The sequence below is a fragment of the Streptomyces sp. BE20 genome (assembly GCF_036322525.1).
Lineage (GTDB): Bacteria > Actinomycetota > Actinomycetes > Streptomycetales > Streptomycetaceae > Kitasatospora.
Window position 1 is genome coordinate 230,537 of the sequence record NZ_JAQYWW010001090.1, and the last position, 115,343, is coordinate 345,879.

The 115,343-nt window shown below is 73.5% G+C and carries 94 protein-coding genes, 1 tRNA gene and 2 riboswitches (1 of these 97 cut by a window edge); of the genes, 42 read left to right on the forward strand and 53 right to left on the reverse strand.

Annotated features, from left to right (window positions below; all coding sequences use genetic code 11):
- Positions 1 to 334, forward strand: the 3' portion of a protein-coding gene (locus PUR61_RS32525; protein WP_329883091.1) for a CGNR zinc finger domain-containing protein. 257 nt of this gene lie to the left of the window's left edge; 334 of the gene's 591 nt are visible here — the last part of the coding sequence; its start codon lies off the left edge, out of view; it ends in the stop codon at positions 332 to 334.
- A gap of 10 nt (positions 335 to 344) precedes the next feature.
- On the opposite strand, the gene sodX is transcribed toward PUR61_RS32525, so the two are convergent.
- Entirely contained in the window at positions 345 to 728 is a 384-nt protein-coding gene (gene sodX, locus PUR61_RS32530) for a nickel-type superoxide dismutase maturation protease (protein ID WP_380364793.1), read from the reverse strand.
- A 269-nt stretch (positions 729 to 997) separates the two neighbouring features.
- Here sodX and sodN point away from each other — a divergent pair, with 269 nt between their 5' ends.
- From sodN to PUR61_RS32570, 8 genes are all read left to right on the forward strand, one after another.
- On the forward strand, positions 998 to 1,393 hold the full coding sequence (sodN, locus tag PUR61_RS32535) for a superoxide dismutase, Ni (RefSeq protein ID WP_030392857.1): 396 nt from the start codon (positions 998 to 1,000) through the stop codon (positions 1,391 to 1,393).
- Between the two features lie 207 nt (positions 1,394 to 1,600).
- Positions 1,601 to 1,667, forward strand: a riboswitch (cobalamin riboswitch).
- A 122-nt stretch (positions 1,668 to 1,789) separates the two neighbouring features.
- Positions 1,790 to 2,887 (forward strand): FecCD family ABC transporter permease, encoded by a 1,098-nt coding sequence (locus PUR61_RS32540; RefSeq protein WP_329883093.1) that lies wholly within the window; start codon positions 1,790 to 1,792, stop codon positions 2,885 to 2,887.
- Positions 2,884 to 3,699, forward strand: coding sequence for an ABC transporter ATP-binding protein (locus PUR61_RS32545; RefSeq protein ID WP_443035271.1), 816 nt, complete (start codon positions 2,884 to 2,886; stop codon positions 3,697 to 3,699). Before PUR61_RS32540 ends, PUR61_RS32545 begins: the two co-directional genes overlap by 4 nt.
- A gap of 28 nt (positions 3,700 to 3,727) precedes the next feature.
- Positions 3,728 to 4,723 carry an ABC transporter substrate-binding protein gene (locus PUR61_RS32550; RefSeq protein WP_329883094.1) on the forward strand — a complete coding sequence of 332 codons (996 nt, stop codon included), beginning with the start codon at positions 3,728 to 3,730 and terminating at the stop codon, positions 4,721 to 4,723.
- Positions 4,724 to 4,802: 79 nt separating this feature from the next.
- Positions 4,803 to 5,186 (forward strand): nuclear transport factor 2 family protein, encoded by a 384-nt coding sequence (locus PUR61_RS32555; RefSeq protein WP_329883095.1) that lies wholly within the window; start codon positions 4,803 to 4,805, stop codon positions 5,184 to 5,186.
- 9 nt (positions 5,187 to 5,195) lie between these two features.
- Positions 5,196 to 5,672, forward strand: a complete 477-nt coding sequence (locus PUR61_RS32560; protein ID WP_329883096.1) for a GNAT family N-acetyltransferase — start codon at positions 5,196 to 5,198, stop codon at positions 5,670 to 5,672.
- Positions 5,673 to 5,950: 278 nt separating this feature from the next.
- On the forward strand, positions 5,951 to 6,361 hold the full coding sequence (locus tag PUR61_RS32565) for an anti-sigma regulatory factor (RefSeq protein WP_329883097.1): 411 nt from the start codon (positions 5,951 to 5,953) through the stop codon (positions 6,359 to 6,361).
- Positions 6,362 to 6,525: 164 nt separating this feature from the next.
- Positions 6,526 to 7,554: an RNA polymerase sigma factor SigF gene (locus tag PUR61_RS32570; RefSeq protein ID WP_329883098.1), complete on the forward strand. Its 1,029-nt coding sequence runs from the start codon at positions 6,526 to 6,528 to the stop codon at positions 7,552 to 7,554.
- A gap of 67 nt (positions 7,555 to 7,621) precedes the next feature.
- On the opposite strand, the gene PUR61_RS32575 is transcribed toward PUR61_RS32570, so the two are convergent.
- Positions 7,622 to 8,050 (reverse strand): hypothetical protein, encoded by a 429-nt coding sequence (locus tag PUR61_RS32575; RefSeq protein ID WP_329883099.1) that lies wholly within the window; start codon positions 8,048 to 8,050, stop codon positions 7,622 to 7,624.
- Between the two features lie 50 nt (positions 8,051 to 8,100).
- On the opposite strand from PUR61_RS32575, the gene PUR61_RS32580 reads away from it, so the two are divergent.
- Positions 8,101 to 9,072, forward strand: a complete 972-nt coding sequence (locus PUR61_RS32580; protein WP_329883100.1) for a diacylglycerol/lipid kinase family protein — start codon at positions 8,101 to 8,103, stop codon at positions 9,070 to 9,072.
- A gap of 371 nt (positions 9,073 to 9,443) precedes the next feature.
- Positions 9,444 to 9,695, forward strand: coding sequence for a WhiB family transcriptional regulator (locus tag PUR61_RS32585; protein ID WP_014138019.1), 252 nt, complete (start codon positions 9,444 to 9,446; stop codon positions 9,693 to 9,695).
- Between the two features lie 446 nt (positions 9,696 to 10,141).
- On the opposite strand, the gene PUR61_RS32590 is transcribed toward PUR61_RS32585, so the two are convergent.
- The 7 genes from PUR61_RS32590 to PUR61_RS32620 all read right to left on the reverse strand — a co-directional run bounded on the left by PUR61_RS32590 (position 10,142) and on the right by PUR61_RS32620 (position 20,070).
- A complete protein-coding gene (locus PUR61_RS32590; protein WP_329883101.1) occupies positions 10,142 to 11,662 on the reverse strand; it encodes a sensor histidine kinase in 1,521 nt (506 codons plus the stop codon).
- 532 nt (positions 11,663 to 12,194) lie between these two features.
- Positions 12,195 to 13,247 (reverse strand): SIS domain-containing protein, encoded by a 1,053-nt coding sequence (locus PUR61_RS32595; protein WP_329883102.1) that lies wholly within the window; start codon positions 13,245 to 13,247, stop codon positions 12,195 to 12,197.
- A 276-nt stretch (positions 13,248 to 13,523) separates the two neighbouring features.
- A complete protein-coding gene (locus PUR61_RS32600; protein ID WP_329883103.1) occupies positions 13,524 to 14,819 on the reverse strand; it encodes an extracellular solute-binding protein in 1,296 nt (431 codons plus the stop codon).
- 458 nt (positions 14,820 to 15,277) lie between these two features.
- The gene (locus PUR61_RS32605; RefSeq protein ID WP_329883104.1) at positions 15,278 to 16,831 is read right to left on the reverse strand and encodes a glycoside hydrolase family 3 protein; all 1,554 of its coding nucleotides are present in this window, start codon (positions 16,829 to 16,831) and stop codon (positions 15,278 to 15,280) included.
- 7 nt (positions 16,832 to 16,838) lie between these two features.
- A complete protein-coding gene (locus tag PUR61_RS32610; RefSeq protein WP_329883105.1) occupies positions 16,839 to 17,666 on the reverse strand; it encodes a carbohydrate ABC transporter permease in 828 nt (275 codons plus the stop codon).
- The gene (locus PUR61_RS32615) at positions 17,663 to 18,691 is read right to left on the reverse strand and encodes a carbohydrate ABC transporter permease (RefSeq protein ID WP_329883106.1); all 1,029 of its coding nucleotides are present in this window, start codon (positions 18,689 to 18,691) and stop codon (positions 17,663 to 17,665) included. The genes PUR61_RS32610 and PUR61_RS32615 overlap by 4 nt, the downstream gene beginning before the upstream one ends.
- 89 nt (positions 18,692 to 18,780) lie before the next feature.
- Positions 18,781 to 20,070 carry an extracellular solute-binding protein gene (locus PUR61_RS32620; protein ID WP_329883107.1) on the reverse strand — a complete coding sequence of 430 codons (1,290 nt, stop codon included), beginning with the start codon at positions 20,068 to 20,070 and terminating at the stop codon, positions 18,781 to 18,783.
- A gap of 336 nt (positions 20,071 to 20,406) precedes the next feature.
- On the opposite strand from PUR61_RS32620, the gene PUR61_RS32625 reads away from it, so the two are divergent.
- From PUR61_RS32625 to PUR61_RS32640, 4 genes are all read left to right on the forward strand, one after another.
- Positions 20,407 to 21,207 (forward strand): GntR family transcriptional regulator, encoded by an 801-nt coding sequence (locus PUR61_RS32625; RefSeq protein ID WP_329883108.1) that lies wholly within the window; start codon positions 20,407 to 20,409, stop codon positions 21,205 to 21,207.
- Between the two features lie 392 nt (positions 21,208 to 21,599).
- Positions 21,600 to 21,869, forward strand: a complete 270-nt coding sequence (locus tag PUR61_RS32630; RefSeq protein WP_329883109.1) for a DUF3311 domain-containing protein — start codon at positions 21,600 to 21,602, stop codon at positions 21,867 to 21,869.
- A complete protein-coding gene (gene mctP / locus PUR61_RS32635; protein WP_329883110.1) occupies positions 21,866 to 23,479 on the forward strand; it encodes a monocarboxylate uptake permease MctP in 1,614 nt (537 codons plus the stop codon). The genes PUR61_RS32630 and mctP overlap by 4 nt, the downstream gene beginning before the upstream one ends.
- A 163-nt stretch (positions 23,480 to 23,642) precedes the next feature.
- Positions 23,643 to 24,416 carry a histidine phosphatase family protein gene (locus PUR61_RS32640; protein ID WP_329883111.1) on the forward strand — a complete coding sequence of 258 codons (774 nt, stop codon included), beginning with the start codon at positions 23,643 to 23,645 and terminating at the stop codon, positions 24,414 to 24,416.
- Between the two features lie 67 nt (positions 24,417 to 24,483).
- Here PUR61_RS32640 and PUR61_RS32645 read toward each other — a convergent pair whose 3' ends face one another.
- Positions 24,484 to 25,515, reverse strand: a complete 1,032-nt coding sequence (locus PUR61_RS32645; protein ID WP_329883112.1) for a helix-turn-helix domain-containing protein — start codon at positions 25,513 to 25,515, stop codon at positions 24,484 to 24,486.
- Positions 25,516 to 25,928: 413 nt separating this feature from the next.
- Between PUR61_RS32645 and PUR61_RS32650 the strand changes: the two genes are divergently transcribed.
- Both PUR61_RS32650 and PUR61_RS32655 read left to right on the forward strand, forming a co-directional pair.
- Positions 25,929 to 26,423 carry a GNAT family N-acetyltransferase gene (locus tag PUR61_RS32650; protein ID WP_329883113.1) on the forward strand — a complete coding sequence of 165 codons (495 nt, stop codon included), beginning with the start codon at positions 25,929 to 25,931 and terminating at the stop codon, positions 26,421 to 26,423.
- A 114-nt stretch (positions 26,424 to 26,537) separates the two neighbouring features.
- Positions 26,538 to 28,808 (forward strand): acyltransferase family protein, encoded by a 2,271-nt coding sequence (locus PUR61_RS32655; RefSeq protein ID WP_329883114.1) that lies wholly within the window; start codon positions 26,538 to 26,540, stop codon positions 28,806 to 28,808.
- Positions 28,809 to 28,830: 22 nt separating this feature from the next.
- Here the strand turns inward: PUR61_RS32655 and PUR61_RS32660 are convergent, their stop codons facing one another.
- The 5 genes from PUR61_RS32660 to PUR61_RS32680 all read right to left on the reverse strand — a co-directional run bounded on the left by PUR61_RS32660 (position 28,831) and on the right by PUR61_RS32680 (position 35,353).
- Positions 28,831 to 30,177, reverse strand: a complete 1,347-nt coding sequence (locus tag PUR61_RS32660) for a glycoside hydrolase family 113 (protein WP_329883115.1) — start codon at positions 30,175 to 30,177, stop codon at positions 28,831 to 28,833.
- Between the two features lie 28 nt (positions 30,178 to 30,205).
- Positions 30,206 to 31,657 carry a glycosyltransferase family 2 protein gene (locus tag PUR61_RS32665; RefSeq protein WP_329883116.1) on the reverse strand — a complete coding sequence of 484 codons (1,452 nt, stop codon included), beginning with the start codon at positions 31,655 to 31,657 and terminating at the stop codon, positions 30,206 to 30,208.
- 73 nt (positions 31,658 to 31,730) lie between these two features.
- Complete coding sequence (locus PUR61_RS32670; RefSeq protein ID WP_329883117.1) at positions 31,731 to 32,552, reverse strand: hypothetical protein; 822 nt, start codon at positions 32,550 to 32,552, stop codon at positions 31,731 to 31,733.
- Between the two features lie 213 nt (positions 32,553 to 32,765).
- A complete protein-coding gene (locus PUR61_RS32675) occupies positions 32,766 to 34,238 on the reverse strand; it encodes a glycoside hydrolase family 26 protein (protein WP_329883118.1) in 1,473 nt (490 codons plus the stop codon).
- Between the two features lie 164 nt (positions 34,239 to 34,402).
- On the reverse strand, positions 34,403 to 35,353 hold the full coding sequence (locus PUR61_RS32680) for a hypothetical protein (protein ID WP_329883119.1): 951 nt from the start codon (positions 35,351 to 35,353) through the stop codon (positions 34,403 to 34,405).
- 491 nt (positions 35,354 to 35,844) lie between these two features.
- A riboswitch (cobalamin riboswitch) is annotated at positions 35,845 to 35,986 on the forward strand.
- 185 nt (positions 35,987 to 36,171) lie between these two features.
- On the opposite strand from PUR61_RS32680, the gene PUR61_RS32685 reads away from it, so the two are divergent.
- Positions 36,172 to 38,598: a ribonucleoside-diphosphate reductase subunit alpha gene (locus PUR61_RS32685; RefSeq protein WP_329883211.1), complete on the forward strand. Its 2,427-nt coding sequence runs from the start codon at positions 36,172 to 36,174 to the stop codon at positions 38,596 to 38,598.
- A complete protein-coding gene (locus PUR61_RS32690) occupies positions 38,598 to 39,611 on the forward strand; it encodes a ribonucleotide-diphosphate reductase subunit beta (RefSeq protein ID WP_329883120.1) in 1,014 nt (337 codons plus the stop codon). Before PUR61_RS32685 ends, PUR61_RS32690 begins: the two co-directional genes overlap by 1 nt.
- A 160-nt stretch (positions 39,612 to 39,771) precedes the next feature.
- Here the strand turns inward: PUR61_RS32690 and def are convergent, their stop codons facing one another.
- The 8 genes from def to PUR61_RS32730 form a co-directional block, all read right to left on the reverse strand.
- Entirely contained in the window at positions 39,772 to 40,413 is a 642-nt protein-coding gene (def, locus tag PUR61_RS32695; protein WP_329883121.1) for a peptide deformylase, read from the reverse strand.
- Positions 40,414 to 40,493: 80 nt separating this feature from the next.
- The gene (locus PUR61_RS32700; RefSeq protein ID WP_329883122.1) at positions 40,494 to 41,483 is read right to left on the reverse strand and encodes a tetratricopeptide repeat protein; all 990 of its coding nucleotides are present in this window, start codon (positions 41,481 to 41,483) and stop codon (positions 40,494 to 40,496) included.
- 233 nt (positions 41,484 to 41,716) lie between these two features.
- A complete protein-coding gene (locus PUR61_RS32705) occupies positions 41,717 to 43,069 on the reverse strand; it encodes an HD-GYP domain-containing protein (protein WP_329883123.1) in 1,353 nt (450 codons plus the stop codon).
- Positions 43,066 to 44,499 (reverse strand): HD-GYP domain-containing protein, encoded by a 1,434-nt coding sequence (locus PUR61_RS32710; protein WP_329883124.1) that lies wholly within the window; start codon positions 44,497 to 44,499, stop codon positions 43,066 to 43,068. The genes PUR61_RS32705 and PUR61_RS32710 overlap by 4 nt, the downstream gene beginning before the upstream one ends.
- Before the next feature lie 324 nt (positions 44,500 to 44,823).
- Entirely contained in the window at positions 44,824 to 45,228 is a 405-nt protein-coding gene (rsrA, locus tag PUR61_RS32715; RefSeq protein WP_329883125.1) for a mycothiol system anti-sigma-R factor, read from the reverse strand.
- Complete coding sequence (locus tag PUR61_RS32720) at positions 45,225 to 45,968, reverse strand: sigma-70 family RNA polymerase sigma factor (RefSeq protein ID WP_329883212.1); 744 nt, start codon at positions 45,966 to 45,968, stop codon at positions 45,225 to 45,227. Before PUR61_RS32720 ends, rsrA begins: the two co-directional genes overlap by 4 nt.
- 303 nt (positions 45,969 to 46,271) lie before the next feature.
- On the reverse strand, positions 46,272 to 46,952 hold the full coding sequence (locus tag PUR61_RS32725; protein ID WP_443035280.1) for an alpha/beta hydrolase family protein: 681 nt from the start codon (positions 46,950 to 46,952) through the stop codon (positions 46,272 to 46,274).
- A 165-nt stretch (positions 46,953 to 47,117) separates the two neighbouring features.
- Positions 47,118 to 47,870, reverse strand: a complete 753-nt coding sequence (locus tag PUR61_RS32730; protein ID WP_329883126.1) for an SOS response-associated peptidase — start codon at positions 47,868 to 47,870, stop codon at positions 47,118 to 47,120.
- A gap of 146 nt (positions 47,871 to 48,016) precedes the next feature.
- Here PUR61_RS32730 and PUR61_RS32735 point away from each other — a divergent pair, with 146 nt between their 5' ends.
- The 5 genes from PUR61_RS32735 to hisN all read left to right on the forward strand — a co-directional run bounded on the left by PUR61_RS32735 (position 48,017) and on the right by hisN (position 52,565).
- A complete protein-coding gene (locus tag PUR61_RS32735) occupies positions 48,017 to 48,733 on the forward strand; it encodes a M50 family metallopeptidase (protein WP_329883127.1) in 717 nt (238 codons plus the stop codon).
- 61 nt (positions 48,734 to 48,794) lie between these two features.
- Positions 48,795 to 50,126, forward strand: a complete 1,332-nt coding sequence (gene aroA, locus PUR61_RS32740) for a 3-phosphoshikimate 1-carboxyvinyltransferase (protein WP_329883128.1) — start codon at positions 48,795 to 48,797, stop codon at positions 50,124 to 50,126.
- Between the two features lie 16 nt (positions 50,127 to 50,142).
- Positions 50,143 to 51,198, forward strand: coding sequence for a ribosome small subunit-dependent GTPase A (gene rsgA / locus PUR61_RS32745; protein WP_329883129.1), 1,056 nt, complete (start codon positions 50,143 to 50,145; stop codon positions 51,196 to 51,198).
- A gap of 131 nt (positions 51,199 to 51,329) precedes the next feature.
- On the forward strand, positions 51,330 to 51,653 hold the full coding sequence (locus tag PUR61_RS32750) for a DMT family transporter (RefSeq protein ID WP_329883130.1): 324 nt from the start codon (positions 51,330 to 51,332) through the stop codon (positions 51,651 to 51,653).
- A 114-nt stretch (positions 51,654 to 51,767) separates the two neighbouring features.
- Positions 51,768 to 52,565, forward strand: coding sequence for a histidinol-phosphatase (gene hisN, locus PUR61_RS32755; RefSeq protein WP_329883131.1), 798 nt, complete (start codon positions 51,768 to 51,770; stop codon positions 52,563 to 52,565).
- A gap of 91 nt (positions 52,566 to 52,656) precedes the next feature.
- Here hisN and PUR61_RS32760 read toward each other — a convergent pair whose 3' ends face one another.
- Complete coding sequence (locus PUR61_RS32760) at positions 52,657 to 54,135, reverse strand: catalase (protein WP_329883132.1); 1,479 nt, start codon at positions 54,133 to 54,135, stop codon at positions 52,657 to 52,659.
- A 104-nt stretch (positions 54,136 to 54,239) separates the two neighbouring features.
- Here PUR61_RS32760 and PUR61_RS32765 point away from each other — a divergent pair, with 104 nt between their 5' ends.
- On the forward strand, positions 54,240 to 54,659 hold the full coding sequence (locus tag PUR61_RS32765; RefSeq protein WP_329883133.1) for a Fur family transcriptional regulator: 420 nt from the start codon (positions 54,240 to 54,242) through the stop codon (positions 54,657 to 54,659).
- A gap of 157 nt (positions 54,660 to 54,816) precedes the next feature.
- Here the strand turns inward: PUR61_RS32765 and PUR61_RS32770 are convergent, their stop codons facing one another.
- The 3 genes from PUR61_RS32770 to PUR61_RS32780 form a co-directional block, all read right to left on the reverse strand.
- Entirely contained in the window at positions 54,817 to 56,787 is a 1,971-nt protein-coding gene (locus tag PUR61_RS32770) for a tetratricopeptide repeat protein (RefSeq protein WP_329883134.1), read from the reverse strand.
- 383 nt (positions 56,788 to 57,170) lie between these two features.
- Positions 57,171 to 57,244, reverse strand: a tRNA-Met gene (locus PUR61_RS32775).
- A 64-nt stretch (positions 57,245 to 57,308) separates the two neighbouring features.
- Positions 57,309 to 60,335 carry a UPF0182 family membrane protein gene (locus tag PUR61_RS32780; RefSeq protein WP_329883135.1) on the reverse strand — a complete coding sequence of 1,009 codons (3,027 nt, stop codon included), beginning with the start codon at positions 60,333 to 60,335 and terminating at the stop codon, positions 57,309 to 57,311.
- Positions 60,336 to 60,585: 250 nt separating this feature from the next.
- Here PUR61_RS32780 and PUR61_RS32785 point away from each other — a divergent pair, with 250 nt between their 5' ends.
- Positions 60,586 to 61,149: a PPA1309 family protein gene (locus PUR61_RS32785; RefSeq protein WP_329883136.1), complete on the forward strand. Its 564-nt coding sequence runs from the start codon at positions 60,586 to 60,588 to the stop codon at positions 61,147 to 61,149.
- A gap of 135 nt (positions 61,150 to 61,284) precedes the next feature.
- On the opposite strand, the gene PUR61_RS32790 is transcribed toward PUR61_RS32785, so the two are convergent.
- The 4 genes from PUR61_RS32790 to PUR61_RS32805 all read right to left on the reverse strand — a co-directional run bounded on the left by PUR61_RS32790 (position 61,285) and on the right by PUR61_RS32805 (position 64,573).
- Positions 61,285 to 62,361 (reverse strand): YlbL family protein, encoded by a 1,077-nt coding sequence (locus PUR61_RS32790; protein ID WP_329883137.1) that lies wholly within the window; start codon positions 62,359 to 62,361, stop codon positions 61,285 to 61,287.
- Positions 62,362 to 62,403: 42 nt separating this feature from the next.
- Positions 62,404 to 62,592, reverse strand: a complete 189-nt coding sequence (locus tag PUR61_RS32795; protein WP_329883138.1) for a hypothetical protein — start codon at positions 62,590 to 62,592, stop codon at positions 62,404 to 62,406.
- Between the two features lie 185 nt (positions 62,593 to 62,777).
- On the reverse strand, positions 62,778 to 63,218 hold the full coding sequence (locus PUR61_RS32800; RefSeq protein ID WP_329883139.1) for a molybdenum cofactor biosynthesis protein MoaE: 441 nt from the start codon (positions 63,216 to 63,218) through the stop codon (positions 62,778 to 62,780).
- Positions 63,219 to 63,424: 206 nt separating this feature from the next.
- Positions 63,425 to 64,573 (reverse strand): NAD-dependent epimerase/dehydratase family protein, encoded by a 1,149-nt coding sequence (locus PUR61_RS32805; protein WP_443035272.1) that lies wholly within the window; start codon positions 64,571 to 64,573, stop codon positions 63,425 to 63,427.
- Positions 64,574 to 64,782: 209 nt separating this feature from the next.
- Here PUR61_RS32805 and PUR61_RS32810 point away from each other — a divergent pair, with 209 nt between their 5' ends.
- Positions 64,783 to 66,342, forward strand: coding sequence for a zinc-dependent metalloprotease (locus tag PUR61_RS32810; protein WP_329883140.1), 1,560 nt, complete (start codon positions 64,783 to 64,785; stop codon positions 66,340 to 66,342).
- On the forward strand, positions 66,339 to 66,974 hold the full coding sequence (locus PUR61_RS32815) for an NUDIX hydrolase (protein WP_329883141.1): 636 nt from the start codon (positions 66,339 to 66,341) through the stop codon (positions 66,972 to 66,974). Before PUR61_RS32810 ends, PUR61_RS32815 begins: the two co-directional genes overlap by 4 nt.
- A 127-nt stretch (positions 66,975 to 67,101) precedes the next feature.
- On the opposite strand, the gene PUR61_RS32820 is transcribed toward PUR61_RS32815, so the two are convergent.
- Positions 67,102 to 67,797, reverse strand: coding sequence for a M48 metallopeptidase family protein (locus tag PUR61_RS32820; RefSeq protein WP_329883142.1), 696 nt, complete (start codon positions 67,795 to 67,797; stop codon positions 67,102 to 67,104).
- Between the two features lie 255 nt (positions 67,798 to 68,052).
- On the opposite strand from PUR61_RS32820, the gene PUR61_RS32825 reads away from it, so the two are divergent.
- The 3 genes from PUR61_RS32825 (at position 68,053) to PUR61_RS32835 (ending at position 72,661) form a co-directional block, all read left to right on the forward strand.
- Positions 68,053 to 69,138 (forward strand): ThiF family adenylyltransferase, encoded by a 1,086-nt coding sequence (locus PUR61_RS32825; RefSeq protein ID WP_329883143.1) that lies wholly within the window; start codon positions 68,053 to 68,055, stop codon positions 69,136 to 69,138.
- A 476-nt stretch (positions 69,139 to 69,614) separates the two neighbouring features.
- The gene (locus tag PUR61_RS32830) at positions 69,615 to 71,165 is read left to right on the forward strand and encodes an FAD-binding oxidoreductase (RefSeq protein ID WP_329883144.1); all 1,551 of its coding nucleotides are present in this window, start codon (positions 69,615 to 69,617) and stop codon (positions 71,163 to 71,165) included.
- 122 nt (positions 71,166 to 71,287) lie between these two features.
- Positions 71,288 to 72,661, forward strand: a complete 1,374-nt coding sequence (locus PUR61_RS32835) for an ABC1 kinase family protein (RefSeq protein ID WP_329883145.1) — start codon at positions 71,288 to 71,290, stop codon at positions 72,659 to 72,661.
- Positions 72,662 to 72,916: 255 nt separating this feature from the next.
- Here PUR61_RS32835 and PUR61_RS45585 read toward each other — a convergent pair whose 3' ends face one another.
- From PUR61_RS45585 to PUR61_RS32855, 4 genes are all read right to left on the reverse strand, one after another.
- Positions 72,917 to 73,162: a hypothetical protein gene (locus PUR61_RS45585; RefSeq protein ID WP_380355913.1), complete on the reverse strand. Its 246-nt coding sequence runs from the start codon at positions 73,160 to 73,162 to the stop codon at positions 72,917 to 72,919.
- A gap of 149 nt (positions 73,163 to 73,311) precedes the next feature.
- Positions 73,312 to 73,677 (reverse strand): WhiB family transcriptional regulator, encoded by a 366-nt coding sequence (locus PUR61_RS32845; protein WP_380355869.1) that lies wholly within the window; start codon positions 73,675 to 73,677, stop codon positions 73,312 to 73,314.
- A 168-nt stretch (positions 73,678 to 73,845) separates the two neighbouring features.
- Positions 73,846 to 74,322: a hypothetical protein gene (locus PUR61_RS32850; RefSeq protein WP_329883147.1), complete on the reverse strand. Its 477-nt coding sequence runs from the start codon at positions 74,320 to 74,322 to the stop codon at positions 73,846 to 73,848.
- Between the two features lie 281 nt (positions 74,323 to 74,603).
- Positions 74,604 to 76,859, reverse strand: coding sequence for an ATP-dependent DNA helicase UvrD2 (locus PUR61_RS32855; protein ID WP_443035273.1), 2,256 nt, complete (start codon positions 76,857 to 76,859; stop codon positions 74,604 to 74,606).
- Positions 76,860 to 77,119: 260 nt separating this feature from the next.
- On the opposite strand from PUR61_RS32855, the gene PUR61_RS32860 reads away from it, so the two are divergent.
- Entirely contained in the window at positions 77,120 to 77,377 is a 258-nt protein-coding gene (locus PUR61_RS32860) for a mycoredoxin (protein WP_329883149.1), read from the forward strand.
- Positions 77,378 to 77,402: 25 nt separating this feature from the next.
- Here PUR61_RS32860 and PUR61_RS32865 read toward each other — a convergent pair whose 3' ends face one another.
- The 6 genes from PUR61_RS32865 to PUR61_RS32890 form a co-directional block, all read right to left on the reverse strand.
- The gene (locus PUR61_RS32865; RefSeq protein WP_329883150.1) at positions 77,403 to 78,446 is read right to left on the reverse strand and encodes a GntR family transcriptional regulator; all 1,044 of its coding nucleotides are present in this window, start codon (positions 78,444 to 78,446) and stop codon (positions 77,403 to 77,405) included.
- Between the two features lie 323 nt (positions 78,447 to 78,769).
- Positions 78,770 to 79,711 (reverse strand): NAD(+) diphosphatase, encoded by a 942-nt coding sequence (gene nudC / locus PUR61_RS32870; RefSeq protein ID WP_443034501.1) that lies wholly within the window; start codon positions 79,709 to 79,711, stop codon positions 78,770 to 78,772.
- 43 nt (positions 79,712 to 79,754) lie between these two features.
- Positions 79,755 to 81,167, reverse strand: coding sequence for a dipeptidase (locus PUR61_RS32875; protein ID WP_329883152.1), 1,413 nt, complete (start codon positions 81,165 to 81,167; stop codon positions 79,755 to 79,757).
- 137 nt (positions 81,168 to 81,304) lie between these two features.
- Positions 81,305 to 84,187, reverse strand: coding sequence for an FtsX-like permease family protein (locus PUR61_RS32880; protein ID WP_329883153.1), 2,883 nt, complete (start codon positions 84,185 to 84,187; stop codon positions 81,305 to 81,307).
- Positions 84,184 to 84,957: an ABC transporter ATP-binding protein gene (locus tag PUR61_RS32885; protein WP_329883154.1), complete on the reverse strand. Its 774-nt coding sequence runs from the start codon at positions 84,955 to 84,957 to the stop codon at positions 84,184 to 84,186. Before PUR61_RS32885 ends, PUR61_RS32880 begins: the two co-directional genes overlap by 4 nt.
- A gap of 109 nt (positions 84,958 to 85,066) precedes the next feature.
- Positions 85,067 to 85,729, reverse strand: a complete 663-nt coding sequence (locus PUR61_RS32890) for a PadR family transcriptional regulator (protein WP_329883155.1) — start codon at positions 85,727 to 85,729, stop codon at positions 85,067 to 85,069.
- Between the two features lie 143 nt (positions 85,730 to 85,872).
- Between PUR61_RS32890 and PUR61_RS32895 the strand changes: the two genes are divergently transcribed.
- Positions 85,873 to 86,844: an endonuclease/exonuclease/phosphatase family protein gene (locus PUR61_RS32895; protein WP_329883156.1), complete on the forward strand. Its 972-nt coding sequence runs from the start codon at positions 85,873 to 85,875 to the stop codon at positions 86,842 to 86,844.
- Here PUR61_RS32895 and PUR61_RS32900 read toward each other — a convergent pair.
- The 4 genes from PUR61_RS32900 to PUR61_RS32915 form a co-directional block, all read right to left on the reverse strand.
- Positions 86,836 to 88,092, reverse strand: coding sequence for a PP2C family protein-serine/threonine phosphatase (locus PUR61_RS32900; RefSeq protein ID WP_329883157.1), 1,257 nt, complete (start codon positions 88,090 to 88,092; stop codon positions 86,836 to 86,838). The genes PUR61_RS32895 and PUR61_RS32900 overlap by 9 nt on opposite strands.
- 192 nt (positions 88,093 to 88,284) lie before the next feature.
- Positions 88,285 to 91,530, reverse strand: a complete 3,246-nt coding sequence (locus PUR61_RS32905) for an ATP-dependent DNA helicase (RefSeq protein WP_329883158.1) — start codon at positions 91,528 to 91,530, stop codon at positions 88,285 to 88,287.
- Between the two features lie 161 nt (positions 91,531 to 91,691).
- Positions 91,692 to 95,222: an ATP-dependent helicase gene (locus PUR61_RS32910; RefSeq protein WP_443035274.1), complete on the reverse strand. Its 3,531-nt coding sequence runs from the start codon at positions 95,220 to 95,222 to the stop codon at positions 91,692 to 91,694.
- An 84-nt stretch (positions 95,223 to 95,306) separates the two neighbouring features.
- Positions 95,307 to 95,663, reverse strand: coding sequence for an MGMT family protein (locus PUR61_RS32915; protein ID WP_380355898.1), 357 nt, complete (start codon positions 95,661 to 95,663; stop codon positions 95,307 to 95,309).
- A gap of 134 nt (positions 95,664 to 95,797) precedes the next feature.
- Here PUR61_RS32915 and PUR61_RS32920 point away from each other — a divergent pair, with 134 nt between their 5' ends.
- Positions 95,798 to 98,605 (forward strand): flippase-like domain-containing protein, encoded by a 2,808-nt coding sequence (locus tag PUR61_RS32920; protein ID WP_329883161.1) that lies wholly within the window; start codon positions 95,798 to 95,800, stop codon positions 98,603 to 98,605.
- A 114-nt stretch (positions 98,606 to 98,719) separates the two neighbouring features.
- Here PUR61_RS32920 and moeZ read toward each other — a convergent pair whose 3' ends face one another.
- The 5 genes from moeZ to PUR61_RS32945 all read right to left on the reverse strand — a co-directional run bounded on the left by moeZ (position 98,720) and on the right by PUR61_RS32945 (position 105,809).
- Complete coding sequence (gene moeZ, locus PUR61_RS32925; RefSeq protein WP_329883162.1) at positions 98,720 to 99,898, reverse strand: adenylyltransferase/sulfurtransferase MoeZ; 1,179 nt, start codon at positions 99,896 to 99,898, stop codon at positions 98,720 to 98,722.
- A gap of 292 nt (positions 99,899 to 100,190) precedes the next feature.
- Complete coding sequence (locus tag PUR61_RS32930; RefSeq protein WP_329883163.1) at positions 100,191 to 101,192, reverse strand: NAD-dependent epimerase/dehydratase family protein; 1,002 nt, start codon at positions 101,190 to 101,192, stop codon at positions 100,191 to 100,193.
- 182 nt (positions 101,193 to 101,374) lie between these two features.
- Positions 101,375 to 102,658 carry a hypothetical protein gene (locus tag PUR61_RS32935; protein ID WP_329883164.1) on the reverse strand — a complete coding sequence of 428 codons (1,284 nt, stop codon included), beginning with the start codon at positions 102,656 to 102,658 and terminating at the stop codon, positions 101,375 to 101,377.
- A complete protein-coding gene (locus tag PUR61_RS32940) occupies positions 102,658 to 104,436 on the reverse strand; it encodes a DUF3492 domain-containing protein (RefSeq protein ID WP_329883165.1) in 1,779 nt (592 codons plus the stop codon). Before PUR61_RS32940 ends, PUR61_RS32935 begins: the two co-directional genes overlap by 1 nt.
- A gap of 440 nt (positions 104,437 to 104,876) precedes the next feature.
- Positions 104,877 to 105,809 (reverse strand): alpha/beta fold hydrolase, encoded by a 933-nt coding sequence (locus tag PUR61_RS32945; RefSeq protein WP_329883166.1) that lies wholly within the window; start codon positions 105,807 to 105,809, stop codon positions 104,877 to 104,879.
- 232 nt (positions 105,810 to 106,041) lie between these two features.
- On the opposite strand from PUR61_RS32945, the gene PUR61_RS32950 reads away from it, so the two are divergent.
- The 3 genes from PUR61_RS32950 to PUR61_RS32960 all read left to right on the forward strand — a co-directional run bounded on the left by PUR61_RS32950 (position 106,042) and on the right by PUR61_RS32960 (position 107,575).
- Entirely contained in the window at positions 106,042 to 106,716 is a 675-nt protein-coding gene (locus PUR61_RS32950; protein ID WP_329883167.1) for a TetR/AcrR family transcriptional regulator, read from the forward strand.
- A gap of 132 nt (positions 106,717 to 106,848) precedes the next feature.
- On the forward strand, positions 106,849 to 107,076 hold the full coding sequence (locus tag PUR61_RS32955; RefSeq protein WP_327680432.1) for a DUF3107 domain-containing protein: 228 nt from the start codon (positions 106,849 to 106,851) through the stop codon (positions 107,074 to 107,076).
- Between the two features lie 181 nt (positions 107,077 to 107,257).
- Complete coding sequence (locus PUR61_RS32960) at positions 107,258 to 107,575, forward strand: hypothetical protein (RefSeq protein ID WP_329883168.1); 318 nt, start codon at positions 107,258 to 107,260, stop codon at positions 107,573 to 107,575.
- Positions 107,576 to 107,598: 23 nt separating this feature from the next.
- Here the strand turns inward: PUR61_RS32960 and PUR61_RS32965 are convergent, their stop codons facing one another.
- On the reverse strand, positions 107,599 to 108,327 hold the full coding sequence (locus tag PUR61_RS32965; RefSeq protein ID WP_329883169.1) for a ferritin-like fold-containing protein: 729 nt from the start codon (positions 108,325 to 108,327) through the stop codon (positions 107,599 to 107,601).
- 497 nt (positions 108,328 to 108,824) lie between these two features.
- On the opposite strand from PUR61_RS32965, the gene PUR61_RS32970 reads away from it, so the two are divergent.
- The 5 genes from PUR61_RS32970 to PUR61_RS32990 all read left to right on the forward strand — a co-directional run bounded on the left by PUR61_RS32970 (position 108,825) and on the right by PUR61_RS32990 (position 114,356).
- Positions 108,825 to 110,801, forward strand: a complete 1,977-nt coding sequence (locus PUR61_RS32970) for a DEAD/DEAH box helicase (protein WP_443035275.1) — start codon at positions 108,825 to 108,827, stop codon at positions 110,799 to 110,801.
- Between the two features lie 196 nt (positions 110,802 to 110,997).
- The gene (locus tag PUR61_RS32975; protein WP_329883170.1) at positions 110,998 to 111,924 is read left to right on the forward strand and encodes an alpha/beta fold hydrolase; all 927 of its coding nucleotides are present in this window, start codon (positions 110,998 to 111,000) and stop codon (positions 111,922 to 111,924) included.
- 387 nt (positions 111,925 to 112,311) lie between these two features.
- Positions 112,312 to 112,458 (forward strand): hypothetical protein, encoded by a 147-nt coding sequence (locus tag PUR61_RS32980; RefSeq protein ID WP_329883171.1) that lies wholly within the window; start codon positions 112,312 to 112,314, stop codon positions 112,456 to 112,458.
- A 333-nt stretch (positions 112,459 to 112,791) separates the two neighbouring features.
- Positions 112,792 to 113,430 carry a DUF6758 family protein gene (locus tag PUR61_RS32985; protein WP_329883172.1) on the forward strand — a complete coding sequence of 213 codons (639 nt, stop codon included), beginning with the start codon at positions 112,792 to 112,794 and terminating at the stop codon, positions 113,428 to 113,430.
- A 65-nt stretch (positions 113,431 to 113,495) separates the two neighbouring features.
- Positions 113,496 to 114,356: a PHP domain-containing protein gene (locus tag PUR61_RS32990; protein ID WP_329883173.1), complete on the forward strand. Its 861-nt coding sequence runs from the start codon at positions 113,496 to 113,498 to the stop codon at positions 114,354 to 114,356.
- A gap of 78 nt (positions 114,357 to 114,434) precedes the next feature.
- Here PUR61_RS32990 and PUR61_RS32995 read toward each other — a convergent pair whose 3' ends face one another.
- Positions 114,435 to 115,100 (reverse strand): suppressor of fused domain protein, encoded by a 666-nt coding sequence (locus tag PUR61_RS32995; protein ID WP_329883174.1) that lies wholly within the window; start codon positions 115,098 to 115,100, stop codon positions 114,435 to 114,437.
- Positions 115,101 to 115,343 lie beyond the last annotated feature (243 nt).

A 115,343-nucleotide genomic window follows, 5' to 3' on the forward strand; every position in this document is an offset into this window, starting at 1 on the left:
GTTCCCGGTCAGCCCGCTGGTCTCCGGCCACGACTACCTGGACGCCGCCGGCCAGCCCCGCTGGCACCTGCACCTCGCCGACAACTCCCCCACCGCCACCGCGCACTTCAGCGCCGTCGCCTGCATGGGCCTGGCCGTCCACCTGACCGAGACGGGCGCCGACCGGCTCGGCATCTGCCAGGCCGCACCCTGCCGCAACTCCTACCTGGACACCTCGACCAACCGGTCCCGGCGGTACTGCTCAGACCGCTGCGCGACCCGCGCCAACGTCGCCGCCTACCGGGCCCGCAAGCGGCTGGAGGCCCAGGAGGCCGCCACCGCCGGCCAGGGCTGAGGGCCCGGGCCTACGCCCGGCTCCCCCGGATCTCCTCCGGGCGGACCCAGACGCCGCAGCGCCGGGCCAGGCCGGGGATCCGGGCCAGCGGGGTGGAGAGCAGCAGGCGCTCCAGCCCGCGGCCGGGGGCCAGCCAGGCCGGGCGCGGGCGCAGCCGCAGCAGCACCCGGCCGAGCACCAGCTCGTCCGGGACCGCGCCGTAGCTGCGGCTGTCGCTGTCGACCGGCCGGTTGTCGGAGAGCAGCCACCAGCCCTTGGGGCGCCGGGCGTCGGCCCGTTTGACCACCAACAGGTCCTGCTGGAACGGGTGACGGAACACCACCACCGCGCCCGGCCTGATCCGTGCTCCGTACCGGACCAGCAGCTGGTCCCCCTCCCGCAGCGTCGGCACCATCGAGTCGCCCGCCACGTCGATCAGCCCGAACGGCGCGCCGCCCCCCGGGGTGCCGTCCTCCGGTTCCGCGCTCCGTGCCACGACTCGTCCTCCCGGCTCGCGCCCGCGTCCTCGGCTCCCAAGTCTGCCGTACGGACCGTCACCCGCCGGTGTCCGGATTGGCCGGGTTCCGGCTCGGCCTTTTGCCCTAGGCCCGCCGCCCGATCGCGAAACCCCGCGACCGGCGGGGTAATCTCGGCCGCGGGAAGACGATCTAAGGAAGGACTCCCATGTTCTCTCGTCTGTTTGCACCGCGTGCCACCGCGCACGCCCACTGCGACCTGCCCTGCGGCGTGTACGACCCCGCCCAGGCGCGGATCGAGGCCGAGTCGGTGAAGGCCACCCAGGAGAAGTACCAGGCCAACGAGGACGCGCACTTCCGCGCCCGCGCCGTCATCATCAAGGAGCAGCGCGCGGAGGCCGTCAAGCACCACATCTCGGTGCTCTGGAGCGACTATTTCAAGGCCCCGCACTTCGAGAAGTACCCGCAGCTGCACCAGCTGATCAACGACACCCTGAAGGCCGCCTCGGCCGCCAAGGCGTCGACGGACCCGGCCACCGGTCAGGCCCTGCTCGACCTGATCGCCGAGGTCGACAAGATCTTCTGGGAGACCAAGCAGGGCTGACCCCCGGTCAGCACCCCTCGGCCGCCCCCGTCCGCACCGCCGGACGGGGGCGGCCGTGCGTTCTCCGCGGGTCGGGCCCCGCCGCCGCCCCGCCCCGCCCCACCCCGCCCCGCGTCCGCGGCCTGCCCGGGCGGTCCGCGTCCGCGCGCCCGACCCGGTAAGGGTTACCTGACCGAAGCGCTTGTTATGCTGCCTGGGCGTCCCGAGGGGAAGCCGGTGCGAATCCGGCGCTGACCCGCAACGGTGAACGGTGCCCCGCACCGTGAGTCCGACCGCCCCGGGGCGCCGACCTCCCGACAACTCGCCGTGGACTGCGAGGGGATGCCGCCCCGGCGTACCCTCCGCCCGGACGTGCCGCCCCGCGCCGCCCCGGCCCGAGGCGAAGGCGCGCCGCTTGTGAGCACCACCGCCACCGCACCCCCGATACCGGCCGCCGCGCCGCCCGCGCCCGGGACGCGCCGGACACCCACCGCGCCGCTGGCCGCCGGCCTGACCGCGGCCCTGCTGCTCTCGCTGGTCTGCGCCGTGGCGGTGGGCTCCTCCGGACTCGGCTGGGCCCGGGTGCTGCGACTGCTCGGCGCCGGCCTGACCGGCGGCCGGCTGGAGGCCGACGAGGCCGCCGCCTACGCGATCGTCTGGGAGATCCGGCTGCCGCGCGCCGTCCTCGCCGCCGTGGTCGGCGCCGGACTGGCCGCCACCGGGGTCGCGGTCCAGGCGATGGTCCGCAACGCGCTGGCCGACCCCTTCGTGCTCGGCATCTCCTCCGGTGCCTCGGTCGGCGCCAGCGCCGTGCTCATGCTGGGCGCCTTCGCCTCGCTCGGCGTCTGGGCGCTCTCCGTCTCCGCCTTCGGCGCGGCCCTGCTCGCCATGGTGCTCGTCTACCTGACGGCCCGTACCGCCTACGGCCTCACCCCGCTGCGCCTGGTGCTGACCGGCACCGCGATGTCCTACGGCTTCTCCGCCGTCACGGCGCTGATGGTGTTCGCCGCCGCCCGCGGCGAGGCCGCCCGCTCCGCCATGATGTGGCTGCTCGGCAGCCTCGGCGGGGCCACCTGGGGCTCGGTGCCGATCGCCGCCGTCACCGTGCTCGCCGGACTGACCCACCTGATCTGCTCCGCCGGGCGGCTGGACGCGCTCGCCATGGGCGACGAGACGGCCGCCTCGCTCGGAGTCGACCCCGACCGGCTGCGCCGCGAACTGTTCGTCGTGACCGCCGCCGTCACCGGCACGGTCGTCGCGGTCAGCGGCGCGATCGGCTTCGTCGGGCTGATGGTCCCGCACGTGGTGCGGATGCTGGTCGGCGCCGGCCACCGCCGGGTGCTGCTGATCGCGCCGCTCGCCGGGGCCCTGCTGCTGGTCTGGGTGGACATCGTCTCGCGCACCCTGCTGGCCCCGGCCGAACTTCCGGTCGGGGTGGTCACCGCGGCCCTCGGGGTGCCCTGCTTCCTGCTGCTGATGCGCCGTCGCGGCTACTCCTTCGGAGGTGGCCGATGAGGGCCGTCCGCACGACCGTCCCCGACCTCACCGCGGACCCCGCCCTGGACCTCGCCGTCGACCGTGTCTCGGTCGAGCTGGCCGGCCTCCGGCTGGTCCACGACGTCACCCTGACCGCCGCCGCCGGGCAGGTGGTCGGCCTGGTCGGACCGAACGGCAGCGGCAAGTCCACGCTGCTGCGCTGCGTCTACCGGGCGCTGCGGCCCGCCGCCGGGGCCGTCCGGCTGGGCGGCGAGGAACTGCACGCGCTCACCGCGCGCGAGGCCGCCCGGCGGGTCGCCGCGCTGCCCCAGGAGCACTCCGCCGAGTTCGACTTCACCGTGGCCGAGGTGGTCGCCATGGGCCGGCTGCCGCACCGGCGCGGCCCGGCCGCCGGGCCCGGCGACGGCGAGCGGTGCGCCGCGGCGCTGCGCCGGGTGGGTGCGGCCCACCTCGCCGAACGGGGCTTCCTGAGCCTGTCCGGCGGCGAGAAGCAGCGGGTGCTGATCGCCCGCGCGCTGGTCCAGGAGCCGAAGGTGCTGGTGCTCGACGAGCCCACCAACCACCTGGACATCGCGCACCAGTTGGAGGTGCTGGCACTGGTCCGGGAGGCCGGGCCGACGGTGCTCACCGCGCTGCACGACCTCAACCTGGCGGCCGGCCACTGCGACCTGCTGTACGTGGTCGCGGCCGGGCGGATCGTCGCCTCCGGGTCGCCCGCCGAGGTGCTCGAACCCGGCCTGCTCGCCGAGGTGTTCGGGGTCCGCGCGACACCCGTCCGGCACCCGGGGACCGGCGCCGTCCAGCTGCTCTTCGACCGACTCGCCAAGTGACCCCCCGTTGATCCAGCAAGGAACCGCCATGCGTACCAAAGCCGTTGCCGCCGCCGCCCTGCTCGCCCTCGCCCTCACCGGCTGCGGCGCCGAGATAGCCCCGAGCGGTGACGGCGCCACCGCCTCCGCCCACTACCCGGTGACCGTCCGCAACTGCGGCACCGAGCTCACCTTCCGGCAGAAGCCGGCGCGGACGGTGACCAACGACGTCGGCATCACCGAGCTGATGCTCGCGCTCGGGCTGGAGGACCGGATGGCCGGCTACGTCATGCCGGACGACAAGGGCGACGTCGAGAAGGTCGCCTGGAAGGACGGCTACCAGCGGACCACCTGGCTCTCCAAGAAGCAGATCACCAAGGAGATCGCGCTGGAGGCCAAGGCCGACCTGGTCTTCGCCGGCTGGCACTACGGCTTCGACGACGCGAGCGGCGTCACCCCGCAGGCCCTGGCCGACCTGGGTGTCGCCTCCTACGTGCTCAGCGAATCCTGCCGCAGCGGCAAGGGCCCGGAGCGCGGCGTGATGGCCCCGCTGGACGCGCTCTACACGGACCTCGCCAACCTGGGCGAGATCTTCGACGTGCGGGACCGGGCCGACAAGCTGATCGCCGAGTTCAGGACCCAGGTCGCCGCCGTGCCGGAGCCGGCGTACCGCCCCGGCGTGTTCCTCTACGACAGCGGCGAGGACAAGCCGTTCACCTCGGGGAAGTTCGCGGCGCCGGAGGAGATCATTTCCAAGGCCGGCGGCCGGAACGTGACGGGCGACGTCGCCGACTCCTGGACCACGGTGGGCTGGGAGAGCGTGGTCCAGCGCGACCCCGAGGTGATCGTGATCAACAACTACGGCACCCCGGACGCCGAGGCCAAGCGGAAGTTCCTGAAGACCTTCCCGCCGCTGGCCGGCGTCTCCGCCGTCCGCAACGACCGGATCTTCGTCCTGGACTACGTCGACCTGGTGGAGAGCCCGCGCAACCCGGCCGCGATCACCGCGCTGGCGGCCTACCTGCGGACCGTGCCGGCCCGCTGAACCACCGCCCCTCCGGCCGGTTCCGCCGGGCGTACGCTCGAAGGTACGAGCCGACGGAACCGACCGCAGGAGCGAGCACATGACCGCCATGGCCGCACCGCCCGCCTTCGACACCGGAGCCCTTCGCCGGGGCATCGAACACGCCGACGCCGCGGCCCTGCTGGCGCTCTACGCGGACGACGCCGAGGTCCGCGTGGTCGACCGCACCACCCAGCCCAGCCACCCCCTGGTCATGCACGGCCGGGACGAGATCGGCGCCCTGCTGGACGACCTCTACGGCCGGCAGACCACCCACCGGCTGGAACAGGTGGTGCTCCAGGACGACCGCCTCGCCTTCCTGGAGTCCTGCCGCTACCCGGACGGCGTCCGGGTGCTGGTCAGCTCGGTCGCGGACCTGCGCGACGGGCGGATCGTCGACCAGACCTCCGTCCAGGCCTGGGACGAGAACGAACCGGCCCAGTAGGCTCGTGCCATGATCCGCACCGCCGTCGCCACCGACGTTCCGCTCATCCGCACCCTGATCCACGAGCTCGCGACGTACGAGAAGGCCCCCGACGAGGCCGTGGCCACCGACGACCAGCTGCACGACGCGCTGTTCGGCGCCGAGCCGGCCGTGTTCGGCCTGATCGCCGAGGACGACACCACCGGCGAGCCGGTCGGCTTCGCGCTCTGGTTCCGCAACTTCTCGACCTGGCGCGGCACCCACGGCGTCTACCTGGAGGACCTCTACGTCCGCCCGGAGGCCCGCGGCGGCGGCCACGGCAAGGCGCTGCTGCTGGAACTGGCGCGGATCGCCGTCGAGCGCGGCTACTCCCGGGTGGAGTGGTCGGTGCTGGACTGGAACGAGCCCTCGATCGACTTCTACAAGGCGCTCGGCGCGGTGCCGATGGACGGCTGGACCGTCTACCGGCTCACCGGCGACGCGCTCGCCGCCGCCGGCACCCGCTGAAAACCGGCGCGCGGGGGCACGAACGGACGGCACACAAGGCCCGCGTCCGACCACTGCCACCCTGCGTCGCGATGCCTTACCATGAGTGACTCCCGTACCGGGTCAGGAAAGCGGTAACGTCTCGGACGGACGCGCGGCGTCCGGCCACTCCTTGAGGGGTATGACCGGTACGTACCGCACCACCCCTCTGGACAGTTGGGGCGAAGCAGTTGAGCCAAGCAACAGACAGTGCCGCGGCCACCGGCCCGGAAGCACAGCGCGTCACCCAGGAGGTGAGGGTGTCCCAGATCGACGGCGAGCCCGGAGTGCAGGACTTCGTGGAGGTCCGGCTGCCCGCTGCGGGCGCCTACCTCTCGGTCCTGCGAACAGCCACGGCGGGCCTGGCGGCCCGGCTGGACTTCACGCTGGACGAGATCGAGGACCTGCGCATCGCGGTCGACGAGGCGTGCGCCATCCTGCTCCAGCAGGCCGTCCCCGGTTCGGTCCTCTCCTGCGAGTTCCGACTGGTCGGCGACTCGCTGAAGGTGATCGTCTCGGCGCCGACCACCGACGGCCGGGCCCCCGAGCGGGACACCTTCGCCTGGACGGTGCTCTCGGCACTGGCCGGCGAGGTGGAGTCCACGGTCGCCGAGGACAACACCGTGTCGATCAGCCTGCACAAGAAGCGTGGCGGCCCCGCCACCCACTAGTGCCGCCGCGAGAGATCGCGGCAGCACCGACCGAGAGCCGTCCGCCCGGTACCCACCCGGGCCGGCGGGCGGCTCCCCGTACCGCCCCCACCGGGCGGTACGACCATCGAGACGAACCGGGGCCGGCGGCCCCGGCGCTCCCGGAACGGAACGGGGGAATGGCCGTGAGTGATCTGGACCGTACCGGCCTCGCGACGGCGGGCCCTGCCGTACCGACCCAGGCGAGCATGCCCGGCCTCGCCGCCAACGACGAAGCGCACCCGAAGGACGCCCAGCGGATGAGCCAGCCGACCGAGCCGACGCCCGATCCGTCGCCCACGCCCGAGCCGCAGGCCGCGGACCTCCCGGACGAGGCGGCCACGGCGGCCGACACGGCCGAGCAGGCTGCCGAGGCGCTGCGCGCCGCGGTGCCCGCCCAGACCCCGCACCGCAGCGGTGCACCGGACCGCGAAGCGGCCCGGGCGCTGTTCGTCCGGCTGTCCGCGCTGCCCGACGGCTCCTCGGAGCGCGTCGAGCTGCGCAACCAGCTGGTGCGCATGCACATCCCGCTGGTCGAGCACCTGGCCCGGCGGTTCCGCAACCGCGGCGAGCCGCTGGACGACCTGACCCAGGTCGCCACCATCGGCCTGATCAAGTCGGTGGACCGCTTCGACCACGAGCGCGGGGTCGAGTTCTCCACCTACGCGACGCCGACGATCGTCGGCGAGATCAAGCGGCACTTCCGCGACAAGGGCTGGGCGGTCCGGGTACCGCGCCGGCTCCAGGAACTGCGGCTCTCGCTGACCACGGCGACCAGCGAGCTCTCCCAGCGGCACGGCCGCTCCCCCACGGTGCACGAGCTGGCCGAGCACCTGGGGATCTCCGAGGAGGACGTGCTGGAGGGTCTGGAGTCCGCCAACGCGTACTCCACGCTCTCGCTGGACGTGCCGGACAGCGACGACGAGTCGCCGGCCGTCGCGGACACCCTGGGCACCACCGACGAGGCCCTGGAGGGCGTCGAGTACCGCGAGTCGCTCAAGCCGCTGCTGGCCCAACTACCGCCCCGGGAGCAGAAGATCCTGGTGCTGCGGTTCTTCCGGAACATGACCCAGTCGCAGATCGCCGCCGAGGTGGGCATCTCCCAGATGCACGTCTCCCGGCTGCTCGCCCGGACCCTCGCCCAGCTGCGGGAGAAGCTGCTGGTGGAGGAGTAGGGCGCGCCCGGCACGCCCCACCGGTGGCCGCCCGACGGGCGGCCACCGGGCCTTCGGCCCTCTGTGCTCAGCCCTCGTGCGGAGCGTAGAGGGCCTCCGTCGCCTTCGGGCTGAGCAGCGCGCCGATGCCGGTCAGGCCGATCGCGGCGACGGCCAGCGCCACGGCGGCCATCGGGCCGCCGCTCTGCCACATGTAGTACGCCACCGGCAGGCAGATCGAGTTGGTCAGCACGGCCGGGCTGCGGCCCCAGCGGCGGCCCTTGAGCAGCGCCCGGGCGGCCAGCAGCGGCAGGACGCCGAGCAGCACGATCACCAGGCCGCCGAACTCGTTCAGGGCGAGCTGCTTGGACTCGCCGGACAGCGCGGCGACCATGTCCCAGACGCCGACGACGGCCAGCGCGGCGCCCTCCAGTGCGGTGATGGCGGCGCCCAGGGTGAGCGCCGTGGGCCGCGCGGAGCCGGGCGCGGGGACGGGTGCGGAGGATTCTGCGGTCACTCCAGCAGGGTAGCCGCCGACCGGTCCGTACCGACCCGTAGGCTGAGCACATGCGCGCTCTCCTGGTCGTCAATCCGAAAGCGACCACCACCAGTGGCCGCACCAGGGATGTCCTGATCCACGCCCTGCGCAGCGACCTCAAGCTGGAGGTGGCGCAGACCGAGTACCGCGGCCACGCACGTGACCTGGCCCGCGAGGCGGTGGACGACGGCGCGGTCGACCTGGTGGTGGCGCTCGGCGGGGACGGCACCGTCAACGAGGTGGTCAACGGACTGCTCTCGCACGGCCCGGGCGAGAAGGTCCCCCGGCTGGCCGTGGTGCCCGGCGGCTCGACCAACGTGTTCGCGCGCGCCCTGGGCCTGCCCAACGACCCGGTCGAGGCGACCGGTGCGCTGCTGGCCGCCCTGGAGAGCCGCAGCGAGCGGCCGATCGGGCTGGGCAAGGCGATGACCGAGGGCCTGCCGGACCGCTGGTTCACGTTCACCGCGGGCCTCGGCTTCGACGCCGGCGTGGTCGGCCGGGTGGAGGAGCAGCGCCGGGCGGGGCGCAAGTCCACGCACGCGCTCTACGTCACCCAGGCGCTCCGGCACTTCGTCACCCAGCGTGAGCAGCGCAGATCGGGCCCGGTCACGCTGGAACTGGCGGGCCGCGCACCGGTTCCGGGCCTGGCGCTGGCGATAGTCAGCAACACCTCGCCGTGGACGTTCCTGGGCAACCGCCCGGTCTATCCCTCACCGCTCGCCTCCTTCGACGCGGACCTCGATGTCTTCGGCATCACCCGGATGACGGCGTTCGGTACGGCTCGAACGGTCCGTCAGATCCTGCGGTCGCACGGGCCTTCGAGCGATGACACCCCGCCGCCCGGCCCCTCCGGGAAGCACGTCGTCACCTATCACGACGTCCGGCACTTCACCTTGGTTTCAGAGGAACCGGCCCCATTCCAGGTCGACGGGGATCACCTTGGATCCAGGAGTCGCGTCAGTTTCACAGGCGTACGGCGGGCACTGCGTGTGATTGTGTGACTGGAAGGGGGCTTCGCCCTTCTTCTCGAACGCACAAGCCCCCTTCACTCCATAGAAGTACTGGCTGTGAGCTAGGCGACACCGAAGAATCAAAAATTCCTTCCTGAAGGGGGTTGTATCCGGGCCCGAGGTTTGCGAACCTCTACATGGCGATCGGGACACATCGCAGCGACGGCAACCTCAGAACCTGTTGGATGCCGACCGCGGAGCGTCCCTCGAACCGCCGAATCCCTCCCCAGCACAGACCTCCCGGGCCCGATGGGCCTTTGGTCTCTTTTGCTGTTGCGGGATTCGTGAAAGCGTTCACATTCACAAACCCCATCGATGACGCCGACCGGGCAGCCCCCGCCGGCAGGAGGAGTTGGACGACCATGGACTGGCGCCACCGCGCTGTCTGCCGCGAAGAGGACCCGGAGCTGTTTTTCCCGATCGGGAACACCGGTCCCGCTCTGCTGCAGATCGAGGAAGCCAAGGCCGTGTGCCGCCGCTGTCCGGTCATGGAGCAGTGCCTCCAGTGGGCCCTCGAGACCGGTCAGGACGCCGGCGTTTGGGGCGGTATGAGTGAGGACGAGCGCCGCGCGATGAAGCGCCGTGCCGCCCGCAACCGCGCCCGCACCGCCTGATCACACGCCGTAGCAGCAGTGACAGCAAGACCGATCAACACATGATCAAAGGCTTCCCTGCACTTCCTGGCGAAGCCTTCCGCACAAAGGACCTTGCTCGACGAGGTCCTGCGACACCGACCCGCCCAGGCACTTGATACTGTTCACTTAGAGCAATATTGTGGAGCTGTGGCGCTCACCGTGTGCAACGCATCGGTGTGGTGTCGCACCACTCAGAGCCCCCGTTCCGGCCGACTCCCCCCGACGGCCGGAACGGGTTGAGAGGCCCTGTCGACCCACCCCCCCCGGTCGACAGGGCCTCGTTTCTGTTTCCCGGTACGGAAGTACGGAAAAGGCGTGCACCCGGCGCGTTCGCCGACTGCACGCCCCCTTCGCGCATCTCTGCGCTTCCCCCGAACTTCCCCGCCCCTCCCCGGGCCCTCTCCCCGCGCCGATCCCGGCGACTCTCAGCGGACCGGGATCTCCAGCACGACCTTCGTGCCCCCGTTCGGACCGGCCACCATGTCGAAGGTGCCGCCGAGCTCACCGGTGGCCAGGGTCCGGACGATCTGCAGCCCGAGGTTGCCCGACTGCTGCGGGTCGAAGCCCTCCGGCACGCCGCGGCCGTCGTCCTGCACGGTGATCAGCAGGTACTCCTCCGGACGGGCCCCACCGTTCCAACTGTCCGACCAGCCCATGCCGGTGGACGGCGCCCGCCCGCGCAGCGCACTGACCTCCAGGTTCCCGGAGGAGGACGGGCCGAAGGCGTGCTCCAGCGCGTTCTGCAGCAGCTCGGTCAACACCATCGCCAGCGGGGTCGCCACCTCGGCGGAGAGGATGCCGAAGCTACCGCTGCGGCGGGTCGCCACCCGGCCGTCCTGGGAGAGCTCCATCACCATGGCCAGCACCCGGTCGGCGATCTCGTCGAAGGTCACCTTCTCGTCCAGCGCCTGGGAGAGCGTCTCGTGCACGATCGCGATCGAGCCGACCCGGCGGACCGCCTCGTCCAGCGCGGCCCGGCCGGCCTCCGACTCCATCCGGCGGGACTGCAGGCGCAACAGCGCGGCGACGGTCTGGAGGTTGTTCTTCACCCGGTGGTGGATCTCCCGGATGGTGGCGTCCTTGGTCATCAGTTCACGGTCGCGGCGCCGCAGTTCGGTGACGTCCCGGCAGAGCACCAGTGAGCCGGTCAGGGCGCCCTTCGGCTTGAGCGGGATGGCCCGCAGGGTCACCACCCCGCCCTGGACCTCCACCTCGGTCTGCCGGGGCGCCCAGCCGCTCGCGAGCTTCACCAGCGCCTCGTGCACGGCGGCCCGGGAGGGCGGCACCAGGTCCGCGGTGGCCCGGCCCAGGTGACTGCCGACCAGGTCGGTGGTGAGGCCGAGCCGGTGGTAGGCGGAGAGCGCGTTCGGGCTCGCGTAGGTGACGATGCCGTCCGCGTCGAGGCGGATCAGGCCGTCACCGACCCGGGGCGCGGCGTCCATGTCGGCCTGCTCGACGCCGGGGTACGGGAAGGTGCCGGCCGCGATCATCTGGGCCAGGTCGGAGGCGCTCTGCAGGTAGGTGAGCTCCAGCCGGCTGGGCGTCCGTACGGTCAGCAGGTTGGTGTTGCGGGCGATCACGCCGAGCACCTTGCCCTCACGGCGCACCGGGATCGACTCGACCCGGACCGGCACCTCCTCGCGCCACTCGGGGTCGCCCTCGCGCACGATCCGGCCCTCGTCGAAGGCGGCGTCCAGCAGCGGTCGGCGACCGCGCGGGACGAGGTGGCCGACCATGTCGTCCTGGTACGAGGTGGGGCCGGTGTTGGGCCGCATCTGGGCCACCGAGACGTACCGGATGCCGTCCCAGGTGGGGATCCACAGCACCAGGTCGGCGAAGGAGAGGTCGGAGAGCAGCTGCCACTCCGAGACCAGCATGTGGAGCCACTCCACATCGGCACCGGTCAGGGTGGTGTGGCGGCGGACGAGTTCGTTCAGCGAGGGCACATGGCGAGGGTAGCTCCAGGGGACCCGGGCAGGCCCGGCGCACCCGCCGGTCGGACGCCCCGAAGGTTGTCCAGACCAATTTTCGGGGAGCCCTGGACAACCCAGATTGGTCTAGTCCACAATGAAAGGGCACCAAGGAGAGGCCCACCGCGCAACTGCCCTGACCGCGCGAGGCCACTCCTCGGTCGGACGCCGCCGAGCGAGGACCCCGCACAGTTCTCGGTCGTCCCCGGCGCCCGACGACAGCTCCGGGCTGCGGTGCCGCATGGGTTGAGGGTCCCGTGTCGGCGCCGTGGCCCGTAGTGCTTTCCCCCTCCGGCTCACCCGCTCCCGCGCCCGACGACAGCTCCGGGCTGCGGTGCCATGGGCCCCTCCTGCCCGTCGGCGGGCAAGGAGGGAGGGTTGAGGGTCCCGTGTCGGCGCCGTGGCCCGTAGTGCTTTCCGCAGGCTTCCGCCGCACCGCGCGCGAAACGCCGGTCCCCCGTCCACAGGCTGTGGACGGGGGACCGGCGTTCTTCGTCCGCGGCGGCCGTCAGTGGGTCTCGGTGACCTTGGCGAGCGCGCGGGGGGCGTCCGGGTCCTGGCCCCGGGCGATGGTGACCTCGTAGGCCAGCAGCTGGAGCGGCAGGATCTCCAGGATCGGCTGGACCTCCTCGGGCACGCCGGCCGGCAGCGCGAAGCCCCCGGAGGCGGCGTCCACCTGCGCCTGCTGGCCCACCACGACCAGGTCCGCGCCGCGGCCGCGCAGCCGGTCCAGAACCGGCTGCAGGGCCTCGCCGCCCTTGCCGTCCGGCACGATCGCGATGACCGGCGAGACGTTGTCCACCATGGCCAGCGGGCCGTGCAGCAGGTCGGCGCCGGAGAACGGGGAGGCGGGGATGTAGGTGGTCTCCATGAGCTTCAGGGCCGCCTCGCGGGCGGTCGGGTAGCCGTAGCCGCGCGAGGTGATGACCAGGCGCTGGGCGAAGCGGTAGCGCTCGGCCAGGGCCTTGACCTCGCCCTGGCGGGCGAGCACCCCCGCGGCCAGCGACGGCAGGTCCTTGGCGGCCGCACCGTCGCCGCCGCGCAGACCCTCGACGAGCAGGTAGAGGGCCAGCAGCTCGGCGGAGTAGGTCTTGGTGGCGGGCAGTGCCTTTTCGGGCCCGGCCAGCACGTCGATGTGGAACTCGGAGACCTCGGCCAGCGGTGAGCCGGCGTTGTTGGTGACCGCGAGGGTGATGGCACCGGCCTCACGGGCCGCCTTGGTCGAGGCGACCAGGTCCGGCGAGCCGCCCGACTGGCTGACGGTGATCACCAGCACGTCCGAGAGGTCGGGCTTGGCCCCGTACGCGGTGGTGGTCGACATCGAGGTCAGCCCGGCCGGCTTGCCCAGCAGGATCTCGATCAGGTACTTGGCGTACAGCGCCGCGTTGTCCGAGGTGCCGCGCGCGGTGAGCAGGACGAAGCGCGGGTTGCGGGCAGCGATCCGGGACGCGATCTCGAAGATCTTGGGAGCGCCCTCGTCGAGGATCCGCTGCAGGACGGCCGGCTGCTCGGCCATCTCCGCCGCCATGATCCGGCCAGGGACGGTCTGCGTGTCGGACATCGTGGATGTGCCTCCGATGAGTGGTCCAACCCCGCTGGGCGGGCGTGCCCGGCGGAGACCTCTACGGCGGCGAGTCCGCACACTCGCTGCGGTGAATCTGCGGCAATCCTACGGGCGGCGTCCGCGCCGGGCACATCAGAACTCCGTCCGCGGCAGGTCCGGGCCGGCCCGGGGGCCACGGGGCCGCAAACGCCGGGAGCCCCTCCCCGCGGTGCGGGGAGGGGCTCCTGCCGGCCGGTCGACCGGCCGGCCCTGTCGATCGGCCCGCCCGTCCGGTCAGCCCGCCTTGTTGATCAGCTGGTCGATCGCGGCGTCGGCCTCCTTGGCGGCCTGGTCCACCGACTTGCCCTTGAGGATCGCGGTCAGCATGTCCGGCAGGATCTTCTGCTTCTCCACCGCGCCCCAGCCGGGGGCCAGCGGGGTGAACCAGGCGTCCGGCACGGCGTTGGCCGCGGCGGCGGTGGCCGGCTTGTTCTTCAGCGGGTTCAGCTGGGTGAGGTTGTTCGGCAGGATGTCCTTGTCGGCGAGCGCCTGCTGGGACTTGGTGCTGGTGAACATCCGGACCCAGTCCGCGGCCAGCGCCGCCGAGGGCGACTTGGACGTGACGGCGAGGGCCGAGCCGCCGATGAAGGTCGGCAGCGGCTTGCCGCCCGGGCCGGGCATGGTGGCCACCTTGACGGCGTCCTTCAGGCTCGGGTCGCCGGTGACCGGCGCGGTGACGCTGGCGGACTCGAAGCCGTTGCCGTAGAACGCCGCCGCGTGGCCCCGGGCCATCGACTCGAACTGGTTCTGCTCGTTCACCGCGAGGTCGCCCTTGTTGTACTTGCGCACCAGGTCGACGAAGTGGGTGATGCCCTGCTGGGACTTGGGGTCGCTCAGGGTGCCGTGCCAGTTGCCCGCGCTGTCGAACCGGGCGATGGCGCCGCCGTACGCGGAGACGTAGCTCATCGCGGCGTACCAGTACGGGCCCGGCAGGTAGAGCGACGAGTAGGTGCGGTCGGCCTTGTTCTTGTCGGCGACCTTGTCCAGCGCCGTGCGCAGCTCTTCCTCGGTCTTCGGGAACTCGGCGTTGCCGGTGGCCTGCTGGAAGGCGGCCGAGTTGTAGATGGCGACCCGGGCGCCCGCGTAGTACGGCACGCACCAGAGCTTGTCCTGGTAGGTGCAGGTGTTGGCGAGCGCCTTGATCCAGGAGTCGGAGTTGTCGAACGTGTTCCGCTCCACCGGGGCCAGCGCGCCGGACAGCACGTACTTCATGGTCTCGGTGTTGCCGAGCTCCACGACGTCCGGGGCGGTGCCGTCGGCGAGCGCCTTGTCCAGCTTCGTCACCTTGTCGGCCCAACCCTGGTAGGCGAGCTTCAGGGTGACGTTGGGGTACTTGGCGGCGAAGTCGTCGTTCACCCGCTGGACGAGGTCCGGCCAGCTCTTCTGGGCGTCGTCCATCAGCCAGACGGTGACGGAGCCGGTTGCGGTCTTCGGGTCCGTCGAGGCGTTCTTGGCGTCGCTTGACGCAGAGCCGCCCGACGAACAAGCCGTCAGTCCGACCGCGAGCGCCATGATTCCGGCCGTAGCCATGAGCCGACGCATCTTCACGCCATCCTCCGAGGGTGTTAGAGCCTGTGCCCGCCGGCAGCGTGGTGGCGCCCGCCGGGACGGTGTCCGGGGAGGGGCGGCGAAGAGCTTAGGGGTGGGCCTATACCACATCCGGTGAAATTGAAATTCGAACCGGATGAACTGGAGCCTGGCCTAGACCACTGACGGTGTCAACGCCAAATGGCCTGGCAGCCGGGGCCGTTGCAGACCTGTTGTACCGCGTGGCGATCAGTGGCCCCACCGTTACCCTAAGTAGAACTTAAGGGTGCCTTAAGGAGGATTTGAGGGAACACCGTCAGGTTGCGACATCGCAGGTCAACGGGGGGAAACGGCAGCGGGCCCGCCATGCGACATGCGCATGACGGGCCCGCTGGGCGCGTGCCTCCCGGCACCCTGTGTCACGGCCCGGCCGGGACTCCCCGGCCGGAGATCGGACGGTCTCAGCCGACCGCCCCCGGCTGCCCGGTGAGCACCTCCACGGCCGCCAGCCCGCAGACCCGGGCGGCACCGTGGGTGGCGATGTGCAGCGCACCGACCGGCTCGGACTGCGGCAGGCCCATCTCGACCACCGCGGCGTCCGGGCGGGCCGCCACCAGGCGGGCCAGCGCGGCGGACATCCACTCGTGCCGGTGGACGTCCCGGACCACCAGCACCAGGCGGCGGCCCTCGGCGCCGGCCAGCACCTCGGCCACCACCGTGTCCAGCACCGCCGGCTCGGCGGTCTCCGGGCCGACCTCGCGGGTCCGGGTGCCGGGGAAGCGGTCGGCCAGCATGCCGGCCACGCCCCACGGGGTGACGTCGCCGACCGCGATGTTCGGCTCGGCGGAGAACGAGGCCACGTACGGGCGCTCGGTCACCGGCAGGACCTCCCGGCCCGGCGCGCGGACCACGCGCAGCGCCCGGCGGGCCGCCCGCAGGCCGACCGCCAGGTCCGCCTCCGGCCGCTCGCCCTGGGCCGCGATCCGGCCCCAGCTGCCGAGCGCCCGCACCCGGGCGGCCGCGTCCGCGAGCCGCTCCTCGGCGAGCTTGCCGGACTGCACGCCCGCCACGATGGCGTCGCGCAGCATCAGCACGGTCGCCTCGTCGGCCAGGCCGCCGCCCACGCAGATCGCGTCCGCGCCGGCCGCCAGGGCGAGCACGGTGCCGTCGCCCATGCCGAAGGTGTCGGCGATGGCGCCCATCTCGATGGCGTCGCTGACGATCAGGCCCTGGTAGCCGAGGCCGCCGTCCTCCGGGGCCGCGCGCAGCAGGTCGCGCAGCACCAGCGGGCTGAGCGTGGCGGGAAGCTTCGGGTCGAGCGCCGGGATCATGATGTGGGCCGTCATCACGGCCTTGGTCCCGGCGGCGATCGCGGCCTGGAACGGGATCAGGTCGCGGGCGCGCAGCACGTCCAGGTCGACGTCGATGACCGGCAGGCCGTGGTGCGAGTCGACCGCGGTGTCGCCGTGCCCCGGGAAGTGCTTGGAGCAGGCCGCGACACCGGCCGACTGCAGGCCCTCCACCCAGGCGGCGGTGTGCCGGGCGCACAGCTCCGGGTCGGCGCCGAACGAGCGGACGCCGATCACCGGGTTGCGCGGGTTGGAGTTGACGTCCGCGGTGGGCGCCCAGTTGTAGTTGACGCCGGCGGCGGCCAGGGCCCGGCCCAGCTCGCGGGCGACGTCCCTGGTCAGCGCCGGGTCGTCGATCGCGCCGAGCGCGAGGTTGCCGGGCCAGGACGAGCCGGAGCCCGCCTCCAGCCGGGTGACGTCGCCGCTCTCCTCGTCGATGGCGATCAGCAGGTCGGGGTTCTCGGCCCGCAGCGCCCCGGTGAGGGCGGCGAGCTGGTCGAGGTCGGCCACGTTGCGGTCGAACAGCGCGACCGAGCCCAGACCGGCCGCCAGGTGGCGGCGCAGCCACTCCGGCGGCTCGGTGCCGACGAAGCCGGGCTGGAGGACGGTCAGCGCGTCGCGGTGCAGCTGGTCGGAGGCCGGGAGGGTGGGTACGAGGATGCTCATGGCGGGATCAGCCCTTCACGGCGCCGTCGGTGAGGCCACCGACCGCCTTGCGCTGCAGGAAGACGAACAGGATCAGCACCGGCAGGGCGAACAGCGTCGAGGCGGCCATGGTGGCGCCCCAGTCGGTGCCGAAGTTGGTCTGGAAGGAGGACAGCCACAGCGGCAGCGTCTGGCCCTCGGTCTTGTTGAGGATCAGGACCAGGGGGAACTCGTTCCAGGCCGTGATGAAGCCGAACAGCGAGGTGGACATCAGGCCCGGCGCCAGCAGCGGGAAGATCACCTTCACGAAGGCCTGGGTCCGGGTGCAGCCGTCCACCATGGCCGACTCCTCCAGTTCCTTCGGCACCGCCGCGATGAATCCGCGGAGCGTGAAGATGGTGAAGGGCAGCACCATCATCATGTAGAAGGCGGTGAGCGGGACGAGGCTGTTCAGCATCTCGTTGTCGCGGGAGATCAGGTAGACCGCGATGGTCATGACCTCCCAGGGCGCCATCTGGGCCGCCATGACGACCAGCACGAAGCCCTTGCGGCCGCGGAACTTCATCCGGGCGATGGCGAAGGCCGCCAGGGTGGCGATCACCAGCGAGAGCAGCACCGCGAGGATCGTGACGATGAAGCTGTTGGCGGTGTACGTCCAGAACTTCGGCGCGTCGATGGCGGTCTTGAAGTGGTCGAAGGTCGCGTTGAGCGGCAGGAACACCGGCGTCTTGCTGACGATGTCCTTGTCCGGCTTGAACGCCGTGACGATCATCCAGTAGACGGGGAACACGAAGAAGACGAAGAGGACGACCGCGATCACGTTCGGCCAGGTGCGTCCGATGAGCGAGCGCCTCACAGCTCGTCCTCCTGCTTCAGAATGATGCGGAAGTAGTACGCCATGAGCGCACCCAGCATCAGGATGGTGAGGACCGCGATCGCGGAACCGGTGCCGTAGTGCTGGCGGCCGGTGCCCTCCAGGAAGGCGTGGATCGGCAGGGTCCGGGTGAGCCCGTCGGGACCGCCGGCCTTGATCGCGTAGATCTGCGTGAAGGCCTTGAAGATCCAGATGACCTCGAGGAAGGTCGTGGCGAGGAAGAACGGCTTGAGGTTCGGGAAGACCACCGAGGTGAAGATCTTGACCGCGCCGGCGCCGTCCATCCGGGCAGCCTCGTAGAGCTCCTTGGGGATGGTCGTCAGGGCCGCGTACATGTTGAACGCGACGAACGGGATCGAGCCCCAGACGAGCAGCAGGAGGATCACGAAGAACGTCGAGTACTGGCTGCCGGTCCAGTTGAAGGTGGCCATCGAGTGCCAGCCCAGGGTGTCCAGGAACCAGTTCACGACACCGAACCGGGTCTCGAACAGCCAGGTGTAGACGGTGGTCGCGGCGACCACCGGCATCGCCCAGGCGAGCAGCAGGCCGATCGACAGCAGCAGCCGCATCTTCTTGCCGAGCCGGTTGAGCAGCAGACCGACCAGCGAACCGCCCACCATGATCAGGAAGACGTTGAGCGCGGTGAAGGCGACGCTCCGGCCCGCGACCGACCAGAACTCGGGGTCGCTGAGCTGCTCGGTGTAGTTCTCGAAGCCGTTCCACTCGGTCAGGTGCTGGACGAGCTGGCGCGCGTTCAGGTTCTGGAACGAGACCAGGACGGTCTTCAGCAGGGGCCAGCCGAGCAGGGCCAGGGTGGCCACGGTGGCGGGCAGGAGCAGCAGGTACGGCGCGAACCGGGAGCCGAAGCTCCGGCCGTCCACCGGTCTGGCGCTCTTCTTCGGGGTGCCGGCGCCGCCACCGCGGTGGGCGCTCGTCTCAGTAGTGGCCACAGCAGCCTTCCCCGATGCCGGGGACTGTGTCTGCACCCGCTCCGAATGCACAGCCATCGTTCTCTCTTCCTGACAACCTGACCACGACGGACAGGCGTCGCCCACCGGCTCCCCGCCGGGAGTCGGTGAGCGACGCCGCTCGACTGTTACTGCTTGGCGTTCAGACGCTTGGCGATCTCGTCGTCGGCCTTCTTGGCCGCCGCCGCGTAGTCACCGGTCAGAGCGTTGGTCAGGAACTCCTTGATCGGGTTCGGCTCGTTCTCGACGGCCGCCCAGTTCGGCGTGGTCGGGGTGATGCCACCCACGACGGCCGCGTCCTTGGCGGCGGTGGCGAAGTCACCGACGACCTTGTCGTTGAGCGCCTTCTTGTTCGGGATGAGACCCGCCGCGGCGACCAGGCCCTCGTTCTTGTCGTTCAGGGCGACGGCCAGGAAGTCCTTGGCCATCTCGGAGTTCTTGCTCGCCTGGGCGATGGCCAGGTTCGAGCCGCCGAGGAACACGCCGGAGGGCTTGTCGGCGGTCTTGCCCGGGAGCGGGAAGAAGCCGATCTTGTCCTTCGGGATGGCCTTCTCGTCCGGGAGCTCCCAGCCGAGGCCGATGATCGAGCCGACGTCGCCCTTGCCGAAGACGTCCTTCTGCTGCGGCTTGGCCTCGTCCTTGTCCTTGGCGCCGGTGACCGACTTGCCCTGGATGGTCTTGTAGGTCTCGAAGGCCTTCTGCGCCTCGGGGGACGACAGGCCGCCGACCCACTTGTCGCCGTCCTTCTTCGCCAGCTTGCCACCCTCGGTGGTGAGCAGACCGAAGTAGACGTACCACTCCTGGCCCGGCATGTACAGCGGGTCGGCGACACCGGGGGTGGCCTTGAGCTTGTCCAGCGCGGCGTAGAACTCGTCCAGGGTCTTCGGGGTGGCGGTCAGACCGGCCTTGGCCCAGAGGTCCTTGTTGTACGCGACGACGCGGTTGGTGACGTACCACGGGGCGGCGTACTGCTTGCCGTCCAGGATCGCCGACTCGCTCTGGTTGGCGGCCCAGTCGGCACCGCCGATGGCGGCCTTGTCCTTGGTGATGTCCAGCAGGCCACCGGTGGCGGCGTACCCGGCGGTCTGGGTGTTGCCGACCTCCAGGACGTCGACGGAGCCCTCGGAGAGCGCGGCGGTGACCTTGGGGCCGATGCCGGTCCACTCCTGGACCTGGAACTCGACCTTGGAGCCCGCGTACTTGGACTCGAACTCGGTCTTCACCGAGTCCTCCCAGCCCTTGGGGGCCGAGCCACTCATCAGCCAGACCTTGAGCGTCTTGCCGCTGTAGTCCTTCTTGCCATCGGCCGCGGTGGACGAACCGGTCTTGGGGTCGTCCTTCTTCGCGTCCGAGCCACAAGCCGCGAGACCAACAACCATGGCCGCGACGCCGACTGCCGCAATGAGCTGACGCTTCACGCCATCCTCCTGAGGGATGCCTGGGTTACCCCCGTCGGGTGGCTGCGGCGGACCCACACAATGCGGGAGGAAAGGTGCCGCGGACCCCAGCGAACGGGTGGGGGGATTCATAGTGACCGGCCTAGTGGTGTAGACCAGATGCCTGGAGCTTGGCCTAGACCAATGGGCCTGTCAACGGCTGTTCGACCGATCAGGACCACCCGTTATCAAGCCGACACCGCACATCGTTCATCGCGTGATGAGGTATTCGTTCCGTAGCCATACATGCAACGATGTGAGTTGTTAATGATGCGGCGGGGCCCCCAAAAGCCCCGCGAGAAGCGGGAGACAGGTCCGATGAGCAGCGACGGGGGCAGCACGGCCCAGGTCAACGACCCCCAGGTGAAGAACCTACCGACGCAGGGCGGCGCAGACCCGACGGCCCGGGTGCCCAAGTACTACGGCCTCAAGCGCCACCTGCTGCAGCTCACCGAGACCCAGCCCGCAGGGACCCCGGTTCCGCCCGAACGGGCACTGGCGGCACAGTTCGACACCTCCCGCACCACCGTCCGGCAGGCCCTCCAGGAGCTGGTCGTCGAGGGCCGGCTGGAGCGCATCCAGGGCAAGGGCACCTTCGTCGCCAAGCCCAAGGTGGCGCAGGCCCTCCAGCTCACCTCCTACACCGAGGACATGCGCGCCCAGGGCCTGGAACCCACCTCCCGGCTGATCGAGATCGGCTACATCACCGCCGACGACCGGCTGGCCCCGCTGCTGGACATCAAGCCCGGCGGCCGGGTGCTGCGGATCGAGCGCCTCCGGCTGGCCAACGGCGACCCGATGGCCATCGAGGTCGCCCACCTCTCCGCCAAGCGCTTCCCCGCCCTGCGCCGCAACCTGGCCAAGCACAACTCGCTGTACACGGCCCTGCGCGAGGTGTACGGCGTCACCGTGGCCGAGGCCGAGGAGACCATCGAGACCACCCTCGCCGACCCGCGCGAGGCCGGACTGCTCGGCTCCGACCTCGGCCTGCCGATGCTCCAGCTCGCCCGGCACTCCTTCGACGCCGAGGGCAACCCGGTGGAGTGGGTCCGCTCGATCTACCGCGGTGACCGCTACAAGTTCATCACCCGCCTCAAGCGGCCGGAGCTGCCCGAGTAGCCGCACCCCTCCTCCGTGCTTCCGGGCATCGGCGTGCACTCCCCGCACACGCCGGTGCCCGTTCCGTTTGCCCGGCGCGCGTACCCCTCCTCCGCGCCCGTCCGCCTACCGGCGCGCGTTCCACTGACCAAGCGTGCGAGGCACCCACCCGGCGTGCGCACCATCGGGGTGGCGCGCAGATCGCCCGGATGGCGGGAAGTTGCGCGAACCCAGTGACACAGGTCACTCCATGCTCTAGATTCCGCATCCGTACTGACTGTCGATCACCACTGGTGCTGCTCGGCGGACCCACGGGGGGTGTGCGACTCCTCGGGGTTGCGGCGCCGACGAGGTGAAACCCTCCGAAGCGGAGCCGAACCATGTCGTCAGACCTCGATACCGACCAACCTGTCATGCCCGAGCCAGAAGGCCCCCCGGACCTCCCGGCGGTCACCCCCGAGCGGGTGCTGGCCGCGCTCGCCCTGCTGGTGCCGATCGTCGCGATGCTCTGGGTGGGCTCGTACGACAAGCTCGACCCCGAAGCCGGCGGAGTGCCCTTCTTCTACTGGTACCAGTTGCTCTGGGTCCCGGTCTCGGCCGTCTTCACGGTCGCGGCCTACCTGCTGATCAACCGGGACGAGAAGGCCCGCCGGGCCGCCCGGAAGGCGGGTGGCGCCCGATGAACGGGGTCAACGTGCCCGCGCTGGCGGTCTTCGTCCTCTTCTTCGCGCTGGTCACCGTGATGGGCTTCCTCGCCTCCCGGTGGCGCCGCGCCGACAACGCGCTCCACCTCGACGAGTGGGGCCTCGGCGGGCGCAGCTTCGGGACCTGGGTCACCTGGTTCCTGCTCGGCGGCGACCTCTATACCGCGTACACCTTCGTCGCCGTCCCGGCCGCCGTCTACGCGACCGGCGCGGCGGGGTTCTTCGCCGTGCCGTACACGATCGTCGCCTACCCGCTGGTCTTCCTCTTCCTGCCCCGGCTCTGGTCGGTCTCCCGGGTCCACGGGTACGTCACGCCGGCCGACTTCGTCCGCGGGCGGTACGGCTCCAAGCCGCTCTCGCTGGTGGTCGCGCTCACCGGCATCCTCGCCACCATGCCGTACATCGCCCTCCAGCTGGTCGGCATCCAGGCGGTGCTGGACGTCCTGGGCGTGGGCGGCGGCGAGAACGCCAACTGGTTCGTCAAGGACCTGCCGCTGTTCATCGCCTTCGGCGTGCTGGCCGCGTACACCTACTCCTCCGGGCTGCGGGCCCCCGCGCTGATCGCCTTCGTCAAGGACGCCCTGATCTACGTCGTGATCATCGTCGCGGTGATCTACATCCCGATCCGGCTCGGCGGCTTCGGCCACATCTTCGACGTGGCGGGCGAGAAGTTCGCCGCGCCGAAGGCGACCGGCTCGCTCACCGTGCCGGAGAACAAGCAGTGGACGTACGCGACGCTGGCGCTCGGCTCCGCGATGGCGCTGTTCATGTACCCGCACTCGGTGACCGGCGTGCTGGCCTCCAAGTCCCGCAACACCGTCCGCCGGAACATGGCGATCATGCCCGCCTACTCGCTGATGCTGGGGCTGCTCGCGCTGCTGGGGTTCATGGCGATCGCGGCCGGGGTCGGCAAGGGCGACAAGACGTTCAACACCCAGCTGTCGGTGCCGCAGCTGTTCGAGAACATGTTCCCGGACTGGTTCACCGGCGTCGCCTTCGCGGCGATCGGGATCGGCGCGCTCGTGCCGGCCGCCATCATGTCGATCGCGGCGGCCAACCTCTTCACCCGCAACGTCTACAAGGAGTACCTGAAGCCCGACGCCACTCCCGCCGACGAGACCCGGGTGGCCAAGTTCGTCTCGCTGCTGGTGAAGGTCGGCGCGCTGGTGTTCGTGCTCGGCATGGACAAGCAGGCCGCGATCAACCTGCAGCTGCTCGGCGGCCTCTGGATCCTGCAGACCTTCGTCGCGATCGTCGGCGGCCTGTTCACCCGCTGGTTCCACCACTGGGCGCTACTGGCCGGCTGGGCGGCCGGCATGGTCTACGGCACCTGGAAGGCGTACAGCATCGCCAGCCCGGCCACCAAGCACTTCGGCGGCAACTCGGCCGAGATCCCCGGCATCGGCGAGATCGGCTACATCGGGCTCACCGCCTTCGTGCTCAACCTGCTGGTCTCGGTCGCGCTCACCCTGGCGCTGCGGGCCGCCAAGGCCCCGGAGAGCCCGGACGAGACCCGGCCGGCCGACTACGGCGCCGAGAGCGGCGACGAGGAGCCGAGGAACGCGCCGGAGCCCGTGACGGCGCATTGACGCACCCCGTGCGCGCCCTGTGATCGCGCCGTCTCCTCCGTCAACACTGGAGAGGCGGCGCGATCATATGTATGAACAGCCGCACGGACAGGGCACCAACAGGGCACCACCAGACCGGACCGGAACCGGCCGGCAACTGACCGACCCACGGGGAGCAGCGGCGATGGCAGAACTCGGCACCACGCTCAACGGTCAACACCTCTCCACCACCACCCACCCACCCGGCGCGACGGCCACCGGCCTGCCGTCCGTCCTGATCGCCACCCGCCACGGCGAGTCCACCGCCAACGTCGAGTTCCAGCTCGCCGAGGCCGTCGGCGCGCTCAGCGTGCCGATCAGCTGCCGGGACGCGGACATCCCGCTCTCCCTCCACGGCCAGCAGCAGGCCCACGCCCTCGGCCGCTGGTGGGCCGGCCTGCCCAGCGCCGACCGCCCGCGCAGCGTCTGGTGCTCGCCGTACGTGCGCACCGCCGAGACCGCCCGGATCGCGCTCGCCCAGGCCGCCGGGCTCGGCGCCGTCCCGGTCTCCCTCGCCGTCCGCTACGACGAGCGGCTGCGCGACCGCGAACTCGGCATCCTGGAGATGCTGCCCAAGGCCGCCATCGAGGCCAAGCACCCCGAGGAGGCGGCCCGGCGGCGCAAGATGGGCGAGCTGTACTACCGCCCGCCCGGCGGGGAGTCCTGGGCGGACGTGGCGCTGCGGGTGCGCAGCGTGCTGCGCGACATCTGCGCCGAGGAGGCCGGCCGGCCCGTCCTGCTGGTCGCCCACGACTGCACCGTGCTGATGCTGAGGTACGCGCTGGACCGGCTCACCGAGGCGCAGCTGACCGCGCTGGAGCCGGTGCGGAACTGCTCCACCAGCCTCTGGCGGGCGGAGGGCGACCGGCTGCGGCCCGCGCACTGGAACGACACGGGGCACCTGGGCGACGGGGAGTGACCCCCTGCGGCCCGGGCCTGAGCGGCGCCGGCCCGAGCGGCACCGGCCGGCGGGGCGCCCGGGCCGCTCAGGCCGGCGCGGGACGGCCGGGTACGGGGCGGCCCGCGCGGGCCGCCGGCACGGACGGCCCGGTGGCTCGGACGGCGGAGGTCTCGGGCTCCGCGAAGCAGCGGCGGTACGCCAGCGGGGTGGTCCCCAGCCGACGGCCGAAGTGGTGCCGCAGGGTGGCCGCGTTGCCGAAGCCGCAGCGGGCGGCGATCGCGTCCACCGGCTCCGTGGTCGACTCCAGCAGCCGCTGTGCGAGCAGCAGCCGCTGCCCGGTCAGCCAGCGGTGCGGGGTGGTGCCGGTCTCCTGATGGAAGCGGCGGGCGAACGTGCGCGGCGACATGTGGACCCGGGCGGCCAGCTGCTCGACGGTCGACTCCCGGTCCAGGTGGTGACGCATCCAGTCGAGCAGCGGCGCGAGCGAGTCCCCGTCGTGCTCCGGCATCGGCCGGTTCACGAACTGCGCCTGGCCGCCCTCCCGGTGCGGGGCCACCACCATCCGCCGGGCGATCCCGCGGGCCACCTCGGCGCCCTGCATCCGGCGCACCAGGTGGAGGCAGGCGTCGATGCCGGCCGCCGTCCCGGCCGAGGTGATCACCGGGTCGTCGTCCACGTACAGGACGTCCGGCTCGACCGTGGTCAGCGGGAAGCGCGAGGCCAGCTCCGCCGTGTGCCGCCAGTGCGTGGTGGAGCGGCGGCCGTCGAGCAGGCCGGCGGCGCCGAGCACGAAGGCTCCGCTGCAGATGGAGAGCACCCGGGCGCCGCCCTCGACGGCCGCCCGGACCGCGTCCACCAGCGGAGCCGGGTACTCGGGGCGGACGCCGGTCGCGGTGACCACGACCAGGTCGGCCTCGGCGAGGCGCTCGGGGCCGTGCGGGACGTCGACGGAGAAGCCGGCGTGCGTCCGGTGCAGGCCGGGGCGGGCGCCCGCGATCGCGAAGTCGTACCCGGGCAGGCCGTCCGCGCTGCGGTCCAGGCCGAACACCTCGCAGGCGACACCGAGCTCGAAGGGGTGGAGCTCTTCGAGGACCACCGCGACCACGTTCTTGAGCATGCCCCCAGGATAGGACGACCGCTGGCAGTTTTTCGATGCATTAAGGCATTCCTGCCACTCGTAGGCGTCCGGCGACGCGAGCAGAGTGAAGTCATGGATTCCGACACCATCGCCAGCGCACTCGCCCTGGTCGGGGCCGTCGGCGGGATCGGCCTGCTCGGCGCCCTGATCGGACGCGAGGTGGCGCAGCAGGACGCCGCCGGACGCGACAACTGGCACCGCCCGGGCGGCTACCCCGTCGACCCCGCCCTGCCCGACCGGCTCTACGGCACCATGCCCGCCGCCTCCCTCCGCCCGTCCGCCGACCCCGCCACCGCCCCCTCCGCTCCCCCCACTGCCACCGGCGACCGCGTCGGTCCGTCCACGGCCGACCCGGCGACCGGCGCCGGCAGCGGTTCCGGCACACTGACCGGATGGACATCGCCATCCGCCCGGCCCGCGCCGAGGACTTCGAGGACGCCGGCCGCATCACCGTCGAGGCCTTCGTCGGTGACGGGCACACCTCGCCCGAGAGCGACTACGTCCACCTCCTGCGCGACGCCGCCCGCCGGGCCCGGGAGGCCGAACTCCTCGTCGCGGTCGACGCGGCCGAAGGACGGGTGCTCGGCTGCGTGACCTTCGCGGTCGGCGGCTCCGAGTGGGCCGACATCGCGACCCCCGAGGAGGGCGAGATCCGGATGCTCGCCACCTCGGCGGCCGCCCGCGGGCGGGGCGTCGGCGAGGCCCTGGTCCGCGCGGCGCTCACCCGCAGCCGCGAGCTCGGCCTGGCCGGGATGGCCTTCTCCACCCGCCCGGAGATGACCACCGCCCACCGCATCTACCGGCGGGTCGGCTTCCGCCGGTCCCCGGACCGGGACTGGTCGCCGTACCCTGGCGTGGATCTGATGGTGTACAGCCTGGCGTTCTGACGCCCGGTCCGGCCCCGGTTCCGGGTGGCCGGCCGACGATCAACCGGGGTCTTTTGATATAAACCTCTGATCGAGACACCTCGCGGCAGCCCATCGATCGGGGGAGAAGAACCCATGCACGACGGGCCCAGCCTCGGCGCGCCCTCGGCGGTGAGCGGACCCACGCTCCAGGACATGCGCGAGGCCCGGGGTATCCCGGCCCCGCGCGGCAGCCGGTACGCGGTACCGGCGCCCCCTCCGGAGCCGCCCCGCCCCCTCCCCCCGTCCGTGCGCTTCGCGTCGGTCGACGGCCTGCGCGGCCTCGCCATCGCCTCCGTGCTGCTCTACCACACCAACTGGTTCCAGAACGGCCTGTTCGGCGTGGACGCGTTCTTCGTCCTCTCCGGCTTCCTGGTCACCCTGGTGCTCATCCGCGAGCTGGACCGCACCGACCGGATCGCGCTCGGCGTCTTCTACCGCCGCCGTGCCAAGCGGCTGCTGCCCGGTCTGCTGGCCACCGTCTTCCTGGTGGTCGCGCTCTCCGCCCTGGTCAGCCCGCTCAAGGACGTCAGGGAGTTGCGCCCCCAGGCCCTGGCCGCCCTCGCCCAGGTGGCCAACTGGGCCCAGCTGGAGCGCGGGGACGCCTACTGGCAGCACTACGCGGGGATCGACCCGCTGGCCGCCATGTGGTCGCTCAGCATCACCGAGCAGTTCTACGTGGTCTGGCCGCTGCTCCTGCTGCTCATCCACGCGGTCTGCCGCCGCTCGCTCACCGCGACCGGGATCGCCACCGGCGTGCTGTTCGTCCTCTCCGCCGCCGTCGCCCCGCTGATGTGGAACGGCTCCAACGCCGACCGCCTCTACCTGGGCACCGAGACCCGCGCGGTCGGCTTCGCCGCCGGGGCCGCCGCCGCCTTCGTGGTCTACCTGCGGCTGCGGCGCAAGGCCGCGGACGGCGCCGGGGCCGGCCCGCGCACCCAGCGACGCTTCCGGGCCGCCTCCGGACCGGCCGGCACCGCGCTGCTCACCCTGCTGGGCACCGCCACGCTCGGCGGGCTGGTCGCGGCCAGCCTCACCGTCCACGACTACAAGCAGCCGTGGCTCTACCAGGGCGGCCTGGCCGCGGTGGCCGCGCTCTCGGCCGTCCTGGTCGCCTCGCTCTGCCACGACCGCGGCCCGCTGGTCCGGCTGCTCTCGCTGCCGCCGCTGCGGCTCACCGGCACCATCTCGTACAGCCTCTACCTGCTGCACCTGCCGGTCTACTGGATGCTCCAGCGGTTCGTCGACGACATCTCGCCGCCGATGCTGCTGGCGATCGGCGCACCGGCCTCCTGGGTGCTGGCCTGGCTGCTGCACACCGCGACCGAGCGGGTGCGGGTCATGCGCTGGCGGCCGTTCCCGACCGTCCCGATCCTCGCCGCCACCACCGCGGTCGCCACCGTCGGCGCCTGGTACCTGCCGGCCTGGGTCTCGTACGACATGCGCTCCGGCTCGGCGGGCCGGCCGCTGGTGCTCGCGCTGGGCGACTCCTTCTCGCAGGACCTCGCCACCGGCCTGTACCGGCACGGCGACCGCTTCCGGGTGGTCGACGGCGGGATCAGCGGCTGCGGCGTGTTCGGCGCGGAGAGGGTGCGCGGCACCTCGAAGGAGGAGTTCGACACCACCGACGAGTGCCGCGACCGCACCGGGCGCTGGGAGCGGGACCTGGGCCGGACCGGGGCGCAGGCGGTCGTGCTGCACCTCGGCTGGGACGCCGCCGAGCAGTACCTGGACGGCACCTGGCTCAACCCGTGCGACGAGTACTACCGCACCCGGTACGGCACCCAGCTCGCCGAGGCGGTCGGCCTGATCCGGCAGCGCGCGGGCGACGCCAAGGTGCTGCTGATGAACGAGCGGGTCGAGAACGGCGCGATCAACAAGACCTGGGGCACCTGCTACAACCAGCAGGTCGCCGAGTTCGTACGGGGCTCCGCCGGCACCGTCCAACTGCTCGACCTGAACGCCTTCTACTGCCCGGACGGCACCTGCCTCTGGAAGGACCGCGACGGCCACCTGGTCTCCCCCGCCACCGACGGCGTGCACCTGACGCCGGCCGGCATGCGGGTGGTCACGCCGTGGCTGGAGCAGCAGATCTCGGACGCGCTCGCCGGGGTGCGGGCCGACGGGCCCCCGCCCGCGACGCCGCAGGCCACCCCGGGGGGACAACCGAGCACTCCGGCCCCGGCACCCGCCCAGGCACCCGCCCCGACGGCGTCGCCGGCCGCCACCGGCCAGCCCACGCCCACGCCCACGCCCACGCCCACCGGCCAGAGCACGCCGACGGGCCGGGCGACCGGGACGACCCAGCCGCCGGCGGCCGGGAAGCCGTCGACGAGCACGAGCCCGTCCGCCAAGCCCCAGCCCTAGCCCTAGCCCTAGCCGGATCCTGCTAGGGCTTGCGCGTGGCCTGCGGGCTGCCCGGGGCGGAGCCGCTCGGGGCAGGACTGCTCGGGGCCGGCGTGGTGGCACCCGGGGCCGGGCTCGCCGTCGTGCCCGGGGCGGCGGGCGCACTCGCGGCGGCGGTGCCATGGCCCTCGGGGGCCGCGGGCACCTCGTACGTCTGCGCGAAGCAGTCCCGGATCGCCTTCTCCGAGGCCGGCCGCCCGGCGAAGTCCATCCGCGGGGTGTCCTCGGTGGTCGGCAGGGTCGGGTCGATGCCGAAGTACAGCGACCAGAAGTACACCCCGGCGAGCTTCCGCTCCCGGGCGACCTGGCAGACCGCGGTGAACCAGGTCGCCTGCACGGGCTCGTTCAGCTCGCGCCTGGTGTAGAAGTCACCGGGCGTCTTGTACGCGCCCTTCTGCGCCGGGATGCCGACCTCGGTCAGCTTGGTGGTCGGCTGCACGCCCTTGCCGCGCTTGTCCAGCCAGGTGTTCCAGCTGGCCACCAGATCCGCCGCGGAGGCGTCGTCCCCCGCCGACTTGGCCGGGAAGTAGGCGTCGACGCCGGTCTGCTCCACCGGCACCGGGATCGCGCCCTTGGACCAGTTGTCCCAGTTGGCGTCGTAGGCCAGCTCGCCGCGGAAGGTCTTCCGCGCCTGCTCCACCAGCCCGGCCCAGTGCGGGTCGCTCTCCAGCGAGTTGAACTCGGTGCCGATGGTGAACTCGGCCGCGCCGTGGTCCTGGGCGGTCTTCAGGTACGGCGTCAGGAAGGCGGCGTAGCTGGCGAACCAGGCGTCCCGGTCGGCCGGGGCGATGTTGCCGCGCCAGTTCCCGGTGGTGGTGTACTTGAGCGCCTCCTCGTCCAGGAGCGGCCGGACGGTGGTGCGCAGGCCCGCGCGGTGCGCGGCGTCCAGCAGCAGGGCCAGCCGGTCCGGGCCGGGCGTGGTCGGCCGGGCCGCTACCGCGTTGGCCTTGGCACCCACCGTGTAGTACGGGAACGTCACCGAGAGCGCGTTGGCGTTGAGCCCGACCACGTAGTCGACGATGCGGTCGACCTTGCCCTGGACGAAGCTCTCCGGGTCGTTCGGGTCGTCCAGCCAGTACACCTGGACGCCCCACTCGGGGCTGCCCTCGGTCCACGGCCGGACCACCTTGGGGCCGGTGTCCACGGGCTCCTGCGGCGTGTCCTTCCCGAAGCCCCAGACGCGGCCCTGCTCCTCCGCGACGCCGGCGAAGTGCACTTCGGTCGGCCGCCGGTGGTCGAACTTGACCGGGTGGTCCCCGAACAGGATCGGGACGCCCACGGTGATGCCGAGCACGGCGGTCGGCAGGATGAAGATGACGAAACGTTTCATGGCTCTGGCAGCAGTCCCGTGTGATCCGTCAGGCCGGCTTGGCGATGACGACGAACTTGTTCTCCTCGCGGCGCAGGAACTTGATCAGCCCCCGCAGACCGCCCCAGCCCTCCAGGAAGGAGAAGAGCGGGATGGCCGCGACCACCACGATCGGCTCCCACCACTTGCGCCGGTGGTTGGCCGAAGCGACCACGTTCAGCCGCAGGCCCTCCCAGTACGTCCAGATCACGTAGGCGAAGTTGATCGACCAGACCAGCACCACCGACTGGGTCACCGGCGAGGTGTTCATCGTCCCGGTGAACCACGCGACCAGCAGCACCAGACCGACGTGCTGCAGCGGGCCGAGCACCCAGCTGACCATGCCCATCCCGATGAACAGCCGGAACCGCAGCGGGATGGACTTGTTGAAGCAGAGCGCCACCAGGCCCCAGGCCCAGCGCTCGCGCTGCTTGAGGAAGTCCTTGACCCCGGCCGGCGACGCCCCGTAGCAGCGGCCGTTGAACCAGTCGCTGCGGCCCGGGTAGCGCAGGCAGAAGTTCAGCGCCATCTGGGCGTCCTCGACGATGGTCTTCGGGCCGAAGTCCCAGCCGATGGTGGCCTCGACCGAGGACCGCACCAGCAGCAGCTCGCCGTGCACGCCGGCGATGGGGGTGCCGGTGCCGGTCATCGCGCGGAACCGGGCGATGTCGTCGGCCGGGCGGATCGCGTCGGCGAGCCAGGTGAAGGTGGAGACGGCGTTCTCGCGGGGGTACGTCAGGATGCCCTGCGCCATGTGCTTGGCGTCGTCCCCGGCCCGGCGCTGCCGGTTGATGAACTGGGCCACCGCGGCGGCGGTGTCCGGCCCGACACCGGTGTCGTCGTCCATGTGCAGCACCCAGACGTCGTCCTCGGCCTCGCCCTCGTCGATCCGCAGTTCGTGCGAGTAGTGGTTGGCGCGGGCCTTGAACTTGGTGCCGTTCGGCGTCTCGTACGCCTTCGGGACGGTCACCACCCGGATCAGCGGGTGCCGGGCGGCCAGGTCGTCGATCTTCTCGCCGGCCGCGCAGCCCTCCTCGGTGAGGATGTCCACCCGCATCCACGGGAAGTAGACCGGCAGGTGTTCGACGTACGAGAGGACCGAGCGCTCCAGCGCCGGGTAGGTGTCGTGCCGGCCGATGGTCGGTACCAGCACGATCAGGTAGTCGTCGTCGACCGGCACCGGCGGGGTCATCCGCCCGGCCTTGCGGATCCGGCGGCGCACCATCAGCACACCCTGGAACCCGATCAGCACGCCGAACACCGGCATGCCCCAGAGGATCGTGATCACCCAGCCGAGCGGGGTCGGGTTGGGCACGTAGGCCCAGGTCGAGAAGCCGAAGATGACCAGGAACGAGAGGTAGAAGGGGACGACCCGGGGCTTCCACGACATCTGCCGGTCGGCGAGCCTGGCCGCCTCGCGGGACGTGGTCAGGACCGTCCGCACCGGTGTTGCTGAGGTCATGGTGAAAGGGATTCCTCGTCGTCTTCGGCTGAGCGTTCATCCGTCCGGCCCAACGGCCGGAGCATCCAGCAGGCTACCCCGGGTAGGGCGGGGTGTCCTGGGGAGGCCGGACCTGACCGGGCGCCACCGGGCCCGGCGTGACCGGTCCGGGCGCCACCGGCGGGGCCGGCCAGGGCTGCTGAGGGGCCGCCGGCCCGGACGCGTACGGCTGGGGCTGGGGCCAGCCGGTCTGGGTCGGCTGCTCGTGCGGGTAGGGCTGGGGGTGCGCCTGCGGGTGGGGGTGCGCCTGCGGGTGGGGCTGGGGGTAGGGCTGGGCCTGCGGTGCCCAGGCGGCCGGCGCCTGCTGGGCATGCGGCTGGGCGTGCTGCTGGACCGGCCCGCCGAACGGCGGCTGCCCCGGGAACGTCTGCCCGGGGAACGGCGACTGCGCCGCCCACGGGCCGGGCGCCGGCTCCCGGCCGGTCTCCGGCCGCCGCAGCGAGCGGACCAGCAGCAGGACCAGCACCGCCGTCACCAGCACGCCGAGCCCGAAGGTCACCAGCTTCAGCCAGCCCTCGGTCGTCCCGGTGAACCAGCGGCGCTGCGGCTCGTCCAGCAGCGCACCCGTCAGGCTGCGCACCCGGTTGTAGCCCTCGACCAGCGCCACACCGACCGCCACCCCGCGCGCCCAGCCGTGCCCGCGCAGCAGCAGGACGCCCGAGACCAGGTACAGCAGGCCGTAGTTGAGGCTGCCGGTCTCGGCGGTCACGGCGTCGCTGCCGTAGTAGAAGATGCCTTTGACGAAGGTGGCGACACCGGCCTGCCAGAAGCAGTTGTACGCCGCCCAGCCGAGCAGGACGGCTCCCCAGGCCACGGCGATGCCACCGGCCGGGCGGTCCGGACGCACCTGTGTCATCTCCCGTACCCCCGCCCGCCGGGTGTCCCCCGGCATCAGCCCGCTCGATCCGGGCCACAGGATGCCACACGGGTCGGCGGCCCGGAATTCCGGGCGGCCCGGGGCCGCCGACTTGTTACCGAAGGCCGCGACCGCAGCCGGTGGCCCGGCCCGGCGCACCGCCGTCCGCCTCCCCGGCCCCGGCACCCGGGCCCCGGCCGCCGCCGACCGGTATCACCGCACGTGCAGGCCGCTCCAGTCCACGTTCGCGCCGAACGCCGCCGAACCGCCGGTGAGCGCCAGGGCGTCGTCGTAGGTGGCCTTGACGTCGGCGTTGGAGTTGCGCGGCTGCTCCGGGGTCAGGTTGTCCGCCGTCAGCGACTGTCCCCAGACCGTCCAGATCGTCCACGGGGTGCGCCGCAGGGTGTCCGGCTGGCGGGAGTTGACCGGGACGGCGAAGGACTCGGCCAGGATCCGCGGCTTGCCGTACCCGGCCAGGCCGTCGTAGTAGCGCTTGGTCCACGCCTCGCCGGTGCCGATCGGGCGCGCCGGGCTGCCGCTGTAGTCGTCCACCCCGACCAGGTCCACGTACTGCGCACCCGGGTAGTAGTTCCACGGGTCGACGCCCGGGGCGCCGTCCCAGGAGACCGGCGTCCAGGCGAACAGCAGGTTGTGCAGGCCCCGGGTCTCCACCAGGTAGTGGTAGGTGATCCGCCAGAGCGCCTGGTAGTCGGCCGGCTTCTGGCCGGACCACCAGAAGCCGCGGGCGCAGTCGGCCGCGTTCATCTCGTGGTACGGGCGCAGCAGCACCGGCACGTCGTGGGCGGCGAGGTACTCCAGGTGGTCGGCGAGGAAGGACAGGTCGGTCAGCAGCGCCCGGTACTCGGGGGTGCCGCCGGTGCTGTCCACGACCCGGCCGAACCAGCCCGGGTCGCCGGCCGCGGGCGAGGACGAGCAGAGCACCCGGTCGAAGGACTTGACGTCCGAACCCGGGTACGGCTGGTGGAAGGACATGCCGACCAGGCCGGCCGGGGCGCCGCCGTTGTCGGGCAGCTCGGTGGCGGTGCCGTCGCAGTTCTTCTGGACGCCGGCCGCGCCGTACGTACCGTCCGCCGCACGCGGGTGGCCGGACCAGACGGCAGCCATCAGGTCCACCGCGTCGTCGGTGTACTGCCAGCCGACCGCGCAGGCGGGCCAGCGCCCTTCGGAGTAGGAGCGCGGGTTGCCGACGCCCCAGCCGCTCTGGCCGTAACCGGGGCCGAGGTCGGTCTCGACGAAGCCGGGCAGCTTGCCGGTGATGTCGGCGGCCTTCTTGTAGTAGTAGCCGACCGGCTTGGTGCCCCGGTAGTCGCCGTACTCGGGGTTGTAGCGCTCGTTGTGCCCCTCGATGTGCTGGCCGATCACCGTGCCGCCGGAGCGGCCGGACCGGGCCGTGGCCTCCAGGTCGGCGAGCAGCTGCTGGACGGCCCGGGCGTTCGGCGAGGCCTGCGGATCACGGGCCAGCAGGTCGCGGCCGACCTCGGGGGGCAGGGCGCGGCCGGCGCCGTTGAGGGTGAGTTCGCTGCGTCCGGTCGGCCCGGCGGGGCCGGGCGGCGGCGGGGCGGAGCGGTCGTCCCGGCCGCCGAGCACCAGCGCGCCGGTGGCGAGCACGGCGGCGGACACGGCCAGGGCGGCCGGCTTGCCGTGCAACGGGCGGGGCAGGGCCACGGGGCACTCCTCCGGAGACCGGGGTCGGCCGGGGGCCCGGCGGCGACGCCCGGGCCGCCACGACCGGACACGCGTACGACTGACAGCCCGCGAGCCTGCCACACTCCCCCGCGTCCCGGCGAGCGGGCACGCGGGGGACGGCCGACCGGGCCGGCGGCGGGCGGTCAGCCCGCCGGGGCCGCCGGCGGGGCCGCGGGCGTCTTGGCCCGCTGGAGCAGCTGGTTCTTCACGTGCTCGCCGAAGCCCGTGGCGGCCGCCGTCGCGGCGGCGTCCGCGGTGTTGCCGCCCTTGGCGGAACCCTCGACGGTGAAGTAGGCGTAGCGCCCCAGGGTGCTCTTGGTGTTGGTGCAACCCGGAGTGGCGCAGAAGACCGGCGCCCCCGGGGCGGCGGCGCCCTTGAGGTGGCCGACGTAGTTCTTCAGGGCCGTCTCGGCCTGGATCTTGTGGTCGAAGACGGCGACGCCGAGCGTCACCGCGCTGTCGCCGGAGACGTAGGTGGCCCGGAGGACCTGGCGGCAGCCCTGGTCGCCGAGCGCCCGGCCGAGACCGCCGACCGTGGAGTTGCCGTCCCAGCAGGGCGAGTCGAGCGAGACGACGGTCCGGTTCCAGGTGGCGCCGTTGACGGTCACGGTGAGCGCCGAGAAGAGCGCCGCCGCGTCCTGCGGGGCCGGGTCGGTGGAGGCGTCCCAGAGCGGCTTCGACGGGTCGTCGGGGGTCGCGCTCGGGGTGGGGGTCGGCGTCGGGGTGGACGTCGGGGTCGGCTTGGCGGAGCCGGTCGGAGACGGCGCCGGCTGCTGGGTGGCCCCGGTCGCGGTCGACGTGGGCCCGGCGATCGGCTTCTCGTCGCCGTCCTTGCCCAGCAGGAGCAGGCCGCCGGCGACGACGCCGCCGATGATCAGGACGGCGACGGCCGCACCGATGATCTTCAGCCGGGTCTTGCGCCGGTGCTCGGCCGCGTTGCGGTCGGCGAGCGCGGCCCAGTCCGGCTCGGTCTGCTGCGGCGGCAGGTGCTGCGGCTGCGGCTGCGGCTGCGGCTGCGGCTGCGGAGGATGCTGCCAGTGGTGCGAGGGCACCGGCATCGGCGGCTGGGGCTGCGGCGCCGGCTGGGGCTGCACCGGAGGCTGCGGCGCGGGCGGCGGAACAGGCGGCGGCACCTGGATCGACTGCGGCGGCTGCGGCGCCGCGGGCGCCGGCGGCCGGGCCGGCGGCGCGGGCGGTCCGTACGACGCCGGAGGCGGTCCGAAGCCGCCCGGTGCCGGCGGCACGGCCTGGCCGCCGGAGGGCTGCTGCCCCGGCGGCACCGGTCCGGGTCCACCCGGCTGCTGGTTCTGTGCGCCCCCCGCACCGGCGGGAGGGGCCGGCTGCTCCCCCGGCGAAGCGGGCTGTCCAGACCACTCCCCGGGCACGCCCGTTCCGTCGCTCATGAGGCGAGATCGTAGGGCATGGCCCTGACCGGCGACCGCCCCGGTCACCATTCCGTTTCCGAATCCTGACAAGCCCCGGGGCGTCCGGAACCCCGGCCCGCGCCCCTTCCCGGCTCCCGCCCCGGTACCAGCGGTCATCGCGCCAACACGCCGCGCTGCACAACATGTGGTGTCGCATCGAGAGAGCACCACTAGATGTATGCTCGACCCTGCTGTCGACGCAGGGGAACCCGGTGCGAGTCCGGGACTGCCCCGCAGCGGTGAGCGGCCGTCTCCCCATGGGAGCCCGCGAGTCCGAGTACCTGCCGACGGTGTGCGAGCGCCTCCCCGCAGAGGCCCCAGCACGAGCACCACCTTCCGGGCCTCGCGGGCGGGCCGGGGACGACACGCCGCGCGACGCCACGGGCGCCCGCGCCGTCCTCCCCTGCCCCGAACGGCCCGGCCCCCCGATCTACCGACGCCGATCGCCGCCAGGAGAGAGCGCCTTGACCACCGCTGCCTCAGTCACCCTGCCCGCCCAGGGTTCCAGCTCCGCCCCCGCCGACCGTACGGTCTCCGACCCCGGTGGCGCGCTCCTCCGCGTGCTGACCGACCGCAGCGTCGACCTCCCCCAGGTGGACCCGGGTCACGTCGCCGCCGCCGCGCTGCGCGGCCGCAACGCCGGCTCGGACTTCGCCGAGCTGCGCGGCCTGGCCATCGACGCCGCCGCGTCGATGATCGCCGAGGACCCGCAGTACTCGAAGCTGGCGGCCCGGCTGCTCGCGCTGGAGATCGTCGACGAGGCGGCGACCCAGGGCGTGGTCTCCTTCTCCACCTCGATCACCGTCGGCCACGCCGAGGGCCTGATCGGCGACACCACCGCCGCGTTCGTCGCCAAGCACACCGAGGCGCTGAACGCCCTGGTCGACCCGGCCGGCGACGACCGCTTCGAGTACTTCGGCCTGCGCACCGTGCAGTCCCGCTACCTGCTGCGTCACCCGATCACCCGCAAGGTCGTCGAGACCCCTCAGCACTTCCTGCTCCGCGTCGCCTGTGGCCTGGCGGTCGGCGACAACGAGCAGTCGGTGCGCGAGGTGGCCGAGCTGTACCGCCTGATGAGCCGGCTGGAGTACCTGACCTCCTCGCCGACCCTCTTCAACTCCGGCACCCGGCACCCGCAGATGTCCAGCTGCTACCTGCTGGACTCGCCGCTGGACAACCTGGACTCGATCTACTCGCGGTACGCCCAGATCGCCCGCCTCTCGAAGCACGCCGGCGGCATCGGCCTCTCCTACTCGCGGATCCGCTCGCGCGGCTCGCTGATCCGGGGCACCAACGGCAAGTCGAACGGCATCGTCCCGTTCCTGCGCACCCTCGACTCCTCGGTCGCCGCCGTCAACCAGGGCGGCCGTCGCAAGGGCGCGGCCTGCGTCTACCTGGAGACCTGGCACGCGGACATCGAGGAGTTCCTGGAGCTCCGCGACAACACCGGTGAGGAGGCGCGCCGCACCCACAACCTCAACCTCGCGCACTGGATCCCCGACGAGTTCATGCGCCGGGTCAACGCCAACGCCGACTGGTCGCTGTTCTCCCCGGCCGACGTCCCCGAGCTGGTCGACCTGTGGGGCGCCGACTTCGACGAGGCCTACCTCAAGGCCGAGCTGGCCGGCAAGGCCGTCCGCACCATCCCCGCGCAGACCCTGTACTCCCGGATGATGCGCACCCTCGCGCAGACCGGCAACGGCTGGATGACCTTCAAGGACGCGTCCAACCGCGCCGCCAACCAGACCGCGCTGCCCGGCCGCACCGTCCACTCCTCCAACCTCTGCACCGAGATCCTGGAGGTCACGGACGACTCCGAGACCGCCGTCTGCAACCTCGGCTCGGTCAACCTCGGCGCCCACGTCGCCGCCGGTGCCACCGCCGCCGACCTGCTGAACGCGATGGACTGGGAGCGTCTGGACGCGACCGTCCGCACCGCCGTGACGTTCCTCGACCGCGTGGTGGACATCAACTTCTACCCGACCCCCGAGGCCGGCGCCTCCAACTCCCGCTGGCGCCCGGTCGGCCTCGGCGTGATGGGCCTGCAGGACGTCTTCTTCCGGCTCCGCCTGGACTTCGACTCCGCCGAGGCCAAGCAGCTCTCCACGCTGATCGCCGAGCGCATCATGCTCACCGCGTACGAGCGCTCCGCCGACCTGGCCGAGCAGCTCGGCCGCCACGAGGCGTACGCGGAGACCCGCGCCGCCCGCGGCGAGCTGCACATCGACCACTTCCCGAGCGCCGCGCCCGAGTGGGCCGACCGCTGGGAGGCCCTGCGCACCCGCGTCGCCTCCACCGGCCTGCGCAACTCGCTGCTCCTGGCGATCGCCCCGACCGCGACGATCGCCTCGATCGCCGGCGTGTACGAGTGCATCGAGCCGCAGGTGTCCAACCTGTTCAAGCGCGAGACCCTCTCCGGCGAGTTCCTCCAGGTCAACCCGTACCTGGTGCGCGAGCTCAAGGAGCTGGGCGTCTGGGACCAGCAGACCCGGGACGCGCTGCGCGACGCCAACGGCTCGGTCCAGGAGCTCGGCTGGCTGCCCGCCGGGGTCCGCTCGCTGTACCGCACCGCCTGGGAGCTCCCGCAGCGCGCGCTGATCGACCTGGCCGCGGCCCGCATGCCGTACATCGACCAGAGCCAGTCGCTGAACCTGTTCATGGCCGCCCCGACCATCGGCAAGCTCAGCTCGATGTACGCGTACGCCTGGAAGGTCGGTCTGAAGACCACCTACTACCTGCGCTCGCGCCCGGCCACCCGGATCGCCCAGGCCGCCTCCGGCGCCGCCCGCGCCGCCGCCCCGGTCCCGGCCGGTCCCGTCGCCGTCACCGTCGGCGCCCCGACCCTCACCCCGGAGGAGGAGGCCGCGCTGGCCTGCTCCCTGGAGAACCCCGAGTCCTGCGAGGCCTGCCAGTAATGTCCGACGCCCAGAAGATGCTGCTCGACCCCGGCTTCGAGCTGACCCTGCGCCCGATGCGCTACCCGTCGTTCTACGACCGGTACCGGGACGCGATCAAGAACACCTGGACCGTCGAGGAGGTGGACCTGCACTCCGACGTCGCCGACCTCGCCAAGCTGAGCGAGGGCGAGCGGCACATGATCGGCCGCCTGGTCGCCTTCTTCGCCACCGGTGACTCGATCGTCGCGAACAACGTGGTGCTGAGCCTCTACAAGCACATCAACTCCCCCGAGGCCCGGCTCTACCTGTCCCGGCAGCTGTTCGAGGAGGCCGTGCACGTCCAGTTCTACCTGACGCTGCTGGACACCTACCTGCCCGACCCCGAGGACCGCAACGCGGCCTTCGCCGCGGTGGAGAACATCCCCTCCATCCACCAGAAGGCCCAGTTCTGCTTCAAGTACATGAACGCGGTCGACCACATCGACTCGCTGCAGACCAAGGAGGACCGCCGCGCGTTCCTCCTGAACCTGATCTGCTTCGCGGCCTGCGTCGAGGGCCTGTTCTTCTACGGTGCCTTCGCGTACGTGTACTGGTTCCGCAGCCGCGGCCTGCTGCACGGCCTCGCCACCGGCACCAACTGGGTGTTCCGCGACGAGTCCATGCACATGGACTTCGCCATGTCGGTGGTGGACACCGTCCGCGCGGAGGAGCCCGACCTCTTCGACGAGAAGATGGCCCAGCAGGTCACCGAGATGCTGGAGGAGGCCGTCGAGGCCGAGCTCCAGTTCGCCCAGGACCTGTGCGGTGACGGCCTGCCCGGCATGAACACCGAGTCGATGCGCGAGTACCTGCAGGCCGTGGCCGACCAGCGGCTCGCCCGTCTGGGCCTGCCGGTCCGGTACGGCTCCACCAACCCGTTCGGGTTCATGGAGCTGCAGAACGTCCAGGAGCTGACCAACTTCTTCGAGCGCCGGGTCTCCGCCTACCAGGTCGCCGTCGAGGGCTCGGTCTCCTTCGACGACGAGTTCTAGGCCCCTCCCGGCCCCGGCCCGCCGGGGCCGACGCCCGCTGCCCCGTACGGAACCTCCGTAGGGGGCAGCGGCGTTCGGGGCGCCCGCGCCGCGCCGGACACGGCGAAGGGCCGGGGAGCGGTTGCGGCTCCCCGGCCCTTCGTCAACTCCCCGGGCTGCGTCAGTCGTTCGAGACCGTCGCGTACCGCGGCGTGCCCTCGGCCATCTGCCGCAGCGCGTCCTTGCGGTCCCGCTTCGACAGCTTGTCGATGTAGAGGAACCCGTACAGGTGGTCGGTCTCGTGCTGGAGGCAGCGTGCGAAGAAGCCGGTGCCCTCCACCCGGACCGGGTTGCCGTCCTTGTCCCGGCCGGTCACCGCCGCGTAGTCCGGGCGGGCCAGCTCGGCGTACGCGGTCGGCACCGAGAGGCAGCCCTCGTTGCCGTCGTCCAGCACGCGGCGGCGGTCCGCCGGGTACTCCTCCAGCACCGGGTTGATCACGTGGCCGACGTGGCGGACACCCTCGTCGTCCGGGCAGTCGTAGACGAAGACCTTGAGGTCCACGCCGATCTGGTTGGCGGCCAGGCCCACGCCCTCCGCCGCGTACATCGACTGGAACATGTCGTCGATCAGCCCGGACAGCTCGCCGTCGAAGGCGGTCACGTCCTTCACCTCGCGGTGCAGAACCGGGTTTCCGAAGACGGTGATCGGGCGCGCGGTGCCCCTGGAGAGGTCCGGCTCCTCGCCGACCACCTTCACCGGCTGGTCCCCGCCCTGCTCGGGCTCGTGATCATGGTCGTGCTGGTGGTCGTGCTGCTCCGCCATCGCTGCTTTCCGCTTCCGCTTCCGTCGACTGCCGTGCCCGTGGACTGCCACGCTGTACCGGTCAAGGGTAAGCGGCCCGGTCAGCAGACTTCTTCGAGATCCCGATATGCCCGGGTTCCGGGCGCAGCGGCCGCCCAGCGGTCCAGCAGTGTCCGCACCAGACGGGCCGGCGCGGCGATCCCGCACTCGCGCTCGACCAGCCACGACATCCCGCCCGCGCCCTGGCTCAGATGGCTCAGGTGGCCCGGGTGCGCGGCGTCGCCGTCGTCGTGCGGGTCGTGGTGGGCGGTGTGCCCGTCGTCCGAGGCCATCCGGCTCTCCGAACAGGCACGGCACAGCAGCCGCACCGAGGACGTCCAGTCCTCCGCCGCGTAGCCGGCGTCCGCGACCAGCCGCTCCAGGGCGTCCCGGTCGGCCGCCGTCGCCGCCTGCAGCAGCACCACGTAGGTCGGCACCGGGGACGGCGCCCACAGCTCGATCTCGTCGAACACCGGGTAGGCGACCCCGTCGGTGACCCGTTCGCCGTGCGGTGCGCCGTCGTGCAGGACCACCTCGCCCCAGCGCCGGCCGGAGGACGGCAGCGGGATCGACAGGACCTCGATCCGGGCCGGGTCCAGTCGGCGGCCCCAGACCACCTCGGACTCGCCGTCCGGGGAGAGCCGCACCGGCGTCGTCCCCAGGTCCAGGCTGACCGGTCCGTCCGGCTGTCCGCCGGGACCGCCGGGCAGCCGCAGCCCGTACGCCTGCCAGGCCCGCCGGGCCAGCGCCCAGTCCTGCAGTGCCGTCGCCGTGATCCCGAGGTTCCACCAGTCCGGGGCGCCCTGTTCGCGGTCGAGCAGCGCCACCGCCCGCAGCCCGGCCGCCCGCGCCTGCTCCCAGTCGCGGCGGAACTTGTGCAGCAGCGCGAGGTTGAACCACGAGTCCGACAGCCACGGCTCCAGGTCGGCCGCCATCACCAGCAGCGCGCCGGCGTCCTCGTAGCGGCCGTCACCGATCAGCGTGAAAGCCCGGTCCGTCGTCTGCCGCCAGGTGGCGGACGGCCGGTGTCGTGCCCGGTGGAAGATCCTCACGTTCGTCCCTGCCGTCGTCGTCCGCTCAAGTCCCGTGTCCGCTCCCGCGTCCGGGGCCCGGTGCCCCGGGTCGGTGTTCCACGCTACGACCGCATCCAACCACGCCCACCGCCGCGCGCGCTTCCCACCGCCGCGGTTGCCCGGCGCCGGTCCCCACCCCCAGCCTGCCCGCAGCGCCCCGCCGGCTCAACCCCGGACGGACGCCGTCCCCGCCCGGCGGCCCCGTGCCCGGGCTACCCGCGCACCCGGACCAGCGCGTCCACCACCCGGGCGTCGTACACCCGCCCGCGCCCCAGTCGCAGCACCTCCAGGACCTCCAGCCGGCCCACCGCCTCGCCCGCCCCGCGCCCCCGCGCCGCCGTCAACAGGTCGTCGTGCGCGTTCGCCACCCGGATGATCCTCGCGGCCAGCGGCACCGCCCGGCCGCCGCCGTCCGGCGCGGGCCACGGGTCGGCCAGCCGGGCGACCTGCTCGGCGACCTGCCGGGGTACGCCGGTCCGGCGGATCACCTCGCTGCCGAGCCGGGCGATCCGCTGCTGTTCGTCGTCCGGCAGCAGCGCCGTCGCCCCGCCGGGCACCGGCTCGACCAGCGACAGCTGCCCGACGTCGTGCATCAGCGCCGCGTACTCCAGCAGCGCGAGTTCCCGGGTGCCCAGGCCCAGCTCGCGGCCGAGCGCACAGGCGGTGTCGGCGACCCGTCGGGCGTGCCCGGGGGGCGTGTACCCGGCCACCTCGGTGGCCTTGGCGAGGCTGGCGATGGTCTGCCCCGTGGTGGCCCGGACGGCCGCCGCCCGTCGGAACGACACCTGCGCCAGCAGCAGCGGCGCGCAGAACAGCGGCAGCGCCCAGAGCCCCACCTCGCCGGCGGCCAGGCTGACCAGCATGCCGGTGGCGACGATCGCCGAGCCGATCCCGAACAGCGAGCGCAGCTCGTCCTCCAGCACCGCCGGGAACCGCAGCCCGCTGCGGGCCCGGCGCAGCAGCGCCGCCAGGGTGACGTCGCAGAGCGCGGCGAGCGCGGCGACCGCGGTCAGGAACGCCCCGTACGCCGGGCCGTCCGCGGAGTACCGGTCGACCACCCCGCTGTTGTAGAGCGGCTGGAACACCGCGGCCGCGAAGGCGGCGCCGAGCAGCCGCCGCGCCGCGCCGTCCCAGCGTGCGCGGTCGCCCCAGGGCCGGCGCCGGTGCCGGTGCCGCCGGTCGCCGCGCGGGCCCGGCACCGCCGCCCTGAGCGCGGCGGGCAGCAGGGCGAGGAGCAGGCCGACGCCGGTCACCGCCACCACCTGGAGGACCCCGTGCGCGGTCGGCAGCCCGCGCAACGGCCCGAGCAGCGCGTACGCGAGCGCACCGGCGGCCCCGATCGGCGCCTGCTCGCGGTCACCGGGGAGGGTGATCCGGACGCACTCGCCGAGCGCGATCAGCACGGTGAAGGCCAGCGCCACACCGGGCTCGGCCACCCCCCGGACCGCCACCGCACCCAGTGCGGCGGCCAGCAGCGCGAGCGCCCCGGCGTGCACCACGCGCACCGGGCCCGTGCTCGGCGCCCGCACGCCCGCCACCCGCGCCCGGTCGGTCGCCGCGCTCACGGCTGCCCGGTCGTCGGCACGGTTCCGCCCTGGGCGGGGACGCCGCGCGGGGCCGCCCGGACCGGCTCGGGGACGCCGAGCGGGATGTCCGGCACCGCCCGGATGCAGTCGGCGGGCGGCGGCAGCACCGGCTGCCAGTCGTGGACGGCCAGCGCGGAGACCAGCGCCCGCACCATCACCGGATCGAACTGGCTGCCCGAGCAGCGCTCCAGCTCCGCCACCGCCTCCGTGACCGGCCTGCCCCGCCGGTAGGAGCGGGTGGACGTCATCGAGTCGAACGCGTCCGCGACCGAGATGATCCGGGCGAACTCCGGGATCTGCCGGCCGGCCAGCCCGCTGGGGTAGCCCCGCCCGTCCATCCGCTCGTGGTGGTGCAGGATCCCGGCGTGCGCCTCGCCCAGGAAGGCGATCCCGCGCACCAGCTCGTACCCGTGCACCGGGTGCACCTCGACGGCCCGCCGCTCGACCTCGGTGAGGGGACCGTTTCTGCGCAGAAGCTCGGTGGCGACCCCCAGCTTGCCGACGTCGTGCAGGACGCCCGCGTACCGCAGGGTGCGCAGCCGCTCGGACTCCATGCCGAGCTGACCGGCGATCAGCACCGCCGCCTTCCCGACCCGTTCGCTGTGCCCCCGGGTGTAGGCGTCCTTGATCTCCACCGCCTGGACCAGGGCCTGGACGGTGGCCTGGTGGGCTTCGCGCTCCCGGTGCCCCTGGGCGAACACCCAAGCGGAGATGGTCAGCGGCAGTAGGGCCAGCAGCGCGGCGAACGCGCCGTACGGCCCCTGCCAGAGGACGGCGACCATCAGCCCGCCGGCCGCGTGCACCACCACGGGCAGCCCGACCGCAGCGGCCGGCCCGCGCAGCAGCGCGGTGGGCCTGCGCCCCTCCGCCAGCACCAGCATGCCGCCCACCAACACCCCGTTGACCAGGCAGAACGTGCCGAGCGCGGCGAAGCCCGGGAGCAGCGCGGCGGGGAAGCGGGAGCCGAGCAGCAGTTGCGGGCCGGCCAGGAGGTGGAAGACCAGCGAGGCGGCGAAGGCGGAGAGCGCGAGCTGGGAGCCGTTCCACAGCTGCCGCCGCCGGCAGGCCGGTTCGGCGGCGCCCACCAGCGCGGCCGGCGCCGCCACCAGGGCGGCGGCGGCCGGCGGCAGCATCAGCACCCCGGCGAACAGCACCGGGAAGAAGGCGTTGACGCTGGGCCGGGCCGGCACCCGGGCCGCCGACGGGGGGCGGCGCAGCACCGCCCGGACCAGCCGCAGGCACGGCGTGGGCAGCCCCTGGGCGAGCGACTCCCAGCACCCGTGCAGGAAGGCCAGCAGCCCGACCTTGGGCCAGTCCACCGGCGCGCCGAGCCAGTGCGGCGGGTCCAGCGGGGCCGGTGCGGGCAGCAGCGGCAGCAGGCAGCAGAGCGCCGCCACCGGGACGGCCACGAGGTAGCGCGTGGCGCCCTCCGGCAGGTCCGTGTCTCCACTGTCGGTAGCGATCTCGACCTCCCCGCCGTCCTGGCCCGCGCGGCGCCCGGCCCGCCGGGCCGACCGGCGGTGAGTGCCCGTCAGGAGGATAGGGCGCCGTTCCGGCGTGGGGACGCATGATGGCGCAATGCCGCAGCTGGCACACCGCCAACTCACTCGAACGAGTGACGGCGCATACGAGCAGAACGGGAGCGGCCCCGGGAGCTCAACGCTCCCGGGGCCGCCCGGCGCGCGCCGTTCGGCGCACAGGTCGTTCCGTGCCCGCAGCCGGCGGGCCTCCGCTCACTCCGCCGGAGCGCCGGCCTCGACCGGGGCACCGGCACGGGCCGACGGCTCCGCCGCCTCCCCCGCCGACCGGGCCTGACCGGCCGTCTCGGCGTGCACCTCGATCGTCGTCTCGACGGCGACCACCACCGTCTCGCCCGAGCGCTGCCCGGCCCGGATCGAGTCGATCCTGGCCAGCACCTTGCCGCGCAGGTCGGCCGGGGTGTCGTCGCAGCCGCAGGAACGCTTGATCAACGCCTTGATCGCCTGCTCCAGCCCGTACTGCTTCAGACACGGCGAGCACTCCTCGAAGTGCTCACGCAGCTTGGCGCAGTCGCCCTCGGCCATCTCGTTGTCGAGGAATTCGTAGAGGTGGTCGAGGACCTCGCCACACTCGGTGTCGTTCGGATCGCCGCAGCTCATGAGCCCGAGCCCTTCGCTTCCTGCCCTGCCCCACTGCCGGCCGGGACCAGCCCGCGCTCACGGGCGTAGTCCTCCAGCATGCCGCGCAGCTGACGGCGGCCGCGGTGCAGCCGGGACATCACCGTACCGATGGGAGTACCCATGATGTCCGCGATCTCCTTGTACGCAAAGCCCTCGACGTCCGCGAGATAGACGGCGATACGGAACTCCTCCGGGATGGCCTGGAGGGCGTCCTTCACGTCGCTGTCCGGGAGGTGGTCCAGGGCCTGGGTCTCCGCCGAGCGCAGACCGGTCGACATGTGCGACTCGGCCCGGGCCAGCTGCCAGTCCTCGATCTCCTCGGCGGCGGTGCGCTGCGGCTCCCGCTGCTTCTTGCGGTACGAGTTGATGAACGTGTTGGTGAGGATGCGGTACAGCCAGGCCTTGAGGTTGGTGCCCTCGCGGAACTGGTGGAACGACGCGTACGCCTTGGCGAACGCCTCCTGGAGCAGGTCCTCCGCGTCGGCCGGGTTGCGGGTCATCCGCAGCGCCGCCGAGTACATCGGATCCAGGTAGCCCAGGGCGTCACGCTCGAAGCGGTCCCGCCGGGCCTCCTCGCTCTCCTCCGCCGACACCCGGAAGGTGTCCTCGCCGATCGCCTCGGCCAGCTCCTCACCGGTGAGCGCCTCGCCCGTGGGCAGGCCCTCATCCGGGCCCCGGCCCGGCTCGGCCTCGTGCTCGGTCCCGACGACCGGACCCACCTCCTCGGCATGACGGGCACGACCCACGGCGGGCCGCCCCGAAATGGAGGATATCGGGCTGACGGGCTTCTCGCCCGCGGCAATCCAGTCCGACCACGAGGGGGCGAACGTCGCCGCGGCCTCGCGCTCGTCCGGCCGCTCGGGGCACGCGATCGAACCCATCTGCCCTGCCTTCCATCGGGACTCAAGCTGACGAGGGTGTCAACCACTGGAATCACTCCCGCATTCCCGCCCCCCGCCCGCAGTTCGCTCGAACGGGTGAACAGAGCGTGACAGCCCGCGCACGGGGCCCCGGGAACCCCCTCAGACCAGCCCCAGCACCCAGTCCCCGACCGCCGACGTGATCAGCTCCAGCACCTCGGCCTGACCGACCGGCGCCCGCTTCGGCACCTCGAAACCGTGGCTGCCGTACTCCAGCGCCACCAGCTCGTGCGTACCGGGCAGCTCCGGGAACTCCGCAGGCCCACCGAACGGGTCGGCCGCACTCTGCACCACCAGCGTCGGCAGGCCCGAGCCCAGCAGTTCCTCCGCCCTGCTCTTCTCCGGCCGGCCCGGCGGATGCAGCGGGAACGCCAGCGCCACCACCCCGACCGCCCCGGCCGCCGCGCCCGTCCGGCAGGCCACCCGGGCCCCGGCGCTGCGCCCGCCCACCACCAGCGGCAGACCGGCCCCGGCCAGCCGTTCGGCCACCGGCGCCCACCCCGCGTCCAGCGTCTTCGGCGCCGGCCCGAGGCGCTTCCCGGCCACCCGCCAGGGCTGCTCCACCAGCGCCACCGAGATCCCCCGCGCCGGCAGCGCCGCGGCCAGTGCCACCAGGTCCCGCGCCTCGATCCCGCCGCCGGCGCCGTGTCCCAGGGCCAGCACCGCCCGCGGTGCGGCCGCCGGGTGCAGGGTGATCCGGGTGTCCCCGACGGGCGTCGGGACGAGCTCCCTCGTCACGGCCTCCCGGCTCACGGCCTCCCGGTCGGCGGCCTCCCGGCTCACGGCCTCCCGGTCGGCGGCCTCCCGGTCGGCGACCGCCCGGTCGGCGGCTTCCTGGTCGGCGGCTTCCTGGTTCACGGCGGCTCCGGTACTTACGACGGGGAAGGACAAGGACGGGGAGAGGACAGGGGAAGGCGACGACCGGAAGGCAGGGCGGCGCGGCGGAGCTCAGAAGAGCGTGGTCTCGTACTCGACCTCGGTGTACGGCTCGGTCAGACCGGGCTCGTCGTTGCGGATGCTGCCGACCGCCGGCGACACCGGAGTGGCCCGCAGCGCCCCCGGCGGCGGGGGTATCAGCAGCCGCCGCAGCTCCTCGGGGTCGTCCCGCCGCGGATCCAGCCACTCGTCGAACGATCCCGGATCGAGGAAGAGCGGCATCCGCTCGTGGATCGGCGCCAGCAGCTCCTCGGCCTCCGTGGTCACGACGGTGAACGTCACCAGCCAGCCCTCCGGGTGGTCCGACGGCACCGTCCGGTTCCGCCAGAACTCGTACAGCCCGGCCAGGGCGAGCGGCGAGCCGTCCGTCCGGGAGACGAAGAACGGCTTCTTCCTCGCCTTCCCGCGCTCACCCGGCACCGTCTGCCACTCGTAGTAGCCGTCCACCGGCAGGATGCACCGCCGGGACGCGAAGGCCTGCCGGTACGAGGGCTTCTCGTGCACCGTGTCCGAACGGGCGTTGATCATCTTCACCGCCGCCTCCGGCGACTTCGCCCACTGCGGCACCAGCCCCCAGCGCAGCACCCGCAGCTGCCGCACCGGAGCCCGTTCCCCCTTCGGCACCCGTTCCAGCACCACGAAGGCGCTCTGCGTGGGCGCGACGTTCCAGCTCGGAGCCAGCGTCTCGGCCGGATCCCACTGCCGGACGCCGAACAGTTCGACGATGTCCTCGGGCCTGGTGCTCGAAGCGAAGCGACCGCACATGCCGTCAGCTTGCCACGACCGCGACCCCCGCCGGGTTTCTCACCCCCTCCTCACGCCCGCCGGAGAACCACCCGCCCCCGCCCGGCCGTCCCCCGCATGGCAGGCTGCCACCCCGGGACGGCCGAACCGAGGCGGAGGAGACCCCCATGGACGCCAGGACCATCGACGAACTGTGGACCGCCGTCACCGGCACCCAGCCCGCCCCGCCCGGCTGGCTCGCCCTCGCCACCGGCGCCGTCGCCCTGCTCGCCGTCCTCACCCGCCCGCTCTGGCGGATCACCCGCAACGCGGTGACCATCGCGCACGAGGGCGGCCACGGACTCGCCGCCCTCGTCACCCGCCGCAGGCTGGCCGGCATCCGGCTGCACTCCGACACCTCCGGCCTCACGCTCTCCTACGGTCGCCCCACCGGCCCCGGCATGGTCCTCACCGCCGCCGCCGGCTACCTCACGCCCGCCCTGCTCGGACTCGGCTGCGCCGCCCTGCTCGCGGCCGACCGGATCACCCTGCTGCTCTGGCTCGCCATCGTCCTGCTGCTCGCCCTGCTGGTCCGCATCCGCAACGCCTTCGGCTTCCTGAGCGTCCTGCTCACCGGCGCCGCCTTCTTCCTGGTCTCCTGGTTCGGCACCCCCGAGGTCCAGGCCGGCTTCGCCTACCTCGGCAGCTGGTTCCTGCTGTTCGGCGCGGTCCGCCCCGTCCTCGAACTCCAGCACCAGCGCCGCCGCGGCCAGGCCGGGGACTCCGACGCCGACCAGCTCGCCCGCCTCACCGGCGTCCCCGGCCTCGCCTGGACAGCGCTCTTCCTGGTCACCGCACTCGCCGCCCTCGCCCTCGGCGCGAGCTGGCTGCTCCGCCCCCTCTGAGCAGGAGCCCCCGCCGACGCGGGCGAAAGGACAGTTCCGGTACGGCCCCTAAACTTGCCCCATGACCGAGACCCTGTGGCCCGCCCCCGTCGCGACCAGCCCCGTTGACGCCACCGTCACCATCCCCGGCTCCAAGTCGGTCACCAACCGGGCCCTGGTGCTGGCGGCCCTGGCCGACGAGCCCGGCTGGGTGCGCCGACCGCTGCGCAGCCGCGACTCCCAGCTGATGGCCGACGGCCTGCGCGCGCTCGGCGTCGGCATCGAGGAGCAGGTCAACAACGACTCCGGCGGCACCGGGGGCGGCGAGGCCTGGCGGGTCATCCCCGCCCCCGCGCTGCGCGGCCCCGCCTCCGTCGACGTCGGCAACGCCGGCACGGTCATGCGTTTCCTCCCCCCGCTCGCCGTCCTCGCCGACGGCCCGGTCCACTTCGACGGCGACCCGCGCAGCCACGAGCGCCCCCAGCACGGCGTGATCGACGCCCTGCGCGCGCTCGGCGCCCGGATCGAGGACGGCGGCCGCGGCGCCTTCCCGCTCACCGTGCACGGCACCGGGGCCCTGGAGGGCGGCCCGGTCGAGCTCGACGCCTCCTCGTCCTCGCAGTTCGTCTCCGCCCTGCTGCTCTCGGGCGCCCGCTACAACCAGGGCGTCGAGGTCCGCCACGTCGGCGGGCCCGTCCCCTCGCTGCCGCACATCCGGATGACCGTCGAGATGCTCCGGCTGGCCGGCGTCCAGGTCGACGCCCCCGGGGACGGCGGCGAGAAGGACGTCTGGCGGGTCACCCCCGGCGCCCTGATCGGCCGCGACATGGTCGTCGAGCCCGACCTCTCGAACGCCGCACCGTTCTTCGCCGCCGCCCTGGTCACCGGCGGCCGGGTCACCGTCCGCGACTGGCCCCGCCACACCACCCAGCCGGGCGACCAGCTGCGCGACCTCTACACCCGGATGGGCGGCAGCTGCGAGTTCACCGACGAGGGCCTCCAGTTCACCGGCACCGGCCGGATCCACGGCATCGAGGCCGACCTGCACGACGTCGGCGAGCTCACCCCGGTGATCGCCGCCGTCGCCGCCCTCGCCGACTCCGAGTCCCACCTCTACGGCATCGCGCACCTGCGGCTGCACGAGACCGACCGGCTGGCCGCGCTCGCCAAGGAGATCAACGACCTCGGCGGCGACGTCAGCGAGACCGAGGACGGCCTGCGGATCCGCCCGCGCAAGCTGGGCGGCGGCGTCTTCCACACCTACGAGGACCACCGCCTGGCCACCGCCGCCGCGGTGATCGGCCTCGCCGTACCCGGCGTCCAGGTGGAGAACGTGGCCACCACCGCCAAGACCCTGCCGGACTTCCCCGCGATGTGGGACGAGTTGCTCACCGGAGTGGTGGCGGGCGGCTGAGCGGGAGACTGGGGACATGCGCCGTTACGGCAAGGACGCCGACGAGGACGACATCCGCAACCGGCCCGGGCGGAAGGGCTCCCGCCCTCGCACCCGGATCCGGCCCAAGCACGAGGACGCGGCCGAGGCGATGGTGCTCACCGTCGACCGCGGCCGGCTGACCTGCCTGATCGACCCGGGCACCAAGCAGGAACGCGAGATCGTCGCGATGAAGGCCCGCGAGCTGGGCCGCAAGGGCGTCGTCGTCGGCGACAACGTCTCCATCGTCGGCGACCTCTCCGGGGACGCCGACACCCTGGCCCGGATCGTCCGGGTCGAGGAGCGCAGCTCGGTCCTGCGGCGAACCGCGGACGACGACGACCCGTACGAGCGGATCGTCGTCGCCAACGCCGAGCAGCTCGCCATCGTCACCGCCCTGGCGGACCCGGAGCCCCGGCCCCGGCTGATCGACCGCTGCCTGGTCGCCGCCTACGACGCGGGGATGGAGCCGCTGCTCGTCCTCACCAAGGCCGACCTCGCCCCGGCCGAACCCATGCTGGACGCCTACGCACCGCTCGGCATCCGGTACGTGGTGACCCGCCGGGACGAGCTGGCCACCACCGGCGCCGAGGTCGTCCGCGAGCGCCTGCGCGGCCTGCGCACGGTGTTCATCGGCCACTCCGGCGTCGGCAAGACCACCCTGGTCAACGCCCTCGTCCCGGAGCACCAGCGGAGCACCGGGCAGGTCAACTCGGTCACCGGCCGGGGCCGGCACACCACGGTGTCGGCCCTCGCGCTGCGCCTGCCGCCGCCGCCCGGGGCCAAGCCGGGCTCGAAGAAGGCACTGGACACCGGCTGGGTGATCGACACCCCCGGCTTCCGGTCCTTCGGCCTCTCGCACATCGACCCGTCCCGGGTGATCCTGGCCTTCCCCGACCTGGAGCCCGGCACCGCCGAGTGCCCGCGCGCGTGCAGCCACGACGAGCCGGACTGCGCGCTGGACGCCTGGGTGGCCGAGGGGCACGCCGATCAGGCCCGGCTCTACTCGCTGCGCCGTCTGCTGGCCAGCAAGGAGGCCCGCGAGGACGACTGACCCGCCCGGGTGCGCGGGCGGAGTCCGGTGTTTTCGCGCGTTCGAGGTGTCGGAGCACCGCTGCCTGGTGATCATAGGAAAGTCGGGCCGGATCACGGCCCGTTTCCGGCGATCGACAGGGAGAGCACGCGATGGCATGGGCCCTGGTGATCCTGGCCGGTCTCCTGGAGACCGGCTTCGCGATCAACCTCAAGCTCAGTGAAGGCTTCACCAAGCTCTGGCCCACCATCAGCTTCTGCGTCTTCGCCCTCGGCAGCTTCGGCCTGCTCACGATCTCCCTGAAGACCCTCCCGGTCGGCCCCGCGTACGCGGTGTGGACCGGAATCGGCGCGGCCGGCACCGCGATCTACGGCATGGTCTTCCTGGACGAGACCACCTCGGTGCTCAAGCTGGTGTCGATCTCCCTGGTGATCGCCGGGGTGATCGGCCTCCAGCTGAGCGGTTCCGCGCACTGAGCCCCCGCCCGCCCGGGGCGGGTTCGGCCCGAGGCCCGGCCCTTCCCGGTCCGGTCCGGTCCGGTCCGCGAGCCCGACTGTCCTGATCGGGGAGGGCTCGCTAGGGTTTCGGACATGGCCGACTACCACGACGACCTCCGACTCGCCCACGTCCTCGCCGACTCGGCCGACTCGGTCACCCTGGAGCGCTTCCGCGCACTCGACCTCCGGGTCGAGACCAAGCCCGACCTCACCCCCGTGAGCGACGCCGACAAGGCCGCCGAGGAGCTCGTGCGCAGCATCCTCCAGCGGGCCCGCCCGCGCGACGCGGTGCTCGGCGAGGAGTTCGGCCTCCAGGGCACGGGACCGCGCCGCTGGGTGATCGACCCGATCGACGGCACCAAGAACTACATCCGCGGCGTGCCGGTCTGGGCCACCCTGATCGCGCTGCTGGAGGACGGCCCGGACGGCGTCGAACGGCCGGTCGTCGGCATCGTCTCGGCCCCCGCGCTGAACCGCCGCTGGTGGGCCGCCAAGGACCTCGGCGCGTTCGCCGGCCGCAGCCTGGCCAAGGCGAGCCGGATCCGGGTCTCCGGCGTCTCCCGGATCGAGGACGCCTCCTTCTCCTACTCCTCGCTCTCCGGCTGGGAGGAGCGCGGCCGCCTCGACCCGTTCCTCGACCTCACCCGGGCCTGCTGGCGCACCCGCGCCTACGGCGACTTCTGGTCGTACATGATGGTCGCCGAAGGCGCGGTCGACATCGCGGCCGAGCCGGAACTGTCCCTGTGGGACATGGCGGCCAACTGCATCATCGTCGAGGAGGCCGGCGGCCGCTTCACCGGCCTGGACGGCATCCCGGGCCCGGGCGGCGCCGACGCGGTCGCCTCCAACGGCCTGCTCCACGAGGAGGCGCTGGGCCGCCTCGGCGTGTGACCCCGGCAGTGCCCCGTGACATGGGTGCGGGCCCGCCACGACCGGTGCTCCGGTCGCGGCGGGCCCGCTGCTCATCGGGGGCGCGCCGGCGTCACCGCTGCTTGCGCAGCTCCCGCACGGCCGCCTCCAGGCGCTGACCGTAGTCGGCGTCGGCCTTGCGGAAGTTCTCGATCGCCCGCTCGACGATGTCGTCGCGGTCGGCCGAGACCTTGGCGATGAAGCCGGCCAGGTTGGCGACCAGCCGCTGCTTCTCGTCCTCGCCGATCAGCCGGTACAGGTTGCCCGCCTGCACGAAGTCGTTGTCCTCGGCGTGCGAGGGGGCCTCGGAGGTGCCGGTGGCACCGCTGACGGGGGTCGGCGCCCAGAGCGGCCGGCCGGTCTGCACCGGGCCGCCGAAGCTGTTGGGCTCGTAGTTCTTCTGGCGGCCGTGCCGGCCGTCGTACAGGTGGCCGTCACGGCTGTTGTTGCGCGCCTCGGCGGCGTGCGGGCGGTTGACCGGCAGGTGGTCGGCGTTGATGCCGACGCGGTAGCGGTGGGCGTCCGCGTACGCGAACAGGCGGCCCTGCAGCATCTTGTCGGGGGACGGACCGATGCCGGGCACGAAGTGCGACGGGGAGAAGATCGACTGCTCGACCTCGGCGAAGACGTTGTCGGGGTTGCGGTTGAGCTCCAGCTTGCCGAACTCGACCAGCGGGTAGTCGGCGTGCGGCCAGACCTTCGTCAGGTCGAAGGGGTTGAAACGGTAGTTCGCCGCGTCGGCGGCCGGCATGATCTGGACGCTGACCGTCCAGGTGGGGAACTCGCTGCGCTCGATGGCCTCGCGCAGGTCCCGCTGGTGGCTGTCCGGGTCCTCGCCCGCGAGCTTCGCCGCCTCCTCCGACGTCAGGTTCCTGATCCCCTGGTCGGTCTTGAAGTGGTACTTGACCCAGAAGTACTCGCCGGCCTCGTTCTGCCACTGGTAGGTGTGCGAGCCGAAGCCGTCCAGGTGCCGGTAGGAGGCCGGGATGCCGCGGTCGCCGAACAGCCAGGTCACCTGGTGGGTGGCCTCGGGCGACAGGCCCCAGAAGTCCCAGACGTTGTCCGCCTCCTGCGAGCCCGTGTACGGGTCGCGCTTCTGGGTGTGGATGAAGTCCGGGAACTTGGTGGCGTCCTTGATGAAGAACACCGGGGTGTTGTTGCCGACGAGGTCGTAGTTGCCCTCCTCGGTGTAGAACTTCAGCGCGAAGCCGCGCGGGTCGCGCACCGCGTCGGCGGAGCCGAGGTTGCCCGCCACGGTGGAGAACCGCAGGAAGGTCTCGGTCTGCTTGCCGACCTCGGAGAGGAACGCCGCCCGCGTGTAGCCGGTCACGTCGGCGGTCACGGTGAACGTGCCGTACGCGGCCGCGCCGCGGGCGTGCACCACGCGCTCCGGGATCCGCTCGCGGTTGAAGTGCGCGAGCTTCTCGAACAGCTGCTGGTCCTGGATCAGCGCCGGACCGCCGACACCGGCGGTCTCGGTGTTCTGGTTGTCGGCGACGGGGGCACCCGCCTCCGTGGTGAGGGTGGGGCGCAGCTCGTCCTGGGTAGTCATAAGAGGGTGCCTCCGCGTGATCCGGTCGTTACGACTCGATCCTAACTTGGACTTTGTCCAAGTCAACACTGGAACCAGACTGGGAGTGCACTTACCCTGTACCCATGAGTGACCTGCTGGAACGGCTTCGCGGACGTGGATGGCGGCTGACCTCGCAGCGCCGGGTCGTGGCCGAGGTCCTCGACGGAGAACACGTCCACCTCACCGCCGACGAGGTGCACGCGCGCGCGGCGCAACGGCTGCCCGAGATCAGCCGCGCCACCGTCTACAACACCCTCGGCGAACTCGTCTGCCTCGGCGAGGTGCTGGAGGTCGCGACCGACGGCCGCGCCAAGCGGTACGACCCCAACGCCCACCACGCCCACCAGCACCTGGTCTGCTCCGGCTGCGGCGCCATCCGCGACGTCCACCCGCTGGGCGACCCGCTGGCCGCGCTGCCCGCCTCCGAGCGGTTCGGCTTCACCGTCTCCGGCGCCGAGATCACCTACCGCGGCCTCTGTCCGGACTGTACGACCGGCCCCTGAGCAGCCCCCGCGAACCGCCCCCGTCGCCACCACCCCCGGCACAGGGTGTCGGGCGGACCGCGCAGGCGGGCACCTCGACCCGGTGAACGACGAGGACGACGAGGACGATGTCCCGACCCGCGCCGGGCCCGGTCGGTGCCCCCGGCCGGGCCCGGCGCTACGCGCTCAGTTCGGCGTGGAGGGCGCCCAGCAGGCGGCCGGCCCGCTCGGCCACCTCGGCCGGACCGTAGTCCGCCGCCCGCCGGCACCAGTTCTCCGCCTGCACCGGCTCCCCCCGGCGCAGCGCCAGCAGCGCGAGCCGCAGCGCCGCCCGCCCGTGCCCGGCGTCCGCGGCCCGGGTGTACCAGAGCATCGCCTCGGCCTCGCTGTCCTGCCGGGCCAGCAGCAGCCCCAGGTTGAACGCGGCGCTGCGGCTGCCCGCCGCCGCGGCCCGCCGGTACCAGCTCTCGGCGATCTCCAGCGCCCCGCGCTCGGCCGCCCGCACGCCCATCCGCACCTGGGCCCGCCGGTGCCCGGCGTCCGCCGCCACCGCGTACCAGTGCTCGGCCTCCTGGTCCGCGTCCCCGCGCCGGTCCAGCACCGAGGCCAGCCGGAACGCACCCTCCGCCGACCCGCCCGCCGCCGCCTGGCGGTAACGCTCCAGCGCGCCCGCCAGATTGCCGCGCTGCTCCTGCACCACCGCCAGCTGAAGCGCCGCCTCGCCGTGCCCCTCGGCCGCGGCGCGCGCGTACCACTCCTGCGCCTGCCGCTGCTCGCCGCGCCCGGCGTGCAGGACGCCCAGGTTGAAGGCGCCGTCCACGCTGCCCGCCTCCGCGGCCTTGGAGAACCACGGTTCGGCGCCCGACTCGTCACCGCGCTGCAGCAACACCACGGCCAGCGCGTTGCACGCCTCCCGGTGCCCGGCGTACGCGGCCCGGCGGTACCACTGCTCGGCCTGCTGGTCCCGCCCGGCGCCCGCGCAGAGCAGCCCCAGGTTGAACGCGCCGTTCTGGTCCCCGGCCTCCAGCGCGCTGCGGTACCAGCGCTCCGCCTCGGCGGCCTCGCCGCGCGAGGCGTGCAGCGCGCCCAGCGCGTTCGCCGCGTTGCCGTCCCCGGCCTCGGCCGCCTCCTGCCACCACTCGGCGGCCGCACCGAGATCCCCGGAGTCGCGCAGCAGGAAGCCCAGCGCGCACGCGGCCCGGGGCTCGCCGTTCTGCGCCGACTGCCGGTACCAGCGGGCGGCCTCCTCCAGCAGCGCCTGGTCCCCGCCGGCCCGGTCCTCCAGCAGGACGCCGAGGCGCAGCGCCGCCCGGGCGTGGCTGCGGGCGGCCGCGATCCGGTACCAGGCCTCCGCGGTCTCCTTGTCCCCGGCCGCCTCCCGCATCCGGGCCAACCGGTAGGCGGCCTCCCGGTGTCCGGCGTCGGCGGACACCTTGAACCAGCGTTCGGCGCGGACGTCGCGCCGGTGCTCCATCAGGTCGCCGAGCGCGTACGCGCCCAGCGGGTGACCGTGGTCGGCGGCGAAGTGCAGCCAGTACTCGGCCGCCTCCTCCTCGCCCTGGTCCCGCAGTTGCAGGCCGAGCGCGTGCGCGGCCGGCGCGCTGCCGGCCACCGCGGCCTGCCGCCACCACTGGGCCGCCTCGGCCCGGTGGCCCTGCTGGTGCAGCAGCACGCCGAGGTTGTTGGCGGCGGAGCGGAGTCCGGCAGCGGCGGCCCCGCGCAGGTACGGCTCCGCGTCCTCCAGGTCGCCGCGGCGCAGCAGCAGCGTGCCGAGCCGGCCGGCGGCGTCCGCGTCGCCGTCGTCGGCGGCCTGGCGGTGCCGGGCTTCCAGTGCGGCCTGCTCGCGGGCGGCCAGCGCGGTCTCGAAGCTCGCGGAGTCGAAGCCGGCGTGCTCGCCGGCGTCCGCCCCCGGGCCGCCCTGTTCGGTGAGCGCGCCGTACGGGCCGATCTCGGCGGTGAACCGGCTGGTGGGGACGTGCACCAGGCTGTCCGGGCCGTAGCCGGGCGCCGGGCGGCGCTCCGTCAGGCCGCTGGTGCGCTGGGCGGGCAGGGCGCCCGGGTTCCGCTCGGGGCTCTCCGCCCAGGCCTCGGTGTCCGCCTCGGTGGTCGCCGGTTTCGCTCCTGTCCCGTTCTTTCCGATCAGCCTCATGCCGACTCCCGCTCCCCCAGAGTGTCGCGGCATCCTTCCCCGGCCATCGGCCGGGGGGACCGTCCCCCGGTCTTGGACCGGAGGCACCCCCAGGGGGCGCGTCGGACCGGACGGCCGGTCAGCAGCCGTGCAACGTCCCCCATGTGTCCCATCGTCGCATCACCCGCAACCCGCGTACACCTGCCCCGGCCGATTTCGGCGGGGCGGACCCGAAGCCGACGAGATTGCTTCGGCGCTTTGTCGATTTCCCGACACTGGCGTCCGCAAACCCCGCTGCCGTCGTCCTTGGCGACGCTCGATGGTACCGGAGCAACCCCCGCGGCCCGGCCGAAAAAACGCCAGAGGCCCGGAGGACGAATCCTCCGGGCCTCTGTGCTACTGAGTAGCGGGGACAGGATTTGAACCTGCGACCTCTGGGTTATGAGCCCAGCGAGCTACCGAGCTGCTCCACCCCGCGTCGGTAGCCAAACCATAACACGGTCGCGGGGTGGGACAGAAATCGGTCGCCGCAGCTCAGCAGCTCAGGGGCCGGTGCTCGGCGCCGGCGCCGGGGTGGCCCCCGGTGAGCCCGACGGGGCGGGCGTCCCCGACGGAGCCCCCGACGGAGCCCCGGACGAGGGCCCCGCCGACACGGCCGCGGGCGCGAGACCGGCCTTCTGCAAGGCCGCGGCCAGCGCCTTGGCCGCCTCGCTCTGCGCCTTCTGAGCCTGCCCGACGGCCACCCAGTCACCGGACTTGGCGGCGTTGTCGAGCTCGCCCTGCGCCTTCAGCACGTCCGCCATCGCCTTCTGCAGCTCCGGCGTGACCGTGCTCCCCGGCGCCGGCGTCGTCGGATTCGTCGGCGTCGTCGGGTTGGTGGGCGTCGTCGGGTTCGTCGGCGTGGTGGGTGCGGTCGGCGTGGTCGCCGGCGCCGCGCCCGCGAACACCTTCCGCAGCGCCTCCTCCAGCGTGTTCTCGAACGCCACGTTGTCGTTGCCGTAGACCGCCAGCACCTTCTGCAGCGTCGGGTACTTGGCGCCGCGCCCGCGGACGTACACCGGCTCGACGTTCAGCAGGCCGCCGCCGACGGGCAGCGTCAGCAGGTTGCCGTACTCCAGCTCCGAGTCACCGCCGCTCTTCAGCAGGGTGATCTGCTGCGCCACCTCCTGCCGCGAGTTGAACTGCGACTGCACCAGGTTGGGGCCGAGCGTCTTGGAGTCCCCGGGCACCTTGAGGATCCGGAGCTTGCCGTAGTCCGGGCCCGGGTCGGCGCTGACGGCCATGAACGCCGCCAGGTTGTCCCGGCCGCGCGGCACGAAGGTGGTCGTCAGCGAGAAGCTCGCCGACGTGACCGCCGGGTCCGGCATCCGCACCGTCAGGTAGTACGGCGGCTGGAACTGCTTGGTGTCGCTGGTCGGGTCCACCGGGACCTGCCAGATGTCGCTGCCGTTGAAGAACGAGTTGGCGTCCGTCACGTGGTACTGGCCCAGCAGGTCGCGCTGCACCTTGAACATGTCCTGCGGGTAGCGCAGGTGCGGCATCAGCGTGCCCGGGATCTCCGCCTTGGCCTTCACGGTGTCCGGGAACGCCTTCATCCAGGTCTTCAGCACCGGGTCGTTCTCGTCCCACTGGTACAGCGTCACCTCGCCGGTGTACGCGTCCACGGTGGCCTTGACCGAGTTGCGGATGTAGTTGACCTGGTTGGCGACGGTCAGCAGCTCACCGCGCTGGTTGGTCAGCGAGTCCTTGGTGGCCGTGCCCAGCGTCGTCTTCGACGAGAAGGGGTAGCCGTCCGAGGTGGTGTAGCCGTCCAGCACCCAGACCACCCGGCCGTTCTCGACCACCGGGTACGGGTCGGCGTCGATCGACAGCCACGGCGCGACCTTCTCCACCCGCTCCTTGGGCGTCCGGTCGTAGATCACCTTGGCGCCGTCGGTGATCGCCCCCGCGTAGAGGATCTGCGGCTCGGCGAACTTCACCGCGTACGCGGCCCGGGTCAGCGGGTTGTTCAGCGAGACGCCGCTGCCGCCGGTGTACTTGTACTGCTTGTTCTCACCGGAGTCGGTGGTGTAGTCGATCTCCTGGTTGGAGCCGCCCACGATCGAGTACGTGGAGGTCTTCTCGCCGTAGTAGATCCGCTGCTGGTAGTCGCCCAGCGAACCCGTCGCCGGCAGGCCGGACTCGGTGAAGACCGGCTGGCCCTTGTCGTTGACCTGGTTGCCCTTGGCCACCACCGCGCCGTAGCCGTGGGTGTACTTGAAGTGGTCGTTGATCCAGTTCCGCTGCACGCCGTTGAGGTCCAGCTCGCGCAGGCCGATCACGGTGTCCTGGGCGCCCGCGTCCTTGCCGTACCGGTCCACGTCCAGGGTCTGCGGGAACGCGTAGTACGACCGCTGCTGCTCGATCGACTGGAAGGTCGGCGAGACGACGTTCGGGTCGATCAGCCGGATGTCCGAGATGGTCTGCGCGTCCGGCTTCAGCGCCTCGGCGTCGGTCGTGCCCTTCGGGGTGTACGGGATCGTCTGGCTGTCCGAGATCCCGTACGCCTGGCGCGTCGCGTCGATGTTCTTCTGGATGTAGGGCGTCTCCTTGGCCTGCTCGTTCGGCTTGACCTGGAACTGCTGCACGATCGCCGGGTACACCCCGCCGATCAGCACCGCCGACAGCACCATCAGGCCCAGCCCGATCAGGGCCGGGGCCCAGGTGCGCCGCACCGGGGTCAGGAAGAACAGCACCGCGCAGATGATCGCGACGAAGAACAGGATCGTCTTCGCCGGCAGGAACGCGTTGGCGTCCACGTACCGCAGGCCGGTCCAGCCGGAGACCTCCCGGTAGGCGCCGGTCTTCACGGCCAGCGCGTACCGGTCCAGCCAGTACGCCACCGCCTTCAGCAGCACGAAGATGCCCAGCAGCACCGCCAGGTGCCCCTGCGCACCGACGCTCGCCCGCCGGCCCGGTCCCTGCAGCCGCAGCCCGCCGTACAGGTAGTGCACCAGCACCGAGGTCAGCAGCGAGACGATCACCGCGCTGAACGCGAAGCCCAGCACGAACTCGTAGAACGGCAGATCGAAGGCGTAGAACGAGACGTCGCGCCCGAACTGCGGGTCCTTGACCCCGAACGAGGTCCCGTTGGTCCACAGCAGCCACGTCCGCCACTGGCCCGAGGCCGCGGCACCCGCCACCAGCCCGATCACCAGCGAGATCCCGATCAGCGCCCAGCGCTTGAACGGCGCCAGGCCCGAGCGGTAGCGGTCCAGGCTCTGCTGCTCGACCGACATCGCCGACAGCGGCGGCCTCAGCCGGTGCGCCAGCCACACGTTGAAGCCGACGATCACCGCCATCAGCAGGCCGAAGACCGCGAACAGCCCGATCTTGGTCCAGAGCTGGGTGGTGAACACCGAGGAGTACTGGACCGACTTGAACCAGAGCCAGTCCGTCCAGAATCCGGCGAACATGACGAACAGCAGGAAGAGGACCGCGAGCACTCCCAAGGTCAGCAGGAGCACTCGCGCCCGCCGGGAGGGCGGGCCTACTCTGCGCCGGAAACCCGGCCCTGAGCGTTCCGGCATCTGGAATACCACGGTGGCACCTCAGTTGTGTCGTCTGGAGTCGGTCGGTCTTCAGTGCAACTTAACCAGGCTTTAGCCGAGTTCCCACCGTTAGCAGACGGTTACGAGCGCAGCAGGCCCCCACTCCCCGCCGGCGGGGACCTCACGGCGCTCCCGACGGGCTCCCCGCGGCACCGCCCGGCACCGCACCCGGCGCGGGACCCGGCACCGCCGGGCCCGCCGGACCCGCCCGGCGTGTGAGGATTGAGGCATGTCCGATGGATCCAATCTCCCCGACGACGTCTCCACGCTCCCGGCCGCGACCCCGCTGACCCGGGCCGCCCTGGAGATCGACGAGTACGCCGCCACCCTCGGCTGGGACCTCCCGGCCCGGCTGTTCGCCCTGGTGGACAGCGCCGCCCTGCGCAAGGCCGACCCGCGCATCGCCAAGCAGCTCGGCCTCGCCGACACCGAGGAGGCCGGCCTCACCCCGGTCGAGCAGGACGAGCTGCCGGCCGGCATGGAGCTGGACAAGTTCCTCGGCACCATCGCCTGGCCCGACGCGGTCGCCGGCTGCGCGCTGGTGGTCGAGCGGCTGATGCTGCCGCCCGGCTCCGAGCAGACCCGCCCGCGCAACGCCAGCGACGCCCAGCTCGCCGACTGGGTCGCCAACCATCCCAAGCGCGAAGAGGTGCGGATCACCGCCGCCGTGCTGCGCGGCGGGAAGAAGGAGGTCGCGCTGCGGCTGCGGTCCAAGGACGTCGCGCGCGAGGTGCTGACCGGCCCCGACCTGGTGCCGGGCCTGACCGAGGCCCTGCTGGCGACCTTCTCGTAGCGCAACTCGCCACCCGGTCACCCGGCCGTCCGGCCGGTTGACCGGTCTTCCGCATGCCGGTCCGACGATCTCGCGATCTTCAGGTCTTCCGGTCTCGCGATCGCCCGGCCGGCCGGCCGTGGGCCGGTCGGTCGGCTACGCGGCGCAGGACGGCAGTGCGGCGGTCTGCCCGGAGCGGATCTGCTCCAGCGACTTCAGCGCGCCGTCCAGCGTCTCGGCCTTGACCAGGGTCAGCCCGTCCGGGGTGTTCTTCCCCGCCTCGGCGCAGTTGGCGGCCGGCGTGAGAAAGTACTCGGCGCCGGCGTCCCGTGCGGCGATCAGCTTCATCGATATGCCGCCGATCGGCCCGACCGCCCCGTTGTCGTCGATGGTGCCGGTGCCGGCCACGAACCGGCCGTCGGTGAGGTCGCCGGGCGTCAGCTTGTCGATGATGCCGAGGGAGAACATCAGGCCGGCACTGGGCCCGCCGACGTCCTGCAGCCCGATGTCGATCCGGAACGGGTAGGTGTGCTTCAGGCCCGGACGGATGCCGACCATCGCGGAGCCGCTGTCGGGCGACTTCACGGTCGGGACGGTGATGTCGGTGCGCACCCCCGGCTCGGCCGAGCCCTCCTTGACCCGCGGCACGACGGTGAAGACCACCTGCTCGCCGGGCTGGCGCTTGGTGACCGCCTTGGCCACGCCCTCCGGGTCGGCCACCGCGGTGCCGTCGACGGCGACGATCTGGTCGCCGGCGTGCAGCCGGCCCTCGGCCGGGGCTCCGGCGGTGACGGCCTGGACGATCAGCTCGCTGCCCATCGGGATGCCGAGCTGCTTGAGCGCCGCGGTCCGGGCGTGGTCCTCGGAGAGCGCGAACTCCTCGGCGTTCTGCTGCTTGGCCTCGGCGTCGGTCTGCCCCTTGGGGTAGACGTTGTCGTGCGGCACCACCAGCACGTCGTCCCGCAGCCAGCCGATCACCGCGTTGACCAGGCTGGGCTCGTACTTGGCCCCGGTCACCTGCACGGTGGTCATGTTGAGGTGGCCGCTCGCCGGGAACGACTCGTGGCCGGTGATGGTGATCACCGGCGTGCCCGTCTTCTCCTGCACCCCGAGCGTGTTGTACGTCGGACCCGGGCTCATCTCGGTGTACGGCACCTTCATCAGCACCGAGACACAGAGCAGCGCTATGAGCAGCAGGGTGGCGGCGAGCATCGTCGCAGAGCGGCGTGGCATGACTCGACAGTACGGGACGCGGCCGACGGTACGCCCGGCGGGCTACCGGCCCGGGCGCTCGCCCGGACCGGAGCCGGTCGTGGTGCGTTCCATCGCGGCCATGAACCGCTTGTGTTCGGCCAGTGAGGCCGGGTCCCCCGTCGCCCTGGGGGCCCTCTGGGCCCACCCCGCCCACACGGCGGCGAGCAGTGCGGCGACAACCGGAATGATCAACCAGGCGAGCGCAGCCATCTCAGTACTCCCAGCTCGTCGTGTCTATGAGCAGATTAACCACTCCGGCGGACAACGTTGACGGCGCCTTCCGGGTTACGGCACGGCCGATCGGCTCACTGCCAGGGAGTATTCGGCGCACAGGCCCACACCCGTTCGAGTGAGGGCCCGGCGCGCCTGCGCGTCGGCGGGGCTGCGGGGGCTGGTCAGCAGCTCCCGGCGCCGACCCACTCCTCCTCGCCGTCGGCGAAGACCTGGTGCTTCCAGATCGGCACCTCGTGCTTGAGGTCGTCGATCAGCCGACGGGCCGCGGCGAACGCCTCGCCGCGGTGGGCGCAGGAGACGGCGACGATCACCGCCTTGTCGGTGATCTCCAGCCGGCCGATCCGGTGGACCGCGGCGAGCGCCCGGACCGGGAAGTCCGCGACGATCTTCTCGGCGATCCGGCGCATCTCCTGCTCGGCCGTGGGGTGGCAGCTGTACTCCAGTGCGGAGACCGACTTGCCGCCGTCGTGGTCGCGGACCGTCCCGACGAAGACGGTCGTCCCGCCGGCCGCGTCGTCGCCCACCGCGTCGTACACCTCGTCGAGGGAGAGCGGGGTGTCGCGGATCGCGAGCAGGCGGATCGGGTCGTGGTTCTCGGACATGACCCCATGATCCCCCATCCCGGGTGGTCCGGGGCAAGAGCCTTCCGCATCACGACGGAGGAATTTCGCATCGTGAGAAACAGCCCGGAGCGAGCCAACCTCCGGACCGGACCCGGACCAGTCCCCGGGCTACCCGGACCGGGGCCGGACCCGGAGCCGGGCGGCCGGCCGCGGCCCGGGGGCGACCGCGGTCGGCGCGTCGCCGATCAGAAACGGCGCCGCTTCCGCGCCCGCCGCACCAGCGCCGCCGTACCCACCAGCGCCACCGTCGCCCCGGCCGCGCCCAGGCTGGTCGCGGCCTCCTTGCCGCCCAGCCGGCGCCCGGCCACCGCGTGCTTCCCCGCCACCTGCGCCAGCAGCTCCGCCAGCACCTCCTCGTTGGTGTACGTCGGCCGCCAGCCCGCCTCGTGCAACCGGCTGCCCGACACCACCCACGGGTACATCGTGTACGCCAGGTCACCGGCCGGCGCCGGGGTCAGCCCCAGCCGGTGCAGCCGCGCCGCCGTACCCAGCGCGAGCGAGGCCGGGAGCTCCATCCGCCGGATCCCCGACAGCCGCTCCACGTCCTCCTGCTCCAGCCAGCCGTCACAGCCGACCGTCACCTCGCCCTCGACCAGGCCCAGCGCCGCGTACTCCAGCGCCGCCGCCAGGTCGTCCACGTGGCAGAACTGCCAGCACGGCCGCGAACCCGCCACCACCAGCAACCGCGGCGCCTCGAAGTGCCGGGTCAGCACCGTGTCGACCCCGGGGCCCACCACCACCGCCGGGCGCAGCACCGTCACCTGCAGCCCCGGGTGCGCCCGCGGCGCGCGCCGGGCCAGCCGCTCGATCTCCAGCAGGTCCCCGACCAGCGAGGCCTCCTCGGTCGCCCGCAGCTCCGAGTCCTCGGCCAGCGGGACCTCGTTGTCGGCCAGCGCGCCGTAGACCATCGCGGAGGTGCAGAGCACCACCCGGTGCACCCCGGCCGCCGCGGCGGCCGTCAGCACCGTCTGCGCGCCCCGCACGTTGTAGGCGCTGCGCGCCCGCGGGTCCGACTCCATGCCCAGGTCCATCGCCAGGTGGACCACCACGTCCACGCCGGCCAACCGCTCGGCGACGGCGGGGTCCCGCACGTCCAGGACCCGCCACTGGACGCCCGGCACCTCACCGCGCCGGTCGTCCACCGCGAGCACCTTCCTCACGCCCGGCGAGGCGACCAGCCGGGCTGCGACGCGCTCGCCGAGCACGCCGGCGGCACCCGTGACCGCCACGGTCAGGGGTCTTCCGTCATAGGCTGGAGGAGGCGACGCCGTGATGTCCGGGGCGTCCTCTCCTCCGGTCAGCCCAGAGCGAACGTCCGAAGGCGGGGAACTCACCGGCCATCCTCCACGGTTAGCTTATGTGCGTACGTACGTGTGTCACGTACGTCCATCCTGCCCGAGGCGGAGGCCCGGCGGTGCACCCGGCGCGGACCAGCCGCGTGGGAGCCGCCCACCGGCCGGGAGTCCCCCACTCCACCGACCGCCCCGGGCCTGCAGATTTCACCGCCACCACCCGCATGACGGCCGACCGGATCGAGGACCCCGTGAGCGACCTTCCCTTCGGATTCGGCGTTCCGCCCGAGGAGCCCGAAGACGGCAAGGCCAAGCCCGGAGACGAGCAGAAGAAGGACCAGGGCGGCGACGAGCAGAGCGGCCCGCAGCCCTTCGGCTTCGGTGCCGGCAACCCGTTCGGCGCGCTCTTCGGCATGGGCGGCCTGCCCGGCGGACCGGGCACCCCCGGTGCCCCCGGCGCCGGCGACAACCCCTTCGCCGCCATGTTCGGCGGCCTCAACCCCAACGACCTCGGCGCCGCGTTCCAGCAGCTCGGTCAGATGCTCTCGTTCGAGGGCGGCCCGGTCAACTGGGAGCTGGCCAAGGACATCGCCCGGCAGACGGTCGTCGCCGAGCCCGCCGAGGGCAAGAGCAAGGACCGGTCGGTGAGCGCCACCGAGCGCTCCGCCGTCGCCGAGGCCGTCCGCCTCGCCGACCTCTGGCTCGACGGCTCCACCGAGTTCCCGTCCGGCGCCGGTACCGCCGTCGCCTGGAGCCGCGCCGAGTGGATCGAGGCCACCCTTCCGGTCTGGAAGGACCTCGTCGACCCGGTCGCCGAGCGCGTCGGCAACGCCATGGGCGGCGTCCTGCCCGAGGAGATGCAGGCCATGGCCGGCCCGCTGATGGGCATGATGCGCTCCATGGGCGGCGCCATGTTCGGCACCCAGATCGGCCAGGCGCTCGGCGCGCTCGCCGCGGAGGTCGTCGGCTCCACCGACGTCGGCCTGCCGCTCGCCCCTGCCGGCAAGGCCGCGCTGCTGCCGCAGAACGTCGCCGAGTTCGGCGAGGGCCTGAACGTCCCCGTCGAGGAGGTCCGGCTCTACCTCGCCCTGCGCGAGGCCGCCCACCAGCGGCTCTTCGCCCACGTGCCGTGGCTGCGCGCCCACCTGCTCGGCGCCGTCGAGGCCTACGCCCGCGGCATCAAGGTCGACACCACCCGCATGGAGGAGCTGGTCGGCCAGCTCGACCCGAGCAACCCCGAGGCCCTCCAGGAGGCGCTCGCCGGCGGCCTGCTCCAGCCCGAGGACACCCCCGAGCAGAAGGCCGCGCTCGCCCGCCTGGAGACCGCGCTCGCACTCGTCGAGGGCTGGGTCGACGCCGTCGTGCACGCCGCCGCCGAGCCCCACCTTCCGCAGGCCAGCGCCCTGCGCGAAACCGTCCGCCGACGCCGCGCGGCCGGCGGGCCCGCCGAGCAGACCTTCGCCACCCTCGTCGGCCTCGAACTGCGGCCGCGCCGGCTGCGCGACGCCGCCCGGCTCTGGGCGCTGCTCGCCGACGCCCGCGGTGTCGAGGGCCGCGACGACCTCTGGCAGCACCCGGACATGCTGCCCACCGCCGCCGACCTCGACGACCCGGACGCCTTCGTGCACCGGGACACCGCGGGCAGCCTCGAAGGCGGTCTCGACTTCGACGCGATCGACAAGCTCCTCGGGGAGGCCGCCGCAGGCGGCGGCACCGGGACGTCCGGCCCGGCGGCCGAGCCGGGATCCGGCCCGAAGCCCGACCTGACGAAGAACGACGACGAGGACGGAAAGGGCGAGCCCGGCGCATGACGGTCACCGAGACGGTCCCCGACGGCACGGGCAGCACCGGCGGCACGGAAGCCGGCGCCGCCGGGGCGGGCCCCCTGCACGCGGACGCCGTCCGCGCCCTGGACGGCTGGCGCCCCGCCGACCCGGACCAGGAGCGGCTGCGCCGCGACTACCTGCAGCACCTCGCCGAACAGCCCGAGGGCCTGTTCCGCTCCTGCCTGCCCGCCCACATCACCGCCAGCGCGGCGGTCGTCGACCCGGCCGCCGGACGGGTGCTGCTCACCCTGCACCCCAAGGTCGGCCTGTGGCTGCAGATGGGCGGCCACTGCGAGCCCGGCGACCGCGACCTCGCCGCCGCCGCGCTGCGCGAGGCCACCGAAGAGTCCGGCATCCCCGGCCTCACGCTACTGACGCAGGACGGCGCGCCCGTCCCGGTCAAGCTCGACCGGCACCAGGTGCGCTGCACCGGCAAGGACCGGCCGGAGAACACCCACCTCGACGTCCAGTACGTCGCGGTGGCGCCTCCCGGCTCCCTGGCCCTGATCAGCGAGGAGTCGCTCGACCTCCGCTGGTTCGACTTCGACGCACTGCCCGACCTCACGGACGGTTCGGTGCGCGACCTCGTCGCCCGCGCCCGGCAGCTGACCGGTTGACCGGTTGAGGCGTTCGGGGGCGTCCGGACGAGGAAAGGGGCGTGGGCCACAACGGCCCACGCCCTTCTCCGTACCTGACTCCGCACCTGTGTCCGCCGCGGCTCCCGCGAGCCGCGGGGCCACCGCCTCAGCCGCAGGAACCGGCCGGTTCCGAGTCCGGCGGACCCGCGTGCCGCGCCCCCGGAATGTGCGGCAGCCGGGCCGCCGACACCACTCCCTCCAGGTAGCCGCGGGCCCGCTCCGTCCTCGGATAGGCCTCCAGCAGCGCCCAGAAGGCCGGCCCGTGGTCCGGCACCAGCAGATGCGCCAGCTCGTGCAGCAGCACGTAGTCGACGACGTACTCCGGCATGCCCTGGAGACGGTGCGAGAGCCGGATCGTCCGCTCACTGGGGGTACACGAACCCCACCGCGAGTTCTGGTTCGTCACCCAGCGCACCTGGGCCGGCTCGGCCCGGTCGTCCAGGTAGGCGGCGGAGAGCTCACGGGCCCGCGCCACCAGCGCGTCGTCACCGAGCACGCGGCGGCTCTCCTGGGCGGCGAGCTTCTCCAGCATCTGCGCGACCCAGCGCTGTTCCTCGGCGTGCGACATCCGGGCCGGGATCAGCACGATGGTGCGGTCGCCCTCCCGGTACGCGGAGACCGTCCGGCTGCGCCGGGCGCTGCGCCGCACCTCCACCCGGGAACGGTCGAACGGCTCCGACCGCGCGGCCCCTGGTTGCTGCTCCGGACGCCCGCGCGTACTCGGCGCCGCCACTTGCGACCCGGACGCTGCACGGGCACGCCGAGGCGACGCCTGGGGATGGGAGTCCCGTTCGGCTGCCATGGCACACGACGTTACCCGGTACCCCTGACAGAAGTCCGCTGCCGTGGCCGAAATGTTTCGTGGAGCGATCGGGAACGAAAGGCCGACAGAAGGTGTCCGGAATCCGACCTCGCACCGGACGTCAAGTTATCCACAGGGTATGCGGACGAATGATCCGATCATGCACCCGAGCCTGTGGACAACGCAGCGCACCCCGGCACCCCGATCGGGCATGCTGCCGTCGACCGTCCGGAACCGATCGGAAGGAAGACCGCCGTGCGCCTCGCCCTCAAGCCCGCCCTCTCCCGCAGCTGGCGGGACTCGGACACCCTGCAGTTCGGCACCGTCTCCCGGCACGCCGGCGTCCTCGCCCGCGCCGACCAGGCCCTCTGTGACTTCCTCGGACTGGTCGACGGGACGCGCGACCGCCCCGCCCTGCTCGCCGAGGGCGAGCGGACCGGCTTCGGGCGCGAGCCCGCCGACACCGTGCTCGACCTGCTGGAGGAGGCCGGGGTGCTCGACGACGCCGAGGCCGCCGACCGGGCACTCGCCCGCTTCCCCCAGCCGCACCGCGAGATGCTCGGCCCCGACCTCGCCTCGCTTTCCCTGATCCACTCCACCCCCGGCGCCGCTCCCGCCGTGCTGGCCCACCGGGCCGACCATGCGGTGGAGGTCCGCGGCGCCGGGCGCATCGGCGCGGCCCTGGCGGCCGTGCTCGCGGCCGGCGGCACCGGAGCGGTCACCGTGGTGGACTCCGGCCGGGTCACCCCCGCCGACACCTCCCCCGCCGGCCTGCCACCGGGAGAGGTCGGGCGGCTACGGGCCACTGCCGCCCGCGAGGCCGTCGACCGGGCCTGCGCCAGGCACCCGGCCCGGCGCAGCGGACGGCCGAGACCCGGGCTTCCCGACCTGGTGGTGCTGACACCCCGGGACGGCAGTGGGGCGTTCGCCGGCGGAACGCCCCAGGCCCGCGAGCTGCTCCGCGCCGGGGTACCGCACCTGTACGTGGGGGTCGTGGAGGAGTTCGGCGTCGTCGGCCCGCTGGTGGTGCCGGGGGTGTCGGCCTGCGGCCACTGTCTGGTGCTGGCCCGGGAGGACGAGGACGCGGCCTGGCCGCGCATCCTCGCCCAGCTCGCCGACGACGGCCCGGGGCGGGCCCGGACACCGGCCTGCGACACCTCACTCGCGACCGCCGTCGCCGGACTCGCGGCGCTGCACGTCCAGATCTTCCTGGACGGCGGCCGGCCACCGAGCATCGACGGCTGGTGCGAGGTGTCCGCCGTCGACGGAATGCCGCGTCGTCTGCGGCTCAAGGGCCACGCGGACTGCGGGTGCCTCTGGCAGCCGACGCCGCCGCACTGAGTCCGCCGCCGAGGGAGGAAGGAGAAGGAGGAGAGGGAGGGAACGGCGAGTCGGCCCGGCCGGGCCGAGGACCGACCGGTGGGTGAGACGGCCGTCCCCACCACCACCGGTCCGAACCCCCGGCCGCCGGGTGCCGACGCCGTTCCGTCCGGCGCCCCGACGTGGGTGCCGGGTGCCGACCGAGTACCGGGTGCCGGGTGATGACCCGATGCCGGGTACCCGGTCCGGGCACCCGGCGATGGGAGGTGGGCGTGGGACGGAAGGCGTGGGACGGAAGGGTCGTCAGGAGACACGAGAGGCGGGTGGGTGGGAGGGGGTGGGGGGTGGGCCCCGAAGCGCGGAAAGGCCCTCCCGAACCCCCCGTCCCCCGCCCACCCCCTGCGCTACTGTGTCGTCGGCCACCCGGCCGACGACCGGAAGATGGCCCCTTCCACCGATCGCAACGCTCGTGCACGACCTCACCGAAAGGTCCCGGCATGATCACTCGCAGATCGCTCCTCGGCGGTGCCGGCGCGCTGGCCCTCCCGCTGGCGGCCGTCCCCGCTCTCCCCGCCGTCGCCACGACCGCCGAGACCCGGCGACGGCGCTGGTCCCGGCTCTCCGGCCGTCTGCACGGCACCCTCGTCCTCCCCGGCGACCCGGCCTACGGCGTCGCCAAGCAGATCGGCCAGGCCCGCTTCGACGCCGTCGAACCGGCCGCCGTCGCCTACTGCGCCGACGAGGCCGACGTCTCCCTCTGTCTCCGCTACGCCCAGGACCAGGACATCCCGATCGCCGTCCGCGCCGGCGGCCACAGCGGCGGCGGCTACTCCACCGGCACCGGGCTGGTGATCGACGTCTCCCGCCTCAACTCGGCCGCCGTCGCCGCCGACGGCTCGGCCACCTTCGGCGGCGGCACCCAGCTGGTCGACGTGACCAACGCCGTCGCCCCGTACGGCCTCGCGGTGTCCGGCGGGTTCTGTCCCACCGTCTCCCTGGGCGGCTTCCTCCAGGGTGGGGGGATCGGCCTGCTCACCCGGCACGTCGGCATCTCCAGCGACAAGGTGACCTCCGCCCGTGTGGTGCTGGCGAACGGCAGGACGGTCACCGCCTCGCCGGACGACCACGACGACCTGTACTGGGCGCTGCGCGGCGGCGGTGGCGGCAATTTCGGTGTCGTCACCTCCTACACGGTGAAGGCCGTCCCGCTGGCCACGCTGACCCTGGCCAACCTCTCCTGGACCTTCGACCACGCGGTCGACCTGCTCGACGCCTGGGCGCACTGGCTGCCCGACGCCCCGCGGACGCTGGGCGGCGGCGCCGTGGTCGGTCTCCCCGCCGCCCCCGGTGCGCCCCCGTTCATCTCGGTGCTGATCGGTTCGGTCGGTACCGAGGCCGAACTCTCGGCGGAGATCGGCCGGTTGGTCTCGCTGGTCGGCGCGGTCCCGGCCTCCCGGAACAGCTTCACCGCGCCGTACCGCTCCGTCATGATGGGCCTCTACGGCTGCGGCTCCTTCACCCAGGAGCAGTGCCACCGGGCGGGCACCGGTCCGGCCGCCGTACTGGCCCGGCCGACCGCCGCGGTGGACCGGGGCAGGCTGTTCGACGGGCCTCCGCCCCGCGCGGTCTGGGAGGCCGCGATCGGCCGCCTCGGCACCGACCGGCAGGCGGGCCAGCAGCGGATGGTCCAGCTGAGCGCGCTGGGCGGCGCGGCCAACGACCCGGCACGGACCGCCACCGCGTACGTCCACCGCGACGCGCAGTTCAACGCGAGCTTCGGCGCGGTCATCGCCACCGGCCCGGTGGACGAGGCCGCGGTCGCCGCCGCCCGCGGCTGGGTGGACGGCGGGTTCGCGCTGCTCGACCCGCACTCCGGCGGCGAGAGCTACCAGAACTTCATCGACCCCGGTCTGCCGGACTGGCAGCGCGCCTACTACGGCGAGAACTATCCGCGACTGGTCGCGGTGAAGCACCGGTACGACCCGCACCGGCTGTTCTCGTTCCCGCAGGCCATCGGCACCCGTCCGCGGCCCGGAGGCCGGGGCTGAGGTCGGTCCCGGCCCCGGCGGGGTGCGAAATCCGGCCGGGGCCGGGGCGGCGAGCGGGCACAATGGCCTATGACAGCCGGCCTCCGCTGCGGGGGCCGGGGGCGTGTCGATTGGAGGCCCGGGTGAGCGATCTTCCGCGCAAGGCAATGACCCGCACGGCAAGACTCGCCGCCCTGCCGCTGGGGATAGCCGGCCGGGCCACTCTCGGGCTGGGGAAGCGGATCGGCGGACGCTCGGCCGAGGTGGTGACGGCCGAACTGCAGCAGGCGACCGCCGACCAGCTCTTCAAGGTCCTGGGTGAACTCAAGGGCGGGGCGATGAAGTTCGGGCAGGTGCTGTCCGTCTTCGAGGCCGCGCTGCCCGAGGAGGTGGCGGGCCCGTACCGGGCGGCGCTGACCAAGCTGCAGGACGCCGCGCCGCCGATGCCCGCCGCCACCGTGCACACGGCGTTGGAGCAACGGCTGGGCAAGGACTGGCGGAAGCTGTTCCGGGAGTTCGACGAGCGTCCGGCTGCGGCTGCCTCGATCGGCCAGGTGCACCGGGCGGTCTGGCACGACGGGCGCGCGGTCGCGGTCAAGGTGCAGTACCCGGGGGCGGGGGACGCGCTGCTCGCGGATCTCACGCAGCTGAGCCGGGTGGCCTGGTTGCTGGGTCCGCTGATTCCGGGGCTGGACATCAAGCCGCTGATCACCGAGCTGCGTGAGCGGGTCGCCGAGGAGCTGGACTACGAGCTGGAGGCGCAGGCCCAGGAACGCCATGCCGAGGAGTTCGCGAACGACCCGGAGATCGTGGTGCCGGGTGTCGTGGCGCAGGCCGACCAGGTACTGGTGTCGGAGTGGATGGACGGCACGCCGCTGTCCGAGGTGATCACGAGCGGCACGCAGGAGGAGCGGGACCGGGCGGGCCGGCTGCTGGCACGGTTCCTGTTCGCCGGTCCGTCGCGGACGGGGTTGCTGCACGCCGACCCGCACCCGGGCAACTTCCGGCTGCTGAAGGACGACGGCCCGGTGGAGGGCTGGCGGCTGGGGGTGCTGGACTTCGGGACGGTGGACCGGTTGCCGGGCGGGCTCCCCGCGCCGATCGGGGCGTCGCTGCGGATGGCCCTGGCCGGGGACGCGACGGGTGTGCTGGCGATGCTGCGGGAGGAGGGCTTCGTGAAGCCCTCGATCGAGCTGGATCCGGACGCGGTGCTGGACTACCTGCTGCCGATGATCGAGCCCGCGGCCGTGGACTCGTTCCACTTCACCCGGGCGTGGATGCGGGCGCAGGCGGCGCGGATCGCCGATCCCCGGTCGCCGGCGTACAACCTGGGCAAGCAGTTGAACCTGCCGCCGTCCTACCTGTTGATCCACCGGGTGACGCTGAGCACGATCGGGGTGCTCTGCCAGCTGGGGGCGAAGGCACCGTTCCGGGCGGAGATGCTGGAGTGGCTGCCGGAGTTCGCGGAGGAGCCGCCGGCCCCGGCGAAGCGGCGGGGGCCGGCCAAGAAGGGCTGAACCGCTCGGCAGTGCGCCGTGCAGCTCCGCGCCGCGCGGCGGAGGGCACGGCCGCGCGCGACGCCCCGGCTCGGCGCAGTGCCCGGCGGAGCGTCCGGCGGAGCGTCCGGCGGACGACCTCCCGCTCGGATCGTTCGACAACGGCCGCAGGCCGCCCCCCGGGTACGGGGGGCGGCCTGCGGCACGACGGGGGTCCGGCGGTGGCCGGGGCGGTGTCGGCGGTGCGACGGCACCGGGACGACTGCGTCCGCGCGACTACATCAGCGCGACGGCGAGGGCCTTGCGGGCGCGCATCGAGGCCCGCTCGGCCTTCTGCTTGAGCCGGTGGGCCCGGGCGACCCGGACGACGAGTCGTTGGTGCTCCGCCTCCTGGAGGCGCTCTTGCATATGGGCGCGAGCCAGGGATTCGTGGAGAAGTTGCATTTCGAGGGTCCTGTTCTGGATCTGACGTTCGGTGGTCTGCTCTGCGCGGACGGTGGGATCGACGGCGGCGGCGGTCATGTGGTGGTCCTGCTCGTGGTGCGTTGTCGGGAAGGGATGGACGCGGGCCGTGTCGGCCTTGGCGGCGGCGATGCGTACGGAGCGGCGGAGGGCGCTGTCCAGCGGGGGCTGCTCTCCCCGGCGGACGGCCTCGGCTCCGAACACGGGGTTCACGCCGCGACCTCGGTCTTGCGCGGGCGGCCACGCGGCCGCTTGCGGGCCACGACGACACCCTGGACGAAGAGCTCGCCGCCCCAGACGCCCCAGGGCTCGCGGCGCTCCAGGGCGCCGGTGAGACAGGCGTCCTTGACGGGGCAGGTGCCGCAGAGGGACTTCGCGTACTCGACGTCGGCGGGCGTCTCGGCGAAGAAGACCTCGGGGTCGAAGGCGCGGCACGGCACGGGGAGACCGAGCTCTTCGGCCTGGTCGATCGAGGTGATCTGCATGGGGGAAACCTCCGGAGGGTCGGCCTGGTCGGCCTGGATCTGGTTTGTCGGCGGTACGGACGGGGTGGGCGGTGTGATGACCGTGGACACTGTGGGCGTCTTCCTCGTCTTTTCAGTGGGTCCGGCTCAGCTGACTGGTGGGGCTGGGCCGGAGGCCCCGGAGGGCCTGGGTGGTCGTGCGTACCGGACAAAACAGAAGGGCCGCGGATCCCGGTGTGACGGGTTCCGCGGCCCTGGAGGTGCCGACCTGAGGCTGACTCAGGTTCGTTCTCTCCAGGGTTCAGGCCCGCGGAAGGCCCGCATCCGGATGGCCGTGGCGCCGGTAAAGGCGGCCATGGCCTGCTTGATCTGCTGCTCGTTCTGCTTCTGGGTGTTTCCGGCACCGACGACCTGCGCATAGTCGCCATGCATGGCGACTACAGCTGCCTTCGGTGCCTGGATCGGTCGCTCATCACGCGGGGAGCGCGACGCATCGACCGACGCCCAGTCACGGGACAGACCGCCTTCGACACTGGTGCCGTCGAGGTTGCCGCCATTGATGCCGGTGCTGCCGAGGTCAGTTTGGCCAAGGCCACTGACAGCGAGGGCGGGGGTGGCGGGAACGACGGAGACACCGGTGGTGTCGAGGCCCAGACCGGTTCCGCACAGCTCAGCGAGCGCCCGCAGGTGGGCGGCGCGCAGGAGGGCAGCGTCGGCGGTCTGGCCAGTCATTTTGGTGATCATGGTGGTTCCCACTGCCTTCGCCTCCTCTCGGCGTCTCGCGGAGCCTGGTCTCCCGGGCTCCGAACTGTTCGGATGTCTGTCTCGGTGAAGCTGGTTCGAGCTGGTCAAGCTGGTGTGTGGCTGGTGGGCGCAGGAGGTAGTGGCACAGGCGTCACCCCGTGCGACCGCGTTCCCCTTGACCGCTCCGGCAGGCTATTGCGCTCCCGGTACGGCGCGCAAACTATTTTTCCGGCGAGTTTCCCGACGGTCTCCGCGGCATCTCACAACGCCGGCTGTGATCGCCCCGGACCGGCTCACGCCGGTTCGTCCGACCGGTCGTCCTCGACGTCCGCCGGATCCTCCTCGGGCTCCTCCCCCGCACACAACGAGAGCACGGCGGCCCCGTATTTGTCCAGCTTCATGGCACCGACTCCGGAGATGACGGCCAGCTCCTGACGGGTGCCGGGGACGTCCTCGGCGATGGCCATCAGCGTGGCGTCGGTGAAGACGACGTAGGCCGGGGCCCCCTGCTTGCGAGCCTGGGCGGCCCGCCACTCGCGCAGCCGTTCGTACAGCGCCTCGTCCATGGTGGACGGGCAGGTCTCGCAGCGGCGGAGTTTGCGCTCGACGGCCTCGGTGAGGGCACGGTCGCAGACCCGGCACTTGACCGGTCCGCGGGCCCGACGGGCGGCGGAGCGCTCGCCGGCCTCGACGCCGCCGCGTCCGCCGCGGCCCGCGGAGCGGGCGCCGGGGGCGCTGGAGCCGGGGCGCAGTCCGTCGAGGAAGCGGCTGGGCTTGCGGGAGGCCCGGCCGCCGGGGGAGCGGGAGAGCGCCCAGGAGAGGGAGAGGTGCTTGCGGGCGCGGGTGACGCCGACGTAGAGGAGGCGGCGCTCCTCCTCGACCTGCTCGTCGGTCTTGGCGTAGATGATCGGCAGGGTGCCCTCGGTGAGGCCGACGAGGAAGACGGCGTCCCATTCGAGGCCCTTGGCGGCGTGCAGGGAGGCGAGTGTGACGCCCTCGACGGCGGGGGCGTGCTGGGCGGCGGCGCGGGCGTCGAGTTCGGCGACGTAGGCGGCGAGGTCGCCGGCCAGGCCCTCGGCGGTCCGGGTGCGTTCGAACTCCTCGGCGAGGCGGACGAGCGCCGCGAGGGACTCCCAGCGGTCGCGGACGGCCCCGGAGCCGGCCGGCGGCTCGGCGGTGAACCCGCGGGTGGCGAGGACGGCGCGAACCTGGCCGGCGAGGTCGGGGGCGTCGTCGGTGAGCGGGTCGGAGCCGGCCCGGGCGGCGCCGCGCAGCAGGACGCCGGCGTCGCGGACCTCGGGCCGTTCGAAGAACCGCTCGGCACCCTTGAGCTGGTAGGGGACGCCGAGGTCGGCGAGGGCCTGCTCGTAGACCTCGGACTGGCCGTTGGTGCGGAAGAGCACGGCGACCTCGCTGGCGCGGACGCCGGCGGCGAGGAGGTCCTTGATCCGGCGGGCGGTGGTCTCGGCCTCGGTCGGCTCGTCCTCGTACTCGGTGTAGACGGGCTCGGGGCCGGCCTCGCGCTGGGAGACGAGTTCGAGGCGGTGCCGGGCGGCCTCGCCGCGGGCCTGGGAGAGCAGCCCGTTGGCGAGGTGGACGACCTGCGGGGTGGAGCGGTAGTCGCGGACCAGCTTGACGACCGTCGCCTCGGGGTGGCGGGTGCGGAAGTTGAGCAGGTAGTCCGGGGTGGCGCCGGTGAAGGAGTAGATGGTCTGGCTGGCGTCGCCGACGACGCACAGGCTGGCGCCGCCGCCTGGTCCGGTCCACTGGTCGAGGAGGCGCTGCTGGAGCGGGGAGACGTCCTGGTACTCGTCGACGGTGAAGTGCCGGTACTGGGACCGGACCTGGTCGGCGATGTCGGGGCGGTCCTCCAGGATGGCGGCGGTGAGCAGCAGGACGTCCTCGAAGTCGATGACGCCGCGGCGGGTCTTGGCCTCTTCGTAGACGCGGTAGACCTGGGCGGTCTCGGCCGGGTCCCGGGGGGCCTCGCGGCCGGACTTCTGGACGGCGGCGGGGTAGTCGTCGGGGCCGATCTGGGTGACCTTGGCCCATTCGATCTCGGCGGTGAGGTCGCGCAGTTCGGTGCGCTGGACGCGCAGGCCGCAGCGGCTCGCGGCCTCGGCGACCAGCTGGACCTTGCGTTCCAGCAGCTGGGGCACCGGTCCACCGACGGCGCGCGGCCAGAAGTACTGGAGCTGGCGGAGGGCGGCGGAGTGGAAGGTGCGGGCCTGGACGCCCTCGGCGCCGAGCTGGCGCAGGCGGCCGCGCATCTCGCCGGCTGCGCGGGCGGTGAAGGTGACCGCGAGGACCTGCTGGGGCTGGTAGACACCGCTGCGCACGCCGTAGGCGATGCGGTGGGTGATGGCCCGGGTCTTGCCGGTGCCGGCTCCCGCGAGGACGCAGACGGGCCCGTGCAGGGCGGTGGCGACGGCCCGCTGTTCGGGGTCGAGCCCGGCGAGGACCGCGTCGGGACCGGTGGCGTCGAATCGGCCGGACCGGTCGCTGCCGTGGTCGTCGAACGGAATGCCGCTCAAGAGGTCTTCCTGCATGCGTTCCATCCTCTCAGCCCGCTCGGACAACCGGGGAGCGGTTGTCCACAGGTGCGGTGTGATCGCAGGATGATCGCTGCACGGTCCGGCGGGTTGTCGCACTTGAGGGCGCGTTCCCTTCGCCGCACGCCGGGGTGTGCTTCTCCGCGACCGCGCGGAACGACGCGGGGCCGCCGGCCGGGGCGCGGAATGACCGCCGTACGGCGGACGTTCTCCTCCTGGAACCGTACGCCCCTCTCTCTTTCGAAGGAGTCCCCCCGATGTCCGGCAGCGTGACGATGTACAGCACGACCTGGTGCGGCTACTGCAACCGGCTCAAGAGCCAGCTGGACCGTGAAGGCATCGGCTACACCGAGATCAACATCGAGGACGACCCGGCGTCGGCGTCCTTCGTCGAGTCGGTGAACAACGGCAACCAGACCGTCCCGACGGTGCTGGTGCAGCCGACGGGCGGCGGCGAGCGGGTCGTGATGACCAACCCGAGCCTGCTCCAGGTGAAGAAGGCCCTGGCGGCCTGAGGTCCGCGGGCCCGGGCACGGCGCGCTACGGCGCGTCGGCCCGGGCCGGGTCGACGGGTGCGGCGGGCGCGGGCAGCGACGCCCGGGCGGCGAGGTCGCCGATGCCGTAGACCAGCCGGCTGCGGTCGGCGGAGTAGCGGGTCTCGATGACCCGGACCGGCCCGCGGCGGTCGTACGTGACCCGGGTCTGGACCACCAGCGGCACGCCGGGGCCGCCCTGGAACCACTGGGCCTCCTCGGGGCCCGGCATCCGCGCGACCAGGTGGTCGACCGCGCCGATCTCGGTGCGTCCGAGGGCGGCGAGCACCGCCTCGTCACCGCCGTCGATCTGGTCGGGCTCCATCAGCGGGGTGCCGGCGGCGAGGCCCGCCCGGTAGTGGCTCTCCTCGATGGAGTAGGGCTCGCGGTCGAGCAGGCGCAGCTGGCGGCGGACGACGATCGCCTCGCCGGGGCGCAGGCCGAGCCGTTCGGCGATGTCGATCCGGGCCCGGACGATCATCATCTCGAAGTCGACGGTGAGCTCGCGTCCGGCGTCGGCGGCCTCGCCGCGGTAGACGGCACTGGGGACGGCCAGGCAGTCGCGCGGGCCGTCCTCGGCCCCCGGGGCACCCGGCACTCCCGTGGCCCCCGTCGCCGCCGTGCTCCCCGACGCCGCCGAGGCCACCAGGGCCCCGGAGAGCCCGGGCATCCCGACGGACCCGACGGATCCGGAGAGCCCGGAGGACCCGGAGGACCCGGAGGACCCGGAGGCGCCCGACGGTCCGGCCGGCCCCGGCAGGCTGGGGCGGACGTCGCGGCCGGGCGCGGGCCCGTAGGCGCGGTGGTCGAGCACCGGGTGCTCGCGCAGGTAGGTCCCCTTGCCCTGGAGCCGGACCAGGCGGCCTTCGTTGACCAGCACGTCGACGGCCAGCCGGACGGTGTTGCGGGCGACCCCGTACTGGCGTTCCAGTTCGCTCTCGACCGGGAGGGCTGCCTCGGCGGTGAACTCGCCCTCGGCGATCCGTCGGCGCAGGTCTGCGGCGAGGCGCTGGTATTTGGGGGATTGGGCGGTGCCCCGTGGGATTGTCACCCGAGAGAATGTAGCGAGGGCGGCGACGGGCTTTCAGGCGTTTGCGACAAAGTCGCCCGGGATCGGTGACGGCGGCCGACACCCGCGCACGTGCCGTACTGGACAGGGCCGCTCCGGTTACGAACATCGGAAGCCGCCGGTTTCGGAAGGAATATTGGGGGCGCACGGAACTGGTCCGCGCGCCCCCAATATCAAGAACGCTTCAATCCACTCGAATTACGGCCGGGCCGTTACACCCGGGCCTGTTACGCCCGGCCCGTTACGCCCGGGCCGCTGCCGCCCGGCCCTTCGGCCGTCGAGCCGTCGCCACCGCCCCCCGGTGACTACCAGCGGGCCGCCGACGGCAACGGCTCCCCGTACCAGAGCTCGACCAGGTGCCGGGCGATCGAGATCCCCGACGGCGGAAGGATCTCCCCCGCCGCCATCCCGGCCCGCAGCTCCTCCCGGGAGAACCAGCGCGCCTCGGCCAGCTCCTCGCCGTCCACGGTGATCGTGGTGCCCGACGGATCCGCCTTGCCCATGAAGCCGAGCATCAGGCTGGACGGGAACGGCCACGGCTGGCTGGCCACGTAGGAGACGGCGGAGACCCGGACCCCGGCCTCCTCGTACACCTCGCGGACGACCGCCTGCTCGATCGACTCCCCCGGCTCGACGAAGCCGGCCAGCGTCGACCAGCGTCCCTCGGGCCAGAGCGCCTGGCGGCCGAGCAGGCAGCGGTCCTCGTCGTCGGTGATCATCATGATCACCGCCGGGTCGGTGCGCGGGTAGTGCTCGGCCGCGCAGGACGTGCACCGCCGCACGTGACCGGCCCCGGCCTTCTCGGTCGGGTGGCCGCAGCGCGAGCAGAAGCTGTGCAGCCGGTGCCAGTGCTCCAGCGCGACGGCGTGCACCAGCAGCCCGGCGTCCCGGCCGGAGAGCAGGGCGCCGACCTCGCGCAGCCCGGCCGGGCGGGCGTCGCCGTCCAGCCGCCCCGGCAGGCTCTCGCCCGCCAGCGCGAAGTAGGAGACGCCGTCCTCGTCGGTGCCGAGGAAGTACCGGTCGCCGGTCTGCGGCGCCTCGAAGGAGGGCATCAGGACCAGCTCGGTCCCCTGCCCGGTGTCGACCACGAAGGCCTCGCCGCCGGCGATCGGCAGCACCTTGGTGGTCGGGTGGCTCCAGGCGGCCGCCAGCCAGGGTTCGTCGAACCGGTGCTGGGCCGCCCGGTCCACCCCGGCCCGGGCCAGCGCCAGGTGCAGCGGGTGTTCGGTCTCAGGCACGGTGCTCAACTGTTTCCATCCCCACGTGATGTGTCCTCCGGACGGTTCGGGTTCACTCGCTCGCGCTGCCCGGCCGCCAGTTCTCGGCCAGGTCGGCCCAGAGGTAGGCGGCGGTCTCCACACCCTTGGCCAGCAGGTCCAGCTCGACCTTCTCGTCGACCGAGTGCCAGCCGTCCGAGGGCACCGAGATGCCGAGGAACAGCACCGGCGCGCCGAGCACGTCCTGGAGGTCGGCGGCCGGGCCGGAGCCGCCCTCCCGGGTGAAGAGGATCTTCTGTTCGAAGGCCCGCCCCATCGCCCGGACGGTGGACTGCAGCGCCGGGTGGTCGAGCGGGGTCAGGCAGGGCCGGGTCGCCCCCGGGAAGACCAGCTCGTACCGGATGCCCGCCGGGACCCGGTCGGCCACCCAGGCGCGGACGGCCTCCCGGACCTTCTCCACCTCCTGTCCGGCGACCAGCCGGAAGGAGAGCTTGAGGTGGGCCGAGGAGGGCACGATGGTCTTGCCGCCGGGGCCGGTGTAACCGCCCCAGATGCCGTTGACCTCGGCGGTCGGCCGGGCCCAGATCCGCTCCAGGGTGGAGTATCCGGCCTCGCCGAGGGTGCCGTACGACTTGGCGACCCTCAGCCACTGCGCCTCGTCGAAGGGCAGCTCGGCGAAGAGCTCGCGCTCGCGCTCGGTCAGTTCGATCACGCCGTCGTAGAAGCCGGGGACGGCGACCCGGCGGTCCGCGTCGTGCAGGCCGGCGGCCAGGTCGGCGGCAACGGCGGCCGGGTTGGGCACGGCGCCGCCGAACGAGCCGGAGTGGATGTCGGTGTCCGGCCCGTACAGGTCGATCTGGGCGTCGGCCAGGCCGCGCATGCCGGTGCAGACGGTCGGCGTGGTCTCGGACCACATCCCGGTGTCCGAGATGATCACCACGTCGGCGGCGAGCCGCGCGGCCTCGCGCCGGACCAGGTCGGCGAAGTGCGGCGAGCCGGACTCCTCCTCGCCCTCGATCAGCAGCTTGAGGTTGACGGCCGGCGCGGTGCGGCCGGTGGCGGCCAGGTGGGCCCGCACCCCCAGGGTGTGGAAGAAGACCTGGCCCTTGTCGTCGGCGGCGCCGCGGGCGAACAGCTGCTTCCCGACCACGGTCGGCTGGAACGGCTCGGTCGCCCAGCCGTCCTCCTTGGCCGCCGGCTGCACGTCGTGGTGCCCGTAGACCAGCACGGTCGGCGCGGACGAGTCCCCGGACGGCCACTCGGCGAAGACCGCCGGCAGGCCGTCCGTCTCCCAGACCTCGGCCACCGGGAAGCCGGTGTCGCGCAGCTTCGCGGCCAGCCACTCGGCGGAGCGGCGCACGTCGTCGGCCCGGCCGGGATCGGCGGAGACCGAGGGGATGCGGAGCCAGTCGGCGAGGTCCGCGAGGAAGGCGGCCTGGTGCTGGTCGATGAAGGCGCGGACGACGCTGTCCGGAGTTCTCGTCATACGGACGACTTTAGTTCGCCCGTGCGGGTCGGACGGGCCCCGGTCCCGGCCGGTGGACACCGGAAGGCCTGTAACGTCCGTCACCCCCGGCCGCAGGGGGGCGGCGACCGGGGGTGACGGGGGCGGGAGGACGGTGCTCAGCCGGAGCGCCGCAGCAGTGAGATCCGCGAGCGGGTGAGCAGTGCGGCCAGCGCCACCGCGAGCAGCGGCAGCAGGACCACGGTGGCTCCGACGTTGAGCCAGGGGAAGACCACGATGCCCTTGGCGGTCTCCTCCTGGAGGCTCATCCCCGGGTAGGCCTGCGCGGCGGCCTCGACCTTGCGCAGCGCCACGGCGGGCACGACCCCGGCGACGGCACCGAGCAGGGCGCCCATCGCGGCGATGACGCCGCACTGGAAGCCGGAGAGGGTGCGCCGGACCCGGGGCGCGGCGCCGACCGCCGCGAGGGTGGTCAGGTCCCGCTGGGAGTCGGCGGCGGCGAGACCGGTGGCGATGCCCGCGGCGCCGAGGGCGACCAGGCCCGCGAAGGCGGTGAGCCCGAGGGAGATCAGGTCGTTCTCCGACCGGTAGCCGCGCTCGACCTCGAAGTCGGTGCCGTCGGACAGCTTGGCGAGCGCGCCGCGGACCTTCTGCTCCGCCCGGTCGGTCGGCGCGGTCCCGGGCAGCCAGACCGAACCGGAGTCGCTGGTGGTGAGACCGAGGCGGACGGCGGTGTCGGCGCCGAGCACGGCGTCGCCACCGGCCTGGACCGGCGCTTCGACGTGGACGGCGTCGACGGTGACGGGGTGGACGACCGGCTCCCGGTCGGGGGTGACCGGCTGGTTCGGGTCGTCCGGCTCGGTGAGTTCGAACGTCACCTTCCCGTCCTTGATGTAGCGCTGGTCGAAGACCACGACCTTGCCGGCGGCGAGCGCCTGGGCGCCGGCCGGGTCGGTGGCGCCGTAGAGGTTGCGCAGCAGGTTGCCGTCGCCGGCCTGGACGCTCCCGAAGGAGCTGCCGCGGGAGACGTACGCCGACCTGCAGCGCGGGTCCTCGCGGAGCAGCCGCTCGGCCTCGCCGTCGATCATGACGGACCGCTTGCCCCAGACCGGGCAGCGCAGTTCCTCGGGCAGGACGATGCCGACGTGGCCGCAGGAGCCGTTGGTGGCCCGGCAGTCGCCCTTGTAGTTGACGCGCCGGACGTCGGCGCGCTCGCCGAGGGCGGGGATGTTGTCCTGCACGGCGCCGCGCAGCTGCGGGAGCATCGAGCCGTCGGAGGCGGCGCCCCAGCCGTTGGTGACGATGACCGCGTTGGCCGGGCCGGCGGCGGTGTACTCGCGCCGGTGCTGCTCGTCGCTGCTGGCGCCGTAGATGCCGACGGCGACGGAGCCCGCGACGGCGGCCATCACGGCGGCGACCGCGGGGGCGGTGCGGCCGCGGTGGCGGACGGAGTCGCGCAGGGCGAGGCGGGGGCCGAGCGGCAGCCAGCGGCCGATCCGGCCGAAGAGGCCGACCAGGTAGGGGGTGAGGGCGACCATGCCGAGTTCGGCGACGGCCGAGCCGCCGAGGACGGCCGTCGAGCGGCTGCCGAAGCCGCCGGTGGCGCCGAGCAGGGCGAGGGCGGAGCCGGCGCCGAGCATCGCCAGGCCGAGCAGGGCGAGCTTGCGGCTCGGCGGCTTGAGGCTGTCGCGGCCGGTGAGCGCGGCCACGACGTCCTGGCGGGAGGCCTGGACGGCGGGGACGACGGCCGCGAGCAGGCCGGTGACCAGGCCGATCAGCAGGATGCCGAGCAGGTCGACCGGCTGCAGGTCGAAGTGGCCGAACCGCTCCCCGGCGTAGCTCTCCGCGGAGGTGCGCAGCGCGGCGACCAGGCCGATACCGGTGACGAGGCCGACGGCCGCGCCGGTGAGGCCGAGGACGACACCGCCGCCGAGGACGACGGCGCGGACGTTGGCGCGGTCACCGCCGCCGGCGGCGAGCAGGCCGAGCTGCCGCCGGGAGCGCCGGGCACCGACGGCGAAGGCGGGGCCCGCGAGGAGCACGATCTCCAGCAGGGCCATGCCGACGACGGTGGCGAGGATGACGACGGAGGTCTTGTCGAGGAACGGGGTCGCGCCGCCGCCCCGGCGGTCCTGGTAGTCGTAGAACGGCACCTCGGAGCGGGCCGGCGGGTCGAGCATGACGGCGCGGGAGCTGACGGTGAATCCGTGCTTGTTGAGCTCCTGGACCTTGGCCCAGTCGACGACACTGCCCGCGGGGAGCTTGACCAGCCAGCGGTCCTCGGAGTCGGAGGAGGAGCCGCGGCCCCGGTGCGCATCGGCGCCGGGCAGTTTGCCGAGCGGGTCGATCAGGGCGCCGGGCCGGGCCATGACGGCGGCGGTGCGCAGGTCGCCGGGGTACTCGGCGACACCGGTGATGGTGTACGGGGTGGCTTCGAGGCCGCGCGGGGCGGTCCGGTCGCCGATCCGCAGCCCGGAGCGGTCGAGGAAGTCCCGGGTGACGGCGACCTCGTGGTCGGCGCTCGGGGCGCGGCCCCCGACGAGGTCGATCCGTCCGCGCCAGACCGGGTCGGTGAGGTCGGCCTCGACGGTCTTGACGTTGACGAGGCCGTCGCGGGTGCTGCTGGCGGTGTAGGGGCCCTGGCGCACGGGGACGAGGGTGGCGCCGGCCGGCAGGAGCTGCTTGACGAGTTCGCCGGGCTCGGTGGCGAGGCTGCGCTTCTGCTCGGGGGTGTGGACGGGCTGCCCGTTCTCCTTCTTGGCCTCCTCGGCGCTCTCCAGGTGGAAGTCGGACTCCGGGTCCGGCGGCTGGAGCACGATGGAGCCGCGTTCGAGCAGGCGGATCTCGGCGGCGGACTGGCCCATGGTGCGGACGACCTTCTCGCCCGGGTCGAGTTCGGCGCTGCGGAAGACGATGTCGGCGCCGGCCACGCCGAGGACGGGCAGGGCGACCATGGCGACGACGAGGGCACTGCGGCCCTTGGCGCGCAGGGCGTCACGGCGGGCGATGCGCAGGGCGACCCGCCAGGCGCTGAGCTTCACTGCTCCACCGGGCCCTTCGCGTTGGCGGCGGCGGCGACGAGGAGGCTGCCGGCGTCCTGGCTGACGCTCTCGTCGACCATGCGGCCGTCGCGGAGGAACACGACGCGGTCGGCCCAGGCGGCGTGCCGGGGTTCGTGGGTGACCATCATGGCGGCGGCGCCCTCGTCGCAGCGGGCGCGCAGGACGGCGAGGACCGACTCGCCGGTGGTGGAGTCGAGGGCGCCGGTGGGCTCGTCGGCGAGGACGAGGCGGCGGTCGCCGATGAGGGCGCGGGCGATGGCGACGCGCTGCTGCTGGCCGCCGGACATGTCGTCGGGGAAGCGGTCGGCGAGTTCGGGGATGCCGAGCTCTTCGAGGGCGACGAGGGCCTCGCGGCGGGCGGCGCGGCCGGAGAGGCCGTCGAGTTCACGCGGGAGGGAGATGTTCTCGGCGGCGGTGAGGGCCGGTATCAGGTTGTAGTCCTGGAAGACGTAGCCGACGGATCGGCGGCGGACCTCGGCGAGCCGCTTGCGGTCGAGTCCGCCGAGGGCGACGCCTTCGACGAGGACCTGGCCGTCGGTGGGGGTGTCCAGGCCGCCCGCGAGGGTGAGCAGGGTGGACTTGCCGGACCCGGACGGGCCCATGACGGCGACGAACTCCCCGGGGTGGACCTTGAGGTCGACGCCGCGCAGCGCCCGCACCTCGCCGGCGCCCTGCCCGTGGACGCGGGTGACGTTGTCCAGGTGCAGGACGGGCTTGCGGCCGTCCCTGGTCGGATCGGTGTGGGACACGATTCCCCCTGCTGTGGTGGGGCCCGCCGCATCGTGTGGTGCGGCCGGGCCGGTGGTTCGTCGGTGCGTACGGTGTCGGGGTCCGTACGGGGTGGGCCGCCGGGGCGGCTCAGGCCGTGGTGCGGCGGCGTCCGATCCGGCGGGGCGCGGGCGCTGGCGCGGGGTCGTTCTGCCGGTTCTCGGCGGCGCGGGCCTGTTCGATCTCGGCGCGCTGGGCGAGCCGGGTCTCGCAGTGGTCGAGCCAGCGGACCTCGGCCTCGGTCTGGAAGATGAGCTGTTCGAGGACGAGCAGCCAGGCCAGGTCGGCGCCGGTGCCGTCGTCCGTCGCGGCCGTCCCGCCGGTGGCGGTGGGGCGGCCCTCGCCGGCGAGGGCGCGGCCCTTGAGCCGGGTGTAGTCCTGGAGCGCCTTGATGCTGTGCCGGCGCTGGCTCTGGACGACGGCGGGCACGTCGACGCCGGGGACGGTGACGGCCATGGCGAGCTTGATGGCGAGCTCGTCGCGGGGCGGGTTGGTGCGCGGCACCGGGCTGTCGAACCAGGCGTGCAGTTCGGCCCGGCCGGCGTCGGTGACGGCGTAGAACTGGTGCCCTTCGTCGTCCTCGCCGGCGGGGACGACCAGTCCGTCGCGTTCCAGGCGGGCGAGGGTGGTGTAGACCTGGCCGACGTTGAGCGGCCAGGTGGCGCCGGTGCGCGCCTCGAACTCGGTTCTCAGCTGGTAGCCGTAGCGTGGCCCCTGGTCGAGCAGGGCGAGCAGGCCGTGACGGATGGACATACCGAGTATGTATACCGGGTATGCCCGGCAGGTCAAACCGAGCCCCCGCGGCCGAGCCGCGCCGGGCCGTACCGGCCGCTCCCGCGCCCGCCGGGGACAGCGGCCGCGCACCGGCCCCCGGCGAGCGGGTACCGTCGTGCGGTGTGAGCCAGTTGCGCATCGCCACCTTCAATCTGCTGCACGGTCAGCCCCTCGCCCCGGACGGCGCCCCCCGCCCCTACCCGGCCGACCCCGGCGGGCCGCTGGCGGAGGCGGTGGCCGCACTGGACGCCGACGTGCTGGCCCTCCAGGAGGTGGACCGGCACCAGGCCCGGTCCGGCGGCACCGACCAGGCCGCCGTCGCCGCCAAGGCGATGGGCGCGGCCGACTGGCGGTTCGCCGCCGCCCTGCACGGCCGGCCCGCACCGGTGGCCGGCTGGGTGCCCGACCTCTCGGTGCCCGCCGGGATCCAGGTCTACGGGCCGGGCGAGGTCGGCGACGACGCCCCGCCCGCGTACGGCACGGCGCTGCTGACCCGGCTGCCGGTGCTGCACTGGCGGGCCCGCCGGTTCGCGCCCGCCCCGTTCGGGCTGCCGCTGCGGGTGGCCGGACGCCGCGGGCTCACCCCCGTCCCCGACGAGCCGCGGGCCGCGCTGGCCGCGGTGCTGGAGGGCGGGAACGGACCGTTCACCGTGGTGGCGGCGCACCTGTCGTTCGTGCCCGGCTGGAACATGGCGCAGCTCGCCGGGATCCGGCGCTGGATCGCCGACCTGCCGCAGCCGTACCTGGTGCTCGGCGACTTCAACCTGATCGGCGCGGTGCCGCGCACCGTCCTGGGCTCGGCGGCGGCGCTGGACCGCACCGCGCCCCGCGCGAAGGTCCGCGAACTGCGGGCGGCCCGGCGGGCCCGGCCGCAGTTCACCGACGCCCGCCGGCGCCGGGTGCGCGAGCCGCGGGCCCGGCTGCAGGGCTGGTACGACCTCGCCCGCACGCCCACCTACCCGTCGCACCGGCCGGCGGTCCAGTTCGACCACGTGCTGGCGATCGGCGTGCCGCGCGCCGCCGTCGGCCCGGCAGCCGCTCCACTCACCGGGGTCTCGGACCACCGGCCGCTGGTGGTGGAGGCCTCACTCTGACCGACCGCCGGGGGCCGGGGCGGCCGGCCCCGCCACCGCCGGACGGGAGAGCTGGCCGTTCTGGTGCGGGACGTGCGGGACGTTCGCGGCCGGGTCCGGCCGGTCGGCGACCGGCTGCGGGTCGTACTGGAGCAGCAGCATGGCGGCGTCGTCGCCGAGCTGGCGGCCGACGTGGCGGACCACGTCCTCGTGCAGGCGGCGCAGCACGTCGGCCGGGCGTCCGTCGGCGCAGACCGGGAGCCGGTCCGCGAGCGGGTAGAAGACGCCTGCCCGGTCCCGCGCCTCGATGACGCCGTCGGTGAAGAGCAGCACCCGGTCGCCGTGGCGCAGCGGGACGCGGTGCACCGGCGGCCGGACGTCGGCCGGGTCGAGGACGCCGAGCGGGGGCACCGTCTCGGCGAGTTCGAGCGGCCGTACCGGTTCGGTCCCGCGCAGCAGCAGCGGGGCCGGGTGGCCGCAGTTGACGATCTCGGCGGTGCCGTCGGACCGGACGCCGATCAGGACGAGGGTGACGAACTCCTCCTCCACGCCCGGGTGGTCGTTCTCGTGCAGGGCGCGGTCGAGGCTGACGGCGAGCCAGCCGGCCACCCGGTCGAGGGCGGCCTCCTGGTGGGCGGCCTCGCGGAAGGCTCCGAGCACGGCGGCGGCGGTCTCGACGGCGCCGAGCCCCTTGCCGCGGACGTCACCGACCACGGCCCGGACGCCGTGCCGGGTGTTGACGACCTCGTAGAGGTCGCCGCCGATCCTGGCGTGCGCGGCGGCGGCCTCGTAGTGAACGGCCGCCTTGACGGTGCCGACCCGCTCGGGCACGGGCCGGAGCAGGACCCGTCGGGCGATCGAGGCGACCAGCTGGGCGTCGGCGAGGAGCTGTTCCTGGCGCAGCCGCAGGGTGGCGCTGACCCACCCGATCGCGGCGACCAGGACGATGGCGAAGACGGTGGCGCTGTGCACGGACTCGCCGAGCACGTCGTTGTGGAAGGCCATCAGGAAGGCGGCGGCCTCGGTGCAGGCGCCGATGGCCAGCGGGTACCAGGTGCGCCGGCTGACCACGGCGGCCAGGGCGGGGACGGCGGTGAGCGCCGGTTCGACGGTGACGGCGGCGTCGGTGAAGTAGTCGAGGACGACGACCAGCGCCATGCCGATGAACGGCAGCGTGAGTGCCGTCCTCGGCCAGGTGCCGGTCGCGCCGGGTGCGGTTCCCGGGGTCGGCCCGGCGAACCGTTCTCTGATCCATCCGGTCGCGCTCAACTTCGGTCTCTCCAGCAGAAGACGCCGATGCCCGGGGGGCACCTGCGGTGATGACTGAGGGTTAGGGAATGCGGGCGTCGCTGGCGGCCGGAGCACGGGGGTTGACCGGTTACCGACCCCACAATAGGCGCGAAACGTGCACTACGCACAGGTTTCGCCCGATGCCGTGATGACTTGAATGCTCTCCGTGACTCATTCTTCACTGTTCCCGATCAGGAGCCGTTCCAACTCTTTTCGGTCGGGAAGTCCTGCGGGTTGTTCGATCCGGCCACTGCGGACGTACAGGAAGGAGGCCGTGACCTGCTCCAGGGGAACGCCGGCCTGTTCGGCCCAGGCGAGCCGGTAGACGGCGAGTTGGAGCGGATCGGCGGTCTCCTCGCGGTGCGTCTTCCAGTCCACCACTTCGTAGCGTGACGCGCCGCCGAATTCTGACCCGCCGTCACCGTCACGGTAGACCGCGTCGATCCGGCCGCGCACCACCCGGCCCGCCAGCACCAGATGGAACGGCGCCTCGACCCGGTGCGGCTCCCGGTCCGCGTACGGCGTGCGCAGGAACGCCTCCTTGAGCCGCTCCAGGTCCCGCTCGTCCTCGATGCCGTCGTCGTCGGCGCCGGGCAGCGCGTCCGGCCCGATCAGCATCAGCGGCTCGATCCGGGACTGCACCCAGGCGTGGAAGCGGGTGCCGCGGCGGGCGGCGGGCTGCGGCGGGCGCGGCATCGGCCGGGCCAGGTCGTGCGCGAAGCCGTCCGGGTCGGCGGCCAGGCGCAGCAGCTGGGTGGCGGACAGCGAGGCCGGCAGCGGCACCTCCCGCACACCGCGCCGGAAGCGCTCCAACTCTCCCGTCAGCGCCTTCAGATCGCGGTCCCAGGAGTCGACCAGGCGGCGGTCCTCGGGGGCCATCGGGCCGGGTTCGGGGGCGGGCTGCCCGGCGAGCCGCCCGAGCACCACCTCGGCGACCCGGCGGCGGGCGTGCTGGGCGGCCGGGTCGAGCGGCAGCGGCCAGGGGCGTTCGACGGGCGAGGCCAGCGCCGGGTTCTCGGCGCCCTTGGCCGGCTGCTCGGCCCAGTGCTCGATCTCGCCGTTGCCGGGCTCCTCGCAGTGGTCGCGCAACTGCTCCAGGAAGGCGGACGGGCCGCGCGGGGTCTTCTGGCTGGGCCCCCACCAGTGGCCGGAGGCGAGCAGCAGGGCTCGCGGCCGGGTGAAGGCGACGTAGCCGAGACGCAGTTCCTCGGTGCCGGAGTGTTCGGCGAGCGCGGCCTTGAACGCGGTCATCGACTTTCCGGTCCAGCCGTCGCGCACGTCGGGCAGGGTGGCCCCGTCGCCGCGCAGGGCGTGCGGGAGGACGCGCTTGGTGCTGGTCCAGCGCTCGCGCGCGGTGGAGGACGGGAAGGCGCCGCGGACCAGGCCGGGGACGGCGACGACGTCCCACTCCAGCCCCTTCGACTTGTGCGCGGTGAGCACCTTGACGGTGTCCTCGCCGCCGGGAAGGCCGGCGTCGAGGCCGCGGTCGTGCTCCTGGGCGGCGCGCAGGAAGCCGAGGAAGGCGGCCAGGCCCGGGTCGCCGTCGAGGTCGGCGAAGGAGGCGGCGACGTCCAGGAAGGCGTGCAGGGTCTCCCGGCGGCGGGCGGCCAGCGCCTGCGGCGAGGCCGCGAGTTCGACCTCCAGACCGGTCGCGGCGAGGACCCGGTGCAGCACGTCCATCAGCGGCTCCGCCAGCGAGCGGCGCAGGTCGCGCAGTTCGCGGGCGAGCCGGGCGAAACGCACCCGGGCCTCGGGCGAGAACGGCAGTTCGTCGGGCTGGTCGCGGTCGAGGAAGGTCTCCAGCGCGTCGGCCAGCGAGACCACCTCGGTGGGGTCGGTCTCGGCGACGGCGGCGGCCAGCGGTTCGACGCCGTCGGGCCGGGCGGTGCGGACCAGGTCGGCGGCGCGCCGGCCGAGCAGGGCGAGGTCGCGCGGGCCGATCCGCCAGCGCGGGCCGATCAGCAGCCGGACCAGGGCGGCGTTGGCGGTGGGGTCCTGGAGCACCTCGCAGACCGCGACCAGGTCCGCGACCTCGGGCAGGTGGAGCAGCCCGCCGAGGCCGACCACCTCGACCGGCACGTCGCGGGCGACCAGCGCGGCGTGGATGTCGGGGAAGGCCGCGCCGCCGCGGCAGAGCACCGCGATCCGGCCGGGCGCGGTGCCGGTGCGCACGAGGTGGGCGACCGAGTCGGCCAGCCAGTCGATCTCCTCGGCGTGGGTGGGCAGCAGCGCGGCCCGCACGAAGCCGTCGTGCTCGGCGCCGGGGGCCGGGCGCAGCGCCTCGACGCCCTCGTGCATCGCGCGCAGCGGCGCGGCCAGCCGGTTGGCGAAGGCGAGCAGCCGCCCGCCGCTGCGGCGGTTCTCGCTGAGCGCGTACCGGTCCGCCGGGGCGCCGTCGGCCCGGGGGAAGTGCCGGGGGAACTCGTCCAGGTTGGCGACGGAGGCGCCGCGCCAGCCGTAGATGGCCTGGCAGGGGTCTCCGACGGCGGTGACCGGGTGTCCGGACGGGCGGCCGTCCGGGCCGGCGCCGAAGAGACCGGCGAGCATGAGTCGCTGGGCGACCGAGGTGTCCTGGTACTCGTCGAGCAGGACGACCCGGAACTGGCCGCGCAGCAGGGCGCCGACCTCGGGGCGCTGCTGGGCGAGCCGGGCGGCGGCGGCGATCTGGTCGCCGAAGTCCATCAGCCCGGCGGTGGCCTTGCGGCGCCGGTAGTCCTCGACCAGGCGGAGCAGTTCCAGGCGGGCCCGGGCGGCGGTGGGGACGGCCCGCAGGTCGTCGTTGGTGAGCCTGGCGGTGGCGAGGGTGTCGAGCAGTTCCTCGTCGAAGGCGCGCAGGGTGTCGGGGTCGACGAGGTGCTCGGCGAGTTCGCCGTCCAGCGCGATGAGGTCGGCGACGAGGTTGGCGAAGGTGCCGGTGAGGGCCGGGAAGGGGCCGCGGGCGGTGCGCAGCACCTTGGCGGCGAGCTGGAACCGGGTGGCGTCGGCGAGCAGGCGGACGTCGGGTTCGATGCCGATCCGCAGGCCGTGCTCCTTGAGGAGGCGGCCGGCGAAGGCGTGGTAGGTCGAGATCTCGGGTTCGCCGAGCGGTTCCTCGCCGGGGTCCGGAGCCCGCTCCCAGCCGTCGGCCGAGGACACCCCCGGCCCGCCGAGGCGCAGCAGGGCGGTGCGGACGCGTTCGGCGAGCTCACCGGCGGCCTTGTTGGTGAAGGTGAGGCCGAGCACCTCCTCGGGGCGGACGGCGCCGGAGCCGACCAGCCAGACGACGCGGGCGGCCATCACGGTGGTCTTGCCGGAGCCGGCGCCGGCGACGATGACGGCCGGCTGGAGGGGGGCGCCGATGGCCGCCATCTGTTCCCGGTTGAAGGGGATGCCCAGCAGCTCCTTGAGCTGGTCGGGGTGGCTGAGCACGGCGGTCACCTCGTAACGGTAACGGGGGGTACGGACAGGTCGGGCCGTGCGGGAGGGCCGCTGTGGCGACCCTCACTGCCGCACCGGGCCCCGCCCGCCCTTCGTCGCACGGGCCGGGGACGCCCGAAGGCCCGGGCCACCGCGCCGGCCCGCGCTCCTCCTCGTTCCGGCTACTCCACGATCTGGGCACCGTCGCGCTGGGCGGAGCAGCTGCGGCGGAAGGAACAGCGGTCGCAGCCCGCCCCGGTCTGCGGGACGAACCGTTCGGCGAGGATCCTCCCGGCCGCGTCGGCGAGCAGGTTCTCGACCCACGGTTCGCCCTCGGGCGGCTCCTGCCGCTGCACCTTGGGCGCGTCCGGTACGGCCTTGTCGGGCTTGCGCAGCTGGACCAGCTCGGCGCCGCCGGCCTCCGGGGCCCGGCCGTCGAAGCCGGGCAGCTCGTTGAGCGCACCGGCCCGGACGGCGAGCTGGTAGACGGCGAGCTGCTTGTGGTCGGGCAGCGACTTGTCGGTGGGCGCCTCCTTGCCCGTCTTGAAGTCGACCACGTAGGCGCGCCCGGCCTCGTCCTTCTCGACCCGGTCCATCGAGCCGCGGATCCGCACCCGGACCCCGCCCGCGTCGAGCGTGACGTCGAAGCCGTGCTCGGTCGCGACGACGTCGCGGCCCCGGCCCATCACGTGCCAGGTGAGGAAGCGTTCCAGGGCGGCGCGGGCCTCGGTCTTCTCCTGCTGGGACTTCCACGGCGCGTCGAAGGCCAGCGCGTCCCAGACGGTGTCCAGGCGCTCCATCAGGACGGCCAGGTCGGCGGGGGAGCGTCCGGAGCCGACCTCGTCGGCGAGGGCGTGCACGACGTTGCCGAAGCCCTGCGCGGCGGAGGAGGAGCCCCGCGCCTTGACCTCCTTGTCGAGGAACCACTGGAGCGAGCAGTTCTCCAGCTGCTCCAGGCCGCTGCCGGAGAGCCGGATCGGCAGGTCGGCGTCGCGCAGCGGGTCGGGGGCGGCGGTGGCGTCGTCCAGGCCCCACCACGCGTCGGGCCGGGCGGCGGGGACGAGCGGCCGGTTCTCCTCGTCGGTGGCGAGGGCGAGGGTGGCGAGCCGTTCGGCGGCGGCCCGGCGCAGCTCGGGCGAGCGGGCGGGGTCGACGGTGACCGCGCGCAGTTCGGCGACCAGCGCGGCGACGGAGAGCGGACGGCGCGGGCGGTGGGTGACGTCCTCGACGGTCACCGGAGGGGTACGGCGGACGACCCGGCCGGTCCGGGGGTCGACGTCCTCGCGGTAGAGCTCGCGCAGGAACCGGGAGGGCTGGTCGCCGTCGTCGGCGGGCGCCTTGACGGCGGTGACGACCAGCCGCTCCTTGGCCCGGGTGGCGGCGACGTAGAAGAGCCGGCGCTCCTCGGCGAGCAGGGCGGCCGGGGTGAGCGGCTCGGCGAGGCCGTCACGGCCGATCCGGTCGGCCTCCAGCAGCGAGCCGCGGCGGCGCAGGTCGGGCCAGAGGCCGTCCTGGACGCCGGCGACGACGACCAGCCGCCACTCCAGGCCCTTGGAGCGGTGGGCGGTCATCAGCCGGACCGCCTCGGGGCGGACGGCCCGCACGGTGAGGGTGTCGGCGGCGATGTCCTGCGCCTCCAGCTCGGCGAGCAGGTCGAGGGCGCCGCGGTGGCCGGTGACCTGTTCCTCGGCGCGGGCCGCGGTCTCGAAGAGCGCGCAGAGGGCGTCGAGGTCGCGGTCGGCGTTGCGGCCGGCGCCGCCGCCGCGCAGGGCGGCCCGCTCCAGGCGTTCACGCCAGCGGCGGGAGCCGTCCCACAGCTCCCAGAGGGCCTCCTCGGCGGTGCAGCCGCCGGCCAGGCGTTCGCGGACCTTGCGCAGCAGGGTGCCGAGGTCGTGGGCGCGGCGGGCGTAGGGGGCGTCGAGGACGACGAGCTGCTCGGGTTCGGCGAGGGCCTCGCGGATCAGCTCGCCGGCCGGGCGCGGCACGGCCGCGGGACGGCTCACGGCGGCGGACGCGGACGGGCCGGCAAACCCGACGGCCCCCGGCTCGGCGTCCGTCCCGGCCCCGGCGGCGGCCCCGGCGGCGGTCTCGACGGCGGTCTCGACACGCCGCGCCTCGGCACGCAGCGCGGCCCGCTCCTCCTCACGCAGGACACGGCCGAGCCGGCGCAGGTCGGCGCCGTCGAGGCCGCCGAGCGGCCCCGTGAGCAGGGTGTGCGCGAGGTCGGTGGTCAGCGGATCGGGTGCCCCGGGGTCGTGCCGGTCCCGGACGGCCTGCTCGGCGCAGACCCGCAGGGCGAGCAGCAGCTGGGCGACGGCCGGCTCCTCGCGCAGCGGCAGGTCGTCGCCGTCGATCTCCAACGGGACGCCGGCCGCGCCGAGTGCCCGCCGGACGCCGGGGATGGAGCGGGCACCGGCCCGCACCAGGACCGCCATCTCGCCCCATGGCACGCCGTCCTCCAGGTGGGCGCGGCGCAGCAGGTCGGCGACGGAGTCCAGCTCGGTACCGGGGGTGGGGTAGGTGTAGACCTCGACCCGGCCGCCCTCGCGGGCGGGCAGCAGGGTGCGGTGCTGGGCGAGCTTGTCGGCGGGCAGCCGGCCCATCGGCATCCGGCGGGTGAGTTCGCGGGCGGCGGAGAGCAGGACGGCACCGGAGCGGCGGGACACCCGGAGCACCTTGACGTCGGCGGGGCGGCCGTCGGCGTGCCGGAAGGTCTGCGGGAACTCCAGGATGCCGTTGATGTCGGCGCCGCGGAACGCGTAGATGGACTGGTCGGGGTCGCCGACGGCGACCAGTTCCCGCCCGCCGCCGGCCAGCCGGCGCAGCAGCCGGACCTGGGCGGGGTCGGTGTCCTGGTACTCGTCGACGAAGACGGCGTCGTAGCGGTCCCGCAGCCGCTCCTCGACCTCGGGGCGTTCGGCGAGCAGCACGGCGCGGTGGACGAGCTCGGCGTAGTCGAGGACACCGCGCAGGTCGAGGACGTCGAGGTACTCGGCGAGGAAGTGGGCGGCGGCGGCCCAGTCGGGGCGCCGGACACCCTCGGCGAACCGGGCCAGCTCGGCCTCTCCGAGCCCCAGCTCGCGGCTGCGGGCGAGGACGGCGCGGACCTCGTCGGCGAAACCGCGGGTGGTGAGGCAGGCGCGCAGGTCGAGCGGCCAGCCGATCCGCGACCTGCCGAGCCGGGAGTCCTCGGCGCCGCCGGCGAGCAGCTCGCGGACCATGACGTCCTGTTCCGGGCCGGAGAGCAGGCGCACCGGCTCGGCGTAGTCCGCCGGGTCCTGGTGGGCGCGGAGCAGGGCGTAACAGAAGGAGTGGAAGGTGGTGGCCTGCGGGGCGGCGGCCCCGGCACCGGCCGTGGTGACGCCGAGCCGGCCGGCCATCCGGTCGCGCAGCTCCATCGCCGCCCTGCGGCTGAAGGTGAGCACGAGGATCCGGTCGGGGTCGGTGCCGCGCTCGATGCGCCGGGCGACGGCCTCCACCAGGGTCGTGGTCTTGCCCGTCCCCGGTCCTGCGAGCACCAGCAGCGGGCCACCCGTGTGCTCGGCCACGGCGCGCTGGTAGTCGTCCAGCACGGGCGGGGCGGGCGGCACGAGGGGGCTGCGCACCAGTCGATAGGGGGAGCTCACGGACGTCCTGGGGGTCGTACTTCGGGCAACGGCGGGCGGGCCCGCCGAGGGGCCCGCCGTATCGAGCCTACGATCCTGCCCCGTCATTCCCGTCCGCGCACGGGTTTCGTCTCACATGGCCGGCGGAGAACGGGACCGCCTCCGCGCTACCGGGCCGGACCCGGCGTGCGGTCACTCCCCGGCCGGTTCGCCGTCCCAGCGGGCCCGCCCGAGGTCGACCCGGGGCGGGTCGGCGAGCTCGCGCAGCGGGGTGCCCTCCTCGGCGTAGCGGGCGAGCGCGCGGTGCTCGTGGCCGGGCAGGAAGCGGCCGTCGGCGCGGATCACCCGCCACCAGGGCACGGCGCCGCCGTACAGGGCGAGCACCCGGCCGACCTGGCGCGGGCCGCCCTGACCGAGGTACTCGGCGATGTCCCCGTAGGTCATCACCCTGCCGGGTGGAATCCGCTCGGCCAGGTCGAGCACCAGTTCGGCGAAGGGTGGCAGCTCTCCGCGCTCACCGTCGTCGTGGGCGTCCGTCACCTGCGGCATTCTTCCGCATCCCGCCGGACCCGGGGGCCCGTACGAACGATCCGCCGCGCCCGATCCGGCCCCTGTCCAGCGCGGGACGCCGCGGCATGCCACCATCTTCGGGGCGGTGAGTGGTGATACGAGGACAAGACCAGATGACCGGGACGGCCGACGTGAGTGTGGACGAGGGCTCCGACGAGTCCTCCCCAGCCGTGCCCGCAGGTCCCGGCGGCGGGTCCGCCACCGAGCCGTCGCCGGCAGTCTCCCTGATCAAGGACCGGACGATCAAGACCCCTCGGCCGACCGGCCCCGGGACGGAACCGGGAACGGCGACGGGGGCCGGGACGGCCGCCGGCCTCCCGGCCCAGCTGCCCGCGCCGGAGTCCTCGCCCGAGCCCGACGCAGGAGCCCGGCTCGGAGCCGGGTCGGAACCCGCCGCGACCGGGACCGACGGTCTCGGCCCGGGCGGACCCGACCCGCTGGACGACCCGCCGCACCTGGACGTCGACGAGCCCCTGCTCGCCGCCCGCGCCCACCGCCCCTCGGACCTGATCCGCTTCCTGGCCGGCGTGCTCGGCCTGGTCGCGGTCTTCGTGCTCGCCGGTGTGGCGACCTCGACCACCACCGGCATCGAACTGGACATCGCCTCCAACGCCCCCCGCTTCTCCCCGGTCCTCGCCACCATCACCGGCCTGGTCTCCAGCGTCGCCGTCCTGGCCGTCCCGCTCGCCTTCGCGGTCGAACGGCTGATCAAACGCGACGGCCTGCGGGTCGCCGACGGCGTTCTCGCCTCGGTGCTCGCCTACGGTGTCTCCCTGGGCATCGACTGGTGGGTCGCCGAGGGCGCCTCCGACCACATCAGGGACGCCCTCACCCGCCTCCCGCTGGACTCCAACGGCACCCTGACCGACCCGGTGCACGGCTACCTCGCCCCGGTGATCGCCTACATGACGGCCGTCGGCATGTCGAGCCGCCCGCGCTGGCGGGTCGCCCTCTGGGTCGTGGTGATCTTCAGCGGCATCACCGAACTGCTCGGCGGCTACACCACCCCGCTCTCCCTGCTGCTCACCGTGCTGATCGGCTGGTCCGTCGCCTACGGCACCCTGTACGCGATCGGCTCGCCGAACATCCGGCCCACCGGCCAGCACCTGATGATCGGTCTGCGCAAGGTCGGCTTCACCCCGGCCAGCGCCCACCGCGCCCCGGACGCCCCCGGCGGCACCCGCCGCTACCTCGTGGCCCAGCAGAGCGGCCCGCCGCTGGACGTCCACATCGTCGACCGCGAACAGCAGGCCTCCGGCTTCTTCTACCGGGCCTGGCGCCGGCTGCGGCTGCGTTCGGTCGCCGTCCGGCGCAGCCCCCAGTCGCTGCGCCAGGCGCTGGAGCAGGAGGCGCTGATCGCGTACGCGGCCGCCGCCTCGGGTGCCCGGGCCCCGCAGCTGGTCGCCACCTCCGAGCTCGGCCCGGACGCCGCGATCCTGGTCTACGAGAACGTCGAGGGCCGCACCCTGGACGACCTCTCCGACGACGAGATCACCGACCAGGTGATGGCCTCGCTGTGGGAGTCGGTCGCCGCCCTGCACGAGCGCCGGATCGCCCACCGCCGGCTCACCGGCGAGTCGATGCTGGTGACCGACGAGAAGACGGCCTGCCTGGTCAACCTCTCCGGCGGGGACATCGCCGCCACCGACCTGACGCTGCGCATCGACGTCGCCCAGCTGCTCACCACGTTCGCGCTGCGGATCGGCCCGGAACGGACGGTCGCCACCGCCAACGCGGTGCTCGGCGCCGACCGGGTCGCCCAGGCGCTGCCGCTGCTCCAGCCGGTCGGCATGAGCCGCTCCACCCGCGTCGACCTGAAGCGGCTCAGCAAGGAACGGAAGGCCGCCGCCCAGGCCAGGGCGCTGGAGCAGGTCGCCGCCGGGGAGCGCACCCAGCAGCAGGCCGAGGAGGACATCGCGCTGGCCGGCGAGGACCTGCTCAGCCGGATCCGCGGCCAGATCCTGCAGATCGCCCCCGAGGCACCGATGGAGCCGGCCAAGCTGGAGCGGCTCAAGCCGAAGACCCTGATCATGGTGATCGCGCTCACCTTCGCCGCGTACCTCGCGCTGACCACCATCAAGCCGGCGCAGCTCAAGCTCTCCCAGATGGACTGGGCCTGGGCGGCGGTGGCCCTCGCCGCGGCGGCCTTCTCGTACATCGCCGCGTCGATGAGCCTGACCGGCTTCGTCCCGGAGAAGCTGCCGTTCCGCCGCACGGTGGCCGCCCAGCTCGCCGGGTCCTTCGTCAAGCTGGTCGCCCCGGCGGCGATCGGCGGCATCGCGCTGAACACCCGCTACCTGCAGAAGGCGGGCATCCGCTCCGGCCAGGCGGTCGCGTCGGTCGGCGCCTCCCAGCTGGCCGGCCTGGCCGGGCACCTGCTGCTGCTCTTCAGCTTCGGTCTGATCACCGGCAGCCAGACCAACGGCGACCTCTCGGCCTCCCGCGCGGTGATCATCGGCGTGCTGACCGCCGCCGTGCTGGCCCTGGTGGTCGCGGCGGTCGCGCCGCTGAGGCGGTTCGTGCTGAACCGGCTGCGCTCGCTCTTCTTCGGCGTGGTCCCGCGGATGCTCGACCTGATGCAGACGCCCAGCAAGCTGGTCAGCGGCTTCGGCGGCATCCTGCTGCTGACGCTCTCCTTCACCGCCTGTCTGGACGCCTCGGTACAGGCCTTCGGCGGCTCGATCTCCTTCTCCGCGGTGGCCGTGGTCTTCCTGACCGCCAACGCGGCGGGCTCCGCCATCCCGACCCCCGGCGGCATCGGCCCGGTCGAGTTCGCGCTGATCGGTGCGCTCACGGTGGCCGACGTACCGCCGACCGTCGCCACCCCGGCGGTCTTCCTCTACCGGGCGCTCACCTTCTGGCTGCCGGTGCTCCCCGGCTGGATCTCCTACAACGTGCTCCAGCGCAAGGGCGCGCTGTAACCCGGCCGACCGGCGCGAACCGGGTGGCCAGCGCAGCCGGCGGGACCCGGGCGACCGGGCGCGGGCCCGGGTACGCGAAAGGGCCCGCCGGAGCGGGCCCTTCCACGGTCCCGGTCAGTACACCGGCTTGTGCGGCTCGATCTGGTTCACCCAGCCCAGCACGCCGCCGCCCAGGTGGACGGCGTTGGCGAAGCCGGCCGACTTCACCACGGCCAGCACCTCGGCCGAGCGGACGCCCGACTTGCAGTGCAGCACGATCTTCCGGTCCTGCGGCAGCTGCTCCAGCGCGTTGCCCATCAGGAACTCGTTCTTCGGGATCAGCACGGCACCGGGGATGCTGACGATCTCGTACTCGCCGGGCTCGCGGACGTCGATCAGGTAGATGTCCTCCTGGTCGTCCTGCCACTGCTTGAGCTGCTTCGAGGTGATCGTCGAACCGGCGGCGGCCTCCTGGGCCTCCTCCGACACGACGCCGCAGAATGCCTCGTAGTCGATCAGCTCGGTGACGGTCGGGTTCTCGCCGCAGACCGCGCAGCCCGGGTCCTTGCGGACCTTCACCTGGCGGTAGTTCATCTCCAGGGCGTCGTAGATCATCAGACGGCCGACCAGCGGGTCGCCGACCCCGGCCAGCAGCTTGATGGCCTCGGTGACCTGGATCGAGCCGATCGACGCGCAGAGCACGCCCAGCACGCCGCCCTCGGCGCAGGACGGAACCATGCCCGGCGGCGGGGCCTCCGGGTAGAGGCAGCGGTAGCAGGGGCCGTGCTCGGCCCAGAACACGCTCGCCTGGCCGTCGAAGCGGTAGATCGAACCCCACACGTACGGCTTGCCGAGCAGCACCGCGGCGTCGTTCACCAGGTAGCGGGTGGCGAAGTTGTCGGTGCCGTCGACGATCAGGTCGTAGCCGGAGAAGATCTCCAGCACGTTGGAGTTGTCGAGGCGCTCCTCGTGGAGGATCACGTCGATGTAGGGGTTGATCTCCTTGACCGAGTCCCGTGCCGACTCGCCCTTGGAACGGCCGATGTCCGACTGGCCGTGGATGATCTGACGCTGCAGGTTCGACTCGTCGACCACGTCGAACTCGACGATTCCGAGCGTGCCGACACCGGCGGCGGCCAGATACATCAGCGCGGGCGAGCCCAGACCGCCGGCGCCGACGCACAGCACCTTGGCGTTCTTCAGGCGCTTCTGCCCGGCCATGCCCACGTCGGGGATGATCAGGTGGCGGGAGTACCTGCGGACTTCGTCAACGGTGAGCTCGTCGGCCGGCTCGACCAGGGGTGGCAGCGACACGGGGACTCCGATGGTCGTCATCTCAGGTGGCCGGGGCCAACCTCTTGTGGCTTGTTGCTCCGCCACCGAGGTGGCTCTGCTACGCCAACAGTGTCATGCCGCCCCTGTATTCCGAGACAGCTCGTCCGATGGGCGAGACGGCCCGCGTCGGATGGTGGGACCGCCGGCCGCGCGGCCCCCGCGGCCGAAAACCGGCCCGCCCGGGCCGCGAGGTGCCGACGGCGCGCCGCCGTCGGCCTCCCTCCGGCTCCCCCGACCCGCCCGGACGGGACCGGCGGCGGACCCGGACGGGTCAGACCCGGCAGGCCGTCTCCAGCCAGACGTCCCCCAGCGACTCCTCCAGCGGCACCTGTGTCCGCCAGCCGAGACGGTCCCGCGCCGTCCGGACGTCCGCCTGCCGCCACGGCACCGGCTCCCCCGACGGCACCCTCCCCTCGGCCGACCGGGACTCCGCCGGGCGGTGGCCCGGCAGGTGGTGACCGGAGCCGTGCCCGGGCAGGTGGTCCACCGTCCCACCGGCTTGCGCGGGCAGCAGGACCTGCCGGTTCTCCTCCACGATCGCCCCCTCGAAACCGGACGCCCGGACCAGCAGCTGGGCCGCCTCCCGGGCCCGGACGGCGTGCCCGCTGCCGATGTTGATCACCCCCGTGGCGGCCGACACCGCCGCCGCCTGGATCGCCCGCGCGACGTCCCGGACGTCCACGAAATCCCGGTATCCGGACAGGTCGGGCATCCGCACCTGGTTCTCCTCCCGCTCCAGCGCGCGCCGCAGCCCCTCGGCGAGCCGCCCGAACAGCGAGGCGGTCGGCGACCCCGGCCCGACCACGTCGAACACCCGCAGCACCGCCGCGTCCAGCCCGGAGGCCAGCACCAGCTCCGTCCCGGCCAGCTTCGAGACCCCGTACGGGCCGACCGGGCGCGGCTCGGCGCCCTCCGAGACCGGCACCCCTCCCGGCACCGGCCCGTACTCGGCCGCCGAGCCGACGTGCACCAGGCGGGCGGGCTCCCGGCTGCGCCGGATCGCCTCGCAGACGGTGGCCACGGCCAGCGTGTTGGCCCGGATCAGCGTGCGCGAACTGCCGTAGGTGGCACCCGCGCAGTTGATCACCACCTGCGGCACGACCGCGTCCAGGAACCGGGCCAGCGCACCCGGGCTGCCGGTGGTCAGGTCGAAGCGGATGTCGGCGGAGTCACGCCGGCCGAGCACCGTCACCTGCAACTCCGGATCCACGAGCAGACGATCGGTGACCCGACGGCCGATGAAACCGTCGGCGCCCAGCAGCAGCACCCTCATCGGGGGGCTTCCTTCCACGAAGCCAGACCGGGTACGGCCTGGCGGTCCTAGTGAACAACGGGATGTCGAACGGAACGGCGGAACAGGAGGAACAGGAGGAACAGGCGGAGCGGGAGGAGCGGGCGCGCCGGGCGGGTGGCGGAACCGGCCGCACACCGGCCGGGCCCGGTCCGGCCCGGCGGTCAGCGGTGCGCATCGGGACGGCCCAGCACCGGCCACGCGTACACCAGCAGGGCCAGCGCGACGGCGCCGCCGGCCAAACCGGCCACCGGTGGGAGCGGAGCCGCCGTCACCACCGCCCCGGCCAGTGCGCCGAGCGCCGCGACCCCGGTCCGGCCGCAGCGCGCCAGCAGGGCGGGCAGCACCAGCAGCAGACCCAGCACCCCCTGGCCCGCCCACTGCCCCGGGTCGGCCCGCTCGGCCACCAGGTGCAGCAGGCCGCCGTGCCCCGGCCCCGGACGCGGCGCCACCGCGGTCAGCACCGCGAGCGCCGCGAAGGTCAGCACGGACAGCACCGCCAGGTGCAGGGCCAGCGCCGCCGGGAGCACCGGCCGCATCCGGGCCCGGAACTCGGCCAGCGTCACCGCCGTCCCCAGGTGGCCCCGCCCGACGCGGCGGAACCAGCGCGCGGACCACTCGGCCGACCCGGCCGACAGCGCGGCCGCGAGCACCAGCGCCGTCGTCACCCGTCGGTCCCCCGGGCCACCGGCCGTCAGCGCCGGCGGCGCCAGCAACAGCCCGGCCACCCCTGCGCCGTGCACCGCCTGCCACCACCACAGCCGGGCGTGGACCACCCGCGCGGCACCCGGGACGACCGGACCGGCCTTCTCCTCGGGCCCGTCGACCGGCCGCTCCCCGCCACCGGCGCCACGGGAGTCGTCGCGGTCCCCGGGGTGGCCCGGGCCGGCGGGGTCCTCGGCACCGGCCGGACCGGACCGGCCCGCGAACGGGATCGCCACGGACCACCCGGGGGCCCTGGCCGACCCGTCCGCACCGGGCGCGCCGGAAGCGGCCGGGACGAGCGCCAGCGGGACGGCCGCAGCCAGCAGGAGGGGCCGGCCGCCACCGAGCCCGGCGGCGGCCGCGCACGGAAGCGCCGCCAGCACCGCCGTCCGGAGCGCCACGACCCAACGCCGCTGCCGGCTCTCCCCGGGTACGGCCTCGACCGACGGGGGCGCGCGGCGCGGCACCCGGGCGTACAGCTCCTCGGCGAGCGCGAACAGGTCCGCGTGCCGGCACCGGGCGGCGTCCGCCGGGCCGAGTCCGGCCTCCTCCAGCCCGGCGGCGATCTCCAGCGGATCGACGGCGCGCTCGCAGAGCTCCCGGTGCTCCGCCATCACCTCCCGGACCGGATCGCCGGAGGCGCCGGGGATCCGGACGCCCACCGGGTGCGCGGCGGGACCGGCCGCACCCCCCGGGCGGGCTCCCCCGTCCACCCCCACGGACGCTCCTGCACCGGCCGTCATCAGACCGCCTCCGCGAGCGCACCGGGCCGGCCGGACGCCTCACCGACGCCCTCGGCCGCCGGGGTCCCCTCGGTCCCGGGCCCGGCCGCCCGGCTTCCCGTACCCGCGGACCCGACATCCGTCGCGCCGGGATCCGTCGCCCCGGCATCCGTCGCCCAGAGGTCGGCGGACCCTCCGCCCGCCGGCCCGGTGCCCGCACGGTCGCCCGCCGCTCCCACCACCACCGCGCCACCACCCGCCCCGGCGCCGCCACCCCGGCCGGTGAGCCAGTACTCGGCGGGCCGGGCGAACGGCCGGGGCCGGGGACCGCCCGGAGCACCGGGCGCCCCGTCGGCGGCCGGGTAGGCCGGCCACTGGGAGACCAGCTCCAGGTAGATCTCCCGGAAGGCCCCGACCACCGGCTCGACGGCGAAGCGTTCCTGCGCCCGTAACCGGCCGGCCAGGCCGAGTCGGGCCCGGCGCTCCCCGTCCCGCAGCAGGGCCAGGCAGGCACCGGCCAGCGCGCGCGGGTCGCGCGGCGGGACCAGCAGCCCGGTCGGCCCCACCACCTCGCGGGCCACGCCGACATCGGTCGAGACCACGGCCCGCCCGCTCAGCATCGCGTCGGCCAGCAGCCGGGGGCCCCGCTGGGAGAGCGCCGAGAAGAGGACCACGGAGCCGTCCGCCCAGGCCCGGGCGGCGGACCGGGGCCGGCCGGCGAACTCGACCGCCTCGGCCACCCCGAGCCGTGCGGCGACGGCCTCGCAGTGCGCCCGGTAGCCGGGGACGGCCTCCTCACCGTGCACGACCAGCCGCGCCTGCGGAAGGTCGGCCCGGACCAGGGCGAAGGCGTGCAGGGCCAGTTCGGGGCCCCGGCCGGGTTCCAGGGCCCCGGCCCAGACCAGGGTGGGCCGCTCCGGCTCCGGGCCCGCGGCGGGCCGGTCCACGGCCGGGGTGCCCTCGTACACCACCCGGGTCCGCTCCGGGTCGGCCCCGCAGCGCAGCTGCCAGCGCCGGTCGTGGGCACTGCCGGGGGTGAGCACCGCGGCCTGCCGGTAGGTCTCCTCGGCGAGCGCCCGGAAGAAGGCGAGTAGGAGCGCCCGGACCGGCCGGAGGTACGGCGCCTCCCGGTACCCGAGGTACTGCTCGCGCAGGTGCAGGCCGTGCTCGGTGACCACGAACGGCACCCCGTGCAGCTGCTTGGCCACCAGCGCCGGCAGGGCGGCCGGGCCGCCGCCGACCACGTGGCAGAGGTCGGCGGCGCCGATCCCGCCCGGCCCGGTGCCGTACCAGGGGGCGGCGAGCGGTCGCAGGCACTGTTCGAGCAGGTCGGCGGCGACCAGGACGTCGCGGACCAGCGGCTGCCCGGCGGAGGTGTCGGCGCCGGGCGAACGCCAGACCCGCTCCAGGACGCCCCGGGCCCGGGCGGAGACCAGGAAGGCCGGCAACCCGCCGTCCTCGCGGGCGAGCCCCGCCAGCCGGTACAGGCCGGCACCGAAGGAGGACCGCTCGTCCGGCCTCAGCAGGGCCCGGACGAGCTGCTCGTAGGCGCGGGCGTACTGGCGTCCGCGGAGCGCGCCGGGCGCGCGGCCGGTCCGGCGGCGCCCCCGGAGGGCCTGCTCGTGCACGCCGCTCCCCCGGCCGTGCGGGTCCTCACCGGCGCCCGGACCGGCGGTCCCGGCCGACACGTACCACTCGAAGTCGTGCTCGCGCAGACCCTCCACCAGCCGGTCGCACCACCCGCCGACGCCACTGCCGGCGCGCGGACGCACACCCTCGGTGAGCAGAGCAACGCGCACGGGAGACCTCCGGGGCAGAGCGGATCGACGGATTGCTGAGCGGCTTGGCCGGCGCCCGGCCGGCCCGCGTCCGACGCGGGCGGCCCGGGGCGGAGGAGTCGGCCCGCCGGAGACACCGCGGCCCGGTACCGGCGGCCGTCCCCCGGCCCCCGGTCACCCTCGCGCGGCCGCCCTCCGGGTTCTCCGGCGGCCGCGACTCCCCCACACCTGTTCGGTCCGACAGCAGAAAGGTAGGACCGGCTTACGGCAATCCATCGGTCACATGCCTGGTTGCCACCTGAACGAGTGAACCGGAGTGACCACTTCCCGATCGGGGCGTTAACGGCTGCCGATCAAGGGGTATCGGTCGTGTTCCGTTCGATCCGTTCGATCCGTTCGGCCCGCACCGCCCCTTCGGCCGGTTCGATCCGTTCGGCCCTCGACCCGTTCGACCCGCCCCGTCAGGCGGCCCGCTCCAGCAGCTCCCGCACGGCGCGGGCGACGACGCCGGGGTGCTCCATCATCGCGACGTGCCCGGAGTCCGGCAGCACCAGCAGCCGCTGGTCCGCGAAGACCCCGCAGGCCCGGCGCGCCGAGCGGTACGAGACCAGCTTGTCGCGCAGCCCGTACACCAGCAGCACCGGCACCTTCACCTGCGCGGCCTGCCGCCACAGTGCCTGGTCGCCCCGCTCGGTGTAGGCGGAGGCGATGCCCCGCACCGAGCCGACCAGCGCCTGCGTCGCGTACGGCAGCTCCAGCCGCCGCCGGTACTGGGCCACCGCCTCGGCCCGGACCTCAGGGGACAGGGCGTCGGGGTCGCCGTAGACCAGCCCGAGCACGCCCTCGGTGACCGCCTCGGGTCCCCGCCCGTCTGACGGCCGCCGGCGCAGCAGCGCGGGGAGGCCGGGCACGGCGAGCAGGGCGGTCGGCCAGGCGGTGCGCTGCGGGGGCAGTTCGGGCAGGGCCGGCGAGATCAGGGTGAGGCTGCGGACGAGGTCCGGGCGCAGGGCCGCGAGCCGGACGGCGACCGCGCCGCCGAGCGAGTTGCCGAAGAGGTGGACCGGGCCGCGGCCGGACGCCTCCAGGTAGCCGATGACCGCGCGGACGTGGCCGGACAGGGAGAGGTCGCCGTCGCGGGGCGGGGCGGATTCGCCGAAGCCGGGGAGGTCCACGGCCTCGCCGTCGACGAGGTCGGAGAGCCGGCCCATGAGCCCCGTCCAGTTGGCGGCGGAGCCGCCGAGGCCGTGCACGAAGAGCGCCGGCGCCCGCCCGCCGGGGGCCGTCGGGGCGGCGTCGTGGCGGTGCACCGCGACGACCGCGCCGGGGACCTCGACCGTGCGGAACGGCGGCGGGGCGGCCGTCTCCGGGCGTATCTGCTGATCAGGGCTGCTCATGGTGGACGATGGTAGTGAGCCGGCGCCGTCGCGGCCTGCCCACGGACCGTTCCCGGTCCGCTCCCGGTCCGGTCGTTCCTGCCCCTGTCACACCACTGCCGGTGGCCGTGGTCAGCGCCGTATTGTGGGCTCCTGACAAGGGGGCTGGCCGCTTTTCTCACGCCTGCCAAGCGCGAGGGCGGTTACCCGAAAGTAGAATCGGTCATCTTGCCAACCCCGTACGACCCGTGAAATGAGGAGCGCCGTGACGGCCATCCAGGAGGCGCAGGAGCGCCCGCGCGGTGCCCGCCTGCCGCGAAGCGCCCGCCGTGAACAACTGCTCGGTGCCGCCCAGGAGGTGTTCGTCGCGCAGGGTTACCACGCGGCCGCCATGGACGACATCGCCGACCGCGCCGGGGTGAGCAAGCCGGTGCTGTACCAGCACTTCCCCGGGAAGCTGGACCTCTACCTGGCGCTGCTGGACAAGCACTGCGACGCCCTGGTCGACTCGACCCGCGAGGCGCTGGAGACGACCACCGACAACAAGCTGCGGGTGGCCGCGACGATGGAGGCGTACTTCAACTACGTCTCCAGCGAGTCCGGTGCCTTCCGGCTGGTCTTCGAGTCGGACCTGACCAACGAGCCGGCCGTGCGCGAGCGGGTCGAGCGGGCGGCGGAGGCCAGTGCGACGCTGGTCAGCAAGGTGATCCAGGAGGACACCGACCTGCCGGAGTCGGAGTCCAAGCTGCTCGCGGCCGGGGTCTGCGGCCTGGCCCAGATCACCGCGCGGTACTGGCTCTCCCAGGGCCTGGAGATCCCGCGCGACGAGGCGGTCCGGCTGGTGGCCAGCCTGGCCTGGCGCGGGCTGAAGGGCTTCCCGATGCACCCCAACCTCGATTCCCCGGAGGCCGCTGCCCCCGAGCAGTGATCACCGGACCTTCGCCTCGGTACCGATCCGGTGCTCTATGGTGAAGCCGTACGGCGCGGTCGCCGCGAACGCTTGTCCCAGGCGGTCCGGTGCCCGCGCGTGGATGGCTGCAACCCCGGAGGGACGGAAGCCGTGGAGGTCAAGATCGGCGTGCAGAACGCGCCGCGCGAGATCGTCATCGAGAGCTCGCAGACGGCCGATGAGGTCGAGAGCGCGATCGCCAAGGCGCTGGAGGGCACCTCGAAGCTCTTCACGCTGACCGACGAGCACGGCCGCCGCGTCATCGTCCCGGCCGAGCGCCTGGCGTACGTGGAGATCGGCGAGCAGGCCGCCCGCAAGGTCGGTTTCGGCACGCTCTGAGCTGTCCTTCGGTGCCCCGTTCCCTCGTCCGAGGGGGCGGGGCACCGTCGCGTTCACGGCCGGGGCGGGGGGACGTGGCGGGTGCGGCCGGCTTGCCTCGGCGTGTACGACCGGGGGGAGCGGGGTACGGCGACAAGTGCGGCCGACCACGTGCCGCGCACCGAGCCCCGGGGAGGCACCCTTGCTGGTCGAGACGTTCGCCTTCGCCCTCGTCGGCCTGGTGGTCGGCGCCACCGCCCTGCTGTCGCTGCCCGCGTACTTCCCCTCCGGGTGGGGGCTGACGATGGGGACGGCGCTGGTCTCCGCGCTGCTGGCCGGGGTGATCGCGCACTTCACGCTCGACGGCGAGTACCCGGCGGCCTGCATCGCGGTCTCGGCGGTCACCTCGGCGCTGATCACCTCGGTGCTGGCCCGTCCCGACCTCGCCGCAGGCCGCCAGCCGGCCCGCCGGCACCGCCCGCACCGGGCGGGTTCGCACCGGCGGCACCGACCCGCCTGACCCGGGCCGAAGGCCCCCGGGCGTTACGAGGCGAGGCCGAGCGCGGCCATCCGCCGGGTGTGCGCCTCGGTGATCCGGTTGAACATCTTGCCGACCTCGACGAGGTCGAAGCCCTGCACCCGGACGCCGCCGACCAGCAGGTTGGAGAGCGCGTCCCGCTCGGCGACCACCCGCTGGGCCTGGCTGAGCGCCTCGCCCATCAGCCGCCGGCCCCAGAGCGCCAGCCGGCCGCCGGCCCGCGGGTCGGCCTCGATGGCCTGCCGGACCTTGTCGACCGCGAACTGGGCGTGGCCGGTGTCCGACATGACGCCGAGGACCAGGTCGCGGGTGTCGTCGTCCAGCCGGGCGGCCACCTCGCGGTAGAAGTCGGTGGCGATCGCGTCGCCGACGTAGGCCTTGACGAGGCCCTCCAGCCAGTCCGAGGGCGCGGTCATCCGGTGGAACAGCTCCAGCGGCTCGACGAACGGCCGCATCGCCTCCTGCGGGTCGGCGCCGACCTCGGCGAGCCGGTCGTGCAGTCGCTGGTAGTGCTGGAACTCGGCGGAGGCCATCCGGGCCAGCGCCGCCTTGTCGGCCAGGTCGGGCGCCAGCTTGGCGTCCTCGGCGAGCCGCTCGAAGGCGCTCAGCTCGCCGTACGCGAGGGCGCCGAGCAGGTCCAGCACGGCCGCCCGGTAGCCGGGGTCGGCCGAGCAGGTCGCCCAGTCCCCGATCGAGCCGTCCGCCACGTCCTGCGTCCCACCACGGTTCTCCATGACCCGTCACCTTAGTCCCGGTCCGTCCCGGGTCGCTCCCCGCACACGCGCGGCCCGCACACGCCGCCCGGCCGCGCAGGGGCACCGGCCCGTCCGGCTCCGCCCGCCCCGACCTGCGATGTCGCCCGCGTCACGTGTTCGAGTCGTCGGGTGACTGTATGGTGGTACGGAGGCCCGTCGTGCTCGCACGGTGTCACCGCCGTCTCGGTGTGCCGGGCAAGCCCGCTCCGAAGCAGGCGCAGTCCGTCAGGACGTGTCCGTACCGGAAGCCGGGACCTCAACGTACGCGGATGCCCGGTCGGAGAGCCGATCGGCTCCGACCAGGGCTTGGACTTCAAGCCTTGGCACCGCACCAGTGGCCGAGCGAGGGCCGCCGAGACCGCGCCATCCCGGCGCAGGTCCCGCGCAGGTCCCTCACGGGAATCCTCCCCGACGCCGCCGGCGACGCGCCCCTGTCGGGCCGCGCGCACCGGCCGGCCGCAGGGACCGGCGCGATTGTGCGTCCGCGCAGCTGTTTTCGGGGCCGTCCAGGCCCGTACGCAGCCGCGCGGCTGCCCGCCCGCCGCTCGCTCTCGGCCCCTCCACACGGAAGAGGCAGCACCCTGTCCACCACCGCTGAACCCACGAAGACCACGTTCCGGGACCTGGGGATCCTCCCGGAGACCGCCGAGGCGCTCGAATCCGTCGGCATCGTCCACCCCTTCCCCATCCAGGAGATGACCCTGCCGGTCGCGCTGACCGGCCACGACGTCATCGGCCAGGCCAAGACCGGCACCGGCAAGACGCTCGGTTTCGGTCTCCCGCTGATCGAGCGCGTCGTCGTGCGGGCCGACATCGACGCCGGCCGCGCCGGCGAGGACCAGCTCTGCGACTCCCCGCAGGCGCTGATCGTCGTCCCGACCCGCGAGCTCTGCACCCAGGTCACCAACGACCTGCAGACCGCCGGGAAGGTCCGCAACGTCCGCGTGCTCGCCGTCTACGGCGGCCGGGCCTACGAGCCGCAGGTCGAGGCGCTGAAGAAGGGGATCGACATCGTCGTCGGCACCCCGGGGCGCCTGCTCGACCTGGCCGGCCAGAAGAAGCTGGACCTGTCGAAGGTCCGCTCGCTGGTCCTGGACGAGGCCGACGAGATGCTCGACCTCGGCTTCCTGCCGGACGTCGAGAAGATCATCACCATGCTGCCGGCGAAGCGGCAGACCCTGCTGTTCTCCGCGACCATGCCGGGCCAGGTGATCAGCCTCGCCCGCCGGTACATGAGCCAGCCGACCCACATCCGCGCCGCCGCTCCGGACGACACCGGCAGCACCGTCGCCAACACCGAGCAGCACATCTTCCGCGCCCACTCGCTGGACAAGGTCGAGATGGTCTCGCGCATCCTCCAGGCCGACGGCCGCGGGCTGGCGATGATCTTCTGCCGCACCAAGCGGACCGCCGCCGACGTGGCCGACCAGCTGACCCAGCGCGGCTTCGCCTCCGGCGCCGTCCACGGCGACCTCGGCCAGGGCGCGCGCGAGCAGGCGCTGCGGGCGTTCCGCAACGGCAAGGTCGACGTGCTGGTCTGCACCGACGTCGCGGCCCGCGGCATCGACGTCGAGGGCGTCACGCACGTCATCAACTACCAGTGCCCCGAGGACGAGAAGACCTACCTGCACCGGATCGGCCGCACCGGCCGGGCCGGCGCCTCGGGCACCGCGGTCACGCTGGTCGACTGGGACGACATCCCGCGCTGGCAGCTGATCAACAAGGCGCTCGAACTCTCGTTCAACGAGCCGGAGGAGACCTACTCCACCTCGCCGCACCTGTTCGAGCTGCTGAAGATCGCGAAGGGCACCACCGGTGTGCTGCCGCGTTCGGAGCGGACCCGGGCCGGGCTCGGCGCGGAGGAGGTCGAGGACCTCGGCGAGACCGGCGGGCGCGGTTCGCGTTCGGCCGGTGGCGCCCGGGGCCGCGGCGGACGGGCGGCCGGCCCCGGCCGGGCCGACGCCGTCGAGACCCCGGTCGCCGAGGAGAAGCAGGCCCGCAAGACCCGCGAGCGCCGCCGCACCCGTCGCGGCTCCTCGGTCGACGAGGCCGTCGAGGCCGTCGAGGGCACCGTCGCCGAGGCCGTCGCGACGGCCGGCCCGGAGGCTCCGGCCGTCGAGGGCGCCGAGGGCGAGTCCGCGGCCCCGCGCCGCCGCCGTCGCCGCTCGCGCGGTGCGGCGTCCGGCGAGGACGCCGCCGCCGTGGCGGAGGCTCCGGCCGCCGTCGCCGAAGCCGCGGCCCCGATCGCGGCTCCGGTCGCGGTCGCGGTCGCCGAGGCGGTCGCCGAGGAGAAGCCGAAGCGCACCCGCACCCGGGCCAAGAAGGTCGCGGCGCCCGCCGAGGCCGCTCCGGTGGTGGAGGCCGCCGAGGCCGCCGCCGACGTTCCGGCCCCGCGCCGGCGTTCCCGCACCCGCCGCCCGGCCGCCGCCCCCGAGGTGGCTCCGGAGAGCTGATCCACCCTGGTTGAAGGGGGCGGCCGGAATGTTCCGGCCGCCCCCTTCGGCGTCCGCACACCGATCCGCGGGTCTGCCCGCCGCCGCCCGGCCGCCACCGGCGCAGCCGGGTGGGCCGGGGGCTCGACGGCAGACCCTAGGCTCGGGGCCGTCCGCCGGTTCACCCCGCCGCCCCAGGCCCCAGGAGGTCGTCCCCATGAGTACGCCGCCGTTCCTCACGCTCCCGTCCTGCGCGCGCGCCCTGCGGGTGGCGACGACCCGCGGCGGGTTCGCCGCGCTGCGGGCGGAGCCGGCGGGGGCGGTGCGCGGGTCCGCGTTGCTGGTGCCCGGGTTCACGGGCAGCAAGGAGGACTTCATCGCCCTGCTGGAGCCGCTGGCGGCGGCGGGCTACCGGGTGACGGCAATCGACCAGCGAGGGCAGTACGAGACCGGGGGACCGGACGACCCGGCCGCCTACGCGGTGGCCGCGCTGGGCGCCGACGTGCGGGCGCTCTCCGCCGCGCTGCGGGCCGAGGCCGTCGCGGCCGACGGGAACGGCGCCGGCGGGCGGCTGCACCTGCTCGGCCACTCCCTCGGCGGCCAGGTGGTCCGCGAGGCCGTCCTGGCCGCCGAGGCCGAGGCGGTGGCCCGCCCGGGCGGCTGCGGATCGCTGCCGTGGTCCTCGCTGACGCTGATGTCCACCGGGCCGGGTCCGATCGACCCGGCCGAGGCGGAGCGGACCCGGCTGCTGGTCGACGTGCTGCCGACGATGACCCTCGAAGAGATCTGGCAGGTGATGCAGCAGCTGGAGGAGGGCGGCGACCGGGCCCGCCGCCCGGGCGCCGAGGTCGCCGCGTTCCTGCACCGCCGCTGGCTGGCCAACGTGCCGCAGGCGCTGATCACCACCGGCGGCCACCTGGTCGCGGCACCGGACCGGGTGGACGAGCTGGCCGCGACGGTCGCCGCCGGGCTGCCCGCCCTGGTGCTCTCGGGAGTGCGGGACTACGCCTGGCCGGTGCCGGAGCAGACCGCGATGGCCGCCCGGCTGGGTGCCCGCCGGATCGTGGTCGAGGACGCCGGCCACTCCCCCAACGCCGATCAGCCTGCCGCCACGGCCGCCGCCCTGACCGCCTTCTGGGGCTGACCGGCCGGTCCGGCGCCGAGCCGCCGCCGGAGCGCCGACGCGGCGAACCGGGCCCCGCCGTGCGCCCGCTCCGGGCCTCTGGTAAAAGACATGCGACAAAATTCGTTAGTTGCGGTAATATTTGATTCGGTCCTGGAAACATCGTTGACACTGACGTCGGCGTGCTGTCGATGTCGATCCTCCGAAACCAGGACTTTACGGACGGGCAACGGCCCGGTAGCAGCACCACCGCAGAGTGGATTCGAGGGAAAGACACCCTTGGCACGCAGGGGGGAGCCCTCTTTGCCGCAACGGTCGGTCGACCGTTCGACCCGACAGACCCTGAAAGGGCTGATACCGACTCAGCCACGAACGCCCCGCTCGACGGGGCCGGGAAAGGAAACGCCCATGCGCTTCGAGATCCTCCGACTGGACGACGCCCGCGGCACCGCCACCGACCGCCTGATCGCCGACGCCGAAACCGTCCGCGAGCTCGTCCAGGCCGCCGCCCGTACCGGCGAACGCCTGCTCATCCGCCCGTGCCCCGCCGCCTGACCGGCCGCTGCGGCGCCTCCGACCGGGAGGCCTCACCCGCCGCCGACGAGCCGGGATCGTCCGACCCCGACGTTCCGAAACCGGACTGACGCCCCGCCACCGCACCAGCGGAGACGGGGCGTCAGTGCGTCCGGGACCGCCCGGCGCCGCACCCCGGAGCGCGCCGCGGACGTTTGCCGCCGCCCCCGGCTGGACAGTTCCCCAACGGGATCCGCCGCACCGCGCCCACCCCGCGCCGGCCGGCCGTCCGCCACCGACCGGTGCCGCCGGACCGCCCTCCGTACGGGTGATCGTCCTTGACGCGGCGGTCCGGAGGGAGGAGCGTTGTCGGCTATGAGGGGCGAGCCAAGCTGCCCGAGGTGCGCCGGTCGGGTCCGCGCTCCCGGTCTGTTCTCAGACACCTGGCAGTGCGACCGGCACGGCGCCGTGCATCCGATGCAGCCGGTGCTGCCCCCGAGCGTCGAGGCGCTCGGTGTCGCGGTCGCCCGTTCGCAGGTCCCCGTCTGGCTGCCCTGGCCGCTCCCGGTCGGCTGGCTGTACACCGGCATCGCGCACGTCGGCGACGACATCTCGGGCGCCCGCGCCACCGCCGTGGCCTGCGCCGGCCCGGCGCCGCTCGGGGGGTTCGGCGAACTGGTCCTGATCGCGGAGGAGCTGGGCGTCGGGCTCGGTGCCCGGTACGCGGGGCTCCCCGGGCCGGACCCGGGCGACTCGGTCGGCCTCTACAAGCCGGCGGACGCCAAGCTGCTGGCCGCCGGCCGGCCCACCCCGATGTTCCACGTCCCGGACGCACCGGCCGACCGCGCGGTCTTCGCCGGCGAGGCCCGCGGCCTCTGGCTCTGGGCGGTGGCCTGGCCCGAACAGTCGGCCCTGGTCATGTACGACGAGCTGGTGCTGACCGACCTGCGGGAGGCCGGCGCGGAGCTCGACCTGCTGCCCTGCGGGGCGCTCTCCCCCCGTCTGCTGGGCTGATCCCCCGACACCCGGGCGCACTATCCTGGGCCGCACCTCCGCCGACGACCCAGGGAGCACCGCCCGTGCGCATCGACCTGCACGCCCACAGCAACGCGTCCGACGGTACGGACAGCCCGGCGGAACTGGTCGCGGCTGCGGTGGCGGCCGGGCTGGACGTGGTCGCCCTGACCGACCACGACACGGTGGCGGGCCACACCGAGGCGGCCGACGCGGTGCACGCGCTTCCCGCCGGCACCCGGTTGCGGCTCGTCCCCGGCGCGGAGCTCTCCTGCGTGGTGGACGGCATCTCGATGCACCTGCTGGCCTACCTGTTCGACCCCGCCGAGCCGGCCTTCGCGGCCGAGCGCGAACTGGTGCGCACCGACCGGTTCCGGCGCGGCGAGGCGATCGTCGAGCGCTGCCGCGCACTGGGCGCGGACATCAGCTGGGAGCAGGTGCAGCGGATCGCGGGAGCCGGCTCGGTGGGCCGGCCGCACATCGCCAGCGCCCTGGTCGAGGCGGGCGTGGTCGCGGAGGTCTCGGACGCGTTCACCGCGGAGTGGCTGGCCAACGGCGGGCGGGCGGACATCCCCAAGCACGAGACGGACCCCGTGACGGCGGTCCGGCTGGTCCGGGCGGCCGGCGGGGTGCCGGTGTTCGCCCACCCGGGAGCGGTGAAGCGCGGACGGACCGTCTCCGACCAGGTCATCGCCGACCTCGCGGCGGCCGGGCTGGCCGGGCTGGAGGTCGACCACATCGACCACGACGAGCCGGCCCGGCTCCGGCTGCGCGGGCTGGCGGCCGAGCTGGGACTGCTGACCACCGGGTCCAGCGACTACCACGGCACCCGCAAGACGGTCCGGCTCGGCGCGCACACCACCGATCCCGCCGTCTACGAGGCGCTGGTCGGGCAGGCCACCGGCGCGAAGCCGATCGGCGGCTGATCGCCCGCCGGTCCTCGCGCCGGCGCGAGGCGGGTCCGACGCGGTGCGGGCGCCCGCCGCACGCCCCGTGGCGGGCCGTCAGTCCAGCCGGACGCCGCGGCGGTCCGGGTCTCGCAGGTCGGTGCCGTGCTGGAGCCAGCGCTCCTGCAGCGCCGCCGCGCCGTGCACCCGCTTCCAGCCGGCCTCGTTGGGGGTCATCGGCAGCAGCGGCAGGAAGCGGACCGGGTCGGCCGGCTCGTCCAGCGCCAGGTCCTCGACCAGACCGCCGGGCTCGGCGGCCAGCACCGAGGTGAACGGCGCGCCGTCCCAGAGCGGGGCACCGAGGTCCAGCGACCCGCCGGGGGCCGGGACCAGCCCCTCGACCTGCGGCGTCGCCGCGAAGGTGGCCAGCGTGCGGAGCACGCTGTCACGCCCCCCGCGAACCGTCAGGACCAGCTCGGCGCGCGGACCGCGGACCGGGTCGGCGACCGCGGCGGTCGGGTCGGTCATCGGCGCGGCGGCCATCCCGAGCGTGGCGTAGCGGACCAGCCCCTCGGCGTCGGGGCCGAAGCGCAGCACCTCGATCCGGTCGGCACCGAGGAAGGTGACGGCGGCGCGGCCGCTCGGTTCGCCGAAGGTGGTGAGCAGCCGGGCCTCGACGGCGGCCAGCACCGCGTCGCGGGAGAGGCCGGTGCCGCCGGGGGCCGGGGAGGAGTCACCGGAGTCCGAGGACGGGTCGCCGAAGAGCGGGAAGTCGTGCGCCATGCCGGTGAGCGTAACCCGCGCGCCGCGCGCCGTCGGCACGGCCGTCATGCGAACACCGGAGCGGCGATGGCCGGTCAGATGTTAGTGTGAGCGACTGGCTACCGGGGATCCTTGCTCCTCCGGGGCAGCGGCGCGAAGGAGGTGGTTGCGGTGGATACCAGCCGACCATGCAGTACCGGCAGCTCTACCCGGCCCGGACGCCTTCCCCGTACCCCTCGCCACGCGGGCTGAAACAGCGGGCCT

Coding starts and splice junctions, on each gene's coding strand:
- sodX (WP_380364793.1), bottom strand. CDS start 728: ATGGTGCCGACGCTGCGGGAGGGGGACCAGCTGCTGGTCCGGTACGGA.
- sodN (WP_030392857.1), top strand. CDS start 998: ATGTTCTCTCGTCTGTTTGCACCGCGTGCCACCGCGCACGCCCACTGC.
- PUR61_RS32545 (WP_443035271.1), top strand. CDS start 2,884: ATGAGGGCCGTCCGCACGACCGTCCCCGACCTCACCGCGGACCCCGCC.
- PUR61_RS32550 (WP_329883094.1), top strand. CDS start 3,728: ATGCGTACCAAAGCCGTTGCCGCCGCCGCCCTGCTCGCCCTCGCCCTC.
- PUR61_RS32555 (WP_329883095.1), top strand. CDS start 4,803: ATGACCGCCATGGCCGCACCGCCCGCCTTCGACACCGGAGCCCTTCGC.
- PUR61_RS32560 (WP_329883096.1), top strand. CDS start 5,196: ATGATCCGCACCGCCGTCGCCACCGACGTTCCGCTCATCCGCACCCTG.
- PUR61_RS32580 (WP_329883100.1), top strand. CDS start 8,101: ATGCGCGCTCTCCTGGTCGTCAATCCGAAAGCGACCACCACCAGTGGC.
- PUR61_RS32585 (WP_014138019.1), top strand. CDS start 9,444: ATGGACTGGCGCCACCGCGCTGTCTGCCGCGAAGAGGACCCGGAGCTG.
- PUR61_RS32595 (WP_329883102.1), bottom strand. CDS start 13,247: ATGTCCGACACGCAGACCGTCCCTGGCCGGATCATGGCGGCGGAGATG.
- PUR61_RS32600 (WP_329883103.1), bottom strand. CDS start 14,819: ATGGCTACGGCCGGAATCATGGCGCTCGCGGTCGGACTGACGGCTTGT.
- PUR61_RS32605 (WP_329883104.1), bottom strand. CDS start 16,831: ATGAGCATCCTCGTACCCACCCTCCCGGCCTCCGACCAGCTGCACCGC.
- PUR61_RS32615 (WP_329883106.1), bottom strand. CDS start 18,691: ATGGCTGTGCATTCGGAGCGGGTGCAGACACAGTCCCCGGCATCGGGG.
- PUR61_RS32625 (WP_329883108.1), top strand. CDS start 20,407: ATGAGCAGCGACGGGGGCAGCACGGCCCAGGTCAACGACCCCCAGGTG.
- PUR61_RS32630 (WP_329883109.1), top strand. CDS start 21,600: ATGCCCGAGCCAGAAGGCCCCCCGGACCTCCCGGCGGTCACCCCCGAG.
- mctP (WP_329883110.1), top strand. CDS start 21,866: ATGAACGGGGTCAACGTGCCCGCGCTGGCGGTCTTCGTCCTCTTCTTC.
- PUR61_RS32640 (WP_329883111.1), top strand. CDS start 23,643: ATGGCAGAACTCGGCACCACGCTCAACGGTCAACACCTCTCCACCACC.
- PUR61_RS32645 (WP_329883112.1), bottom strand. CDS start 25,515: ATGCTCAAGAACGTGGTCGCGGTGGTCCTCGAAGAGCTCCACCCCTTC.
- PUR61_RS32650 (WP_329883113.1), top strand. CDS start 25,929: ATGGACATCGCCATCCGCCCGGCCCGCGCCGAGGACTTCGAGGACGCC.
- PUR61_RS32655 (WP_329883114.1), top strand. CDS start 26,538: ATGCACGACGGGCCCAGCCTCGGCGCGCCCTCGGCGGTGAGCGGACCC.
- PUR61_RS32660 (WP_329883115.1), bottom strand. CDS start 30,177: ATGAAACGTTTCGTCATCTTCATCCTGCCGACCGCCGTGCTCGGCATC.
- PUR61_RS32665 (WP_329883116.1), bottom strand. CDS start 31,657: ATGACCTCAGCAACACCGGTGCGGACGGTCCTGACCACGTCCCGCGAG.
- PUR61_RS32670 (WP_329883117.1), bottom strand. CDS start 32,552: ATGACACAGGTGCGTCCGGACCGCCCGGCCGGTGGCATCGCCGTGGCC.
- PUR61_RS32690 (WP_329883120.1), top strand. CDS start 38,598: ATGTCCGACGCCCAGAAGATGCTGCTCGACCCCGGCTTCGAGCTGACC.
- def (WP_329883121.1), bottom strand. CDS start 40,413: ATGGCGGAGCAGCACGACCACCAGCACGACCATGATCACGAGCCCGAG.
- rsrA (WP_329883125.1), bottom strand. CDS start 45,228: ATGAGCTGCGGCGATCCGAACGACACCGAGTGTGGCGAGGTCCTCGAC.
- PUR61_RS32730 (WP_329883126.1), bottom strand. CDS start 47,870: ATGTGCGGTCGCTTCGCTTCGAGCACCAGGCCCGAGGACATCGTCGAA.
- PUR61_RS32735 (WP_329883127.1), top strand. CDS start 48,017: ATGGACGCCAGGACCATCGACGAACTGTGGACCGCCGTCACCGGCACC.
- aroA (WP_329883128.1), top strand. CDS start 48,795: ATGACCGAGACCCTGTGGCCCGCCCCCGTCGCGACCAGCCCCGTTGAC.
- rsgA (WP_329883129.1), top strand. CDS start 50,143: ATGCGCCGTTACGGCAAGGACGCCGACGAGGACGACATCCGCAACCGG.
- PUR61_RS32750 (WP_329883130.1), top strand. CDS start 51,330: ATGGCATGGGCCCTGGTGATCCTGGCCGGTCTCCTGGAGACCGGCTTC.
- hisN (WP_329883131.1), top strand. CDS start 51,768: ATGGCCGACTACCACGACGACCTCCGACTCGCCCACGTCCTCGCCGAC.
- PUR61_RS32760 (WP_329883132.1), bottom strand. CDS start 54,135: ATGACTACCCAGGACGAGCTGCGCCCCACCCTCACCACGGAGGCGGGT.
- PUR61_RS32765 (WP_329883133.1), top strand. CDS start 54,240: ATGAGTGACCTGCTGGAACGGCTTCGCGGACGTGGATGGCGGCTGACC.
- PUR61_RS32770 (WP_329883134.1), bottom strand. CDS start 56,787: ATGAGGCTGATCGGAAAGAACGGGACAGGAGCGAAACCGGCGACCACC.
- PUR61_RS32780 (WP_329883135.1), bottom strand. CDS start 60,335: ATGCCGGAACGCTCAGGGCCGGGTTTCCGGCGCAGAGTAGGCCCGCCC.
- PUR61_RS32785 (WP_329883136.1), top strand. CDS start 60,586: ATGTCCGATGGATCCAATCTCCCCGACGACGTCTCCACGCTCCCGGCC.
- PUR61_RS32790 (WP_329883137.1), bottom strand. CDS start 62,361: ATGCCACGCCGCTCTGCGACGATGCTCGCCGCCACCCTGCTGCTCATA.
- PUR61_RS32795 (WP_329883138.1), bottom strand. CDS start 62,592: ATGGCTGCGCTCGCCTGGTTGATCATTCCGGTTGTCGCCGCACTGCTC.
- PUR61_RS32800 (WP_329883139.1), bottom strand. CDS start 63,218: ATGTCCGAGAACCACGACCCGATCCGCCTGCTCGCGATCCGCGACACC.
- PUR61_RS32815 (WP_329883141.1), top strand. CDS start 66,339: ATGACGGTCACCGAGACGGTCCCCGACGGCACGGGCAGCACCGGCGGC.
- PUR61_RS32820 (WP_329883142.1), bottom strand. CDS start 67,797: ATGGCAGCCGAACGGGACTCCCATCCCCAGGCGTCGCCTCGGCGTGCC.
- PUR61_RS32830 (WP_329883144.1), top strand. CDS start 69,615: ATGATCACTCGCAGATCGCTCCTCGGCGGTGCCGGCGCGCTGGCCCTC.
- PUR61_RS45585 (WP_380355913.1), bottom strand. CDS start 73,162: ATGACCGCCGCCGCCGTCGATCCCACCGTCCGCGCAGAGCAGACCACC.
- PUR61_RS32855 (WP_443035273.1), bottom strand. CDS start 76,859: ATGCAGGAAGACCTCTTGAGCGGCATTCCGTTCGACGACCACGGCAGC.
- PUR61_RS32860 (WP_329883149.1), top strand. CDS start 77,120: ATGTCCGGCAGCGTGACGATGTACAGCACGACCTGGTGCGGCTACTGC.
- PUR61_RS32875 (WP_329883152.1), bottom strand. CDS start 81,167: ATGACGAGAACTCCGGACAGCGTCGTCCGCGCCTTCATCGACCAGCAC.
- PUR61_RS32890 (WP_329883155.1), bottom strand. CDS start 85,729: ATGTCCATCCGTCACGGCCTGCTCGCCCTGCTCGACCAGGGGCCACGC.
- PUR61_RS32910 (WP_443035274.1), bottom strand. CDS start 95,222: ATGACGGGGCAGGATCGTAGGCTCGATACGGCGGGCCCCTCGGCGGGC.
- PUR61_RS32915 (WP_380355898.1), bottom strand. CDS start 95,663: ATGCCGCAGGTGACGGACGCCCACGACGACGGTGAGCGCGGAGAGCTG.
- PUR61_RS32920 (WP_329883161.1), top strand. CDS start 95,798: ATGACCGGGACGGCCGACGTGAGTGTGGACGAGGGCTCCGACGAGTCC.
- PUR61_RS32930 (WP_329883163.1), bottom strand. CDS start 101,192: ATGAGGGTGCTGCTGCTGGGCGCCGACGGTTTCATCGGCCGTCGGGTC.
- PUR61_RS32935 (WP_329883164.1), bottom strand. CDS start 102,658: ATGACGGCCGGTGCAGGAGCGTCCGTGGGGGTGGACGGGGGAGCCCGC.
- PUR61_RS32945 (WP_329883166.1), bottom strand. CDS start 105,809: ATGAGCAGCCCTGATCAGCAGATACGCCCGGAGACGGCCGCCCCGCCG.
- PUR61_RS32950 (WP_329883167.1), top strand. CDS start 106,042: ATGAGGAGCGCCGTGACGGCCATCCAGGAGGCGCAGGAGCGCCCGCGC.
- PUR61_RS32965 (WP_329883169.1), bottom strand. CDS start 108,327: ATGGAGAACCGTGGTGGGACGCAGGACGTGGCGGACGGCTCGATCGGG.
- PUR61_RS32975 (WP_329883170.1), top strand. CDS start 110,998: ATGAGTACGCCGCCGTTCCTCACGCTCCCGTCCTGCGCGCGCGCCCTG.
- PUR61_RS32980 (WP_329883171.1), top strand. CDS start 112,312: ATGCGCTTCGAGATCCTCCGACTGGACGACGCCCGCGGCACCGCCACC.
- PUR61_RS32985 (WP_329883172.1), top strand. CDS start 112,792: ATGAGGGGCGAGCCAAGCTGCCCGAGGTGCGCCGGTCGGGTCCGCGCT.
- PUR61_RS32995 (WP_329883174.1), bottom strand. CDS start 115,100: ATGGCGCACGACTTCCCGCTCTTCGGCGACCCGTCCTCGGACTCCGGT.